The following is a 112,861-nucleotide window of genomic DNA, read 5'->3' on the forward strand; positions in this document are numbered from 1 at the left end:
CCGAGTAGTACGGATGCAACGCCGACAACGGATCCTGGAAGACCATCGCCATGTCCCGGCCCCGCAGCCGCCGCACCTCCTCCTCACCCAACCCCACAACCTGACGCCCACCCACCCAGATCTCCCCCGTGATCGTCGTGCGCTTCGCGTTGTGCAGACCCAGGATCGCCAGCGACGTCACACTCTTACCCGACCCGGACTCCCCCACGATCCCGAGCGTGCGACCCCGCTCCACCGCGAAAGACACCCCGTCCACGGCCCGCACCACACCGTCCTCGGTGTCGAACCGCACCCGCAGATCCTCGACCCGCAGGTACGGGCCCTCGCCGCGACGCGGCGCCGGAAGCTCCACCATGTCCGATCCCTCCCCTCAGCTCAGCCGGACCCGCGGGTCGATCACCGCGTACAGCACGTCGACGACGATGTTGGCGACCACGATGAACACCGCTGCCAGCAGCACCGTCGCCATCACCACCGGCAGGTTGAGGAACTGCACCGCCTCCACGGTCGCCTTGCCGAGACCCTGGAGGCCGAAGATGGTCTCGGTGATGAACGTGCCGCCGAGGCTGGTGCCGATGTCCAGCCCGGCGATCGTGACGATCGGCGTGATCGCCGCCCGCAACGCGTGCCGCGTGTGCACCTTCCGGGCGGGCAGCCCCTTCGCCCGGGCGGTACGGACGAAGTCCTCCGACAACGTCTCCAGCATCTGCGCCCGGGCCAGCCGGGCGTACAGCGCGGAGTTGAGGAACCCCAGCGTCATCCACGGCAGCAGCAGCCCGGCCGCCCAGCGCAACGGGCTCTCGGTCAGCGGGGTGTAGCTGGGGAACGGCAGCAGGCCGGTGGAGTAGACGAGCAGGTAGAGCAGGATCAGCCCGAAGAAGTAGACCTGCATCGACGCCCCGGCCAGCGTGACGCCGATGGCGGCGCGGTCGAACGCCGTACCCCGGCGTAGCGCCGACACCATGCCCAGCGAGACGCCGAGGCCGAGCCAGAGCACGGCGCCGCCGAGGACGATGCTGAACGTCACCGGGGCGCGCTGGGCGACGATCTCGGTGACCGGCTGGTTGTTGCGGAACGAGTAGCCGAGGCATGGCGCCGGGCAGTCCTGCCGGAAGTCACCCTCGCCGTAGGTGCGGCCGGCGAAGACGCCGCCCACGAAGTCGGCGTACTGCCGGGGCAGCGGCTGGTCGATGCCGAGCCGGCGCTCGACCTGGGCGATGTCCTCGGCCGTGCAGTTCTTGCCGCACATCACCTTCGCCGGGCTGCTCGGCACCGCGAAGAAGAGACCGAACGTGACCAGGCTGATGACGACCAGGGTCAGGGCGGCGACGAGCAGCCGCCGTACGACGAAACGGAGCACGGGAGCACCTCCCCCGAGGTCGGCGCGGGGACGGCCGCCGTGGCCGCCGCCCCCGCGCGGCTGTCACTTCTTCACGTAGATGCCGTTGAGCGAGATGATCCCGAACGCGTCGCTGAGGAAGGCGTTGCCGACCTTCGAGCCGTGCAGCTCGTAGGTGGCGTCGTAGTAGCAGGGCACCACCGGGGCGTACTTCTCCATGATCATGCGGTCGAGCGCCATCCAGCCGGCGTCCTGCTCCGCGGCCGGCAGGTCGCGGACCCGGTCGATCTCCGCGCTGACCGACGGTTCGTCGAGGTACGACAGGTTCTGGTTGCCCTCGGCCACGACCTCCCGTCCGTCGTAGACCGGCGGGATGACAGTGGAGCCGGTGGGCCAGTCCGAGCCCCAGCCGGTGAGGTAGAGGTCGTACGGGTTGTCCTTGCGGCCGACCTCGTCGTAGTAGCTGCTGTTGTCGATCGGCTTCATCACGATCTCGAAGCCCATGTCGGTGAGGTTCTTGCGCAGCGCCTCGGCCTGCTGGGTGCGCAGTTCCAGGTTGGAGTGGGCGAGCACCAGCTTGGGTCGCTTGCCGGCGAGCAGCTCGGCGGTCTTCGCCTTGTCGCCGGTGACCGGGGCGTTGAACAGGTCGTACGGGACGAAACCGGCGGTGGTGGGCGACATGAGCGTGGTCGCCGGTGAGCCGGCGGCCTGCCCGCCGAGCACCTTGAGCAGGGCGTCCTTGTCGACCGCGTAGTTCAGCGCCCGCCGTACGCCCAGGTCGGTGACCCGCTGGGTGTTGATGCTCAGCACCCAGTTGTACTGCGTCGGCCCGCGGACCACCCGGTCGGAGACGCCCGCGCCGGTCGTGCGGGGCAGCACCGACGGCGGCACGTCCGACCAGCTCAGCGCCGCCTGGTCGGCCGGCCCGTCGGCGACCAGGCGCTCGGCGATCTGCGCCTGCTCCAGGCCGAACGTCATCCGGATCGCGTCCGGGTACGCGTTGCGGATCGGGTCGGTCGCCGGATCCCAGTTCGGGTTGCGTTCCAGCTCCAGCGACACGTCGCGCTGGTAGGACTTCACCCGGTACGGCCCGGACGAGAACGGCCGCAGGTCGTAGTTGGCGCGGGTGTCCTTCGCCGCGGGCACGGGCGCGCTGGTGGGCAGCGCCGCGGCGTACGGCAGGTCGCAGTGCGGCTGCGGGAAGGTGAACCGGACGGTCCGGTCGTCGGGCGTGGCTACGCCGTCGGGCACCGGATTGCCACCGTCGTACGGTCCCTTGTAGGTGGCGTTGTACGCCCCGCCCGGGTAGAGCCACTGCTGGATGTAGTGCGGGCCCTCGTTGAGGTTCGCGGCGAACGACCGGGCGATGCCGTGGGCGACGTCCTTGCTGGACACCGGCGTGCCGTCCTCGTACTTCACGCCGTCGCGCAGGGTGAACTCCCAGACCTTGCAGTCGCCGTTCACGTCCTTGCCGGGGTTCGTGGCCAGGTCCCCGACGAGCAGCAGCTTGCCGCTGCCGTCCTCCTTGTAGCCGTTGAGCGCGCGGTAGAGCAGCCCGCCGGCGACCTGCTGCACGTTGACGTAGTTGCGGGCCGGGTCGAGGTGCTCGAAGTCGGCCGGCTGCATGACGGTGAGGGTGCCGCCGCGGGTCGCCCCGTCGACGTCCTTCGCCGGGCCCTGGTTGTCGGCGGCCTCGTACGAGATCGAGCCGCTCTGGGTCTTGGTCTTCTGGTCGCCGTCGCCACCGCCGTCGGTGGTGGGGCTGCAACCGGCGGCGGCCAGCGCCGCCGCGGCGAGGACACCTGTCAGTGTCCGGGTCCGTGCGCGCACGGTGTGCTCCTTCCTGCCCGGCGGCCCCCGCCGGCCGGGCACTGATGGCCGTGGGGACTACCGGGTGGAGCGGGGATCCAGGGAGTCGCGCAGCGCGTCACCGAGCAGGTTGAACGCCAGGACCAGCAGGAAGACCGTCAACCCGGGGAACAGGGTGTACCAGGGGTCGCTCGCGACGTAGCCGATGCTGTTGAAGATCATGCGGCCCAGGTCGGGCGTGGGTTCGGTGACGCCGATGTTGACGAACGCCAGCGCCGCCTCGATGGCGATGAACTGCGGCACCATCAGCGAGACGGTGACCAGGATCGGCGCCCAGATGTTCGGCAGCAGTTGCCGCAGCAGGATGTGCCCTGTGCCTGCGCCGGCGGCCCGGGCCGCGTCGACGAACTCCCGTTCCCGCAGCGAGATCACCTGCCCGCGGACCAGCCGCGCGGTGTACGTCCAGCTGAACAGGCTGAAGGTGGCGACGATCAGGGCCACCCGGAAGGCCGGCGACGGCGCCTCCCGGTCGGAGTAGAAGCGGTCCTGGAGGATCGGGATGACCGCGAGCGCGAAGATGAGGAACGGGAACGCCAGCGTGAGGTCGATCAGCCAGTTGACGACGCTGTCCAGCCAGCCTCTGGCCCATCCGGCCAGCACACCGACCGCGACGCCGATTCCGCAGGCCAGCAACGCCGAGGTGAACGCGATGAACAGGGACGTCCGCAGGCCGTAGACCAGTTGCATCAGGATGTCCCGGCCGCTGCCGGGTTCGAGCCCCAGCCAATGGTCGGCGCTGATTCCGCCGGCATACCCGATCGGCATTCCGAAATCGTTGAGCCGGTCCACGAACTTGTCGGTCGGGTCGATTCCAGTGAGCCGTCCCAGCAGTGGCGCACCGAGTGCGACCAGGGCGGCGACGGCGAGCGTGACGGCGCTGGCCTTGGCCGTACGGTCGCGTTTGAGCCGCAGCCAGGCGAGCTGGCCGGGTGACCGGCCGACGAATTCACCGGGTCGGCCCGCTGGTGCGGGAACGGGCTCGACGTCGGGGCCGGGAGCGGCCGGCGGGTGCGACAGTTCGCTCATGAGCAGTCCTCCCGATGGGGACGAAAACGCCCTGCCACCCGACGGTAATGCGCTTCCGACCACCGGAAAGAATCGTTCCGGTAACGGCCGTTCCGGTTGTCGAGAATTGACAACGATCCGGCGTACGGAATGCATCGGCGCAATAACGACGCGATTCGGTTGTCAGCCTTTCAGGTAGCCGTCCCGCAAATTCGGAATGCGTTGCGGCGAGGCATTGAAGCGGTTGTCAGCCGTTCGGGCATTCCCGTACGCCGATGTCACACCGGGCGGTCGGTGCGGCCGGCCGGTGTGACACTTCGTGACTCTTCGCGTTCACACCGTCCACCTAGGGTTCTCGGCGGTCCGGTTCGCACGACGTGCCGGGCCACCCACCGGCCCTCACCCGGGGCCCCGACGGAAGGACCACCCATGCCCTTCGCCCGACGTACCGCCGCCCTGGCCCTGGCCGCCGCGCTCGGCGGCCTCGCCGTGCCGGCCTCCCCCGGGGACGCCGCGCCACGCCCCGGCCCGCAGACCCCCTCGGTGCTGCTGCTCACCGTCGACGACGGCGCCGGCGTACGCGCCACGGTGCTGACCTGCGGGCCCACCGGCGGCCTGCACCCCGACCCGATCACCGCCTGCCGGCTCGTCGCCCGCGTCGACGGCGACCTGGACGCGCTCGACGTGGACGGCGCGCCGTGCACCTCCCAGTACGCCCCGGTCGTCGCGCGTGCCGTGGGCTTCTGGCAGGACCGCCCGGTCGCCTACACGCGGACGTTCGGCAACCCCTGCCTGATGCAGCGCACCACAGCCGCCCTCTTCACCTTCTGACCCTCCCCGCCCCGCCTCTTCTCGTTGATCATGAAGTTGGCGGCGATTCCGGTCCGATTTGTCGCCGTCAACCTCATGATCGACGGGGTGGGGTGGGGAGGTTGTGGGGTGAGGTGGGGAGAATGGGCGGGGTGTTGGGAGGGGGAACGGTGGGACCGGGATCGGGCGCGGTGGGTGGCGGGCGGGAGTTGCGGGCGGACTGTTCGCGCTGCGCCGGGGTCTGCTGCGTCGCGCCCGCGTTCACCGCGTCGGCCGACTTCGCCGTCGACAAGCCCGCCGGACGGCCCTGCCCGAACCTGGGCGCCGACTTCCGCTGCGGCATCCACACCGAGCTGCGGCAACGCGGCTTCCCCGGATGCACCGTGTTCGACTGCTTCGGCGCCGGTCAGCACCTCACCCAGAACACGTTCGCCGGCCGCGACTGGCGCGCCGACCCGGCCACCGCGCAACGGATGTTCGACAGCTTCGCGGTGCTGCGGCCCCTGCACGAGCTGCTCTGGTACCTGACCGAGGCGGTACGCCTCACCCCGGCCGGACCGCTGCGCGACGAGCTGACCGCCGCGCTCGACGAGACCGGCCGGCTCACCGACGGCACCCCCGAGGAACTGCTCGCCCTCGACGTCGACGCGCACCGGGACCGCGCCAACCGCCTGCTGTCCCGCGCCGCCGAACAGGCCCGCGCCGGGAAGGCCGGGCCGGACCGCCGGGGCACGATGCTGATCGGGGTGGACCTGCGCCGTACCCCGCTGGCCGGGGCGAACCTGCGCGGCGCCTGCCTGATCGGGGCCGACCTGCGGGGCGTACGCCTCGGCGCCGCCGACCTGACCGGCGCGGACCTGCGCGGAGCCGACCTGCGCGGCGCGGACCTGGGCGAGTGCCTGTTCACGCACCAGTCGCAGCTCGACGCCGCGCGCGGCGACCACCGAACGGTGCTGCCGCCGGGGCTACGCCGCCCGGCCCACTGGTCCCTGACGCTGACCCCGACGCGTCCCCGCCCGCGCCAGCGCCGCCGCTGACCCGGCCGACGCTCCCCTGCCCGCCCCCGCCCGCCCGGCTGCGCCCGCCGCCACCGGCCGCCGGCCCGCGCCTCGCACCGGCCCACCGGCACTGACACCCGCACCGACCCGTCAGCACCGGCACCGGCACCGGCACCGGACAGCGGTGATCAAGGAGTTTGCGTCCCCGTCAGCCCCTCCCCAGGCCACAAACTCCTTGATCACCGCGGCTGAGGGCCCACCGGAGGGACCTCGGGGTGATCAAGGAGTTCGGGGCGGGTTCGAGGGCGGAACGGGACACGAACTCCTTGATCAACCGCGAGGAGGGAGGGGCCGGGGTGGGCGGACGGGCGGGCGCGGGAGGGGCGCGGGTTTGGTGGAGGTGGGGTCGGGTAGGCGGCGCGGACGACTGTCGACCGACGGGGGGCCACCGGTGGGGTATCGGGCACGCGACGGTGAGGAGCCGGTCGACCCGGCGCACGCCGAGGACGAGGCCGGTCAGGTTCCGCTGGTGCAGACCGCGGCGGACACCGACGTGCCGGCGTCCGCTCCCGGCGCGCCGAAGCCGGACGAGGTCACCGAGGACGACGGGTCCGGCTTTGCGGGCGGGGCGTCCGGCAGCAGCTCGGGCGGCTCCTCGATGCCGACCCACCCGGACGCGGCCCGCGGCCCGGACGCGGCCGGCTGAAACGGGCGCGCGCCACGGAACGGACGCAGGCCACCGAACCGACGCAAGGCACAGGCCGACCGAGCCGACCGGGCCCATCACCGAGCCGACCAGGCCACCGCCCCGGGCACAGGCCACCGAACGGACACGGGCCACCGAACCGACGCAGGGCACCGACGGGGCAAGGGCCGCTCAACGTTTGCCGTCCACCGCTGCGGGCAGGAGTGCGACATGACCAGTGAACAGTCCTTCGGCCGCGCGGCCGGCGACGAACCGGACGGCGCGACCGCGTACGAGGCGTCCCTGCGCCCGCCGGGCGAGTCCCTGCACACCACCGACGACACCGGTGACGACTTCGCCGACCTGCCCGCCGAGGACCGGCGGTCGGCGCGGGAGGTCAGCCGCGCCGGTTACGACGTGGAGGCCGTCTCCGGCACCGGCGACCCGTCCGAGGAGCCGGAGGAGATCGAGGAGGGCCGGCCGCTGCGCTGAGCCGTACGCGGGGCGGCGGCAGCGCCGCTCCGCGCCTCGGTCATGCCCCGGTTCGCCAGCGCGTCGGCGCGCTCGTTCTCCGGGTGCCCGTTGTGGCCCTTCACCCACAGCCACGTCACGTCGTGCCGGGCGCAGGCCGCCTCCAGCGCCTGCCACAGGTCGGCGTTCTTCACCGGCTGCTTCGCGGCGGTCAGCCAGCCGTTGCGCTTCCACGCGTTCAGCCAGCCGGTGATGCCGTTGCGCACGTACGTGCTGTCGGTGTGCAGCCGTACCGTGACCGGACGGGTCAGGCTCTCCAGCGCCCGGATCGCGGCGGTCAGCTCCATCCGGTTGTTCGTGGTCGGGGTGGCCTCGCCGCCGCACAGCTCCCGCTCGTGCCCGCCCCAGCGCAGCACCGCGCCCCAGCCGCCGGGCCCGGGATTGCCGCTGCACGCGCCGTCGGTCCAGATCTCCACGACCCGGCCGGTCTCCGCCTCCACCATGCCCGGCAACCTACCGGGTACGCGGGCGCGCGGGACCACCCGACCCGCCGCGCCCGGCTAGCGTGCGGGCATGACCACTCCCCCGGACTTCGCCACGCTCTGCAACTTCCGTGACCTCGGCGGCTGGCGGACCGGCGACGGCCGCACCGTCGCCCGGGGCCGGCTCTACCGCTCCGACTCGCTGGCCAGGCTCGCCGGTGACGATCTGGAACGGTTCGCCGCGCTGGGCGTGCGCACCGTGATCGACCTGCGGTACCCGTGGGAGATCGCCGACCGCGGCCGGGCCCCGGAGAGCCTCGGCGTGACCTGGCACAACCTGAGCATCGAGCACCGCCCGTACGTGCAGGCGGACATCGACCCCGACGTTGACCCGTGGCGATACCTGGCCGACCGGTACGCCGAGGTGGCCGAGGACGGCGCCGCCGAGCTGCGCCGGGCTTTCGAGGTGATCGCGGACGGCGAGCATCCCCTGGTGTTCCACTGCGCCTCCGGCAAGGACCGCACCGGGCTGCTCGCCGCGCTGGTGCTGTCCCTGCTCGGCGTCGACGACGACCAGATCGCTGCGGACTTCGCGCTCACCGAGCACGCCACCGACCGGCTGGTGGCCGAGTGGCGTGATCGCAACGGCGGGGCGACGCCGGGCTGGCCGGCGTACGGGCGGGCGCCGGCCGAGATCATCCGGCTGGTGCTGGCCGACCTGAGGGCCGCCCACGGTTCCGTGCACGGCTACGTGACCGGCCGGCTCGGTGTCGACGCGCGGACGATCGACGCGCTGCGCGCCCGGCTGCTCACCGACGACACGCACATGCTGCCCACCCAGGGCGCCACCGGCAGTACGCCGACACCGGTCACCCGCTGAGCACCGCCGCCCGGCCGAGCACGCAGCGACGGAGAACCGGCGGCCGAAAAGCAGACGACGCCGACGCGACGGTCTGGCACGCTGCGTGATCGTGGACACGCGCTGGGACGGCCTGCGGGCCGAGGTACGGGCGACAATCGACGAACTGGTCTCCTCCGGCCGGGAGGCCGGTGTGCAGGTGGCCGCGTACCTGGACGGGGTCGCGATCGTCTCCGAACAGGCCGGCCTGGCCGACACCACGACGGGCCGGCCGATGACCGCCGACACGCCCGTGCACGCGGTCTCCACCGGCAAGGGACTCACCGCCACCGTGGTGCACGTGCTGGCCGAGCGGGGACGGCTCGACTACGACCTGCCGCTCGCCGCGGTGTGGCCGGAGTTCGCCCGGCACGGCAAGGACGGCATCACGCTGCGGCACGTGCTCACCCACACCGCCGGCCTGCCCGCGCTGCCCGCCGACGTCACGCCGGAGGACTTCACCGACTGGGCGGGCATGTGCGAGCTGCTCGCCGAGGCGCGCCCGCTGTGGGCACCGGGCGAGCGATTGGCGTACCACGCGTGGACGTGGGGCTGGCTGCTCGGCGAGGTCATCCGGCGGGTCACCGGCGCGCCCGTGTCGCAGGTCCTCGCCGAGGAGGTGTCCGGGCCGCTCGGCGTGGACCGGGAGCTGTTCCTCGGCGTACCGGAGGCGGACCTGCCCCGGCTGGCCCGGCTGGAGGACGCCGGCCTGTCGGCACTGATGGCCTGGGCCGGGGCCAACCTGCCGCACTTCGACGCGGTCGCCCCGCCCACGGTACGGCCGGACACCGTCATCGGTTCCCGCCCCGACGTGCTGCGCGCCGACGTGCCGTCGGTCGGCACGATGAGCGCCCGCGCGGTGGCCCGGATGTACGCGGCGCTGCTCGGCCCGGTCGACGGCGTGCGGCTGATCTCCGCCGAGCGGATGCGCGAGGTGTCCGCCCCGGCGGTCCGCGCCCAGGAGTGGGTGTTCGGGCAGGAGACCACGTTCGGGCTGGGGTACGCGGTCGACGCCGACGGGTCGTTCGGCACCGCCGGCAGCGGCGGCAGCCTCGCGTTCGCGTACCCCGAACTGGGGTTGACGGTGGCGGCGGTGCGCAACCGGCTCGGCGCGGGCGACGGCGACCCGATGGAAGGGCTACGGACGCTGGTGCGCGACCGGGTCGCCGACGCGGTCGGCCGCCACCGGCCGTCCTGATCCGCGACGCTTGTCACGTCAGCCCGGTGCGTCTCGGAGAGCCGGGAGAAGGTCGCCGCGGATCCAGGCCCGCAGGGTCGTGGGCGTGGTGGTCACCACCGAGCGCTCCTGCTCGGGCACGAAGTCGTCACGCAGGCCGGTCGACATCCCCAGCACGGCCCCGGCCATCGCCGGGGGCATGCCCACGGCGAGGAGCTGCTCGTACCTGGCCTCGTCGGTGATCCGGTCGACGACGACGTCACGCCCGAGTTCGTCGGTGAGAATGGCGGCGACCTGTGACCAGGTCAGGTCGTCGGGGCCGTGGACGGCCTGCACGCGACGGCCCGCCCAGTCGCGGTTGATGAGGGTCAGGGCTGCTACCTCGGCGATGTCGCGTGGGGCGACCCAGCTCATCGGGACGTCGACCGGGAGCACGGTCTGGAGCCGGCCGGACTTCACCGACTCGATGTCGAGCAGCAGGTTCGTGAAGAAGTAGCCGCATCGCAGATGGGTGACGTCGACGCCGAGGCCGTCCAGGGCCACCTCGGTGGCGGCCAGGCCGTCGATCTCCCCTGCGCCGTGGCGCTTCTCCGCGCCCACGCTGCTCTGGAACACGACCCGGGCGATGCCGTTGCGGGTGACCGCTGTGGTGATGGCCTCGGTGGCGCGGGCGTAGTCCGCCAGCGGGTCCGCGGAAGCCGCGGGCGGGTCGACCCAGTAGACCGCGTCGACACCGCGGGTTGCGGCCACGACCTGGTCCGGTTCCCGGGAATCAGCGGGTGCGACCTCGACGTGCCGCGCCAGCTCGTCCGGAACGCTACGCGGGTGGCGGGCCAGCAGCAGTGGCCTGACGCCGGCTCGGACCAGCATCCTCGTCACGTGGCGGCCGACGTTGCCGTTGGGCGTGGTGACTGCAATGCGCACGGCATTCCTTCCCGAAGACGTCAGGAGACACGCTAGGCGGGAATGCGGCCCGGTCCTGGCCGCATCTGCGCGGACCATGGGGAGGTGGACACCCCGTCGAGTCGGTCGCTGCGGTTGCTGTCGCTGCTGCAGAGCGGCCGCGAGTGGAGCACCGGCGAACTGGCATCCCGGCTACAGGTGAGCGAACGCACCGTGCGCCGTGACGCCCGGCGCCTCCGCGACCTGGGCTACGACGTGCGCTCACGGCCCGGTCCCGGCGCCGGCTACCGCCTGCGCCCGAGCGTGCGGATCCCGCCACCGCTCCTCAGTTCCGACGAGGTCTCGACCATCATCACGAGCCTGCTCGTGATGGAGGCGTGGATGCCCGACGACACGGCGGCCAGCACGGCCCGCGCCAAGCTGCAACAGGTGCTTCCGCCCGGCCTACGCCACCGTGCTGAAGCGACAGCGAACTCCACCCGGATCCTCCACCAGGATCCGGCGCCGCTGGACTGGACGCTCGCCGGCTCCCTCACCGACGCCGTCGCCGCCGGCGCCCGCGTCCACTTCCACTACGTCGACCAGCACGGCCACGAGTCCCGGCGCACCGTTCAGCCTTACCGGCACCTGCTACGCCGGCGGCACTGGTATCTCGTCGGGTACGACATCGACCGCGACGGCTGGCGGACCTTCCGACTCGACCGTATCCGCACGATCAGCACCGTCCCGGGGCCGTACCGGCCCCGAGCCTTTCCGTTCGACTCCATCGACCACTGGCTCGGCAGCGACTTCGGCAGGGGCGGCGGACCGTCCACCCCCGCGCCCGCCGGTGCGCCCGGCCGCCGGACTCCGCCGGCGACCGGCCACCGAGGCTAGCGGCGCAGGCGGGCGCGCAGCCGCCCGGCCGCGTCGCCGAGCACCGCGCCGGTCATCGGCAGCAGCGGGCTGGACCGCATCACCGCCAGGTCCTCGGCCGGGCTGGTCACGCCGTCGAGGAACCGCAGCACCCGCTCCGGCGGGTTGCGGTCGAACAGCCGCTCGAAGAACTCCACCCCGCCGACGTGCCCCCGGTCCAGCGCGCGCAGCGCGACCGCGTCCATCCACAGGTGCCGGCCCGGGTACGCGGGCGCGGGCACCGGCGGACGACCGGCGGCGAGCGCCCGGGCCACCTGATCGGCCTGGCGCAGCATCGCGGAGAACGTGAAGCCGGTGGACGGGCGGGTCGCCCCACCCGCGGTGCCCAGCCGCACCACCCGAGGGCTGGGACGGGACTCGAACGGGCCGTCGGTCATCGGGATCACGCCGTCCTCGACCTCCCGCACCCGCAGCGCGGTCAGGTCCAGCCCGAGCAGATCAGCGTAGCCGCGCAGCGCCCTGTCGTAGCCCGCGTCGTCGAGCAGGGTCGGCCCGAACTCGGTGTACTCGACGAGCGCGAACCGGTCGTCGACCGGCAGCACGTACCCGAAGGAGACGCCGCGCTCCGGCTGCGGCGTGCGGAAGTCCATCAGCACCGCCCGCTGCCTGTCGAACGTGGGCCGGTCGGCGGCCAGCCACCAGCCGCGGAAGTGCTGCAACCAGCTGGTCCGCCCCGGCCGCTTCGGCCGGCGGGGCCGCGAGTCGAGCACCCACCCGGCCCGCACGAGGTCCCGGCCGTCCGGGTCGCGGACCGTGACCCGCTGACCGTCGTCGTGCAGGTCCCCCGCCGGGGCGCTGATCCGGACCGCGTCCAGCCGCCGCTCGGCCTCGGCAGCCCGGTCGTAGACCGGGGCGGAGCGGAGCATGGCGTACCGCAGCGGGTTGAGCGTGAGGACGCGGCGGCCGGCGGGCGTGACCACGTCGACCTGCGACCAGCTCGCGCTCAGCAGCGGGTCCAGGTCGTCGCCGGGCAGGCCCCAGAACGCCCAGGTGCGGTCCTGGCCGCGCTTGTGCACCGGGTCGACCACCGCGACCCGCAGCCCGGACACGCCGTGCCGGTCCAGCGCGGCCAGAACCAGGGACGCGGCGCCGCCACCGCCGACCAGCGCGAGGTCGACGTCGACCGGGAAGGATGCGTGCATCCGGCCACGCTGCCACACCGGCGGGAACCGCCACCGGCCGACCCGCGCTCAGGTCACCGGGGCGGGCTTCTGCGGGGCCGGCTCGGCGTAGGCGGCGGCCACCGTCGCCCGGTCGAAGACCCGCCACGTCGCGGCGATCACCGCGACCGCCACCACGAAACCCACCCAGTACGGCGCGGTGATGCCGAACCGGGCGGCGACCACGCCGCCGAGCAGCGCGCCGACGCAGTTGCCACCCGCCGCGACGAACAACGTGGTGCTGCCGACGCGGCCCATCAACGCCGGCGGGGTGAGCCGCTGCCGCAGCGAGTTCGCCACGATGTTCCACAGCGCGCTGTGCGCCCCGAACGCGAACAGCGCGAACCCGACCACGGCGGCGCTGCGGGACGCGGCGAGCGCCAGGTGCAGCCCCGCCTCGACCAGCAGCCCGGTCCGCACCGTCCAGGTGGGCGTGATCGCGGCGATCAGCCGGTCCCCCACCAGCGAGCCGAGCACCCCGCCGACCGCCATGCAGGTGAACAACGCGCCGTAGCCGACCGAGCCCAGCCCCAGCCGCTCGGTGGCGAGCAGCACCAGCACCGCCACCGCGGCGGTGAGCGTGACGTTGAGCAGGCCGATCAGCATCGTCATGGTGCGCAGCAGCCGCTGCCCCCACAGCCAGCGGAACCCCTCCGCGACCTCCGCCCGCACCGAACGCCGCTCCTGAAGCGCCGGCCCGCCCCGGTACGTCCCGGCGAGCAGGCCGACCAGCACGGCGCTGAGCGCGTACGTGCCGGCGTTGAGCGCGAACGGCAGCGACGCCGCCAGCACGAACAGGAACCCGCCGAGCGGGCCGGCGATCATGTTCTGCATCACCTGGGTGCCGCCGCCGAGCCAGCCGTTGGCGCGTTCCAGCATCGAGCGCGGCACCACCGCCGGCAGCACCGCCTGCGCGGCGGTACGGAACACCACCTCGCCGGTGTTCACCACGAACAGCACCGCGTAGAGCAGCGCGATCCCGGCCCGGTCGGCGAGCATCGCCACCGCCAGGGCGGCCAGCGCCGCGACGCGTACCCAGTCGATGAGCACCATCAGCCGCCGCCGGTCCACCCGGTCCGCGAGCACTCCGCCGGGTAGCGCGAACAGCAGCCACGGCAGCCACGACACCGCCGCCCCGGCCGACACCACCAGCGGATCGTCGGTGATCGACGCCACATACAGCGGCGCGGCCACAGTCGCCGTCCCGCTGCCCAGCGCGGACAGCGTGCTCGCCGTCCACAGTCGGGCGAAGCGCCCGCCGAGCCGTTCCCCCGTCACGGCGAGGCAACCTACCAGCGGCGACGCGCGCCGCCGACCGGTTTACCGCCGGCGGGAGTTGAGGCGGGCCGCCTGCCGGTTCAGGTGGTCGCGCTCGGCCAGGCTGGACGCGCGGCGGGCCGCTTCCGCGTACAGCGCGGCCGCCCGGTCCGGATCACCGTCGCGTTCGTGCAGGTACGCGGCCACCGCCGTGTACCGGGGCAACGTGTCGTCGAGCGCCGCGAGCGCCGCCAGCCCGGCGCGCGGGCCGTCCGCCTCGCCGACCGCGACCGCCCGGTTGAGCCGCGCGATCGGGCTGCCGGTCAGGCGCACGAGTTCGTCGTACCACTCGACGATCTGCACCCAGTCGGTCTCCGCCGCGGTGGGCGCGTCCGCGTGCAGGGCCGCGACGGCGGCCTGGGCCTGGAACTCGCCCAGCCGGTCGCGGGACAGGGCGGTCTGGAGGATGCCGACACCCTCGGCGATCAGCGTGGTGTCCCACCGGCTGCGGTCCTGCTCGGCGAGCGGCACCAGGCTGCCGTCGGGCGCGGTCCGCCCGGCCCGGCGGGCGTGGTGCAGCAGCATGAGCGCGAGCAACCCGGCCACCTCGGGGTGGTCGATCGCGGCGGCGAGCTGCCGGGTGAGCCGGATCGCCTCGGCCGCCAGATCCACGTCGCCGGAGTAGCCCTCGTTGAACACCAGGTACAGCACCCGCAGCACGGTGGCCACGTCACCGGGCTGATCGAACCGGACCCGGGAGACGGTGCGCTTGGCCCGGCTGATCCGCTGCGCCATGGTGGCCTCCGGCACCAGGTACGCCTGCGCGATCTGCCGGGTGGTGAGCCCGCCGACGGCGCGCAGCGTCAACGCGACGGCCGACGACGGGCTCAGCGACGGATGCGCGCAGAGGAAGTAGAGCCGCAGCGTGTCGTCCACGGCGGACACCGGGCCGGGCGGCGGCTCCTCGTCCACGACGTCCTCGCGCCGACGCCGGGCGGCGTCGGCGCGAACCACGTCGAGGAACCTCCGCCACGCCACGGTGACCAGCCAGCCCAGCGGATCGCGGGGCATGTCGGCCGGCCAGACACGCAGCGCCTCCACGAGCGCGTCCTGCACGGCGTCCTCGGCCGCCGCGAAGTCGACTCCGCGGCGGACGAGGACACCGAGCACGCCCGGGATGAGGCTGCGGAGCGCGACCTCGTCCATCGGACGGGTCACTCCGTGATGGTGGGCGGCGCGGTCAGGAACGGGCGCAGCTCCAGCCACTCGTGGATCGGCTTGCCGCCCTGCCCCGGCGCGGCCGACAGTTCGGCGGCCAGTTCGAGCGCGCGGTCGTAGCTGTCCACGTCGATCACCATCCAGCCGGCGATCAGGTCCTTCGTCTCGGCGAACGGGCCGTCGGTGACCGGCGGGCGTCCCTCGCCGTCGTAGCGGACGAACGTGCCCTCCGGGGCGAGCGCCTGGCCGTCGACGTACTCGCCGCTCTCCTGCAGCCGGGCCGCGAACTCCTGCATGTAGCGCACGTGCGCGGAGATCTCCTCCGGCGTCCACTTGTCGATCATCGGCATGTCGGACACCGGGGTCGGGCCGCCGCGGTAGTGCTTCAGGAGCAGGTACTTCATCTGTGTCTCCTCGTGGAGGGTGCGACCCATTCTGGCCGCGTTCACTCCGGGGACGAAGCCGCCCTGGCGTTCTCGACATCGGCGGCGGAGAAATTTCGGGCGTCACATCGCGTAGGCCATCCTAGGAGGCTAGTTCTGATGGTCCGGGCCGCCTGCCCCCGTCGCGGCGGTCCGGACCCGTCAGCGGATCGCGCGGCGGTCAGCGGGCGGCGGTCCGGCGCAGGCCGGTGATCAGCACCGCGCCCGCGACCAGGTGCAACACCACCAGCGTCAGCGTCGCCGCACTCCCCACTCCCCCGCCCAGCGGCCCGAGCAGCGACACCAGCAGCACCAGCACCGCGACAGCGGTCCAGGCGGTCCGGGCGCGGGCGGTGAGCCGTTCCAGCAGGGCCAGCAGCGCCCAGCCGGCCAGCCCGGCGAGCAGCGTGCTCACCACCACGGCCACCGGCGTGACCCGCTGATCGGCGGAGCCGCTCCGCGCGATCAGCTCCACCCCTGCGACTGGCACCGCGACCAGCCAGCCCAGCAGCGCGACGGCGGTCGCCGCGAACACCGTGAGCAGGCGGTCCCGGCGGCGACTCGGGCGGGCGGCGACGGTCGGGATCGTGGTCTCCATCGGTGACTCCTCCACATCGGAACGACTGCCGGAAACGCTAGGTCCGGCGGGCCGTCGCGCGGATCGGGCCGCGGAGCGGTTCCCGGCTCCGTCGCCGGGACGACCACCGGCCCGGATCTCCGTCTGGCGACCGATGAGAATCGGCGGGCCGGCGGCCTAGCATCCGGACATGAGGTGCGCGCCCCGTCCCCGGTTCCTGCTGCTGCTCGACGGCGGCATCGCCACCGCGAGCCTCGCCGTGTGCCTGCTCGCGCTGCTGGCCTCCGACGCCGGACCGGACACGGCCGGCGCGACCGCCGTCGCGGTCGGGCTCGCCGTGGCGCAGGCGAGCTGTCTGCTGTGGATCAGGCGCCACCCCGGGTACGCCCTCACCGTCGCCACGCTGGCAGGGGCCGGCCTGGAGGCGCTCTGCCCGCAGCTCGGCTGGCTCGGCCTGGTCGCGGTGCCGCTGGCGTACGTGGCCCGGCTGCGCCCGCCCCGGTACTCGCTCGTCGCGCTCGGGCTGTTGCTGGCGCCCACGCCGTGGAAGCTGGTCACCGGCGGCTGGCGGGACCTGCTGCTGGCGGTGACCGCGCTGGGCCTGAGCTGGACGCTGGGCGAGTTGCAGCGGGGCCAGGCGCAGCGGCGCTGCGCCTGGGAACGGCACGTACTCGCGACCGAACGGGAACGCATCTCCCGGGAACTGCACGACGTGGTGGCGCACCACGTCGCGGTCATCGCCGTACAGGCCGCCGCAGCCGAGGACGTGTTCGACACGCAACCGGCCCAGGCGCGGGCGGCGCTCGGTGCGATCGACGCGGCGGCCCGGTCGGCGCTCACCGAACTACGGGCCATGCTGCACGCGCTCGCCCTCGACGACGGGTCCGAGCCGGACGGGCCGCAGCCGGGTCTGGCGCAGCTCGACGCGCTCGCCGACGCGGTACGGGCGGTCGGGCTGCCGGTGACGCTGCGCCTGGAGGGCGACGGCGACGCGCTGCCGGGCGGGGTGCAACTGTCGGCGTACCGGATCGTGCAGGAGTCACTGACGAACGCGCTGCGCCACGGGCACGCCACACGCGCCGACGTCGACGTCCGCTACCGCGACGGCTTACTGCGGCTGGAGGTCGTCAACGACGGTCCGGCACCCGCCCGCCGGCCCGGTACGCCCACCGGGCGCGGCATCGTCGGGATGCGCGAGCGGGCCCGGCTGCTCGGCGGCACGCTCGACGCCGGCCCGCTGCCGGCCGGCGGGTTCCGGGTCCACGCGCGACTGCCGGTCGGAGCGGACCGGTGACCGTGCGGGTGGTGGTCGCCGACGACCAGGAGCTGATCCGCGCCGGGCTGCGCACAGTCCTCGACGCGCGACCCGACCTGAGCGTGGTCGGCGAGGCCGGCGACGGCGTCGAGGCGGTCGCGGTCGCGACGCGTACGAGGCCGGACGTGGTGCTGATGGACGTCCGGATGCCCCGGCGCGACGGCATCGCCGCCACCCGCGACCTGGTGGCCGCCGGCAACCCGGCCCGGGTGGTCATGCTGACCACGTTCGACCTGGACGAGCACGTCTACGCCGCGTTGCGCGCCGGGGCGAGCGCGTTCCTGCTCAAGGACACCCGCCCGGCCGACCTCGCCGAGGCGGTACGCGTGGTGGCCCGGGGCGAGGCCCTGCTCGCGCCCACCGTGACCCGGCGGCTGCTGGACCGGTACGCCGACCGGCTGCCCGGGCGCACGCCCACCGCCGACGCGCTCGCCGTGCTGACCGCCCGCGAGCGGGAGGTGCTGACGCTCACCGCGCGGGCACTGTCCAATGCGGAGATCGCCGCCCGGCTGCACCTGAGCACAGCCACCGTGAAGACCCACGTCTCGGCGATCCTCACCAAGCTGGGCCTGCGCGACCGGATCCAGGCGGTGGTGCTCGCGTACGACACCGGCCTGGTCCGGCCGGAGCCGCCGGTCCGGTAGGCACGAACAGGACAGCAGGCCCCAGACGCGACTAACCGGGACGGTTCGCCGTCCGGCCTGGCCCGGCATGTCCGTCGTCTCGTGGCGGCAGGGAGCACACCGGACGGCAACGAAGATTTCTCAATTACCCCCAGTGACCGCCGCAACCCTCCTAGTGTTGGCCACACCGGTGCTCGTCACGGAGTTGGCCACCCGAACGACGTCCCACGCCTACAGCGGACGAAAAGTGAGGGAAGACGCGGATGAAGGCACAGTCATTTCTCGGATCGGCGGCGTTCGGCGTGGGCCTCGGCGCACTGCTGCTCCCGGCCGCCGCGCTGGCGGACACCAGAGTCTCACCCGCCACCACCCCGGTCGGCGGCACCGTCGTGCTGACCACCACGTGCAACCCGAACGCCGGTGACGCGATCTTCCGGGTCACCGGCCCGGACCGGGACCAGAACGTCCGGTCCACCACGGCGGCCGCGGGCGGTGGCCTGAGCGCCGAACTGTTCACCGCCGGGTTCACGCTCGGCACGTACACGGTGGCCACCACCTGCGGCGACGGCAGTGACGGCGGCAGCGCCACGTTCACCGTCACCCCGATCGGCGGCGCGCAGGCCGGTGGCGGCGGGCGCGACGGCGACACCGGGGTGCTGATCGCCGGTGGCGTCCTGGCCGCCGGGGCGCTCGCCGGAGGCGCGTACGCGGTGATCCGCCGGCGCCGCGCGGGCGCCGTCGCCTGACCGGCTCGTCGAGCGGTCCGCCCGCGCCGGAGCATCCGGCGCGGGCGCCGCGTCCCTGTCGGACGGAGGTGCGATGCTGTCGGAGTCGCAGCGCCGGTCGCGCCTGCACGCCGCCGTCGTGGTCACCGCCGTCACCGTGGCCGCCGCCACCGGCGCCGGCCTGGTCTCGGCCGGGCTCGGCACCACGTCGGCGTCACCACCGCAGCCCGGCGCCTCCGCCGCCCCGTCGACCGAACGCCCGGGTACGGCCGGCCCGGCGCTCCCCCGCGCCACACCGGTGCGGGTCACCATCCCGCGCATCGGCGTGGACGCCGAGATCGTCCCGGTCGCCACCGACGCCGACGGCGCGCTGGAGGTGCCGCCGCTGGAACGCCCCGAGGTGACCGGCTGGTACCACCCCGGCCCGGCCCCCGGCCAGGCCGGCAACGCGGTGCTCGTCGGGCACGTCGACTCGCAGCACGGCCCGGCGGTCTTCTTCGACCTCGGGCGGCTGCGCGGCGGCGACACGATCCGGGTGCTGCGGGCCGACGGGCGGACCGCGACGTTCACAGTCGACGGCGTCGGGGCGTACCCGAAGGAGCGCTTCCCCACCGCGCGGGTCTACGGCGGCGACGCGGCCGCACGGCTGCGGCTGATCACGTGTGGCGGGCGGTTCGACCCGCGCACCGGCAGCTACCCGGACAACATCGTCGTCTTCGCCACCGCGACCCGGTGAGGCTCAGCCGGCCAGGTCGGCGAGTTCGGCGTCGAGCAGGTCCGCCAGCAGCGCCACCCGGCCCGGGTCGTTGTCGGCGGTGATGTTCCGGCTGGGCATCTCGACAGTCATCAGCAGGTAGAGATACAGCCGGTAGAGCCCGAGCCGCCGCCGCGCCCCGGCGTCCAGCGGGAACGGCGCCGCCTCGCGGTAGGCGTGCACCAGCGGGTCGTCCGGCTCGTCCTCGGCGCGGCGGAACAGCAGTGGCGACACCAGGTCCATCAGCGGGTCGCCCCACAGGTACCGCTCGCCGTCGACCAGACCGGTGAGCCGGGGTGTGCCGTCCGGCCCGTCCACGGCCAGCACGTTCCCGGCCCAGCCGTCGAAGTGCAGCAGCGCCGGACGGTCGACCGCGTCGAGCACCGCCGCGTGCCGGGCCACCAGCTCCCGGATCCGGGACGCGGGTACCGGCAGCGGCACCGCCCAGTCCGCGGCGTCGGCGAGCATGTCGTCCACCATGGCCGTGTAGGCGTCCCGCCAGGTCGCGCCGGAGGCCCGGTCGCCGTCGTAGCCGTACCGCTCGCCGGTGACCGTGTGCAACGCGGCGAGCGCGCGGCCGAACTCCGCGCGCAGCGGCCCGACGTCCGCGCCGGCCTGGGTCAGGTCCCAGAGGGTACGACCTGGTAGCCGCGCCATCAGCAGCCAGTCACCGAGGCCGGGGTCGGTGCCGTGGTGCAGCAGCGCGGGCGTGGGCACCCCCGGTGCGCGGCCGGCCACCAGGCGCAGGTAGTGCGCCTCCGCGCCGATCATGTCGCGTTCGTAGCGCAGCAGCGGCACGTGCGGCGGCGGACCGACCTTGAGCACCACCTCGCGGCCGTCGGTGAGGCGTACCCACCAGACGGCGGCGAAGCCGCCACCGGTCAGCGGGCCGCAGGCGGCCACCTCGGCGCCGGATCCGAGCGAGGCGGTCAGGTAGCGGCGGACCTGATCCGGGTCGAGGACACGCTGAGTCGGACTCACGCTCATGGTGCGGGGATCGTACTGGCTGCGGCTGCGTTGTGGGCGCACCGATTGCGAAGACGGCGCGGCACCGGCCGGCGGCGCGACCGCTTCAGGCGAGAGCCCTCCGCAGGGCCTCCAGCTCGGCCTCGGTGGCGCCGGCAGCCTGGAGATAGGCGGAGACCGAGCCGTGGTGGCTGCGGATCCAGACCATGGCATGAAGCAGGTGCGCTGCGGTCACCGGGCGGGTGCCGTGTCCGATCGTCGCGCCGGCCGGCGATCCGGTGAGGTCCAGCGCGGCGTTCGAACGCAGGAAGTCCTGGGTGACCTCCGCATCGGAGGCGTTCAGGAGGGTCTGGATGACGGCGACGACGACTCCGGTGCGGTCCTTGCCGGAGGCGCAGTGGACCAGGGCAGGTAGCGCGCCGGGGGTGACGAGCTGCCGGATGATCGCGACGGTGGCACGACCGGCCTGCTCAGCCAGGTACGGGTACAGCGCCACCTGGTCGTCCGGCCAGCTCTGCTCGGTGAACACCGGAAAGTGCCGGTGCTCGACGTCGAGACCCGCACACCGGTCCGGCCGGTCGGCCACCTCTCGGATGCTGCGGAGGTCGACGACCGTGCGTAGCCCGAGATCCCCCAGCTCCCGGGCGCCCTCGGGCGTCAGGAGATGCAGGGCGCCGGAGCGATACAGGGCCCCACGGCGCAACGATCCGACGCCGCCTGCGTCGCGGAGGTTCCGGACGCCGGAACCGCCGGTGGTGGCGTCGGCCGTGGCCCCACGAGTGATCATGGAGGCGACTATACGACTGTCCCGTCCGGGATTCCCCGGCCTACCGGCGGCGAGGCGGTCGTGGTGTGGGAGAGAATCGCCGGGTGGCGAGACGGAAGGCGCGCGAGGGCGCGGGTGAACGTCCGGCGGCCTGCCCGTGCGGCACCGGCCGGCCGTACGCGGACTGCTGCGCCCCGGTGCACCGGGGCGAGGCGACGGCGGCGACCGCGGAGGCGCTGATGCGGTCCCGGTTCAGCGCGTTCGCGCTCGGCGACGCCGCGTACCTGCGACACAGCTGGCACTCCAGCACCCGCCCCGACCGTCTGGAGCTGGACCGGGGCACCCGCTGGACCCGGCTGGAGATCGTGGAGGCCGCGCAGGGCGGCCTGTTCGACAGCGCCGGGACGGTCCGGTTCCGGGCGCACTACCGCGAGGACGGCCGGGCGGGCGTGCTGGCCGAGCACAGCCGCTTCGCCCGCGAGGACGGCCGCTGGGTCTACCTGGACGCGTTGCCCGAGTAACGGTCAGGCCGGGCGCGGTCAGGCCGGGCGCGGGGTGGGCTGAGCCAGTTCGGCGATCTCGCGCGGCAGCTGGGACAACGCCCGGTTGAACTGGGCCGGTCCGACCACCCGGTGCAGCGCCTGCAACACCGCCCGGGCGCCGCGCTCGGCGTCGGACGGTGTCGCGCCGGAGCGCTCGGCGACCCGGCGCAGGAACTCGTCGTACCCGAAGACCTCGGGATCCTCGACCCGGGCGCGTGCCAGCAGCGGACGAAGCTCGTGCGCGACGTGCGCGGACAGGTCGTCGGCCTCGCCGCCGCTGATGCGTTCGGCGAGCGTGCGCAGCGTCGCCTGGGTCAGCGCGCGGGCCGTCTCCACCGGCACGCCGGCGCGGGCGGAGACCCGCGCGTAGAACTCCGGTTCGGCCATCGTCGGTCCTCCCGTCGCAACGGCAGCGTGGCTACCCGCCGCCGGCCGCGGCAAACACCGCCGCGCCGCCGGCCCCGGCGGGTACGGGCTCAGGCCAGGGCCCGCGCCGCCGAGACGATCGCGCCCACACCGATGCCGGCCCGGTCCAGCTGCTGGGCGGGGGTGCCGGAGCCGGGCAGCCCGCGTACCGCCAGGTGGTTGACCCGGGCCGGTTCGCCCAGGTCGGCGAGCGCCTCCAGCACGGCCGAGCCCAGCCCACCCTCCGGGTAGTGGTCCTCGACCACGACCAGCCGCCCGCCGGTCTCCACGACGGTCTCGGCCAGGCGCTGCCGGTCCACCGGCTTGATCGAGTACAGGTCGATCACCCGGGCGTCGATGCCCTCGCGGGTCAGCTCCTCGGCGGCGGCGAGGCACAGGTGCACCGTCACGCCGGTGCCCAGCAGCGCCACGTCCCCGCCGTCGCGCACCATCCGGCTGCCGCCGATCGGGAACGGCTCGGCGTCGTCGTAGAGCACCGCGTACTTGCCGCGCGTGGTGCGCAGGTAGCTCACCCCCGGGTGGTCGGGCATCTGGGCGACGAGGGCCGCGCAGGAGACCGCGTCGGCCGGGCACAGGACCGTGGAGCCGGGCACCGCGCGCAGCGCGGCGATGTCCTCCAGCCCCATCTGGGACGGGCCGTCCGGGCCGATCTCCACCCCGGCGTGCGAGCCGACGAGCGCGATGTCGGCGCGGGACACGCCCGCCATCCGGATGAAGTCGTACGCCCGGGACCAGAACGCGGCGAACGTCGCCGCGAACGGCCGGTAGCCGCGCACCGCCAGGCCCACCGCCGCGGCGGCGAGCTGCTGTTCGGCGATGAACATCTGGAAGAACCGGTCCGGGTACGCGGCGGCGAAGTGCTCCGCCCGGGTGGAGTCGCTGACCTCGCCGTCGAGCGCGACCACGTCGGGCCGGGCGGCGCCGAGGGCGCGCAGCGCGTCACCGTACGCGTCCCGGGTGGCGACCTTCGCGCCGCGCTCGTAGGTCGGCAGTTCCGGTTGCCGGATCTGCGGCGCGGCGGCCCGGGGCGCGGGTGGTGGTTTCGGTCCGGCGACCCGGATGCGCCGGGGGCCGCCGAGCGCCCGCACGGCTCGCTCGGCCAGCTCCGGGTCGAACGGCTTGCCGTGCCAGGCCGGGTCGTTCTCCACCTCGGGCACGCCCTTGCCCTTGACCGTGCGGGCCAGCACCACTGTCGGCCCGGTGGCCTCGCGCGCCTGCCCGTACGCCTCGTCGATCGCGCCCAGGTCGTGACCGTCGACCACGATCGCCCGGCAGCCGAACGCCTCGACGCGCCGCCGGTAGGTGTCCAGGTCCCACTCCAGCTCGGTGGGGCCGCGCTGGCCGAACCGGTTGACGTCCACGATCGTGGTGAGGTTGCGCAGCCCGTAGTGGCCGGCCTTGTCCAGCGCCTCCCACACCGAGCCCTCGGCGGTCTCGCTGTCTCCGCAGAGCACCCAGACGTGCGCGGGCGACCGGTCCAGGTACTGGGCGGCCAGCGCCACCCCGACGCCGACCGGCAGGCCCTGCCCGAGCGAGCCGGTGGCCACGTCCACCCAGGGCAGCACCGGCGTCGGGTGGCCCTGGAGGCGCGACCCGGACCGCCGGTACGTCTCCAGCAGCTCCTGCTCGCTGATCGCGCCGGTGGCGCGGAACACCGCGTACAGCAGTGGGGAGGCGTGCCCCTTGGAGAAGATCAGGTGGTCGTTGCCGGGGTTGCCCGGATAGGACCAGTCGTAGCGCAGGTGCCGGGCGACGAGCACGGCGAGCAGGTCGGCGGCGGACAGGCTGGACGTGGGGTGCCCGGAGCCGGCCGCCGTGCTGCACCGGATCGCGTCCACCCGTAGCTGGGCGGCCAGGTCCGCCAGCCCGGACAGCTCCTCGTCGCGCAACGTGCGCTCTGCTTCCAACGTCACCGCGATCGTCTCCCGGGGTCGCCGATTTCCGCACTCACGCTAGGCCGCGAACGCGACCATTGGTCCCCTTTCTGCCGATTCACGCCCGACCGGTGAGCAGCCAGAGCGCCACCAGCAGGTACGGCAGCACCGCGACCGCGAAGGCCGCCGGGTTGCCCACCGCACCGGCGAGCAGCCCGTACGCGCCGTAGAAGGCGACGACGGTCAGGTCGGTGGCCATCCCGGCCAGCGACGTGACGGTGGCCCGGGCCGGCCCGGCGATCCGGGCCTGGAGCCGCACGTCGGCGAGCACGGTGGCGAGCTGGAACGCGGCGAACGCCGCCGCCAGCAGCAGGAACCCGCCCGGGTGCCGCAGCAGCGCCCCGGCCGCCGTCGCTCCCGCCGCGAACACCAGCAGACCGGCGTACCCCCGGTGGGACAGCCGCTCACCCAGCGGTGCCAGCAGCCCGCCCACTGTCATCCCGGCCCAGACCAGCAGGAGCAGCAGCGGTACGCCCGCCTCGGTCGTGCCGGTGTCGGCGGCCAGCAGCCCGGTGTACTCGTCCAGCCCGCCCCAGATCGCGGTGACGGCCGCGACCAGCAGCACGGCGGCGCGGACGCGGCGGTCGGCCCGCACCTCGCGCAGGCCCAGGCGCAGGCTGTCCAGCCAGCCGGGGTCGTCGTCACCCTGCTCCTCCCCCGGCTCGTCGCCCACGCTCGGCCCGTCCGGTGCGGCGCTCGGGGTCGGCGGTGGGCGGTGTTCCGGGAAGCGGGCCGCGACGGCTGCCGCCAGCAGGCACGTCGCCACGCTGGCCGCGCCGACCGCGAGGTAGCCGCCGAGTGCGAACACCGGCCCGGCGAGCACCCCGGAGCCGACCGCGCCGAGCACCTCGACGGTGCGGGTCCGGCCGATCAGCCGGGCGTACCGGTCGGCCGCGCCGAGGCGTTCCAACTCGGTGAAGACGAGCGCCTCCAGCGCGCCGGACCGCAGCGCGCCACCGGCGCCCCAGAGCAGGAAGCCCACGGCGAACGCCGGGTAGGACGGCAGCAGCACCCAGAGCGCGAACCCGCCCGCGGCCAGCAGCGGCGCCAGGCAGAGCAGCAGGCGACGCGACACCGCGTCGGCCCACACGCCGGAGGGCACCTCCAGCACGATGCCGGCGGCCGCCCAGAGCACGAACAGCGAGGAGATCTGCCCGACCGACAACCCCGTGTCGGCGAACAGCAGCACGTAGAGCGGGTAGAGCAGGACGAGGTCGGTGAGGAACGCGTACCCGTAGAGCGTCGCCGCCAGACGGCGGGTCGCGGGCACGCGGGCAGGAGCGACGAGCATGGAACCTTCCCGCGGGACGTGACGGACACCGGTCGGAATGCACGGTGTCCGCGGCGGCCCGCGGCCTCGTCGCTCAGGAAGGCATCAACATCGCCAGGTCATGCCGGGATCCTATCCGCCGCGAGGCGCCCGGGTGGTCCCCCGGCGGGCACGCGATCGGGGCGGGACCGTGCGGTCCCGCCCCGATCGGTCGCCCCGCTGTCGGGTCAGCGGCGGAACTTGTCCACGTCGGCCTGCGGAATGACCATGGTGGCCTCGCTGTCCGCGGCCTGCTCGGCCGTCGGCTGGCGCGGCGTGGTCGGCTGGGTGCGCTCGGAGTCCGCGTACGCCGGGATGTGCTGCGTGGCCTCCACGCCCGCCTGCGACGGCACCGGCTCGGTGGCGTCCGCACCGGCGGCGGCCGGCTGGGTGCCCGGGTACGCCGGGACCGGCTGGGTGCGGTCCGCCTCGGCGTCGCGGCTCACCGGCTGGGTCAGCTCGGAATCCGCGTACGGGCCGGTGGCGGCCAGGCGGGCCTCGACGTCACGCCGACCGGCCTGGTACGCCCGGGCGTGCGTGGCGATGGTGCGCGACTCCTCCTCGGCCCGGGTCAGCCAGTTCTCCCAGCGGCTCTGCATCGGCCGGACCAGCCCGCCGCCGACACCGACGACCAGGATGCCGCCGACGGTGGCGAGCACCGCGATCAGCACCGGGGTGGTGACGGTGGTGGCGACGCCGATCTGGTTGAGCGCGGCGATGACACCGAGGCCCAGGATGAACACCGAGGCGAGGTTGGCCAGCACCCGGCCGTACGAGAGGCCGCCGAGCGCGCTGGAGATGATGTCCTTCACCGCGCGGGCGATGGCCGCGGCGACCACCACGATGACGATGGCGACGAATGCCCGGGGCAGCCAGGCGATCACACCCGCGATCAGGTCGGAGATGGGGTTCGGGCCCCAGATGCCGAACGCGAGCTGGAGCGTGACCAGCAGCACGCCGTAGTAGGCCAGCTTCGCGACGATGTCGCTGGCGTCGTATTTCGAGCGGGCCAGCGCGGTCTTGATCCCGCCGCGCTCGACGGCCCGGTCGAAGTGGACCCGCTCCAGGACCTTGTCGACGAGCTTCAGCACGGCCTTGGCGATCAGCCAGCCGACGACCAGGATCGCGACGAACGCGACCGCCTTGGGCAGGAACAGCATCACCGAACGGAACGCGTCGCCCACCGCGTCCCCGAAGTTGTCTCTCATCGAAGGGCCTCCACGTACGTGGTCCAGGTCTGTTCGGGTGGGGCTACCCGGACGCGAGCGCGGGGAAACGCGGTCAGCCTCCGGGGCAGCGGTAGACGACGCGCGTGCTGGCCTGCGCCGTCGTCGGTTCGATGATGTTGACGGTGGCGATGCCGGTGGTCGTCCCGACCCCGGTGAACGTCCACTTGAGCGTGAGCGCCGTGCTGTGCTGCCCGCTGCCGACCCGTTCGGTGAGCACGGCGCCGGGCGGCGCGTCCGAGCGGAACCACTGGTAGCGGATCGTCCCGCCGCGCCCGTTGGTGCGTACGGTGGCCACCACGTCGACTGTCACGTCGCAGGCCACACCGGCCGGCCGGGGCACCGCGACGGTGACCCCCTCGACCTCCAGCGGGCGCAGCCGCTGCCACAGGTAGAGGCCGACCGCCAGCAGCAGCACCACGGTGAGCAGCGTGGACAGCACCGAGACGACGCGACGCCAGACCGGGCGCGGGCGGATCGGAGGCGCGGTGGGCCAGGGCGGCGCGGGCGGCGGCGTGGCCGGCACGCCCGGCCCGAAGCGCAGCTCGCCGCCGGGGCCGAACCCTGGTGCGCCGCTCACCGCCCGCGCGTCGCCGGTCCGATCCGGGTACGCCCCGGCGCCCGCCGCCGCCGTCCCGGTGGCGTAATGCTGGGGTGGTACGCCGGTGGGCTGCCACGATGCGGTCGGTTCCGCGCCGGGGCGGTTCGTCGGCCCCGGTGTCTGACGCGGGTAGACGGTGGCCGGTCCGGTCACGTTTGCGGCTGACGGGCGCATCTGGACCGTCGCCTCGCCCGCCGAGCCGTCCTGGGCCGGGCTCAGACCCACTGTCTGCTCCCCCGCCCTGCTGTCCGGAGCCGCCGGGAGATGAACGGTCGCCTCACCCACGTCGTCTGCCCGGCCCGGCCTCAGGTGCACGGTCGGCTCGGCAGCCGGCGGTGCCGCCGTGGCCGAGACGGCGAGGTCTGCGGTGCGGTCGTCCGCGCCGGGGATCGCGGCCAGGTGGACCGTGGGTTCGGCGGTAGGCGGCAGGTCGGCCGCCACCCCGGGGAGGTGGACGGTGGGTTCGGCGGTGTCCGCGTCGCCGGTGATCGGCAGGGCGCGGGTGGGCAGCGCCTCGGTGGGCTCGTCGGGGCGGGTCACGCCGACCGTCCCCGGGACGGGATGCGGTGCGGGGCAGCGGGCACTGTCGTACTCCTAGCCGGGGGTGCAGTCGTGGTAGAGCGTCACGTACACCGGTGACGCCGAGGTGGTCGTGTTGCCGGCGGCGTCGGCGGCGGTGACCCGGACGGGGATGCGGGCGCTGCGCCTGGGCGTGGACAGCGGGCCGAGCGTGCCGGTGAACACGCCGCGCCCGGCGGCGGCCATCCGGATCGTGCCGGTGGCGCCGTCGAGGGTGTAGCCGAACGTGACGGTGAGCGCGGCCGGGCCGCTGCGGTCGTCGGTGACGGTGGCGGTGACGGTGCTGGTCTTGGAGCCGTAGGGGCAGCCCTTCGGGTCCAGCTCGCCCGGGTCGGCGCGGACGCCGTCCACGACCGGCGCTGTCACGTCCGGTGGCGGCGGGCTGGTGGTGCGCGACGCGCTGGGGGTGGGCGTGCCGGTACGGGTCGGCGTCCCGGTCGGGTCGGGGGTGGCCGACGGCGCGGGAGGTGGTGGTGCGGCGGACGCGGTGGACGGGCCGGGCGTCGGCGACGGGCTCGGCGACTCGACGCCGGTCGGGTCCGGTACGGGTGCGCCGGTGGTGGCGGGGCCGGCGCTCGCCGGGCCGGCCGGGCCGGCGGCGGGCGTGCCGTCGTGAGCGGCGTAGCTGTAGCCGGCGCCCCCGGCCAGGACGGCGGCGACCAGGGCGCCGGCGGCGAGCGCGGTACGGGTGCGGCCCTTGCGGAACCGTCCGGCCCGGCCGGTGGTGGTCGTGCCGAGTTCGGTGTACGCGACGGCGGTGGCGCCCTCGGCCCGGTCCGGGAACGGCCACAGCGCGGCCAGCAGCGCCACCCGCCGGGCCAGCTCGCGCAGCCCGCGTTCCTCCCATTCCGGGCCGTAGCCGGTGCCGGCGACCTGTTCCAGCAGGTCCAGGAACGCCTCGGCGGACGGCGGGCGCTCGTCGGGGCGTTTGGCCATGCCGTTGCGCAGCAGTTCGTGCACCGGCGGGGGCGCCGCCTCGGCGGGGATCGGCGCGCTGGCGTGCTGGTCGCGCAGGGAGAGCAGGTCCGGTCCCTGGTACGGGGGCCGGCCGGTGAGGCACTCGAAGAACGTGGCGGTGGCGGCGTAGACGTCGCACGCCGGGCTCGCCGGGGCGCCGGTCCACTGCTCGGGGGCCATGTAGCGGGGCGTGCCGGACACCGTGGTGTCGGAGCCCTGGCCGATCGGCATGGCGATGCCGAAGTCGGCGAGCTTGCTCAGCCCGGCGCCGGTGACCAGCACGTTCTCCGGTTTGTAGTCGCGGTGCACGACACCGTGGGCGTGCGCGGCGGCCAGGCCGGCGAGTGAGCCCTTCAGGACGCAGAGCGCGGCCTCGGGCGTGGTCGGGCCGTGCGCGCGCAGCATCTGGCGCAGCGAGACGCCGTCGACCAGTTCCATCACGATGGCCGCGCCGTGCGGGCTCTCCACGTACTCGTAGAGGCGGCTGACGTGCGGGTCGTCGATCTCGCCGAGCAGCCGGGCCTCGGTGCGGAACGCGGTCCGGAACGCCGAGTCCTCACCCAGGTCGCGGACCAGGTACTTGATCGCGACCGGGGTGCCGGTCGGGTCGTGGGTGGCGAGCACGACGCTGCCCGACGCGCCCGCGCCGAGCCGGCGGACCGGCGTGTATCCGGACAGTTCCCAGCCGCTCATGCGACAGACTCCACGGCGTCCCACGGGCGGGTGTCGGACGCCGCCTCGCTCGTCATTCTGACCGTGGCGCGGCCGCCGGCCATCGCCGCAACGGCTGCTTCCGGACGCCGGTCGGCGCCCGGTTCCCCGGGCGGCGCGGCGCCGCCCGGCAGGTGGTCGGTATCGGACACACCGCCACGAGTACCAGACCCCGGCAACCGTCCCCGACCTCGTCGATCATGAAGTTGACGGGGACAAAAGGGACTGAGACCGCCGTCAACTTCATGATCGACGGAGAGGAAGCGGGCGGGGAGGGGGTGCGGGGTCAGCGGCGGCGGGGTGGGGCGATTCCCGCCGGTGGAGGGGTGCGGAGCAGCCAGAGGGGGTTGCTCGCGCCCACGATCTCGCCGTCGCGGTCGCGGACCTGGGTGCGGACGTACGTGCCGGCGCCGACGCGCACCGGCAGGTCGTGCCAGCCCGGCCGCAACTGCCGCCAGGGCACCTGCCCGACCCGGACCGCCGGTGTCGGGTCCGCGACACCGGCCCGGTCGACCTCGCCGGTCACCGTCTCCAGCGTGGCCCCGGCCGGCAGGTCGGTGGCGCGCAGCCGCACCGTGACGGTGTCCTCGGTGAGCACGGCGAGCGCGCCCATGGCGCTGCGGCCACCCAGTTCCAGGTCCAGCGCGCCCCGGTAACCGGCCAGGTCGGCGAACCACGCCTGCCCGGCGCGCAGCGCCGCGACCAGGTCGTCCCGGCCGGTCGAGGCCGCCCACACCGAGGTGATGTTCCGGTCCCGGCCCGCGCGCCAGTCGGTGCCGTCGTGGTCGTCGGTGACCCCCACGGCGGTGAGCGGGATCGCGTTGCGGGCCGCCACGTCGTACGCCCAGAGGTGGTCCTCGACCGGCCGGCGTCCGATCTCGATCAGGTCGACGCCGAGCGCGTTCCGGCTGACCAGCAGGCGGGCCAGGGATTCGCGGCGCTCGGTGTCCAGCGGGTGGTTCCAGCAGACCACCCCGCCGTGCGAGTGCAGGAACCGCACCGTCGCCTCGGTGGCGTCCACGTCGTTGTCCCGGTACGGCGGGGACGGGAAGCGCGGCAGCGTGCCGTCGCCGCCGAACCAGTTGAGGTGCCGCACCATCGACACCTCGTACGCGCGGTGGTGGGTGACGCCCTCGTACGCCCCGGCGTAGCCGCGCAGCACCTCGGCGCGCAACTCCTCGCCCGCCTGGCCGGCGCGGCGGGCGCGGTCGAAGACGAGCCGGTCCACCAGGTACGCGCCGCGCGCGCCACCGGACACGGTCACGCCGAGGCGCAGCCCGCGCAGCGAGTTGTCCCCGGCGACCAGGCCCGGCCAGAGCCGCCGCACGTCGGCGAGCAGGTCGAACGTGTGCCGCCGCCAGACGCCGGCCGGGGCGGGCAGCTCGACGGTGCCGTGGCGGCCGTCCACTGTGTGCCGGACCGCGTCCACGCCGCCGAGGCGGTAGCGCAGCACGAGCTGCCCGGCGGGGCGGCCGGGTCCGGCCGGGTGGTGCGACAGCGCGACCTCAACGGTGAGCGTGGCGTCCCGGCCCGCCGCTTCGGGGCGTACGTCGAGGTGCAGTTTCGTGTCGGAGATGTTGGCGGTGTGCGTCCAGTTCCACGCCTTGCCCGCGTACCAGTGGGTGCCGGCACCGGCGGCGGTGAGACGCAGCGCGCGGCCCGGGCCGTCGAGGGCGTCCGGCGCTTCCACGAAGTCGGCGGCCGAGGCGCGCAGGCGCCCCTCGGTGGCCGGCTGCCAGGTCCAGGCCAGGCCGTCCTCGCGTTCCTCCGGGCCGTCGAAGTGGACGACCCGGCGGTGGTCGTGGGCGGCGACCCGGAAGTCGTGGTCGGTCCACCAGAGCACGTCGACGCCGTTGCGGCGGGCCTGGTCGAGGTGGGCGGCGTAGCTGGCCACGCCCTCGCTGAACGAGGCGTGCAGGTGCATCGCCATGCTGATCGGCCGCCGGCCGCGCGGCGGGGGCGGCGGCCGGTCGTTCGTGGCGGCCAGCCCGACCGGCACGCCGATCCCCGCCACCGCCAGCCCGCCCGCGGCGACGAGCACGCTGCGCCGGTCCAGCCGTCCGCGACCCGCCATGCCACTCCCCCATCCCGCCGGGGTCAGCGTACGGGCGGGCGGTCAGCGCGGGGGTACCGCCACCCGGGCGGCGAGCGGACGCCCGGCCAGCCGCCGGATCGCCAGGTACGCCTCGCAGCCGAGGCAGAGCCCGAACGCGGCGTTGAGAAACGCGGCGGCCAGCGCGGCGCCGGTGGCGGCCAGGCCGAGCGCGGGCAGCCCGGCGAACCAGCCGGCCGCGCCGACGGCGCTGAAGGCCAGGCCGACGACCTGGGCGAAGCGCACCGGCGCGACCGGCTCCAGCTCCGCCGGCGGGTCCAGCCGGGGTGCCACCAGGGCGCGGAACAGCAGGCCGTACGGCCCGAGGCGCGGGTTGACGGCGGTGAGCGCGAACACCACGGCCTGGGCGAGCAGGAGCAGCCCGGAGCCGGTGACGAGGACGATCGCGAGGACGACTGTGGTGAGGACGGCGGCGAAGCGCGGTCCCCGGGGGTCGAGCAGCATGGGGTGGGTCCGTTCGTGCGGGGGCGGTCGGTCAGGCGGGACGCGCCGCCGCACAGAGGCTCGTGGCGAGCCGGCCGTGGTCCACCACCCGGCGGCGGGTCAGCCGTACGCCGGTCATCGCCCCGCCCCGACCGTGAGCGCGGCGATCAGGTCGTCGCGGTCGGGCACGCCCGCGGCCCGGCGCACCACGCGGCCCGCCGCGTCCACCACCAGCACGGTCGGGGTGCGCCACACGTCCAGTTCCCGGGCCGCGTCGAGGTGTTCGTCCACGCCCACCTCCCGCACCGCGACGCCGTCGAGGCGGGCGGCGACGTCGGCGAGCACCCGGCGGGCGGCCCGGCAGGGCGCGCAGACCGGTGCGGAGAACTGCACCAGCGTGACCTCGCCGGGGCGCACCCCGAGGGCGGTGAGGGTGGCGAGGTGCGGCGCATCGGCGGCCGATGGGCGCTTCCGGACGGCGCGCAGCCGCCCGTCGTGGCGACTGCGCCACCAGCCGAACGCGGTGGCGGCCGCGAGCACCGCGACGAGCACGAGGATCCCGGTCAGGCTGGGCGACTGCACCGGCCCAGGCTGCCACGGCAGGTCGCGGAAGACCATGGTCCGTCCCGGTCAGCGGACGTGAGATCGCCTACTCCGGCGGTAGGAGCGGCGGGCGCACCGGCCGGCGAACGTCGCTTTTGTCCTCTGGCGCACCGCGCGAGCTTGGCAATATTCTCCACCACGCGCGCAGTCGTTGCAGTTCCTTTACATCGCCCGGCGCCGTTCGGGCCATCGAGGAGGCGAGATGCACTTCGACCACCCCGAGCTGGACCGCCGTACGCTGCTGCGGGCCGGCCTCGGCGCCGCGGCGGTCGCGGTCGTCGGCAGCGAGCTCGCCCTGCCGGCCGCCGCGCACGCCGCACCGGGCGCGGACCTCGACTGGATCATCAGCTGCGACGAGTGGGCCGCCCGCCCACCGGCTGACCCGCTGTCGGTCAGCGCGATCCCGACCAACAAGATCATCGTGCACCACATGGCGTTCCCGAACGTCACGGACTACTCCGAGGAGCACGCCAAGCAGCTCGCCCGCGACTGCCAGGACCTGCACATGGACGGCAACGGCTGGTCCGACACCGGGCAGCACTTCACGGTGAGCCGCGGCGGTCACGTCCTGGAGGGACGCCACGGCAGCCTGGACCGGCTGCTCGCCGGCGACCGGCAGATGATCGCCGCGCACTGCCCGGGCGAGAACGGGCGGGCCATCGGGATCGAGAACGAGGGCACCTACGTCACCGAGACGCCGCCGGAGGAGCTGCTCGACGGGCTGGTCCGACTGTGCACCGCGATCTGCCGGCAGTACGGGCTGCACGCCCACGACATCTTCGGCCACTGGGACTTCCGCGCCACGCTCTGCCCGGGCGCGATGTTCTACCGGGAGTTCCCGGCGCTGCGCCGCGCCGTGTTCGAGAACCTGGGCACCGACCCGGGCGACGTGCCGGCCCGCCGCTGGCCGGACATCTGGCGTTTCGTCGGCGGCCCGGTGGTCCGCGTCGCGCAGTACCTGCTGACGTTCCACGGCTACACCGTGCCGGTGACCGGCGTGTTCGACGCGGCGACAGTCGCGGCGGTGCAGGACTGGCAGGCGCGCAACGGCATCCCGGTCGACGTCGACGCCACGCTCACGGCGCCGACCTGGGAGACCCTGGCCCCGGAGCTGGACCAGAAGTCGTCCGGCGTACCGGTGGCGGCCGCGCAGTTCATGCTCGCCTCCAAGGGCTACGCCGAGGTCACCGCGACCGGTGAGTACGACCACGCCACCCGCACGGCGGTGAAGGACCTCCAGCGCCTGCACGGACTACCGCCCAACGGCAAGATCAGCACCACTACCTGGTGCGCGCTGGTGGGGGGTGTGGTGCGCCAGTCGTTCCACAAGCACTGACGGCGCACCGGCGGGGAGAGCGGTGGGGGTGGCAACGGCGCCACCCCCACCGCGTCGTTGCGGGACGGATCGCGACGAAACGTCGGCATTGACGACTGGTGAACGACGGCTATCCCGGACGGCAGTGGTGCGCCGATCATTGCCCGCAGATAGATATGAGTCATTCTCACCTCCGGGCAGGACGCCCGGGCACGGAGGCCGAGACGCCGTCAGCCGGGCGTACCGAACGGCCCTACTCCGCGTCCCCGGAGGATCGCCATGCCATTACCCGCCATCCGTGCCCGCCTCGCGGCGCTCACCGCCGCCGCCCTCACCGCGAGCGTCCTGACGGTCACCCAGCCGTCGCCGGCGCTCGCCGCCACCACGTTCACCCCCGACGACTACTGCCTCGGCCAGTGCGCCGACATCCTGCCCCCCGGGCAGAACGGCAACGCCACGCTCGCCGGCATCCTGGCCCACCAGGCGCTCGGCACCCGCCCCGCGCACTCCAGCGACCAGCTCGACGAGTACGCCAACCTGGTCTACAACTACGCCGGGCTGACCGACGAGCAGATCGCCCACTTCTACAACGACGCCTCGTTCGGCGTCCCCGACGCGCAGGTCGAAAGCAGGATCTCGCCGCGTTCGGACGTCACCATCGTGCGGGACAAGGCCACCGGCGTCCCACACGTCACCGGCACCACCCGCGCCGGCACCATGTTCGGCGCCGGGTACGCCGGCGCCCAGGACCGGCTCTGGGTGATGGACCTGCTGCGGCACGTCGGCCGCGGCAACGTCACCTCGTTCGCCGGCGGCGCCCCCGGCAACCGGGAACTGGAGCAGAGCGTCTGGGCCAACTCGCCCTACACCGAGGCGGACCTCCAGGCCCAGGTGGACGCGCTGCGCCTCAAGGGCACCCGGGGCCAGCAGCTCTACACCGACGTGGCCGACTACATCGCCGGCATCAACGCCTACATCGACAAGTCGATCGCCGACGACAACTACCCCGGCGAGTACGTGCTCACCGGTGCCGGCAAGCCGAAGCACTTCACCATGACCGACCTGATCGCCACCGCCGGTGTCATCGGCGGGCTGTTCGGCGGGGGCGGCGGCAGCGAGGTGCAGTCCGCGCTGGTCCGGGTGGCCGCCCGGGCCAAGTACGGCCCCACCGAGGGCGACCGGGTCTGGGCGGCGTTCCGCTCGCAGAACGACCCGGAGACCGTGCTGACGCTGCACGACGGGCAGAGCTTCCCGTACGGCGCGACGCCGCCCGGCGCCACCAGCGCGGTGCTGCCCGACGCCGGCACCGTGGTCGCCGAGCCGCTCGCGTACGACGCCACCGGCGGCGCCGCCGCCCGCACCGGCACCAGCGCCGCCACCAAGGACCTGCTCGGCGGCCTGTCCACCCTGCGTACGCACGGCATGTCCAACGCGGTCGTGGTCTCCGGCCGGCACACCACCACCGGCAACCCGGTGGCCGTGTTCGGCCCGCAGACCGGCTACTTCGCCCCGCAACTGCTCATGCTCCAGGAACTGCAGGGGCCGGGGATCAGCGCGCGCGGCGCCGCGTTCGCCGGGCTGAACCTCTACGTGCTGCTCGGCCGCGGCCAGGACTACGCGTGGAGCGCCACCTCCGCCTCGCAGGACCTGACCGACACGTACGCGGTGCCGCTGTGCACCACCGACGGCAGCGCGCCGACGCTGCGCTCCAACCGCTACCTCTACCGCGGCCAGTGCGTGGCCATGGAGGTGCTGGAGAAGCGCAACTCCTGGTCGCCGACGCTCGCCGACTCCACCCCGGCCGGCGCGTACACGCTGCGCGCGCTGCGCACCAAGTACGGGCTGGTGTCCTACCGAGGGCTGGTCAACGGGCAGCCCACCGCGTTCACCAAGCTGCGCTCCACCTACCGGCACGAGGCCGACTCGGCGATCGGCTTCCAGGCGTACAACGACCCGGCGGCGATGGGCAGCGCGGCGGCGTTCCAGGCGTCCGCGGCCAGCGTCGGGTACGCGTTCAACTGGTTCTACGTCAACTCGACCGAGGCGGCGTACTTCAACTCCGGCTCGAACCCGGTGCGCTCGTCCACCTCCGACCCGAACCTGCCGATGAAGGCGGAGCCGGCGTACGAGTGGGCCGGCTGGAACCCGGACACCAACGACGCCACGTACGCCCCGGCGTCGGCCCACCCGCAGTCGGTCAACCAGGACTACTACGTCAGCTGGAACAACAAGCAGGCGCGCGACTTCGGCGCGGCCGACGGCAACTTCAGCTACGGCGCGGTGCACCGGGGTCAGCTGCTCGACGGTCCGGTTAAGGCGGCCATCGCCCAGCGCAAGGTCGGCCGCGCCGACATCGTCCGGATCACCGCCGAGGCGGCCGTGACCGACCTGCGCGGCCAGCAGGTGCTCGGTGAGCTGCTGCGGGTGCTCGACAGCACGCCCGTCACCGACCCGGCACTGGCCGCCGCGGTGACCAAGCTGCGGGCCTGGCAGCAGGCCGGGTCGCGGCGGGTGGAGACGTCACCCGGGTCGAAGGTCTACCAGCACGCCGACGCCATCCGGATCTTCGACGCGTGGTGGCCGCTGCTGGCCTCGGCGCAGTTCCGTCCCGGCCTCGGCCCCGACCTGTACGCCGCGCTCGTCGACGCGCTCGAAGTCAACGAGGCGCCCTCGGGCGGCCAGAACGGCGCCCGCGACGGCACCGTCAACTGGGCGTCGCAGGGGCAGGCGCACAAGGGCTCGGCCTTCCAGTACGGCTGGTGGGGGTACGTCGACAAGGACCTGCGGGCCGTGCTCGGCGACCCGGTGGCCGGCGGGCTCGGGCGCACGTACTGCGGCAACGGCAACCTCGGCGCGTGCCGGCAGGCGCTGCTCGACACGCTCGGCCAGGCCGCGGCGGCGCCCGCGACCACCGTCTACCCGGGCGACTCCTCGTGCGGCGCGGGCGACCAGTGGTGCGCCGACTCGATCGCCCAGTCCGGGCTCGGCGGCATCACCCACCCGCTGATCGCCTGGCAGAACCGGCCCACCTACCAGCAGGTCGTCTCGTTCCCGGCGCGCCGGGGCGACGCGGTGACGAACCTGGCGCAGGGCCGCACCGCCACCGCGTCCAGCACCCAGTTCCTGACCAGCAACACCCCGGCCAAGGCGGTCGACGGCAGTCTGGGCAGCCGGTGGGCCAGCAGCTACAACGACAACCAGTGGCTGCGGGTGGACCTCGGTTCGGCCCGGACCATCAGCCGGGCGGTGCTGCGGTGGGAGGCCGCGTACGCCACCGGCTACCGGATCGAGGTCTCCGCTGACGGCAACTCCTGGCAGCCGGTGTTCAGCACCACCACCGGCAACGGCGGCGTCGACAACGTGACGTTCGCCCCGGTCAGCGCGCGATACGTGCGGATGTACGGCGTCACCCGGGCCACCTCGTACGGCTTCTCGCTCTACGAGTTCGAGGTCTACGGACGGTGACCGCACGCGACCGGGCAGGTCAACCGCGCCCGTTCGAACATCTGTGCGAAGATGGCCGGGTGTCGAGCGAGGCCACCATCCTGCACGCCGACCTGGACGCGTTCTACGCCTCGGTCGAACAGCGCGACGACCCCCGGCTGCGCGGCCGGCCGGTGATCGTCGGCGGCGGCGTGGTGCTCGCGTGCAGCTACGAGGCCAAGGCCCGGGGCGTGCGCAGCGCGATGGGCGGCCGGCAGGCGCTGCGGCTCTGCCCCGACGCGCTGGTGGTGCCGCCCCGGATGGCCGCGTACACGGCCGCCAGCCGGGCGGTGTTCGAGATCTTCCGCCACACCACCCCGCTCGTCGAAGGGCTCAGCATCGACGAGGCGTTCCTCGACGTGGGTGGGCTGCGGCGGCTCGCCGGAGCGCCGGCCGCCGTCGCGGCCACGCTGCGGGAGCGGGTACGCCGCGAGGTCGGCCTGCCGATCACCGTCGGCGTGGCCCGGACGAAGTTCCTCGCGAAGGTGGCCAGCGGGGTGGCCAAACCGGACGGGCTGCTGGTGGTGGAGCCGGAGCGGGAACTGGCGTTCCTGCATCCGCTGCCGGTCGAGCGGCTGTGGGGTGTCGGCCCGGTCACCGCCGCCCGGCTGCGCGAACGCGGCATCCGTACCGTCGGGCAGGTGGCCCGGCTGGACGAGCCGGCGCTGGTGTCGCTGCTCGGCGCGGGCGCCGGGCGGCACCTGCACGCCCTGGCGCACAACCGCGACCCCCGGGCCGTGCAGGTGGGCCGCCGCCGTTCCTCGATGGGCGCGCAGCACGCGCTGGGACGCGGGCCGCACTCCCCCGCCGACCTGGACGCGGTGCTGGCCGGGCTGGTCGACCGGGTCACCGGCCGGATGCGCGCCGCCCGCCGCACCGGCCGCACGGTGACGCTGCGGCTGCGTTTCGCCGACTACACCCCCGCCACCCGGTCGCACACGCTCGACGAGCCGACCGCGCAGACCGGGCCGTTGCGGGCCGCCGCCCGTGACCTGCTGCGGGCCGCGCTGCCGCAGATCGCGGAACGTGGCGTGACGCTGCTCGGCGTCTCGGTGGGCAACCTGGGCAGCGGGCACACGCAGCTCACGCTGCCGTTCACCGCCGAACCCGGCCCGGCGCTGGACGCCGCCGTCGACGCGGTGCGGGACCGCTTCGGCTCCCGGGCGCTGACCCGTGGCGTGCTGCTCGGCCGCGACCCGGGCGTCGAGATGCCCCGGCTGCCGGACTGACCGGCCGGCCTCCTCCCCCGGTAGGAGACACGCTCCGACCCGTGGCCGCGAGTGCGGCCCGCGGGCGGGCGCGACCGGCCCGGCCCGTCACGAGCATCTAAGGCATGACTACCCTGCGGAACCGGGCGGCCGGATGGCACCGCCCCCTGATGCTCCTCGTGTCCGCGATGGCGGTGCTCACCGTCGTCGCCGCGGTCGGCGTCGTGGCCGACCCGCGCGTGCTGACCGGCGCGCCCATCTGGCTCAAGCCGCTGAAGTTCGCGATCTCGTTCGTGCTCTACGGCGTCACCCTGGCCTGGATGCTGTCCCTGCTGCCCCACCGCAGCCGGGCGGCCGAGCGGGCGGCCACAGTGATCGTGGCCATGTCCGTGCTGGAGATGGCGATCATCGTGGGTCAGGTGCTGCGCGGCACCACCAGTCACTTCAACGGCACCACCACGCTGAACGCGGTGCTGTTCGACGTCATGGGCGTGGCGATCACCGTGCTGTTCGCGGCCCAGTTCGTGCTGGCGATCGTGCTGGCCCGCCGGTCCCTTCCGGACCGGGCCGGCGGATACGCGGTCCGGCTCGGCCTCGCCGTGTCCCTGCTCGGCATGCTCGTCGCGTTCCCGATGGTGGCGCAGAGCCCGGCCGGCGCGCCCGCCGGGATCAGCGGTGCGCACAGCGTCGGGGTGCCCGACAGCGGGCCGGGGCTGCCGCTGCTCGGCTGGAGCACCACCGGCGGCGACCTGCGTGTCGGGCACTTCGTCGGGATGCACGCGTTGCAGGCGCTGCCGCTGCTGGCGATCCTGCTCGACCGGTTCCTCGGCGCGCGGCTGGACGAGCTGACCCGGGCGCGGCTGGTGCTCGTCGGCGGGGCCGCGTACGCGGCACTGACGCTGCTGCTGACCGGGCAGGCGCTGCGCGGGCAGCCGCTGCTCGCGCCGGACGCGCTCACGCTCGCCGCGGCGGGGATGCTGGTGGCGGCCACCGCGGCGGCCACCACGCTGGTGCTGGCCCGCCGGACCCGGCGTACCGGTGTGGTGCTGGTCGGATGAGCGCCGTGGTGTTCGGCCCGGCGGTCCACCCCGGACCGCCGGGCCGGCGGCCGGCGAACGCGGTGGCCTCCGGCCGCTCCGGTTGCCTAGGCTGACGCGGTGAGCTGGGTCGGTCGGCTGTTCGACGCGCGCGACACGCTCGCGCGGATCCTGCTGCTGGATCTCAGCGGCGTCGGCTACCTGGTCTTCGGTCCGCACGGGGGCCAGGCCGCCACCGGTACGCAGTGGGCGCTGGCGGTCCCGGCGTTCGCGCTGGCGCTGCTGTGCCACCGCCGGCCCCTGGTGAACCTGCTGATCCAGTCGGCCCTGCTGGTCGCCGCGCTCGTCCTGGTCGACGACGTGATGATCAACCAGGTCGGTGCGAGCTGGGCGCTGCTGGAGCTGACCATGCGGGCCACCCGGCCGCGCACGGTCTGGCTGGGCGCCGGGCTGCTCGCCGCCGTCGACCTGTCCGGCCAGATCGGCGAACCGGTCCGTGCGGCGCTCACCGGCCTGTTCGGGCTGGCCGTCACAGTCGGCCTGCCGCTGCTGCTCGGGCTGGTCGTGCGGACCACCCGGGAACTGGGGCGGCAGGCCGAGGAGCGGGCCGAGGCGGAGCGGCGCCGGCGCGAGTCGGAGAGCCGGGCGGCCCGCGCCGACGAACGCGGCGCCATCGCCCGGGAACTGCACGACGTGCTCGCGCACCACGTCGCGTCGATGGTGCTGCGGGTCGGTGTGGCCCGGCACGTGCTGCCGGACCTCGACCCCCGGGTCGGCGAGGTGTTCGACGACGTGCACGCCACCGGCACGGCCGCGCTGACCGACCTGCGACGGCTGGTGGCGGTGCTGCGCGACCCGGACGGTGTCCGCGGCGACGCCGCCCTGACCGCGATCGAGCCGTCGGCGCTGCCGGCCGCGCTCGGCGCGGCTGTCGACCGGGCCCGGCAGGCGGGCGTCGTGGTGGAGGCCGACGTCGACCCGGCGGTCGGCAGGCTCGACGCGGTACGCGGCCAGGCGGTGCTGCGACTGACCCAGGAGGCGTTGACGAACGTGGCGAAACACGCGGGCGCGGCGGCCCGGGCCCGGCTGGCCGTGTCGGTCGAGGACGGCGCGGTGCACTGGGCGGTGACCGACGACGGGCGCGGCGCCGCGCCGGCCGGGGTGCCCTCCGGCGGCGGGCACGGCCTCGTCGGGATGCGGGAACGGGTCGAGGTGCTCGGTGGGCGGCTGGAGGCCGGGCCCACCGGTTCCGGCTGGCGGGTCCGGACCGTGCTGCCCCAGCCCGGGCCGGCCCACCGCGCGCCCCGGCCCCGCGCGGGCACGCCGGAGCCGGCGTGATCCGGGTGCTGCTGGTCGACGACCAGCACCTCATCCGGGCCGGCCTGCGGATGCTCTGCGACGCCCAGCCCGACCTCGAGGTCGTCGGCGAGGCCGACAACGGCCGGGACGCGGTCACCCTGGCCGCCCGGCTACGCCCCGACGTGGTGGTGATGGACCTGCGGATGCCCGGCGTCGACGGGATCACCGCGACCAGCCGGATCCTCGCCGACCGGCCGGCCACCCGGATCATGGTGCTGACCACGTTCGGCGACGACGACCACCTCTACCCGGCGCTGACCGCCGGCGCCTGCGGGTTCCTGCTCAAGGACGCGCCCCCGGCCGACCTGCTCGACGGCGTGCGCCGCGCCGCCGCCGGCGACAGCCCGTTCAGCCCGGACGTCCTGCGCCGGCTGGTCGAACGCGCGGTGCACGCCCGCGCCGGCGCGCCCCGGCGTGCGGCCGACCTGACCGCCCGCGAGCGGGACGTGCTGGACCTGGTCGCCGACGGGCTGTCGAACACCGAGATCGCCGACCGGCTGCACATCGGGGTGACCACCGTGAAGACGCACATCACCAGCCTGATGACCAAGACCGGCAGCGCCAACCGGGTCCGCCTGGCGCTGTGGGCGCGCGGCGGCTGACCGGGTCACTCCTCGATCGCGCCGCCCACCGCCCGCAGGTGCGCCCGGAACGTCAGCGCCGGGTCCGCCTCCCGGGCCGCCAGGTACGCGCCGAACCCGACCTGCGCGCGCAGCGACTCCCCGGCCCGGATCCGGTCGGCCTGCCGCCGCTCGGTGTCCCGGATGGACTCGGCCAGGTCGAACAGCTCCCCGGCCCGGTCGGCGGGTACGAACAGCACGCCGTCGTCGTCGGCCAGCGCCAGATCCTGCGGGCCGACGGTGAACGGCCCGACCCGGGCGTGCTCCAGCGCCCCGGCCGGGCGCGGGTCCAGCTCCAGCGGCCCGCTCGGGGTGGCGCCGAGGCTGAACACCGGCAGTCCGACCGCGACCAGGTCCGCGGTGTCGCGGTGCGCGCCCCACACCACCAGCCCGGCCAGGCCGGCGGCCCGCGCCTCCAGTACCACCAGGTCCCCGACGCACGCCCGGTCGGTGCGGCCGGCGTCGTCGACGACGAGCACGTCCCCGTCGGCGGCCAGCTCGATCGCCTCCAGGAAGACGTCCACGCTGCCGGCGTGCCGGGCTGGTCGGACCCGGCCGGCCAGGCGCCGCCCCGGCAGCACCGGGACGACGGCGGCCGGGGCGCAGCGGACGGGTATGCCGGCGCGCAGGCAGGCGTCGGCGACGTGGGCGGTGGTCAGAGCGGCGAATCGCGCGGCCGGCGCGTCCTGACGGATGTCCATGCGCCGACGCTAACCAGCCGGGCCGCCCCGGGCAGGTGCCAGTCCACGCCCGGTGGCCTGCGGCCGGCAACCCGGCCGGACGACGACGGGCAGCCGGACCGGCCGGAGGCGGGCGGCCGGACCGGACGACGACGGCCGGACGACGACGGCCGGACGACGACGGCCGGACGACGACGGGCGGCCGGGCCGGGTCAGGCGACGCGGGTCGGTGGGCGGAACATGTCCGGACGCCGCCCCGGCGCGCCCCGGGCAGCGGGCCGGCGCCGGACCGGCCGGCTCATCCGGGCCCGGACCGGCGGGCGCGCCTCCGCCTCCCCCGCACCGGCGGCCCGGCGCACGGTGCCGTTGGCGTCCTCGGGCCGGCAGCCGGTGGCCCGCAGCAGCTCGCTCTGCCCGGTCCGCAGATCGCTGATCATCGCCTCGCCGTAGGCGCGCACACCCTGCGACCACGCGCGCCCGGCCAGCTCGGCGCCCTGCCGTACCAGCTCCCGGGTGCGGTCCAGGTCCTCCCCGGACTTGCAGGCCCGCTTCAGCTCCCGCACCGCGTCGCCGAGGCGGGCCACCGCGTCGGGCAGCGCGGGCGGGACCGGCTCGTCGTACTGCAACGCGGTGGCGGAGCGGCGGGCGATCGAGCGGGCGTACAGGACCAGCCGTTCGAGGTGCTGGGTCGCGTCGGCGTAGCGGTGGAACCGGGCCCGGCGGTGCCAGCGGGCCGGGGCGATGGTGACCACCTCCTCGGCCCCGCTGAGCGCCTCGTTGAGCCGCCCGATGTCCGGTTCGATCCCGCGCAGATCGTCCAGGGCGCGCTGCGCCGCCCCCGCGTCGCGCCGGGTCAGCGCCCACGCGACGGCGTCGAGCTGCTCGGTGAGCCGGGTGACCACCGGCTCCACCGCCCGGTCCAGCACGCGGATCGGGTTGACCGGCAGCAGCAGCGCCACCACGAACAGGCCGACCAGGCCGCCGACCAGCGCGTCGAAGATGCGGGGCAGTTCCAGGCCGGGCTGCACCGGCGCGAGCGTGGCGATCAGCACCGCCGTACCGCCGGCCTGGCCCACGAGCGCGCCGCCGCGTCCGGCCACCAGCAGCGCGGTGGCGATGGCGAGCGTGACCACCAGGCCGGTCTGCCAGGATCCGCTGCCGAGCAGCGCGCGCAGCAGGTCACCGACCACGATGCCGAGGCCGACGCCGACGAGCAGCTCGAACGTGCGGCGGGCGCGCTGGCCGATGGCGGTGGCGATGGTGCCGACCGCGGCGGCGGGGGCGAAGACGTGCGCGCCGGAGCCGAGCAGCATCTGGGCGAGCAGAGCGGCGAGCGCCGCGGCCAGCCCGGCCTGCGCGGAGATCACCACGGTGATCTCCAGTTGGCGCAGCCGGTTCCGGCCGGCCGCGCCGCCCTGGTCACGGACCCGGGAGAACGCGAGACCGCCCCGCTCGACCGCCCGGTCCAGGGGCGAGCGGACGGTGTCGTCGGCGCGGCGGTCGGTCATGACGGCGGTTACCCGGCTCCGGGCCGGTGAATCGTCGGCCGTGCCCCCGCGCGCCCTTCGGAGTCAGCGGCGGTACGTGCGGTCGAGCAGGTCGAACAGCGCCGTCCAGTGCCGCCGCGTGGCCTGCTCGTCGTACATCGGGGTGTCCGACTGGGTGTAGCCGTGGCGGGCGCCGGCGTACACCTCGGAACGGTAGGTCACCCCGGCCGCGTCCAGCGTCTTCTCCAGCGTGGCGATCTGCTCGGCGGTCATCGACGGGTCGGCGTCGGCGTGCCCGAAGTAGAGTTCGCCGGTCACCGCGCCGACGGCCAGGTGCGGGCTGTCCGGGGCGTCGGTGACCACCCGCCCGGCGTGGAACGCGGCCACCGCGGCGATCCGGTCCGGGAGCGCCTCGATCGCGCGCAGCGCGTTCGTGCCGCCCATGCAGTAGCCGGTGATCGCCGCCGGGCCCGGCGCGACGTCCGGGCGGGCGGCGAGGAAGTCCAGGTAGGCGGCCGTGTCGCGGGCCACCGCGTCCGGCGTCAACGCGGCCATCATCGGCCCGATGCTCTCGAACAGGGCGGCCCGGCGGCTGTCGTCGGCGAGCGCGCCGAGGTCGATCAGCGGGGCGCGCCCGGCGCGGTGGAACAGGTTGGGGGCGAGCACCACGTACCCGCGGTCGGCGATCGTGGCGGCCATCTCCGCGACCCGGGGCCGCAGCCCGAACGCGTCCATGAACAGCAGGACGGCCGGGAAGGGCCCGCCGGACTCCGGCGTGGCCAGGTAGGCGTCGGCCGTTCCGTCGGGGGTGGGCACGTCCACGATCGTCGGCTGCACTGTCGGGGCCTCCTCGCTGCGGGTTCCGGCCTGCACGCTACCCCCGGTCCGGCGACTCCGGCGCCTCGGGCTCGCGCCCCGTTTGCCGAGGTCCAGCGTGGGAATCCGGCAATCCCAGCGGAGGAAGGCGGCGAGATGGACCAGGATCAGTTCGTCGGCGCGGTGGCCGAACGGTGCGGCGCGTCCACGGAGCAGGCCACCGCGATCACCCGGGCGACGTTGACCACGCTGGCCGAGCGCATCGACGGCGGAGAGGCCCGCGACCTCGCCGACCGGCTGCCGGAGGCGCTGCGGGCGTACGCGTTCGGCCCGGCCGAGGACGCCGAGCCGTTCGGGCTCGACGTGTTCGTGGAGCGGGTGAGCGGACGCGCCGACGTCGACGTGGACGCCGCGCGGGACGGGATCACGGCGGTGTTCGACGTGCTGCGCGACGCGGTCGACGCGGCCGCCTACGCCCAGGTCGTCGGGCAGCTTCCGGCCGAGTACGGCGACGTGGCCGACCAGAGCGCGCCGTACGTGCGGCGCACGGCGTGACGGGGACGCGATGAGCGAGGACGCGCTGCGCCGGCCGCCCGAGGCCGACGCGCAGGAACAGCGGCAGGACGAGACACTCGTCGGACCACCCGACACGGTCGGCACGGCGGTGCCCGAGGCGAGCGAGGCGGACCTGGCCGAGCAGGGCGTGCTGCGCCCGCCGAGCGACCGGGCGGGCCTGGGTGAGTCGGTGCGCGACGACCTGACCGCCGCCGACGCGGTGGAGCAGAACACGGAGATCCCACTGCCCGACGAGGAGCACTGGGCCTGACCGGTCAGTGATCCGGGCTGTCGGCGCGGGCCATCAGCCGCAACGCGTTCGGGTCCAGGCCGATGCGTACCGGCGTCTGCCCGTACGGCTCGCCGTCGACCTCGATGCGGGCCGGGCGGTCGGTGTCCAGCCACAGCTGGCGTACCGCCAGGAACGGCTCGTCGCCGAGCGTGCGGCGGTGGCCGGCCGCCGCGTTGCGCGCCGTCTCGCGCAGCAGCCCGCGCCGGGTCGGCCCACCCACCGGGTACGCGACCAGCAGCCGGTCGTCGGCGGTGGCGTCGGCGGTGATGGGCCGGCCGGCGTGGAAGCCGCCGTTGGCCACGTACACCTGGTGGGTGGTGAACATGTGCTCGCGGCCCTCGGCGCGGACCGTCACGGCCAGCGGCCGGTGCCGGGCCAGCAGCCCCAGCCCGGTCATCGGGTACGCGAGCCGCCCGACGACCCGCTTCAGCCTCGGCGGCGCGGCCTGCATGATGTCGGCGGACAACCCGATCCCGACGTGGTTGGTGAACCGGGTGTCGCCGATCAGGCCCAGGTCGACGTCGATGACCTTGCCGTCGGTGAGCACCGCGACGGCGGCGTCCAGGTCGAGCGGGACGCCGACGGTGCGGGCGAAGTTGTTCGTGGTGCCCAGCGGCAGCAGACCCATCGCGATGTCCCGGTGGGCGAGCAGCCGCGCGGCCGCGCCGACGGTGCCGTCGCCGCCGCCGGTGACCAGCAGGTCCGGCCCGAGGCCGGCGGCCTCGGCGAGCACCCGGTCCAGCTCGCCGGGCCGGTCCACCGGGTACGCGCCGAGCAGCGCGAAACCGGCCGCCCGCAGGCGTGCGTGGACGGTGTCGTAGAGCCGCCGGCCCCGGCGGGAGTGGGCGTTGACCACGAGCGCCGCCCGCCGTCGTTCCCGGATCGCCGTCGACAGCTCCTGCTTGGTCCGCACGGTTGCGACCCTAGCCGCCCCCGCGCCGACGTGGGCCGGTGGCGCTGCCGGTATTGACCGGGTCGGTTATCGTCGCGGCGGCCGTGATCGTCGATCTTCGAGGGTGGATGTCCCGATGAACCAGCCGGCAGCACCGCAGGCGACAGCGTCAGTGCCCCCGCCCACGCCGCCGAACCGTCCGGGGAGGGCCCTGATCGGGCTGGCCCTGGTCGTCCCGGCGGTGATCGCCTGGATCTGGTCGTACGTCCTGCCGACGCTGTCCACAGTGGCTCGCAGCTTCCAGGGTGACGGGCCGCGCGGCTCGGGCGAGTCGGTCGGCACGGCGAACTACGAGGCCGCCCTCACCTCCGGGTTCGTCGGACAGGTCGGGCTCGCGGTGCTGCTCAGCCTGATCCCGCTGGCGGTGGCGCTGCTCGCCGCGCCGCTGCTCGCCGTCCTCGCCGACCGGGCCGGCCGGGTGGCCCGCCTGGTCACCCGGGGCGTGCTGGCGCTGCCGCTCGCCGCGTACGCGCCGGTCGCGGTGTTCCTCGGCCGGCGCGCCGAGCACATCGAGAACGGCACCTTCACCCAGGAACTGCAGTCTCCCCGGACGCTCCTCGTCTCGGCGCTGGCACAGGTGACGTTCGGGCTGGTCGTCGCGGTGGCCGCGACGCTGTACCTGAGCGCCCTGCGCCGCCGCGAGCCCGACCAGCGGCCCGCGCCCGCCATGCTGGCCGTCGGTGGGCTGCTCGGCCTGAGCGTTCTCGCCGCCGCCCTGCAGACCTACACCGCCCCGTACATCCTGACCGGCGGCGGGCCGCGCGGCGACGACACGGCGACGCCGGTGTTCACCGCCGCGCAGACCACGTTCCGGACGATGCGCCTGGGCGCCGGATCGGCCACGTCGACGCTGCTGCTGGTGCTGCTCGGGCTGCTCGGACTGGCCGCGGTGGCGCTCATCCTGGCCACCCGGCTGCGCATCGAGTTCGACGGCTGGCGGGACGGCCCGGCCGTGCGGGAGGCGGAGTCCTACTCCGGCCGCCGGCCGCTGCTCGTCGGGCTGACCGCTGTCGCGCTCGTCGTCGTCCTCGGCGTGACCGTCTGGGCGTCGCTGCCGTGGCTGCGGAACCTCTCCGCCGACACCGGGCCCCTGCCCAGGGGGGTCGAGACCTCGAACCTGTTCGCCAACACCTGGGTGCCGCCGCTGCTGTCCACACTCGTCGCGGTGGCGCTCGCCGCGCTGGCCGGGTTCGGGATCGGCGCGCTGCGCCCGCTCGGGCGCTACAGCGAACTGCTGCTGGTGCCGTTCGCGCCGTGGTTGTTCGTCGGCGTCGGCCTGCTGGCCATCGCCGGTTTCGAGCGCACCAGGGAACTCGGCCAGCTCGGCCTGTTCCTCGGCCTGGTGCCGCCGACCTGGCTGTCGGTGCCCGCGCTGTTCGCGTTCACGCTGCTGTTCCGAGGCCAGCACGAGCGGTGGCGCTCCGGCGGCGGCGTCGGCCGTACCCTGCTGCTGCCGGCGCTGCCGATGCTGGCCGTGACCACGTCGGCGACCTGGCTGGCGCACGTCCAGTCGCCACTGTGGGGGATGCTGGTGGGCCGCGGCCCGGACAGCCTGACCGCTCCCGCGCTGGTGACGATGATCGCCAGCCGCGCCTTCGGCGCCGGCGGCGAGCTTCCGCTGGGCCTGATCCTGCCGCTGCCCATGCTGCTCCTGTTCGTGCTGCTGTTCGTCGCGCTCATGGTCGGCTACGTGGATCGGCTCGCCATCCGGGTGGGACGGCGCAGCGGCGCGGACGCGCCGCCGGCCAGGGCCGGCGAGCCCGTCGGCAAGGTCACCGCATAGGGAAACCCCCGATTACGGCCGGTGACGGCGCGCCTAGCGTCGGGCCATGGCAACTGACGCGCTCACACCGGCCCGGACCGCCCGTGCCCGCCGCGACGGCGGGCTCCCGCGAGGGCTGATCCTGCCCCTGCTGCTGCTCGCCCTGCTCGCGCCGGCCGGGTGCGACTCCGGCGACGGGATCGTCGACGGCGGGCCGGCCGGCTCCGCGGCGGGCGAGGACGGCGGCGACGTGGACGCGGGCGCGGTGGACGACGTCCGGCCCCCGTGCCCGTTCACCGCCGCCCAGGTCTCCGAACTGGTCGACCGCAAGCTGCGCGACGAGGGGAACTGCTCGTTCGGCGACGGCATCGCCCAGCTGGCGGTCACCACCGCCTCCGCCACCGCAGGCAAGGCCACCTACGACTACCAGTACGACCAGGCCGGCCAGCAGTACGAGAAGGTCGTCGACCTGGACCGGGGCGAGCGGGGCTACCTCGCGGTCAAGGACATCCGCGGCGAGGCGGTGCTGATCGAGGGCAAGGGCACGTACACGGTGACCATCAGCAGCTTCGGCGGCGGCACCGCGGGCAACGAACAGATCCTGCGCCGTACGCTCGACGCGATCCCGGCCTGAGCGGGGCCGGCATGCGAAGCCGCCGACTGGTCGCGCTCGCGCTGACCGCGACCCTGCTCACCGCGCCCGCCGGCTGCGGCGACGACGAACCGCCGGCCGCCGGCGGCGCTCCGCCCGGTGCGGGCGCGCCGGTCGCCGAGCCGACCGGGGAGGCGCCGGCCGAGCCGAGTGCCGGACCGGTGGACGACGCCGCCCCACAGGCGTGCACGCTGGTGTCGAAGGCCGACGCGGAACGCCTCGCCGGCACGGCGCTGGACGAACCGGTGGTGGCCGGGCAGTCGTGCACCTACACCGGGCCGGTGACCGGGCCGACCGCCCAGGTCGAGGTTTTCGTGGGCGAGGGCGCCAAGAAGTACCTCGACATCGAACGGCAGCTCGGGCACGAGATCCGTGAGCTGGCCGGGACCGCCGACGAGGCGCTGCTCACCGCGGAGGCGTTCTTCCTGCGCAAGGGCGAGCTGTGGGTCGCGGTGCGGCTGGTGCGGCTCAACGACCCGCAGGAGAACCGGGCGCCGCTGGAACGGCTCGCCCGTACCGTCGCCGGCCGGATGTGAGGCGGCCGGTGCGCGGCCGGCGGCTGCTGGCGGCCGGCCTGGCGGCGCTGCTCCTGGTGACCGGCTGCGGCGGGCCCACTCCCGGCCCGGCGGACGGGGGCGACGGCGGGCAGCCCCGGTACGGGCAGGCCCCGGCGCCGGGGAAGGACGTCACGCTGCAACCAGACGTGGTGCTGGTCGGCGGCGGCAGCCGGACCGTGCGGTCGGTGAGCCCGGACGGGCTGACCTGGCGGCTCGACCCCGGAGCGCGCGACGCGGACCGGCTCGCGCCCGGCCGGGTCATGTTCCTCACCGGACGCGGAGTGGGCCGGGTGCTCGACCTGGCCGAGGAAGGCGGTGACCTGGTCGTCACGATCGGACCGGTCACGCTCACCGAGGTGATCCGGGACGGCACGTTCGGCGGCGACGACGTCGCCCTCGACCGCCCGACCGTCTACGTGGCGGGTGAACCCTCGTGGACCCGGGAGGTCGCGGCGGCCGGCGGCACGCTGGGCCGGTCGCGTCCGCTCGCCGTCGCGCCCGCGCAGCCGCCACCGGCGCCGGGCGGGCAGGCGGGCGCCACCGCCCACGGCTACCGGGTGCGGACGTTCTGCTGCGCCGGTGGCGTCGGCACGCACTTCACGTACGACGACGGCGGGCTCCGGCTGGCCGGCACCGTGACGCTGACCGTCGGACGACCCGCAGCGTCGTTCCACCTGGCCGTCGGCGCGGGCAAGGTGACCCGGGCCGAGCTGGAGATCGGCGGCGGCTTCGGCATCAAGGTGGACTTCACCGCCGGCATCGACGGCGGGCAGAACCACCGCCGCACGTTCCCGGTCCCGGTCGACATCGCGTTCCCGATCGGGCTGGTCGCCGGCCTGCCGCTGTCGTTCACGGTGAGTCAGACGCTGGAGGTGGCCACCGCGTTCGGCGCCCGCCGGGGCACGTTCCGCGGCGCCGGTGAGTACGCGCTGGCCGGCAGGCTCGGGTTCGGTTACGCGAACGGCCAGGTGGGCTCGCGCGTGACGGAGGGCTTCGCGCGCCGGGTGAGCCTGCTCGACTCGCTCACCGGCGTGCCGGTCGGCGTGATGGGCCTGGTCGTCCGGCACGGCGTGCGGTTCACCATGGGGATCAGCGCGTTCCTGTTCACCGCCGGGATCTGGTTCGAGCTGGTCACCTCGTACGGCGCCACCATCGGTTCCGCGCTCGGCGCGCCGTACGCGCTGTGCCGGGGCGTCGGGCTCGGTGTGCATGCGCGGTTCGGGATCGGCTACCGGATCCTGGAACCCGTCGTCCAGGTGATCAACAAGTTCCTCAGCCTGCTCAGCCCGTCCCGGGCGCCCCGGATCCCGCCGATCGTGGCGTCGGGCGGGCCGAGCTGGAGCGCCGCCGTCTACCGCAACCAGGAGGTGATCCCGCCCGTCTCGATATGCGGACAGCTTCCGGGCTAGGCCGCGCCGACGCTGGGTTCGCGGGCGCGGCTGTGCCACCATCCCGCCATGGACGCCGCACTGGTCGGCCGCGACGCGGTCGTCGAGCGGGTGTGGCGTGCCCTGACCTCCGGTACGCCGGTGCTGCTCGACGGTCCCAGCGGCATCGGCAAGACCGCGCTCTGGCGGGCAGTGGTCGCCCACGCCGGGCGGACCGGCTGGCGGGTGCTGTCCGCCGCGCCCACCGAGGCCGAGACCGCGCTGCCGTACGCGGCGCTGGCCGACGTGCTGCGCCCGCTCGCCGACGCGCTGCCGGGGCTGCCCGCGCCGCAACGGGTGGCCGCCGACATGGTGCTGCTGACCGGTGAGCACGACGGCGCGGTGGACGAGCGGGCGGTGGGCGCGGCCACCCGTACGCTGCTCGACGCGGCGGTCGCCGACGCGCCCCGTGTCCTGCTCGCGGTCGACGATCCGCAGTGGCTGGACCCGCCGAGCGCCCGGGCGCTGCGGTTCGCGCTGCGCCGGCTGACCCGGTGGCCCGCCGTCCTGGCCACCCACCGCACCGGGGACAGCCCGCCGGCGCCGGTGCCGCTGGGGCTGGACGACGACCCGACCGGCCGGCATCCGCTGCTGCGCGCCGACGTACCCCCGCTCACCCCGCCGGACCTGCACCGCGTCCTGGCGGCCCGGCTCGGCGGCACGCTCAGCCGTCCGCTCACCGACCGGCTGGCCCGCGACGCCGACGGCAATCCGCTGCTCGCGATCGAACTGGCCCGGGCGGTGCTGCGGCTGCCCCGCCCGCCCGCGCACGACGAGGACCTGCCCGTCCCGTCGTCGCTGCGCCTGCTGCTCGCGGAGACGCTGCGGGCGCTGCCCGGCCCGAGCCGGGACGCGGTGTGGCTGGCCGCGCTGCTGACCGTGCCGACGCTGCGGGACCTGGCGGCGGCGGGCGTGCCGGCCGGGGCACTGGACGCGGCCGAGGACGCCGGGCTGGTCGTGGTCACCCCGAGCCGGGTCGACTTCGCGCACCCCCGGTACGCGGCGGCGGTGCGCGAGAGCATCCCGCCGGGGGCCCGGCGGCGGATGCACGCGCTGCTCGCCGGCGCGGTCGCCGACCCGGACGAGCGGGCCCGGCACCTGTCCCGGTGCACCGTGGCGCCGGACGCCGCCGTCGCCGCCGACCTGGCCGCCGCGGCGGCCCGGCAGCGGATGCGTGGCGCCTCAGCGCTCGCCGCCGACTGGTACGCCCGGGCGGCCGAGCTGACCCCGTCGTCCGCCGCCGCCGACCGGAACCGGCGTCGCCTCGACGCGGTGCAGTGCCGCATCGACGGCGGGGACTACGCGGCGGCCGGGCGGGCCGCCGAGGCGGCGGCCGGGGAGCTGACCGGCGCCGAGCGGGGCGAGGCGCTGCTGCTGCGCGCGCTCGTCGCGTGGTGCGCCGACGACCTGGTCACCGCCGTCCGCGTCGCCGAGCAGGCGCTCGCCGCCGCCGGGCCGGACGGGGACCTGGCCGGGCGGATCCACACCCACCTGACCATGTTCCACGACCAGCCGGAGCCCGCCCGCCGGCACGCGCGGGCCGCGATCGCCCGCCTGTCCGACCGGGACGAGCACCGCCCGCTGCTCACCGCCGCGCTGCTGCTGCTGTTCTTCCACGAGGTACGCGCCGGCGGCCCGGCGCCCACCGATCTGCTGGACCGGGCCCTGTCGCTGGAGGCGGGTGAACCGTCCTTCCTGGCCGGTTCGGTGCCGGCGATCTGGTGGAAGTCGGTCGACGACCACGACCGGGCGCGGTCCCGGCTGCACCTGATGCTGGACCTGGCGGTGGCGCGCGGCGACGACCCGCTGCGGCACGAGGTGCTGACCCACCTCGGCGAGACGGAACTGCTGGCGGGGCGCTTCGCCGAGGCCGGTACGCACATCGCCGCCGCCCGTGACCTGGGTGAGCAGCTGGGCACCGGGCTGGTGGGCGAGAGCTGGCTGGCCGGTGTGCTCGACGCGCACCGGGGGCGGCTGGCGCGGGCGGGCGCCGCGGCCGCCGGGCTGCGCCGCGACGACGACCTCGGCGACGCGTGGAGCCGGCGACTGCACCACCAGCTCACCGGGCTGGTGGCGCTGGCCTCCGGGGAGTGGGTCACCGCCGCGGCGGCGTACGGCGCGCTCGCCGCCGACCTGGACGGGTCGGGCATCGCCGAACCGCTGGGGCAGCGGTTCGAGCCGGACTGGATCGAGGCGTGCGTGGGCGCCGGTGACCTGGACACCGCGCACGCCGCGCTGGACCGGCTGGCCGGGCGCCACCGCCGGCTGCCGCGCCCGTGGACGACGCTCGGGCTGGCCCGCAGCCGGGTGCTGCTGGCCGGGGCGACCGGGGCGGATCCGGGCGCGGCGCTGGACGCGCTGACGCAGGCCCGGGCCGCGGTGCCGGAGGGGGTGCTGCCACTGGACCGGGCTCGCTGCCTGCTCGCCGCCGGCCGCACGTACCGGCGGGTGCGGCGACGTCGGGAGGCGCGGGCGGCGCTCGACGCGGCGGCGGCCGAGTTCGACGCGCTCGGCGCGTCCGCGTTCGCCGACCGGGCACGGGCGGAGCTGGGCCGCATCGGCGCCCGCACCCCGGCCCCGACCACGCTCACCGCCACCGAGGAGCGGGTCGCCCGGCTCGCCGCTCGGGGGCAGACCAACCGGCTCATCGCCGACGCGCTCTACATCAGCCCGAAGACGGTGGAGGCCAACCTGGCCCGGGTCTACCGCAAGCTGGGCATCGCCAGCCGCGCCGAGCTGGGCGCGGCGATGGGCCGGCCGCCGGGCGACTGAGTCGCTCAGGCCGCGGCCAGGGCGGTCAGGCCGCGGCCAGCGTGTCCAGGTGCGCGCCGAGCAGCTCGCGGGCGCGCGCGGGCGGCATCCGCTCGGGATACAGCAGCGCGTGCAGCGCGAGCCCGTCGAGCAGGGCGTGCAACCGGGCGACCGCCTCGGGGTCGGCGGCCGGTTGCCCGGTGAGCAGCGCGACGGCGAACTCGGCGGCGCGGCGGATGCCGTCGTCCGCGTCGGCCATCCGGGTTCGCGCCGCCGGGTCGGTCTGGGCGCGCGCGGCGAGCAGCAGCCACACCTCGGCCTCGCGGACGCGCTGGCGGTCCAGCGGCAGCAGTTGTTCCAGGATCCGCTGGGCGACCTCGCGCGGGCTGCCGGTGCGGTCGTCGGCGGCGATCCGCTCGGCCGCCTCGGCCTGCACGTGCTCCATGGCGAACACCAGCAGCTCGGTCTGGGTGGCGAAGTAGTGCCGCAGCGCGCTCGGTGACCAGCCGGCCTCGGCCGCGATGCTGCGGACGGTGGCGGCGCCGACGCCGTCGCGGTAGACGACCCGCCACATCGCCCGCGCCAGCTCGGCACGGCGCGCGTCGTGGTCGACGATCTTGGGCACGGGCCCCTCCGGAACCTGGTTGACGGCCGCTGTTACGGTTATCGCACAGCGTACTAAAAAAGGAGTCCGCATGCTCGTGGCAGTGATCGTCGGATGCGAGGTGGCGTTCTGGGTGGTGCTGCTCGCCGGGCTGATCGCCCGGTACCCGCTGCGGCGGCCCCGCCTCGGCGCCGCCCTGCTGATCGCCGTGCCGGTGGTCGACCTCGTCCTGCTCGCCGCCACGATGATCGACCTGCGCCGGGGCGCCACCGCCACGTTCGCCCACGGCCTGGCCGCCGCGTACCTCGGGTTCTCCGTGGCGTTCGGGCACAGCATGGTGCGCTGGGCCGACCAGCGGTTCGCGCACCGGTTCGCCGGCGGCCCTCCCCCGCGCCGGGCCCCCCGGTACGGGATGGCGCGGGCCCGGCACGAGTGGCGCGAGTGGGGCAAGGGCATGATCGGCTGGGCGGTCGCCTGCGCCGTGCTGCTCGCCGGCATCGCCCTGGTCGGCGACGGCGAGCGCACCGCCGAGCTGTGGGCGTGGACCGGCCGGCTCACCGTGGTGATGGCGGGCTGGCTGGTGTTCTGGCCGGTCGCGTACACCGTCTTCCCGAAGCGGGCGCCGCGCGGCGCGTGAGGCTCACCCCTTGCGCCCGCCCGTCGCGATCCCCTCCACGAAGTGCCGCTGGGCCAGGAAGAACAGGATGATCATCGGCACGGTGGCGATCACGCTGGCGGCGAGGACGACCTCCCACTGCTGCTCGCCGCCGTAGCCGAACCGGTCCAGGATCACCTTCAGCCCCCGGGGCAGCGTGTAGAGCTGCTCGTTGCGCAGGTAGATCAGCGGCTTCACCAGGTCCGTCCAGCTCGCCTTGAACTCGAACACGAACGCCACCAGCAGGGCCGGACGGACAAGCGGGAACGCCATCCGCCAGAACAGCTGCGGATAGCCGGCCCCGTCGACCCGCGCCGCCTCGAAGTACTCCCGGGGCAGCGACAGGAAGAACTGGCGCAGCAGGAAGATGTAGAACGCCGAGCCGAACAGGTTGCCGGCCCAGAGCGGCACCTGCGTGTCGACCAGGCCGAGCCGGTTCCAGATCAGGTACGTCGGGATCATGGTGACCGCGAACGGCAGCATCATGGTGGCCAGCACCAGACCGAACAGCAGGTTGCGGCCGGGGAACCGGAAGTACGCGAACCCGAACGCGACCCAGGCGCTGGACAGCGTGGCCGCGGCCGCCGCCGCCACACCCACCACCACGCTGTTGAACAGCCAGGTGAGCAGCGGCATCGCGTCCCACGCCCGGGCGTAGTTGTCCGGCGCGAACGGCGTGGGCAGCAGGCCGGGCGCGAAGACGTACTCCCGGGGTCGCAGCGACGCGCCGACCAGCCAGACGAACGGCAGCAGGAAGACCACGGCGGCGGCCACCAGGGCGAGCACGAACAGCACGCGCTGCCAGCGGGGCCGGCGGCCGTCGTCGGCCTGCCGCACCGGTCCGGGCGCGGTCACCGGTGCCACCACCGCGCCGGCGGCCGGCGGCTGACTCGTGGTGGTCACCGGTCCTCCCCCTCGTAGTAGACGAACCGGTTGCCCAGCTTCACCTGCACCAGCGTGATCACCAGAATGATCAGGAAGAGCAGCCAGGCCATCGCCGAGGCGAAACCCATGTGCAGGAACTGGAACGCCTCCCGGAACAGGTGGATCACGTAGAACGACGCCGCGTCGCTGCTGAACGAACCGGCGGTCTGCCGGTTGCCGAAGTACATGGTGTAGACCTCGGTGAACATCTGCAGCGACGCGATGGTGTTGACGATCAGCGTGAAGAACAGCGCGCCGGAGATCATCGGCAGCGTGACGTGCCGGAACCGCGCCCAGGCGCCGGCGCCGTCGAGCTGGGCCGCCTCGTACAGGTCGCGGGGTACGCCCTGCAACGCGGCCAGATAGATGATCACGGTGGAGCCGAGGCTCCACAGGCTCATCAGCACGATGCCGGGCATCACCCAGTCCGGGTCCGTGGTCCAGCTCGGACCGTCGATCCCGACCAGCGCCAGGCCGCGGTTGATCAGGCCGTCCTGCGTGTTGAGCAGCAGCAGGAACAGGATGCCGACCGCCACCGCCGGAGTCATCACCGGCAGGTAGAACACGGTACGGAAGAAGCCGGAGAGCCGGCCGACGCGCTTGAGCAGCAGGGCCAGCCCGAGCGAGATCGCCATCACCAGCGGCACGTGCAGCGCGGTGTAGTAGACGGTGTTGCCGAGGCTGCGCGCCACCTGCGGGTCCGACATCAGTTGCCGGTAGTTGTCCAGCCCGGTGAAGCGCGGTGAGTTGATCACGTCGTACTCGGTGAAGCTGAGCCACAGGCTGGCGATCATCGGCCCGGCGGTGAACGCCAGGAACCCGACGATCCACGGCGCCAGGAACAGGTACGCCCAGCGGGCCTCCCGCCGGGCCAGCGACGCGCGGCGCCGCCGGCCCGGTACGGCAGGGGTGACGGTGGTGGTGGCCATGGCGGGCTAGTCCGCGGCCTTGTCCAGCGCGGCGGTCGCCTCCCGCTGGGCCCGGTCGAGCGCCTGCGCGGGCTGCTCCTGGCCGGACAGCACCCGGTTGACCGCGTCCGTCCACGCCTTGTCGAACTCGGCGCCGGCGGGCGAGGCGGGCATCGCGAACGCGGCGTCCTGCGCCTGGCGGATGGTCTGCACCGCGTCGTCGAAGCGCTTGTTGCCGGTGGGCTTGTACACCTCGTCGAAGATCTTCTTGTCGGCTGTGGTGTTGCCGGTCCACAGGCCGGTGAAGGGCAGGTTCGCGGCCTTGCGCGCCTCGGCGCGGGCCCGGGCGGCGGCCAGCCAGGTGTCGGTGGCGGTCATCTGCTTGACGAACGCGCAGGCGGCCTCCGGGTTCTTCGCCCCCTTGGTGATCACCCACGCCTGCCCGGAGGACAGGCTCAGCGGCTTGCCCTGCCGGTCCACGAACGGCTTGACCACCAACTCGGCGTCCGGGCTGTTCTTCGCCGCCTGGTTGAGGAACCACTCCTCCATCGGCCACGCGGCGATCTGGTTCTTCGCGAGCGGGTTCTGCGCGCCGAAGAAGTCGAACGTGTCCCGGAACGACTTGAACTTCCCCCAGCCGCCCTGGGCCCGGATGAGCCCGACGCCGGTGGTGAGCGCCTCGACCACCTTCGGGTCGGTGAGGTTGGCCCGGGTGCCGTCGGCGGAGATCATGTCGGCGCCGTTGGCCTTGGCCCACATCGGCAGGAACTCGGGGATCTTCGGGTCGATGCCGATGCGGCTGAGCCGGCCTCCGGAGACGGCGGCGAGCCTGGCGTTGAGCGCGGGCAGGCCCGCCCAGTCGGCCAGGTTCACGTCGTCGGCGCCCAGCCCGGCCCGCTTGAGCAGCGCCTCGTTCAGGTAGAGCACGCGGACCTGGGAGAACTCGGGGATGCCGTACACCGTGCCGTCGAGCGTCACCTGCTCCCGCGCGGACTGCCGGAACTGCGCCATGTCGATCCGCTGCTTCTCGACGCAGTCGGTGAGCGGCTGGATCGAGCCGCGCTCGGCGTACGTGCCGATGAGCTTGCGGTCCATGTAGACCAGGTCCGGTGGGTTGCCCGAGGCAACCGCCGACAGGAACTGCTGCTCGTCGAACGCGCCCTCGGTGATCGTCAGCCGGACGTCGCCGTGGTCGCGCTTGAACGCGTCCACCCGGGTGGTGGCGATCTCGTCGGACAGGCTGAGGCCCATGGTGCTCAGCGCGCCGCTGCCCTCGGCGCCACCGCCGCCGGAGTCCCCTCCCCCGCCGACGCCGCCGCAGCCGCTGATCGCCAGGGTCAGCACCCCGGCCAACGCGGTCGCCCGCAGTTTCCGTGACATCGCCACCTCCCGTGATCGCGCCGGCCACTCTGCCGGGCGCGACCTGCACTTCTCCGGTGGGTGCGGCTTTCAAACCGGTTGATGCGCATCGGTTACCGTCGACCGCCCGGCGGCGGACGGCGCACCGCGCCGATCGACGGCGATCGCGGTCAGCAGCAGCCCGGCCAGCGCCGCCAGCGCCAGCGGTGGCGGCAGCACCGTCCCGAGCACGGCCAGCGGCAGCGCCGCCCCGGCGACGGCCAGCCGGGCCGGTCCGACCGGTTGCCCGGTCAGCCGGCGGAACAGCAGCCGTCCGGCCAGGTAGACGGCCGCGCCGCCGAACAGCGCCACCGCCGCCGAGGGGTTCAGCCGGGGCCCGGCCTCCGGGTCGGCGACGTGCTCCAGCACCTGTTCGACGCCGAGCGCCAGGTAGATGACGCCGGCGACGAGCAGCAGATGGGTCTGGCTGTAGGCGTCCGCGGCCATCCGGTCCCGCTGCGCCGCCGGTGCGGCGGCGAGCGCCCGGGCCGCCGCCGGGGACGTGCGGTGGAAGTAGAGCCACCAGAGGCAGACGGTCACCACGAAGGCGACGAGCGCCACGGCGAGGACCGGCGGCTCGGTGACCGCCGAGGCCGCACCCACCCCCGCGGCCACCACCGACTCCCCCAGCGAGATGATCAGCACCAGGCCGTACCGCTCGGCGAAGTGCGTCGGGCTGCGCAGCGGCCAGGCGCCCCGGCGGGCGTACGACAGCCGTTGACCGGCCACCTCGACGGCGAAGCCCAGCACCCACAGCGCCGCGTGCGCGGCACCGTCCAGCAGCGCGCCGAGCAGCAGCGGCACCCAGCCGACGGCGCTGACGAACGCGAAGAACCGGATCCGGGCGCGCAGTTCCGGGTCACCCGCCGCGGCCCAGTGGAACAGCGTCAGGTGCACCACGCGCAGCACCACGTAGGCCAGCACGACGATCAGCGGCCCGTCCAGCCCCGGGCCCGGCGTCCACGCCTGCGGCATGGCGAGCGCGGCCAGGAACAACGCAGCCATCGCGACCAGGAACCCGCCGCGCACCACCCCGACGTCGGCGGGCGTGTGGTTGCCCAACCAGGTGTACGACAGCCACGCCACCCAGAGCAGCACGAGCAGGAGGAGGCCCTTGGCCATCCCGGCCGGGGTCGGGTGCGGCTCGATCAGCGCCATGATCCGGGTGAGCGCGAAGACGAAGACCAGGTCGAAGAAGATCTCGAACGGGGTGACCCGGCGCCGGTCCGGCCCCGGCCGGGGCGCACGCAGCCGCCGCCGCACCCGTTCGCGTCCCACGTCCGCCGCCCTCCGCCGGTCCACCTCCTGCGCCGACGGTAGGCGGCCCCGGACGGTTGAACCGGCTGATTCCCGCGATCACGCCCCGCCCGGCCCGCCGCACCGGCGCCCGCCGGGCCGCACGACGGGCGGCGCGGCGGCGGTCGGCTCAGCCGGCGTCGGCGTCCGGCCAGGCGGCGCGGACCAGCCCGGGCAGCACCTCGCCGGCCGGGCCGCGCAGGTTCACCGCGCAGATCGGGTCCAGCGGCGTCGGCACCGGGTTCACCTGCACCACGGGCGCGCCGAGACGGGCCGCCACGAGCGGGATCTCGGCGGCCGGGTGCACGAGCGCCGAGGTGCCAACCGTCAGCAGCAGGTCGCAGCCGGCCGCCGCCTCGACCGCCGCGTCCAGCGCGGCCGACGGCAGCGCCTCGCCGAACCACACCACCCCGGGCCGCACGGGCGCACCGCATCCGGCGCACGCGGGCGGGGTCAGCGGCCCGTCGTGCGGTTCCGGCGTGCCGGCGGGCGGCGGCAGGTCGGACGGCAGCGGCGCGGGCCGGGCGCAGGCCGAGCAGCGGGGCGCGAACAGGCTGCCGTGCAGGCGTACCGGTGCGGGCACGCCGCCGCGCTCGTGCAGGTCGTCGACATTCTGCGTGATCACCACCGTCTCCGGGAGGCGGGCCTGGATCGCCGCCACCGCCCGGTGCCCCGGATTCGGCAGCGCCCGCCGCACCCCACGCCGGCGTGCCTCGTACCAGCCCCAGACCAGCGCCGGGTCGGCCCGGAACGCCGCCGGGGTCGCCAGCTCCTGCGGGTCGTACCGCTGCCAGAGCCCGGTCTGCGCGTCGCGGAACGTCGGCACGCCGCTCTCGGCCGACATGCCCGCCCCGGTGAAGACCACCGGCCGCCGCGCGGCGGCGAGCAGCCGGCCCGCCTCGGCCAGCTCCGGCCCGGTCACACGTCCACCGTCAGCCGCACGTCGACCCGGTCGCCCAGCTCGATGCCCTCCGCCCGGCGCGCCGCGACCCGCAGCGGCACCACGTACCGGCCGTCCTTGGGCCACAGCGACGTCCGCCAGTCGGTGTCACCGATGCGGACCGTCACCGGGATCATGCCCCAGCCGTAGGTGACCGACGCCGAGGCGGCCTCGATCGCCGCGCTCTGCTCGTCGGGCACCGTGACGAAGTGGTACGGCGCCGGGCCGCGCCAGAACCACACCTCGCCGCTGAACGCCAGCTCCATCCGGTCAGGATAGGGGCCGGGACCGACACGACCACAGCAGCCGGAGCCCGGCCGCCGTCACCCAGGCGAACAGCGGGAACACGGCGACGCGTTCCATGCCGCCCACGCCGATGCCGGCGCCCACCCGGGACAGGAACAGCACGGTGCCGGCGAGCCCGAGCAGGCCCAGGAGCGCGCTGACGGTCCGCAGCTCGCGCAGCAGCGGCGACCGGCGGGCGAGCGCGGCGGCGAGCAGCGCGGCGTTGCCGGGCGCGAAGACCAGCAGCGCGCCGAGCACGTGCAGGTTCTCGTCCACGTCCGCCGGGTGGAGGCCGGCCAGCACGTACCCGGACCCGGCGGCCACGATCGACGCGACGGCGACGGCCGCGGCGCGGCCCGGGCGCAGCGCGCGGTGTGCGAGCAGCGCGCCGAGCGCGAGCAGCAGCCCGGCGCCGACGAATACGGCGTTCATGGCCGGGTGCCACGGCGAGCAGACCGGGCGGGGCCTGCTGGTGTCCCACACGCCGCAGGTGACGTTGCCGAGGTCGCTGATGTTGTGCTCGGCCCAGCTGAACCCGGGCTGGTCCCAGGCCAGGCCGACGACCACGTTGGCGACCAGGAACGACACGGCGGCGAGCAGCCAGCAGGTGCCCGCGAGGCGGTTTCTCATCCGCCGAGTGCACCGCCCGAAGGCGTCCCGGCGCACGGGGCGTGGCGGGCCGGTTCGGGGTAGGGCCAGACCTACCCGGAGAGCGGGGTCCAACCGGCTGGGCCGGGCGGCGCGGTCTGGCTAGCGTCGGGCCATGACAGTTGATCACGGGCTGGCCGTCGCGTTGCGCCGCCGCCGCTACCTGCTCTCCGCGTGGCCGTGGCGGACCCTGGCGTACGCCGTCACGACCCTGCCCCTGGCCGGCGCGGCGGCGCTCGGCGCGGCGGTCGTCGCCGCGCCGCTGCTGCTGGTGGCCGCCGCGCTGCGGCGGGGCCGCCCGGTCGACGCCGGGGCGCTGGCGGCGCTGGCCGTGGTGGCGCTGGCGGTGGTGGCGCTCGCCCCGCTGGCCGGCGCGCCGGTGGCCGCGTTCGAGCGTTGGCGCCTCGGCCTGGTCGACGACCGCCCGGTGACCGCGCCGAGGTGGCGCGGGCTCGCCGCCCGTTTCACCACCGCCACCGGGTGGCGGGAGGGCGCGTACCTGGCCGTGCTGGGCGCGGCGGTGCCGCTGGCGTACGGGATGTTCGGGCTGCTCGTGCTGCTGGACGCGGCGCTCGTCGCCGGTCCGTGGCTGGCCGGCGGCGAGGACCGGATCGTGCTGGTCTGGGCCACTGTCGACTCCCCGGCCGAGGCGGTGCCGTACGCGTTCGCCGGCCTGCTGGCGTTCCCGGCGCTGGTCTACCTGGCCGGGCTGCTCGTCGCGGTGCAGGCGGCGGTGACCCGCCTGCTGCTCGACGACGCGCCCGCCGGGACGGCCCTGCGCGAGGTGACCCGGTCCCGTGCCCGCCTGGTGAGCGCCTACGAGGCGGAGCGGCGCCGCATCGAGCGGGACGTGCACGACGGCGTGCAGCCGCGCCTGACCAGTCTCACCCTCCAGCTCGGGCTGGCCCGCCTGGACGTGCCGGACGACTCCCCGGTGGCGAAGCCGCTCGCGGCGGCGCACGAGCAGGCCAAGGAGCTGATGGTGACGTTGCGCGGCATCGTCCAGGGCATCCGCCCACCACAGCTCACCGAACTCGGTCTGGCCGCCGCCGTCGGCGACCTGGCCGCCCGGTCGGTCGTCCCGGTCACCGTGCACGCCGACCTGACCCGCCCGGTGCCCGACCTGGTGGAGACCACCGCCTGGTACGTGGTCTCGGAGACGCTCGGCAACGTCGCCCGGCACGCCGGGGCCACCCGGGCGCAGGTGCGGCTGACCCGTACCGACCGCCTGCTGGTGGTGGAGGTACGCGACGACGGCCGGGGCGGCGCCGACCCGGCGCGCGGCACCGGCCTGACCGGGCTCGCGGACCGGGTGGCCGCGGCGGACGGGCGGCTGCTGCTGTCCAGCCCGCCCGGTGGGCCTACCCTCGTGCGGGTGGAGCTGCCGTGCCGTCCGTGACCCGGGTCGTCCTGGCCGAGGACCAGGTGCTGCTCCGGGAGGGCCTGGTGGGCCTGCTGACCCGGTTCGGCTTCGCGGTGGACGCCGCGGTCGGCTCCGCCCCGGAGCTGCTCGACGCGGTGCGCACGCACCGGCCCGACCTCCTGGTGACCGACATCCGGATGCCGCCGCAGCACCGCGACGACGGCCTGCGCGCGGCCGTCACGCTGCGTGCCGAACGCCCGGACCTCGCCGTGGTGGTGCTCAGCCAGCACGTGCAGAGCGGTTACGCCGCCGCGCTGCTCGACAGCGGCGACGGCAACCGGGTCGGCTACCTGCTCAAGGACCGGGTGGCCGACGTCGCGGAGTTCGCCGCGACGCTGCGCCGGGTGGCGGCCGGCGGCACCGCCGTCGACCCGGACGTGGTGCGGCACCTGCTGCGGCGTCCACGCGACCCGCTCGGCGCGCTGTCCCCCCGTGAGCGGGAGGTGCTGGGCCTGATCGCTGAGGGCCACTCCAACGCGGCCATCGCGGCCCGGCTTTACGTCACCGAGGCGGCGGTCGGCAAGCACGTGGGCAACATCCTGGCCAAACTCGGCCTGCCGCCGGACGAGGACACCAACCGGCGGGTGCTCGCCGTGCTCGCCTACCTGCGCGCGGCGGGCTGACCGGGCGTCACAGGTTCATCGGCACGGGGTCGGTGGCCAGCGCCCGGAACCGCTCGCGCGGGTCGGCCACGAGCCGCCGCCCGGTGAGGTCGAGCAGCCCGCCGACGCCGGTCACCGAGGCGACCGGGGTGCCGTCGGCACGGGTGAACTCCTGGCCGATCCGGAACGTCTTGCCCTCGCCCCAGTGGAACTCGCAGGTCACGTCGACCTCGTCGCCGCCGCGCAGCTCCCGCAGGTAGCGCACCGTCACCTCCAGCGCGACCGGCCCGACGCCGCCGGCGAGCAGCCGGTCCTGGCCGATGCCGGACGCGCGCAGGCACTCCCAGCGGGCGTGCTCGGCGTACTGGAGGTAGACCGCCTGGTTGAGGTGCCCCTGCATGTCGAGTTCGTAGCCGCGCACGGCTACGCGCACCCGGAACGGATCTGCCATGCCGGCAGCCTAGCCAGCGGCGCCGACAAAACGGCGTGCGGTCCGGGCCGTGCGGCTCTAGCCTGCCCGGCGTGACAGTGGAGATCGTGACCCTGGCGCAGCGGCCCGACCTGGCGCCGCTGCTGGACGCCGACTTCGACGGCGCCTGGCCGCCGTTCATGCTCTGGGATCCGATGGGCGCGATCTACTACGGCGTCGCGCACGAGACGTACCCCGAGTTCGTCTTCGCCGCCGTCGACCCGGCCGAGCCGGGCCGGGCGGTGGCCCGGGGGTACGCGGTGCCGCTGCGCTGGACCGAGGACGAGCTGCCCGACGGCGGCTGGGACCGGGTGATCCAGCGGGCCACGCTGGGCCGGCTCACCGGGTCCACTCCGAACCTGGTGTCGGCGCTGGAGATCTGCGTGCGCCCGGACCGGCGCGGCGGCGGGCTGTCCGGGCTGATGCTCGCGGCCATGCGCGCGGCGGTGGCCGGCGCGGGCTTCGACACGCTGGTGGCACCGGTGCGCCCGAACGGCAAGGCCGCCGTCCCGGACGTGCCGATGACCGAGTACGTGGCCCGGCGCGGCCCGGACGGGCTGCCGGCCGACCCGTGGCTGCGGGTGCACGTGCGTGCGGGCGGGGTCGTCGAGCGGATCGCGCCCCGGTCGATGACGGTGACCGGCACGCTCGCCGACTGGCGGCGCTGGACCGGGCTGCCGTTCGACACCTCCGGCCCGGTACGCGTGCCGGGCGCGCTGACGCCGGTGCTCGTCGACGTCGACCACGACCACGCCGCGTACGTCGAGCCCAACGTGTGGGTGCGCCACCGGCTCTGACGTCTCAGGCCGGCCAGGCGTGACCGATCCCGTCGAGCAGCAGGACCACGCCCTCGGTGGCGGCCTCCCGGTCCCGGGAGATCTCCCGGTACTCCGGCGAGGTGGACCAGCGCTCGAAGTCCTCGCGGTTGTCGAACGACAGCAGTACCGCCTTCTGGTGCGGCCAGTCGCCCTCGACCACGCGGGGAGCGGTGTCGGCGGCGAGCAGCTTCCCGCCGTAGCGGGCCAGCACCGGCGGGAAGGCCGCGGCATACCTGTCGTAGCGCGCACGGTCGTGGATGGTGAGCTGTGCGAGGGCGTAGACGGTCACCGGCTCAGGCTACCGACCGCCCGAGCGCCGCGGTGTCGTCCGTCAGGTCGGCGCCACCGCCGCCGCGACCCGGCCGACTGTCCGTTGTGCGCTAGCCATTATGCCTCTGACCTGCGAATACTGGTGGCAGGCTCGCGCGCGCCCCGCGCCGGGTGGGGGGAAAGAGGTGGGGCACGATGATCGGACAGGAGACCCAGCCGGAGGCCATACCCGGGCCGCGGAACGCGCCGGAGGACCGGCTGGGCCGGCCCGCCGCGCCGGTTCCCGGCGCGGTGTGGCAGGTCCGCGTCCGGACCAAACTCGACGACCTGTACCAGCAGCTCGCGGTGCTGTCCGCGCGCGACCCGGAGCGGGCCGGGGCGCTGCGCGCGCAGCTGTCCGGGGTGGAGGGGGTGCTCGGACGCAGCGGCGTGGTCGAGTGGTTGCGCGGCGGCAACCTGGAGTACGCGTGGCAGACGATCCACTCGGTGGAACGGGGGATGGTGGCGCTGCGCAGCCCGGACGAGCTGACCGGGCTGCTGCCGGCGTACCGGAGCGCGGCGGCGCAGGTGCTGCCGGCCGACGACAAGGTGCTCACCGATCTCGACCCGTCGGCCGGCACCCCGTCCGACGCGCTGCTGCGCGCCCGGGTGCAGGCATTGCTGCTGCGCTACCACTCCGCGTCCGACGAGTTCCACGAGTCGGCCCGCCGGCTGCGCAACCGGATGCTGGGGCTGTCGGTGTTCGCGCTGGTGGCGGAGATCCTGGTGGTGCTGGTGCAGTGGCGCAGCCACGACGTACGGCTGCTGGAGGCCCCGACCGACGCCGGTGGCGTGCCGGCCTGGCGGCTGCTGTTCTTCGTGCTGATCGCCGGGGCGCTCGGCGCGTTCCTCAGCGCGCTGCCCTCGATGATCACCTCACGGTCCGGCGGGCTGCCCTACAAGCTGCCGTTCCAGCAGGGACTGCTGAAGCTCGCGATCGGCCCGCTGGTGGCGGTGGTCGGCATCATGCTGGTCATCGGCGGCCTGGTGGAGACCAGCGTGAGCAGTACCGCCGCGCTGCTGGGCCTGGCGATCGTGTTCGGCGCCGGGCAGCAGGCGGTCACCGCGTTCGCCGACCGGCGGGCGGCCGAACTGCTCGGGCCGGGGGCCAAGAGCTGATGCCGCACGGCGGCCTGTCCGGCCTGGGTAGCCTGATCCCATGATCTTCATTACCGCGAAGTTCCGGGTCCGCCCGTCCGACGCCGACCGCTGGCCGCAGATCGCCGCCGACTTCACCGCCGCGACCCGGGCCGAGCCCGGCTGCCTGTGGTTCGACTGGTCCCGCAGCCTGGACGACCCGACCGAGTACGTGCTGGTCGAGGCGTTCCGCGACGACGAGGCGGGCGCGGCGCACGTGCAGTCGGAGCACTTCCGGGCCGCCCAGCGCACGCTGCCGCCGCACCTGGCCGAGACGCCCAGGATCGTCAACGTGACGGTGCCACAGCAGGACTGGTCGCGCCTGGGCGAGATGGCCGTGCCCGGCGACGCCGCGAGCTGAAGATTTCCCACGGTTCACCGCGCAGGTATTGAAGCTTGTTTTCACCTCCCGCTACCCTCGGCGGAAAGATCCACCATCCACCGTGGAGGAGCTGAAGCATGCGCAAGCTGATGGCGGCGCTCGGCGCCGGGGCGATGACTGCAGCGGGCCTGCTCGCGGTCGCGACACCGGCCCAGGCCGCGGCCTGCACCCTGGTGCAGTCGGAGGTCTACAACGGGGCGAACCTGATCGCCTGGTCGCGCGGCCTGGACGGCTGCTCGGGCGACGTCTACTGGGAGATCCAGTCCGGTGACGGCGGCACGTGGCAGGTGACCGACAGCGGCACCACGCACTACGACGACCAGGTCGTCAGCTACTACGGTGACGTGGACCTGCCGTGCTACCTGCGGGTGTACGCGGCGTTCGGGGACCAGGAGCGGCTGACCCGGCCGGTGCGCAACAACAACTGCGCGGGCTGACCACCGGCCGGGGCGCGTCGGGCGCCCCGGCCGCACCGCCGGTCAGGGGATGGTCAGGCCGTACGCGGCGAGGATCTCCAGGATCGGCTGGTAGTAGCTGGTGCCGCCGCTCGTGCAGTTGCCGCTGCCGCCGGAGAGGACGCCGATGACGGTGCCGGTCGCGGCCACGTAGAGCGGGCCGCCGCTGTCGCCCGGCTCGGCGCAGATGTTCGTGCGGATGAGCCCGGTGACGCTGCCCTCGGCGTAGTTGACAGTCGCGTTCAGCCCGGTGACGGTGCCGCACCGCACGCCCGTGGTGGCGCCGCTGCGGCAGACCGCCTGCCCGACGTACGCGCTGCCCGCGGCGGTGACGGTGAGCTGCCCGGGGTAGGTGTGGACCGCGCTCGGGTGGGCGACGGTCCCGGTGTACCGGACCACGCCGTAGTCGTTGCCGGGGAAGCTGCTGCCGGTCCGGCTGCCGAGCACCGTGGTGCGGGCGCTGTCGGCGTACCAGGTGGCGGCGAGGCGCGTGCAGTGCCCGGCGGTCACGAAGTACCAGGTGGTGCCGCTGCGCACGTTCGCGCCCAGGGAGCAGCGCCCACCGCCGCCGTAGATCGCCTGGCCACCGGCGATGAGCGTGCGCAGCCGCCCGGGGTCGTGGCGCAGCACCGCGCCGGCCCGGTCGGCGGTGCGCCGCAACGCGGCCAGCTCGCGCCCGCGTACCGTGTCGTCGGCGGTGACCGTGAGCCGGCCGGTGGCCGGGTCGTGCCCCCAGGCGGTGCCGGGCGTGCGGATCCCGGCGAGCGCGGCGGGGTCGGGCGGCGGTGCGGCGGCGGCCCGGGCGACCGCCGGGGCGCCGGCGAGCAGGGCGGCGAGGACGAGTACGACGAGCGCGGGTCGGCGCATGCTCCGGCACCTCTTCCATCGTCTACGGTCGATTCGCCAAGCATCGGCCCGCGGGCGCGATCGACTCAACCGGCAGAACCGGCGGTCCCCGAAACTTCCGGAGCCACGGCGGGCGGCACGGGCATGCCCGCAGGCCGTGCCCACACGCGGATCCCGCCCGCCCACCCGGCACCGCGTGCCCCGATGTCGACATATCGAGGTGATTAAGTTTTCGGAACGCTTCCGGTAGGCTCCGGGCAGAGATTCGCTTCGATCCACTCACGATGTGCCGGGGAGTCACTCCCCACCTGGCGCGGCCACCGGGCGGCCGCGCGGAGCCGACGTCGTGGCGGGCGGTGGCCGAGGCGAGCCGATCCCATTGACAGGCTAGAGAGGCGTTCAGATGGACAAGGTGCTCGCCCGCGGCAGCGGGAGCGCGGCAGCCCGGTCACGCCCGCGGACCGCTGTGGTCGCGATGGTGGCGGGGGCCGCGATGGTCGCCGCCACGATAGCGGTGGCGACCAGTGCCAGCGCCGGCACGACGCTCGGCGCGTCGGCGGCGGAGCAGGGCCGGTACTTCGGCACGGCGGTGGCGGTGAACAAGTTGTCCGACAGCACGTACGTCGGCATCCTGAACCGCGAGTTCAACATGGTCACCGCCGAGAACGAGATGAAGTGGGACGCCACCGAGCCGTCCCGGAACCAGTTCAACTTCAGCGCCGGCGACCGGCTCGTCGCGCACGCTCAGGCCAACGGCATGCGGGTGCGCGGCCACGCGCTGCTCTGGCACCAGCAACAGCCCGGATGGACGGGAAGCCTGTCCGGCAGCGCGCTGCGCGAGGCGATGATCAACCACGTCACCCAGGTCGCCACCCATTACCGGGGCAAGATCCACTCCTGGGACGTGGTGAACGAGGCGTTCGACGACGGCAACAGCGGCGCCCGCCGCAACTCGAACCTCCAGCAGACCGGCAACGACTGGATCGAGGCCGCGTTCCGGGCCGCCCGCGCCGCCGACCCGGGCGCCAAGCTCTGCTACAACGACTACAACACCGACAACTGGTCGTGGGCCAAGACCCAGGGCGTCTACAACATGGTCCGGGACTTCAAGGCCCGGGGCGTGCCGATCGACTGCGTCGGCTTCCAGTCGCACTTCAACAGCGGGTCGCCGTACCCGAGCAACTACCGCACCACGCTGCAGAACTTCGCCGCGCTCGGCGTCGACGTGCAGATCACCGAGCTGGACATCGAGGGCTCGGGCAGCAGCCAGGCCACTTCGTACGGCAACGTGACCCGGGACTGCCTGGCCGTGCCGCGCTGCAACGGCATCACCGTCTGGGGCATCCGCGACACCGACTCCTGGCGGGCCAGCGGCACCCCGCTGCTGTTCGACGGCAGCGGCAACAAGAAGCAGGCGTACACCGCCGTGCTGAACGCGCTCAACGAGGGCGGCACCCCGCCGCCCACCACCGCGCCGCCGACCAGCACCCCGCCCACCTCGACGCCGCCCACCAGCACGCCGCCGACCAGCGCGCCGCCGACGACTCCCCCGCCGACCGGCGCCTGCACGGCGACGTTCACCACCAACCAGTGGCCGGGCGGCTTCGTCACCAACGTCCGGATCACCGCGGGCTCCAGTGGGCTCAACGGGTGGGCCGTGTCGCTCACCGTGCCCTCGGGCTCGGCGATCACGAACACCTGGAGCGCCCAGGCCAGCGGCACCACCGGTGCGGTGACGTTCCGCAACGTGGACTACAACCGTCAGGTCGGCGCCGGTGGCACCACCGAGTTCGGATTCCAGGGCACCGGTACCGCGCCCTCCGGCACGCCGGCCTGCGCGGCCGGCTGACCGTCGGGGCCCCCCCGCCCCGGCGGCGCGACCCGGCACGGTACAACGGTGCGGGGACGCCTCCCCGGCGGGCACCGGCCGCCGACCGTACAGTGGGGTGGGTTCTGCCCCACCGTTTCGCCGGAAGGACCACAGTGAACCGACGCATCAGGACCGCCCTCGGCGTCGCCCTGACCGCCACCCTCGTCACCACCGCCGCCCCGGCCCCCGCCACCGCCCACGACCGCCGCCCGAGCGTCATCGCGCTGCCCGACGGCTTCCAGCCGGAGGGCGTCGCCGCCGCCGGCCGGTACGCCTGGTTCGGGTCGCGAGCCACCGGCGAGATCTACCGCGCCGACCTGATCACCGGAGCGGGCAAGCAGGTCAGCCCCGCCACCGGCACCCCCTCGCTCGGCCTGAAGATCGACCCGCGGGGCCGGCTCTTCGTCGCCGGCGGCACCGCCGGTGACGCCCGGGTGATCGACACGCGCACCGGCGCCGTGCTCGCCCGTTACCGGTTCGCCGAGGCGCCGACGTTCGTCAACGACGTGACACTCACCCGCGACGCCGCCTGGTTCACCGACTCGAACCGGCCGGTGCTCTACCGCCTGCCGCTGGGACCCGGCGGCAAGCTGCCCTCCGCCGACGCCTTCACCACGCTGCCGCTGACCGGCGACTTCCAGCAGACCGGCACCGGCGTCAACCTCAACGGCATCGTGCCCACCCCGGACGGGCGAGGGCTGATCGTCGTGCAGTCGAACACCGGCACGCTGTTCCGGGTGGACCCGGCCACCGGCGTCACCACAGCCGTCGACGTGCCGGGCGCCACGTTCCTCAACGGCGACGGCCTGCTGCTGCTCGGCCGCACGCTGTACGTGGTGCAGAATTTCCTCAACCAGGTCGCCGTGGTCGACCTGAACCGCTCCGGCACGGCCGGCGTCGCGCGCGGCGTCATCACCGACCCGGGCTTCGACGTGCCGACCACCGTCGCCGCCGCGCTCGGGCGGCTCTACCTGCCGAACGGCCGGTTCACCACCCCGCCGACGCCGACCACCCCGTACACGGTGGTCGCTGTCGACCCGCGCTGAGCCACGCCGGCCGCCGCCCCTGCCGGTGGCGGCCGGCCCGGCTCACTCCTCCATCTCCGGCCCGAGCAGCCGGATCTCCTCGATGTCGATGGCCGCCTGGAGCTGCCGCAGCACCACGTCGTCGATCTGCCTGGTGTTGCGCAGCCGGGTGATCTCCTGCCGCTTGTGGTCGAGCACCCGCAGCCGCAGCCGGCGGGCCATCTCCCGTTCCCCGTCCGCCTCCTCGGCGTCCGGGTCGCGGGCCGCGGCCAGGTGCTCCTCGTAGTCGGCGCGCAGCCGGTCCACCGTGTCCTGCGTGGCGCCCACGTCGCCGGCGGCCCGGGGCAGCGCCTCCAAGGCGGCCTCGGTGGCCCGGATCCGGGCCCAGCGCACCTCGTCGTCGCGTTCCCGGTCGCCCACCAGGCCCGCCCAGGTGACCACAGCGGGCAGCGTGGTGCCCTGCACCAGCATGATCAGCACGATCACCACGACGGTCACGAAGATGATCAGGTCGCGTTCGCGCACCGAACTCCCGTCGTGCATGGTGACCGGCACGGCGAGCGCGGCGGCGAGCGAGACGGCGCCGCGGAACCCGGCCCAGCCCACCGCGGTACGCATCCGCGCGTCGAAGTGCCGCGCCCGGCTCGACTCGCGCCGGTCCACCCGTTGCAGCACCGACACCGACAGGTGCACCCAGACCAGCCGGATCACCACCACGACCAGCGCCACGAGCGCCGCGATGCCGAGCGACGCGGCCGGCGAGTGGCTGGTGATGCTGCGCAGCGAACGCGGCACCTGCGTGCCGAGCAGCACGAAGAGACCACCGTTGACCATGAACGTGGAGAGGTCCCAGAACGCGAACGCGGTGACCCGGGAACGGGCCCGGATCACCCGGGGCGCGGCGTAGGACAGCAGCAGCCCGGACACGACCACCGCGAGCACTCCGCTGGCGTGCACCGCGTCGGCGAGCAGGAACGCGACGAACGGGGTGAGGATGCTCAGCCCGCCCTCGCGCATCGGGTCGTCCACGTGCTTGCGGATCAGCACCACGACCGCGCCGACGAGCAGGCCGGCGGCCACCCCGCCGAGCGACTTGCCGATGAACTCGCCGGTGAGCGTCAGCGCACCGGGCACCGTCCCGCCCGCGACCACGCCGGCCGCCACGGCGAACAGCACGAGCGCCGTACCGTCGTTGACCAGGCTCTCCGCGCGCAGCGTGGTGAGGATGCCGCGCGGCATCCTCTTGGCCAGGCCGGCCACGGCGGCCGCGTCGGTCGGGGCCAGGACCGCGCCGAGCACCCACGCGGCGGCCGGCTGCACGCCGAGGGCCTGCGCGGTGAACGCGACGGCGGCCATCGTGACGATCACCAGCACGACGGCGAGCCCGATGATCACCACCAGGTTGGCCCGGATCTCGCGCAGGCTGATGACCAGGCTCTCCCGGTAGAGGATCGCCGGGAGGAACAGCACCAGCACGACCTCGGGTTCGAGGATCAGGTTGTCGAACGGCGGCAGCAGGCCGATCAACGCACCCATGGCGATCAGCAGGACCGGCGGCGCGACGCTGTAGCGACCGCCGATCGTGGTGCCGACGAGCACTGTGGCGCCCAGCACCGTGATCAGCACGAGTGCTTCCACGCCGTACCCCCGTCACCGTCCGCCGGTCCTACCGTGCCCTACGGCGGCGGCCGGGCGGGGCGGAACGGGTGATCGTTACTCGAAGCGGGACGGGTCTCCGGCCCCGCGGCGCAGGATCTCCGGCTCGGGGCCGGACAGGTCGACCACTGTGGTGGGCTCCAGCCCGCAGTCCCCGGCGTCGACCACGGCGTCGACCAGGTGGTCGAGCCGTTCCTTGATCTCCCAGCCCTGGGTCATCGGCTCGTCCTCGCCGGGCAGCAGCAGCGTGCTGGTCAGCAGCGGCTCGCCGAGTTCGGCGAGCAGCGCCTGGGTCACCGTGTGCCGGGGTACGCGTGCCCCGACCACCCGCCGCCGCGGGTCCTGCAACCGGCGGGGCACCTCGGCGGTTGCCGGCAACAGGAACGTGTAGCTGCCCGGGATGACGGACTTCACCTGCCGGAAGACCGCGTTGCTGAGCTTGACGAACTGGCCGAGCTGGGCGAAGTCGGCGCACATCAGCGTGAACGGGTGCCGGTCGTCGAGCCGCCGGATCTCCCGGATCCGCTCCACGCCGTCGCGGTTGCCGATCCGGCAGCCGAGCGCATAACAGGAGTCGGTCGGGTAGGCGATCACCCCGTCGGCGCGCAGCAGGTCCACCACCTGCCGGATCACGCGGGGCTGGGGGTTGTCCGGATGCAGGTCGTAGTACCTCGCCACGCCGGTCAGCCTATGTCCGCGTTCCGGCGGGCGCAGGTTTGGCCGGGGCGGTTTCCGGAAACAGGTGGGGGCCGTTCACGACAGGGGGACCGAATCATGTCCGAAGCCAGCACAGACCGCGTCGCCGACCGCCCCGCGGAGGTGACCGATCCGCTGCTGTGGGACCTGGCCGCCGCGGTGGCCGACGCGCACCAGCCGGACGCCGAGCGCGTCTGCGCCAGCCCGAGCTGCGCCGGGGCGGCGTGGCCGTGCGCCGCCTGGAACAACGCGCAGGCGGGGCTGAGCGCCGCCCGGACGCCGCGGCAGGCCGCCGCGCCGCGGCCGGTCGCCGCCGGGCAGCCGGGCGACGGGCAGCCGGGTGCCGCTCAGGCCGGTGCCGCGGGTGAGCCGGGCACTGGCGCGGCGCGGACCGGCGCACGGAGCCTCGCGGCCACCGCCGCCTGACTCAGCGTAGGCACACGGCTCCTCGCGCCGCCCCGGCCGCCTCGGCCCGGGGCGGCGCTTTCGCGTCCCGTCGCGGCTGGTCAGCGCGCTTCACGGGAGGGCCGGAGGGTACGCCCCAAGCGCGGGAGAGCGCTCTCTTTGGCAACAAGACATTGACGGATCCGTAACCCGAACCTTAATGTCCCTTTCCAAGAGAGCGCTCTCACGACTGCCGGACCACCACTCCGTACCCCCGCCTTCTCCTCGTGAAGGGGATCTCCATGACCCACCTGCGGGACTTCTCCCCCGACCCCGTACCCCCGACCGCGCCCGCCCCGTCCCCGGCCCGCCGGCGCGGTCTGCGGGCGACCGCCCTCGTCGCCGCGTCAGTGCTCGCCGCCGGCCTGCTGGGCGTCGTGGTCGCCGGTGGTGGCACGGCCACCGCCGGCGCCGTCGGCGCGGGCAGCTACACCGAGACGCGGCCGGCCGGCGCCCTGCTGCCCAAGGGCTGCGGCGCGATCAGCACCAACCCGCGCGTCTTCACCACCGCCGACGCGCCCGCCGGCGCCGTCCCCACCAACGACTGGTGGTCGTCGCTGATCTGGAAGCGCAACAACTGCACGGGCAGCGAGGTCCTGCACGCCCACCCGCTGGCGGCCAAGGCCGAGAACAACGGGCTCGGGCTGTCGTACACCACCACGCCGGCGATCAGCGGCACCGCGACCGGCGTCGGCGAGTTCCACTACCCGTACACCGAGGACGTCCGCGTCGGGATGCCCGGACTGTCCGCGCCGGTGGTCAAGGCCGCCGGGTGGACCGACTGGACGGTCACCGCCGACTGGAGCGACGGCAGCCGCACCATGCGCGCCACCATCGGCCACGGCCTGCCGTTCAGCTACTACACGGTCAGCGGCGGCACCGCGCAGCTCACCACCGCCGGGACGCCCACCGTCTGGCGCAACTCCGGCGCCACCATCGGCTTCACCGTCCGCGGCCACGACTACGTCGCGTACGCCCCGACCGGCGCGACCTGGACCGTCAGCGGCACCGGCATCAGCTCGACGCTGGCCGGCAAGGGGTACTTCTCGGTCGCGGTGCTGCCCGGCGGCGGCGACCGGGCCGCCCTGGCCGACACCTACGCCCGGTACGCCCACGCCCACGTCACCGGCACCCGGATGAGCTACTCGTACGACCAGTCCGCCGGCACGGTGCGCACCACGTACGCGTTCACCACCACGCCCCGCGAGGGCAGCGAGACGAAGACCGTGGTGGCGCTCTACCCGCACCAGTGGCGCAGCCTCACCGGCGCCACCCCGATCGGGCAGACGTACGTCTCGGCGCGCGGCGCCATGCGGGTGCTCACCGGCGTGCCGTCGTTCACCACCACGATGCGCTTCACCGGCGTGCTGCCCGAGGTGCCCGCCGTCGGCGACTCCAGCGGCGCGGACCTGTCCACCGTCACCGGCTACCTGAACGCCGAGCAGGGCAACCCGGAGGGCGTCAGCGGCCCGGACACGTACTGGGCCGGCAAGGGACTCGGCCGGGCCGCCCGCATCGCCGAGATCGCCGACCAGCTCGGGCAGACGTCGGTCCGCGACGCGGCGCTGACCGCGATGCGGAACCGGCTGACCAACTGGCTCACCGCCGGCTCCGGCGAGAGCGGCCAGCTGTTCTACTACGACCGCAACTGGGGCACGCTGATCGGCTACCCCGCGTCGTACGGCTCCGACGAGGACCTCAACGACCACCACTTCCACTACGGCTACTTCATCGCCGCCGCCGCCACTGTCGCCAAGTTCGACCCGGGCTGGGCCGACGACAGCCGCTACGGCGGCATGGTCGACCTGCTCATCCGCGACGCCAACAACTACGACCGCGCCGACAGCCGCTTCCCCTACCTGCGGGACTTCGACATCTACGCCGGCCACGACTGGGCCTCCGGCCTGGCGCCCTTCTTCGCCGGCAACAACCAGGAGTCCTCCTCGGAGGGGATGAACTTCGCCAACGCGCTGATCCAGTGGGGCCAGGCCACCGGCGACACCGCCGTCCGCGATGCCGGGGTCTACCTGTGGACCACCCAGTCCGCGGCCATCTCCGAGTACTGGTTCGACGTGTACGACCAGAACTTCCCGGCCGCGTTCGGGCACAAGACCGTCGGCATGGTGTGGGGCGACGGCGGGTCTTACTCGACCTGGTTCTCCGCGGCGCCGGAGATGATCCAGGGCATCAACATGCTGCCGATCACCGGCGGTCACCTCTACCTGGGCGACTTCCCGGAGTACGTCAAGGCCAACTACGCCGAGCTGGTCACCAACAAGGGCGGCCCGCCCACGGTGTGGCAGGACATCATCTGGGAGTTCCTGGCCCTCGGCGACGGTGAGCAGGCGCTGCGCAACTTCCGCGCCAACAGCGGGTTCACCAGCGAGGAGGGTGAGAGCAAGGCGCACACGTTCCACTGGATCCGCAACCTGGCCGCGCTCGGCACGGTGGACACCTCCGTCACCGCGAACCACCCGCTGGCGAAGGTGTTCGTCAAGAACGGCGCCCGCACCTACGTGGCGTCGAACATCACCGCCCGGTCGCTGACGGTCACGTTCTCCAACGGCACCACCCTCGTCGTGCCGGCCGGGAAGACGGCCACGTCCGGGGCGTACACGTGGAGCGGCGGCAACGCCACCGGCGGCGGAACCGTGCCGACCGGCAGCCCGTCGACGTCGGGGCCCAGCCCCACCCCGACCACCGCGAGCCCGACGCCGACCTCCGCGAGCCCCAGCCCGACGGGTACGGGCAGCCCGCTGAAGCCGGTCCGGTACCTGCGCTCGGGCGGCGGGCTGGACGGCACCGCCGGCACCGCCAGCACGGTGAACGTGGCGGCGGCGAACGGCAACCACGACGGCACGCCGACCAACCCGCAGGTGTTCACCGCCACCGGGCTGACCGGCACGTACACCGGCGGGGCGACCGCCTTCGACCTGGCCGTCGACGCGGGCACCGCGGTCGGCAACGGCGTCCAGATCCGCGTCTCCTACGACCTGACCGGCAACGGCAGCGTCGAGCGGGTGGAGGCGTACCGGTACTTCGCCACCGATCCGGTCCCGGGTGCGGAGCGCTACCGGCAGACGCAGGGTCTGCTCTCGTCCACCGGCACGCCGGGCAACCTGGCCGGCGGCACGGTACGCGTCGAGGTGTGGAACGCCATCGGCGGCGCGCCCACGATCCTCGGCGTCGGCAACGGCTCGACTGTCACCCTGCCGTACGGTTCCTGACCCGCAGTTCCGGCGCCCCGGCCCCAGTGGCCGGGGCGCCGGTTCGCGACCGGGTCACGGCCAGCGGGTGGCGGTGGACTCGAACAGCGCGCTGTCGCTCGCCACCGGGATGACGCAGAGCAGGTGCCCGCCCGGCGCGCGCAGCACGTGGCAGTCGAGCCAGCGGGAGACCGGTGTGGCGCCGAGTCCGCACAGCCGCTCGACCTCGGCGGCCACGTCGTCGGTCTCGATGTCGAGGTGGTAGCGGGGCGCGTCGCCGATCGACTGCACGGCGGTGACCAGCCCGGGCACCACGTCGGCCAGGCCGGTGAACTCCGGTTCGGCCGGTTCGGTGCGCAGCTCCGAGCCGAGCGCGGCGGACCAGAACGCGGCCGCCTCCCCCGCCTCGTCCCGCGGCGCGTCGATGATCAGGGCGTACAACCGCGATCGATGCATCGCCCGAGCCTAGCCACGACCGCCTGCGGCGGCAGCCCGGCGGGGTCAGGCGGTCACGTGCGCGCTGTCGCCCGCGGTCGCGGCGAACGACGTGCCGCTGACCATCCGGGCGGCGTCGGAGGCGAGGAACACGACCAGCGGCGCCACGTCCTCCGGTTCCACCCACGGCACGCCCAGCGGCGTCTTCGACCGCAGCGCCGCAATCGCGGCGTCCTCCACCTCGGCGAGGTCACCGGAGGCCGGCTTCCCCGCCTCGACGAGCGCCTGCACGTAGCGGTCCCGGTGCCGGGTCAGCGCGGTGTCGACCAGGCCCGGGATCACCGCGTTCACCGTCACGCCGTGCGGACCGAGTTCCAGCGCGGCGGACTTGACCAGCCCGATCAGTCCCCACTTGGACGCCGAGTACGCGGACCCGTTCGTGGTGCCGTGCTGCCCCTGGGTGGACGACGTCACGACGATCCGGCCGCCGCTGCGGCGTACCAGCAGCGGTGCGAAGACCCGCAGCACGTTGGCGGCGCCGGTGAGGTTCACGTCGATCTGGTCGTGCCAGTGCTGGTCGGTCATCTCCAGCAGCGGCGCGAACGCCTGGATGCCGGCGTTGGCGAACAGCACGTCCACGCCGCCGTGCTCCCGTTGCACCGCCTCGGCGACCGCGCGTACCGCGCCGATGTCACGCTGGTCGGCCACGTGCGCCGACCACCGGGCGCCCGCCGCCGTCACCCGGCACCCGGTCTCGGCCAGGTCCTCCGGCGTGGCGGGCGGGAAATCCAGGATCGGGCTGACCGGCCCGGCGACGTCCATCCCGGCCACGTCCGCGCCGGCCTCGGCCAGCGCCACCGCCGCGGCCCGGCCGATCCCCCGCGCCGCGCCGGTGACCACAGCGACCCGCCCCGACAGCATCCCGGCCGGCATCGTTCCCCCTCCGCGGGCGCCGTCCGCGACGCCCCTCTGGCACGGTATGCCCGCCGGGCCGTCCCGTGCCGGGGTTCGCCCGGTCAGGCCCCGAGCCGGGGTTCGCCGGTCAGGCCCCGAGCCGGGCCCGCAACCACGCCGGGTCGGGATTGACCACCGCCCCGTCCGGCAGCACCACAGTGGGAACCGTTTCGTCGCCGCCGGTCACCGCCCGCACGGCGGCGGCGGCCTCCGGGTCGCGCCAGATGTCCACCCAGTACGCCCGCCGGGCCCGCCCGCCCAACCGCAGGCGCAGCCGCAGGCAGTACGTGCAGCCGGGCCGCCAGTAGATGACCGGCCGGCCGTCGTCCGCGCTGCGCCGACGCGCCTGCGCCGCGGTCAGCGACCGGGGGAACGCCAGTGGCGAGAAGACCGCCGCCAGCGCGGCGAACGCCAGGAACCCCACCGTCGCCGACACCGGCGTGTCCTGGCCGGCGGCCACCGCCACGCCGACGACCAGCATGAGCGCCGCGAATCGCCAGCTGCGCATCACGCGGTCACCTCGGCCAGCAGCTCCAGCAGGTGGCGGTACGGCTGCCCGGTGGCCCGCGCCAGCCCGATCTCGCAGGTCCGGTTCACCGAGGCGTACCCGTCGAAGGGGCGCGCCGCGACGGCGGCGGCCTCGGCCCGGGTGGCCGACGCGGTCAGCTCCGGATGCAGCAGCCCCCGGTCACCGGCGAAGCCGCAGCACTGCCAGCCCTCCGGGACCACCACCTCGTCGGCGACCGCGCGGGCCACTGTGAGCAGCGCGTCGTCCAGGCCGAGCCGGACCGACGAGCAGGTCGGGTGCAGCGCGAGCGAGCCGATCCGGCGGCGCACGGTCAGCCGGGGCAGCAGCGTGCCGGCGGTGTACGCGACCGCGTCGACGACCCGCACGTCCCCGGCGCCGTCGACCAGCCGTTCGAAGCCCTCGGTGCAGGACGCGGCGTCGCTGACCACGGGCAGCGCGCCGTCGCGGCTCGCGGCGCGCAGCACCGGCGGGACCCGGTCGCGCACCGCCCGGTAGCCGTCGACGAGGCCCTTGGAGGACCAGGGCGTGCCGCAGCACAGGTCACCGACGCCGTCCGGCACGAGCAGGCGTACGCCGGCCCGCTCGGCGAGCGTGAGCAGCGCGGCGGCAACGCCGGTCCCGCCCTGCGCCGGGGCGAACAGCGTGCCGAGGCAGGACGGCACGAACACCGCGTCCGGGTCGTCGGCCGGGTACGGGCGGCGCGGGGTGCCGCCGCGCGGCAGATCCCGCTGCCACCGCGGTACCCAGTCGGCGCCGAGCACCGCGCGGGCGGCCCGGGTGGCGGCCTCGGGCAGCGCGGGCGGCAGCGCCCCGGCCAGGTCGAGCCCACGCGCCATGCCCCGGGTGGCGGCGCCCCAGCGGCGGGCCGCGCCGCGCCAGGCGGTGGACACGGTCCGGCCGTGTTCCTCCGCGCGCAGTCGTTTGACCAGGTCACCTGTGTTGATCAGCACCGGGCAGGCGGTGGCGCACATGCCGTCGACGGCACAGGTCTGCACCGCGTCGTAGTCGTAGTCGTCGGTCAGCTCCCGGACCAGCGCGTGGTCACCGGCGGCCTGCGCGGCGGCGATCTCCCGGCGCAGCACGATGCGCTGCCGCGGCGTGGTGGTGAGGTCGCGGCTCGGGCAGACCGGCTCGCAGTAGCCGCACTCGACGCAGCGGTCCACCTCCTCCTCCACCGTCGGCACGGTCTTGAGGTGCCGCATGTGGATCTCCGGGTCGTCGCTGAGCAGCACACCCGGGTTGAGCACGCCGTCGGGGTCGCACAGCGTCTTCAGCTCGCGCATCACCTCGTACAGCTCGTCGCCGAACTGGCGGCGCACGTACGGGGCCATCACCCGGCCGGTGCCGTGCTCGGCCTTGAGCGTGCCGCCGTGGCCGAGCACCAGGTCGACCATCTCCTCGGTGAAGTCGGCGTAGCGCGCCGGGGCCTCACCGCCGTCGAACCGCTCGTTGAGCATGAAGTGCAGGTTGCCGTCCTTGGCGTGGCCGAAGATGACGCTGTCGGCGTACCGGTGCCGGTCGAACAGGTCGGCGAGCGCCGCGCACGTGCCGGCCAGCGCCTCGACCGGCACGGCGATGTCCTCCAGCAGCGCGGTGGTGCCGGACGGGCGGGCGCCCGCGACCGCCGCGTACAGGCCCTTGCGGATGTGCCACAGCGCGGCGCGGGCGGCCGGTTCGCCGCTGAGCCGGGCCGGTGCGCTCAGCGGCAGGCCGGCCAGCACCGGCCCGGCGCCGGCGACCCGGTCGGCGAGCGCCTCCGGGTCGGACTCCTGCCACTCGGCGAGCAGCGCGGCGTGCCCGCGCACGGCCAGGCCGCGCAGCGCGGCGTCCGCCTTCGGGTCACGCTGGGCCACCCGCAGGGCGGCGGCGTCGAGCAACTCGACCGCCGCCGGCCCGGCGGCCACCAGCGCCGGCATGGCGGCCATCGCCGCGCCCAGGGACTCGAAGACCAGCAGGCCGGTCGCGGCGTGCCGGTGCACGGGTACGGTGCGGAACGTCGCCGAGGCGACGAACGCGAGCGTGCCCTCGCTGCCCACCACGAGCCGGGTGAGCAGGTCGGCCGGGTCGTCGTGGTCGAGGAACGCGTTCACGCCGTAGCCCATGGTGTTCTTCATGGCGTACTGGGCGCGGATGCGGCGCACCGACTCGGGGTTGCCGCGCACCCGGTCACGCAGCCGCAGCAGCCCGGCGTGCAGGTCCGGTTCGGCGGCGCGCAGCCGGGCGTCGGCGTCCGGGGCGCCGGTGTCCAGCACGGTGCCGCTGGGCAGCGCGAGGACCAGCGACTCCAGTGTCCGGTACGTGTTGAACTCGGTTCCGCAGGTCATGCCGCTGGAGTTGTTGGCGACCACACCACCGACCGTGCACGCGGACTCGCTGGCCGGGTCGGGGCCGAGCTTGCGGCCATACGGCGCGAGCCGGGCGTTGACCTGCCGCAGCACCACGCCCGGCTGCACCCGTACCCGCCGCCCGTCGTCGAGCACGCTCAGGTCGCGGAAGTGCCGCCGCACGTCGACCAGCAGCCGGTCGGTGACGGCCTGGCCGCTGAGGCTGGTGCCGCCGGAGCGGAACGTCAGCGCGGTGCCGGTGCGGCGCCCGTACGCCAGCAGCGCGGCGACCTGACCGGCGTCGGACGGCGTGACCACCGCGCCGGGATGCAGCAGGTAGTGCGAGGCGTCGTGGGCCATCCGCAGCCGGTCCGCGGCCCGGGTCGCCACGCCGCCGGGCACCACCGACTCCAGCCCGGCCCGCGCGGACGCGCTCAGCTCAGTCATGATCACCGCACCTCCCCCGGCCCACAGTAGTCACGCACGGCGGGGCTCAGTCCGCGGTGATCCGGTCCAGCACCCGCCGCTGGAACGCGCGGGCGGCCGGACCGGACGGCGGCGTACCGCCCCGGCGGGCCTCGATCGAGGCCCGGATCAGCGCGGCGTCCGGGTCGGCGGCGGCGACCCGCAGCCCGGCGTCGACCTTGCCCAGCCAGACACCGTCGCGGTAGCGCACCAGCGTCCGGCAGGCCCCGAGCACCGCGTCCTCCGCGCCGGGGGCCGGTTCGTCACCGGGCGGCGTGGGCAGCGCCAGCCACCAGCGCAGCGCGTCGGCCAGCAGCGCCCGCAGCGCCTCGGGTGACGGGTCGGCGAACACCTCGGCGGCAGGCGGGCCGAGCAGGGCCAGGCCGGACTGGCGCAGGATGCTGCGGTCCAGCGCGTACCAGAACCGCCCGTCGGCGGCGGGCCGGTCGGCCGGGTCGTAGGTGGCGCGGAACGGCATTGTGGCGCCGGTGTTCAGCTCGACCTCGAAGCCCGGCTCCGGGGTGCCGGAGGCGGCCACGTCGCGGCGGTAGACGACGAGTTCCAGGCCGCGTGCCGGGCAGGGCAGCGACCCGTGCCGCAGCCGGTCCACGAGCAGGCGCTTGTCCGGCTCCGGCATCGGCCCGGCGGCCACCAGCGCCACGTCCACGTCGCTGCGGCCCGGCTGGTGCGCGCCCAGCCCGACCGAGCCGGCCGCGTACGCGCCGACGAGGTCGTCACCGAGCACGTCCCGGGAACGGCGGACCACTTCGGCCAGGTAGTCGCGGATGTCGTCACGCATTCCGGCATCCTGCCCCGGCCCGGTCGCGGTCAGTCCGCCGGGTCGGGACAGCACACGGTCAGCGCCCCCGGGACCACCTTCACCTTGAGCCGCTTCGCCTTGCCCCGGGCGCCGCCGTCCAGCTCGTACGTCTTCGGCGCGTCGAACCTCACCTTGATCTTGCGGCCGCGGGTGATCCGGACGAACGGCGACTCGTCGGAGCGCCCGGCGGCCATCCGGCCCAGCGTGCGCGCCCAGTCCACGGCGCCGCTGGCGGTGGACACGCCGACTTCGAGGGCCCCGTCGTCGGGGCGGGCGTCGTCGAAGGCCGGGATGCCGCCGGTGATGGTGCCGACGTTGCCGAACAGCACACAGCTCGCCTCGTCGTCGAACCAGTCGGCGCCGTCGACCCGGATCCGGGTCCGTACGCACTCCCCGCGCACGTGCCGCAGCCCGGTCCAGACGTACGCGATCCGGCCGAACCGGCCCTTGAGCTGCCGGTCGGCGTCGCGGATCAGGTCGCCGTCGAACCCCGCGCCCGCCATCACCGCGAAGTGCTCGCCGTTGATCCGGCCCAGGTCCAGCTCGCGCCGGCGGCCGTGCAGCGCGATCCGTACCGCCTCGGGCAGGTCGACCGGGATGCCGAGGTTGACCGCGAACAGGTTGGCGGTGCCGGCGGGCAGGATGCCCATCGGGACGCCGCTGCCCGCGAGCGCGTCGGCGCACCGCTGCACCATGCCGTCGCCGCCCCACACCAGCACCAGCTCGGCGCCGGAGTCCAGCGCCGCACGGACCCGCTTGGGCGCCTTGCGGCTCTTCGGCACCTCGTACCAGAGCAGCCGCCCGACCCCGGCGGCCACGAGCCGGGAGCGCAGCTCGTCGAGCCCACCCCCGAACGTCTTCTTCCGGTGGGCGACGACAGCGACCACACCGGCCGGGGGCACGGCGGAAGCGGGGGCGGTGTCGGGGCGTTCGGCAGTGCGCGTGTCCATGGCCCGGCTGGTACCCGGACAGCGCGGATCCCACGCCTGCGCCCGGCGCGACGCGCCCGATTCGGATCAACGGCGTACTGTGCCCGGCCCGCCACGTTCGGTACAGTGCGGGTCGTCGATCCGTGCCGCCGGGCGCGGGTTCCGAAGGGTGCGGGATGTCGGTACGGACCGGGTGGATGGCGCGCGGCACGCTGCGCCTCGGCCTGCTGCTCGGCGCCGTGGCCGTCGTCTGGGGCGCCCACGAGGCCGCATCCGGCTCGGCCGCCCACGCCGCCGACCGGGAGCCGTCCGGTCCGCTCACCGCCACCGTCGGGGTGCTCACCCACACGCTCGGGACGGTGCTCGGCCTGCCCGTGTCCGGAACCGACGACGGCGACGCGCACCCTTCCGGGCCCGGCGACGCCGCGGCGGCGCCGGCGACACCCGCCGCACCAGCGCCCGCACCCGGCTCCCCCGCGTCCACGCCTGCTCCCGGCTCCGCCGCGCCGCCCACCGCGACCTCGCCGACGCCGGGTGCCACCTCGCCCAGGCCGGGCCCGGTCGGACCGGCGGCGCCGGGCAAGGCCGAGCCGGCGGCGCCGGGCCGCCCACACACCCCGCCGGTCGTCGAGGCGGTGGTGACGCCGGTCCAGGACCGTGTGCTCACGCCCGTCACGGACGGCCTGCGTCCGGTCACCGACCCGCTGCGCGACCACCTGCTCGCGCCCGTCGCCGACGGTCTGCGCCCGGTCACCGACCCGGTGACGGTGGGCGTGCTCGACCCGGTGGCGGACCTGCTGTCCCCGGTCGTGGAACCGTTGCGCCCGATCCTCGGCCCGGTCTGGCGGGGCCTGGCACCGGTGCTCGACCCGCTGGAGCCGGTGCTCGACCCGCTCAGCCCGGTGACCGATCTGCTCGACCCGCCGGCCGCGCCGGACCCCGGATCGCCGGCACCCGGCGAGCCCGTGCCCGGGCCGTCCGATCCGAGCGTCCCGGTCGTTCCGGCCGACCCGGCCGCGACGCCGGCGCCGGCCCCCGGGCGTGCGCACGACGCGCCGCCCCGCGCCGCCGGGCCGGTCCTCGCCGCACCGGCAGCACGCACCCTCACCGTCGTCGGCACCCGGTGGGTCGACCCCGTACGCAGCCGGGCACCGGCGGCCGTCGGCCCGGCGGCACACGTCACCACCACGCCCGCACTGCCGCTGCCGCTGCCGCTCGACGGCGTCACCCACGGCGGCGGCGCCGTGCACAGCGAGCCGGCCGACGCGGACGCGAACCGCTTGCGGCTGCCGGCGCTGACCCACCGGTACGCGCGGCCGGCGGCCGACCCGCTGCCGCCGTCCCGCACGTCGCGCCCCGGCACCAGACCCGCCTGAGCGGACTCCGCAGGCACCATCTCCGATCCGGAGCACGGGCGTCCCGCCCGACTGCCGCATGCCGCGGCGGCGCCGCCGACTGTCGTCCGGCGCCCGCAACCGACCCGATCACGCCTGGAAAACAGGAGTCCGTTCATGAGCACAGCCCTGCCCGTCGTCCGCGCCCGATGGTGCGACATCGGCCGCATCGCCGATCTCGTCGCCGAGGCCCTCGCGCCCACCGCGCTGGCCGCCTGGCTCGTCCCCGACACGTCCCGCCGCCTGCCGGTCCTCGCCGCCGTGGCGCGGATCTGGACCGAACACGCGTTGCTGTTCGGCGACGCGTTCCTGCTGCCCGACGGCAGCGCCGCCACCGTCTGGTTCCACCGCTACCGCCCGATCCCCTCCCCACCGGTACGCCGACCGTCTCGCCGGCGCCGCCGGGCCGGACGGGGACCGGTTCCGCCGCCTCGGTGCCGAGCTGGCGGCACGCCGACCGGCCGAGCCGCACAACAATCTGGCGCTGCTGGCCGCGCCCCGGGGTGGCGCGACGCAGGCGTTGTCCGCGGCACAGCGCCGGATGGACACGTTGAGCCTGCCCACGTACGCGCACCCGTGCGCCGGTGCGCAGGAGGAGGAGCTGCTGCGGCGGCTCGGCTACGCCGAACGGGAGACGTTCGCCGCCCCGGACGGCACGCCGGTGCGGTCGCTGTGGCGGTCGGCGCCGTTCCACATGGGCGGCAGCGACAGGTGGCGTTCCCGCCGGGCCGCCCGCCGGGAACGCGACGACCGGGCCGCCGGGTGGGCGGCGCGCTGACCGGGTGAGCCCCCGGGCCGGGGCGGCAGCCGTCCGCCCCGGCCCGGACCCGCGCCACACCGTCCGCGTTCGTCGGCCGGTGCGGTCGGCGCAGCTCGGTTAGCCTGCGAGCCGGGCACGACTCAGCCGAGCAGTCGGAGGTAACGCGTGCGGAACAGCGGATCCACCCCGGAACCGGACGGCGCGGCTCAGGTGCGCCCCAGGCGCAAGCGGCGGCGTCTGCTGGTCGTCCTCGCGGTCTGCACGCTGCTGGCCGGCTGCGGGCTGGTCGCCGGCGGCTACTACTTCGACAGCGTGCCGACGCCCAGCGACCTGAAGCTGCCCGAGTCCACCACCGTCTACTACGCCGACGGGCGCACACCGATGGCGAAGCTGGGCGCGCAGAACCGCACCATCGTGCCGTACGACCAGATGAACGACTCGGCGAAGCAGGCGATCGTGGCGGCCGAGGACCGTACGTTCTGGACGAACCAGGGCATCGACTTCAAGGGTGTGCTGCGGGCGGCCTGGGCCAACGTGAGCGGCGGGCAGCGGCAGGGCGCGTCCACCCTCACCCAGCAGTACGCGCGCATCGCCGCCGACCTGCGCGGGGTCACCTACTCCCGCAAGCTGCGCGAGGCGGTGATCGCGTGGAAGCTCGACGACGCGTACTCGAAGGAGGAGATCCTCGGCTTCTATCTGAACACCGTGCCGTTCGGGCGGGGCGCGTACGGCATCGAGGCGGCCGCGCAGACGTACTTCGGCAGGACGGTGCGCCGGGACGCACCCGCCGCGCGGCAGCTCACGCCGGCCGAGGCGATGGTGCTCTGCGCGATGGTGAAGCAGCCGGAGGCGGACCCGGCCGACCCCGAGGGCTCGCCCGGCTACGACCCGCGCCGCAACGCCCTGGCCCGGCAGAACTCGATCGACAGGTGGAACTACATCCGCGACGGCATGGTCAAGCTCGGCTACCTGACGCCGCAGCAGGCGGCCGACCTCGCGTACCCGGACACGGTCCGGCCGATCGACAAGGACGCGGGCCGGTCCGACCTGGACCGGCCGACCGGCCTGGTGGTCAACCACGTGCTCGCCGAGCTGCGCGATACCGACCCGTTCCGCGGCAAGCCCGACGAGGTGATCCGCGACGGCGGCTACCGGATCGTCACCACCGTCGACAAGCGCGTGCAGGACGCGGCCGAGGCGGCGGCGGACATCCGCCGCGACACCGCGCCGCAGGCGGTACGCGGCCAGCCGCGCAACTGGCAGGCGGCGCTGGTGGCGGTGGAGCCGGGCACCGGCCGGGTGCTCGGCTACTACGGCGGCGACAAGGGCTCGGGCGCGGACTACGCCGGCTGGTACTACGACGAGAACGGCGAGACCCGCGGGTTCGGCCAGCATCCGCCGGGGTCGTCGTTCAAGGTGTACGACCTGGCGGCGGCCGTGCGCGACGGGATCTCGGTGAAGCAGCGGTTCGACTCGCCGGACACCAAGGAGTTCCCCGCCTCGGGGCGCACCAGGGGGAGCGCGGCCGGGCCGATCCGCAACGCCGAGCGCGCGCCCTGCCAGCCGGACTGCGCGCTCTGGGAGGCCACAGTCGCCTCGCTGAACGTGACCTACTTCGAGCTGACGGAGAAGCTCGGCACCGACAAGGTGATCGAGATGGCCCGGCAGGCGGGCGTGGAGTCGATGTGGGAGACGGTCCGCGGCAATCCCCGGCCGCAGCGCGTCGACCTGCGCAGTGATCCCGCCGACGAGGTGGCGAAGCGGTTCTCCACCGAGGTCGGGATCGGGCAGTACGGGATCACCGTGCAGGACCACGCGAACGGGATGGCGACGTTCGCGGCCGGCGGCAAGCGCGCCGACGCGCACTTCGTCCGGTCGGTGACCAAGGACGACGAGGAGGTGTGGACCGAGCAGCTGCGGACGACGGACCTGGGCCTGGACCGGGAGGCGATCGACCAGCTCGACTGGACGCTGCGCCGGGTGCGGGCCGCCGAGCTGGGCAACGGCTGGGACTCCGCCGGCAAGACCGGCACGTGGCAGGCGGGGAAGAGCACCACGCAGAACGTGCACACCTGGATGGTCGGCTGGACCGGCGCGCTCGCCTCGGCCGTCTGGCTGGGCACCACCGACGGCAAGCCGCTGCGGACGAAGGGCGGCAGCTACGAGGTCTACGGCTCGACCGGCGCCGCGCCGATCTGGCGGCAGTTCATGAACCGGGCCACCGCGGCCATGAAGCTCGACCCGGGCAAGTACCGCTTCGGTGAGCCGGCGTTCCCCGGCGAGACCCCGGAGCCGACCCGGTCGGTGCCACCGCCGCCGACCACCGCCGCGCCGACGCCCTCGGAGTCGCCGAGCCCGAGCCCTTCCTCGTCGAGCCCGAGCCCGGGCCCGACCGGTCGGCCGACGTCGCGGCCGACGCTGACGCCGTCGCTTCCACCGCTGCCCACCGTGTCGCCGACGCGTACCCGCGGCCCGCGCTGACCCGGCCGGGCGGCGGATCGGCCGCCGCCCGGCCGCGCGCACGGCGGCCTCGCGTCTATGCGCGCCATTCGCATACAGCGGCAACGTCCGCAATTTGCACGCCCGCCCATCCACAGTCAGCGATATTCGCCCTGATCAGGGCCTATTGAAGATCATGGCTGCCTGAATCGACGCGCGCGGCGACACGCCCGACTGTCAGCCGTTGCCCAGGTCACCCATTGCTCCGGGCTCGGGCGGCGTGTGATTGTGCACCAGCGAGCCGCCGACCCCCGGCGACTCACGACGGTCGATCTGTCGACCCGGAGCCACGCCGGCAGCTCCGGTGACCGGCCGTCACCCTGCCTCGCACCACCGCGCCGCCCGTCCCCACCGGGCTCCGTGCGGCGCGCCTGTAGAACAGGAGCAAACCCCCGTGAAACTCTCACCTCGCTTCGCCGCGCTCACCGGCGCGGCCGCGGCCGGCATCCTCGCTGCCGGCACCGCCGCGGCCGTGCAGGCCGCGCCACCCGGGCCCGCCGCCCCGGACCCGGCCCAGGCCCGCGCGACCGCCGCCGACTCGGCCCGTGCCCTGGTCGCGAACCGTCCCGCCTACCTGCAGGCCGGCTCCGACGACGCGTTCGTCCAGAAGCCGGTCATCTCCTCCGAGGGCACCCAGTACGTGCCCTACGAGCGCACCTACAAGGGCCTGCCGGTGGTCGGCGGCGACTTCGTGCTCGCCACGGACGCGGCCGGCAACCTGAAGTACGCCTCGGTCGCCCAGCAGCGGCCCATCGGCGCGCTCGCCACCACGCCCGCGCTGACCCGGGACGCCGCCGCGAAGACGGCGCGCGCCCAGCTCACGACCGTGAACGCGGTCGAGGGCACCACGCTCGTGGTCTACACGCTCGGCGCCGCACCGGCGCTGGCCTGGGAGACCACGGTACGCGGCACCGGCGCGGACGGCCCCAGCCGGCTCACCGTCGACGTCGACGCCCGCACCGGCGCGGTCCTGCGCAAGCAGGAGCACGTGGTGCGCGGCACCGGCACCGGCGCCTGGAACGGGCCCAGCCCGCTGACGCTCAACACCACCCAGTCGGGCTCGACGTACACCATGAAGGACCCGACGGTCACGAACCTGAGCTGCCAGGACGCGGCGAACAACACCACGTTCAGCGGCTCCGACGACGTCTGGGGCAACGGCACCGCCACCAACAAGGAGACCGGCTGCGTGGACGCGTTGTTCTCCGCGCAGACCGAGCACAAGATGCTCTCCCAGTGGCTGGGCCGCAACGGCGCCAACGGCAACGGCGGCTACTGGCCGATCCGGGTGGGCCTCAACGACCAGAACGCCTACTACGACGGCAGCCAGGTGCAGATCGGCAAGAACACCGCCGGTCAGTGGATCAGCTCGCTGGACGTGGTGGCGCACGAGATCGGCCACGGCATCGACGACAACACCCCCGGCGGCATCTCCGGCGGCGGCACGCAGGAGTTCGTGGCTGACACGTTCGGCGCGGCCACCGAGTGGTTCGCCAACGAGCCGTCCAGCTACGACGCGCCGGACTTCCTGGTCGGCGAGAAGATCAACCTGGTCGGCTCCGGCCCGATCCGCAACATGTACAACCCGTCGGCGCTCGGCGACCCGAACTGCTACTCCAGCAGCATCCCGTCGACCGAGGTGCACGCCGCGGCCGGCCCGGGCAACCACTGGTTCTACCTGCTAGCCAACGGCAGCAGCCCGACCAACGGGCAGCCCTCCAGCTCCACCTGCAACGGCAGCAGCGTGACCGGCCTGGGCATCCAGAAGGCCATGAAGATCATGTACAACGCGATGCTTCTGAAGACGTCGTCCTCGTCCTACCTGAAGTACCGCGTGTGGACGTTGCAGGCGGCGAAGAACCTCTACCCGAGCGGCTGCGCGGAGTTCAACGCGGTGAAGGCGGCGTGGACCGCGGTCAGCGTGCCGGCCCAGTCGGGCGAGCCGACCTGTGCCGGTGGCACCCCGACGCCCACGCCGAGCACCACGACCACCCCGCCCTCGGGCGGCTGCTCCGGCAACAAGCTCGCCAACCCCGGCTTCGAGTCGGGCAACGTGAGCTGGAGCGCCTCGTCCGGCGTCATCACCACCGACAGCGGCCAGGCCGCGCACGGCGGCTCGTACAAGGGGTGGCTGGACGGGTACGGCTCGTCGCACACCGACACGCTCAGCCAGTCGGTGACGATCCCGGCCGGATGCCGGGCGACGTTGAGCTTCTGGCTGCACGTCGACAGCGCGGAGTCGACCACCAGCACCGCGTACGACAAGCTCACCGTCAAGGCGGGCAGCACCACGCTGGCCACGTACTCCAACCTGAACAAGGCCACCGGCTACGTGCAGCGGTCCTTCGACATCTCGTCGCTCGCGGGCACCACGGCGACCATCTCGTTCAGCGGCGTGGAGGACAGCTCGTTGCAGACGTCCTTCGTCGTCGACGACACCGCGGTCACCCTGAGCTGACCGTGGCGTAGCGCGGCCGGTCGTCGTCCTCCCGGCGGCCGGCCGCCTCGTCGCGCCAGAGCCTCGTCGTGCCGGGCCGGGCCGTGCCGGGCGTCGCGGGGTCGCGGCGCCACGCCGGCCGTCGGGTCAGGCCGGGCGCCCGGCCCGGGACGGGGTGCCGCGGTCGCGGTGGATCCGCGCGGCCGCCTCGTGCATCGCGCGGCCGAACAGCTCGGCCTGGTCGCCCATGGTGCCGAGCCGGGCGGCGAGCGCGTCGGCGTCGGCCCGCGCCGACGCGCTGACCTGGGCGTCCAGCTCGGACAACGCGGCGTTGGCGGCGGTGACGAGGTGTCCGCAGAGGACGTCGAGGGGCTCGCCGGCAAGCTCCGGGTCGACCGTCACGGAATCCAGCCGGCCACCCTGGACGGCGACCGCGCGGACCCGCCCGCCGGCGGCCGTGCCCTCGGCGCGGAGCAGGTCACCCGGCTCGCCGTCGGCGTGCGCCGAGGCCCGGGAGCGCATCGCGGTGAGCGCCTGCTGCGTGCGGGTCAGCAGCTCGTCGAGGCTCGCGGCCGCCGAGAACGGGTCGTTGGTCATTTCCGCGCTTTCTTCACGTCTTAGCCGAGCACCGTGACCCTAGCAACCGGCTCCGACGAATCGCGGTCACCGGCTGTCGCGGGCCGCGCCCCGGCGCCGCGAGCAGGCCGGACACCGGCGGCGCGGCGTGTCGCGGACGGATGAACGCCCGGCCGGACGGACCGGCCGGGCGTTCTCCGGACCGCTGTCAGCGCAGGCGCAGCCGCTGACCGGGGAAGATCAGGCCCGGGTCGTCGCCGACCACTGCCCGGTTGCGCTCGTGCAGGGCACGCCAGCCGCCGTCGACGCGCTGCGCCACGGCGATCTCCGACAGCGTGTCCCCGCGCCGGACCACGTACGTCCCGGCACCGGTCGCGGGCTGCAGCGCGGCCTTCGTCGCGGGCCGCTGCGGCGCGGCCTTGCGCGTGGCCGCCCGCTCCGGGGCGGCCTTGCGCAGAGTGGCCTTCGTGGTGGCCCGCTCGCCGGCCGCGGCCGACCCGGCGTTCGCCGAGCCGCCCTTCCTGCCGCAGACCGGCCACGCGCCGATGCCCTGCCCGCGCAGCACCTTCTCCGCGACGGCGATCTGCTCGGACCGGCTGGCCAGGTCGGCTCGGGCGGCGTACCTCTGCCCGCCGTAGCCGTTCCAGGTGGCGCGGGAGAACTGAAGCCCGCCGTAGTAGCCGTTGCCGGTGTTGATCTTCCAGTTGCCGCCTGACTCGCAGCGCGCGACCGCGTCCCAGTTGACGCCCGCGCTGGCCGGAGCGGCCGCGCCGAACAGGGTCGCGGCGCCGACGGCGGCGCCGGCCAGAACCGCCCCGAGAGCGGTACGGCGGCTTCGGGCTGAGTATTCAGTTGCCATGTGGATTCCTCCACGCCGACGAGGTGAGCTGTCGGGTTCGGGCCGAGGAGCCCGGCCGCCGGTGGCGGCTTCACCCCGAGGTGACGATGCACCGTGGAACGTGTGGTTCCCCCGCTCCCGCGCGAGGTTCGGTTACCGGGGACGGCGGCGGGATTTGGCGTTTCCGGCCCGCGGTGTCCGCGTCTGCGGACGAAACCGACGCTAGGAGCGTTTTGCGACGATCGTCCACTTCTTGTGATGCTCTTCACCCGGCCGGGCTACCGGCGGCGGCGCTACGGTGGCAGGGCCAGGCAAGATCACGGGAGGGCGGGACGGATGACCGATCACGGACACGAGCTGACCTTCGGCGGCTTCCTCACCCCCGCCGCCGGGCAGCCCGACCAGGTGGTGGCGCTCGCCCGGCTCTGCGAGCAGGTCGGGCTGGACCTGGTCACGTTCCAGGACCACCCGTACCAGCCGGGCTTCCTGGACACCTGGACGCTGATGTCCTACGTGGGCGCCGCCACCGAGCGCATCCGCCTGGCCGGCAACGTACTCAACCTGCCGCTGCGCCAGCCGGTGGTGCTGGCCCGCAGCATCGCCAGCCTGGACCTGCTCACCGGCGGCCGGGTCGAGCTGGGGCTCGGCGCGGGCGCGTTCTGGGACGCGATCGAGGCGGCCGGCGGGCGGCGCCTGTCCCCCGGCGCCGCCGTCGAGGCCCTGGACGAGGCGATCCGGGTGATCCGCGAGGTCTGGGACACCGACCGGCGCGGCATGATCCGCGTCGACGGCGAGCACTACCGGGTGGTCGGCGCCAAGCGCGGGCCGGCGCCGGCACACCCGGTGGGCATCTGGGTCGGCGCGTACAAGCCGCGCATGCTGCGCCTGGTGGGCCGCGCCGCGGACGGCTGGCTGCCGTCCCTGTCGTACCTGCCGAAGGGCCCCGACGAGTTGCCCGCCCTGAACGCGCTCGTCGACGAGGGCGCCCGGGCCGCCGGGCGCGACCCGGCCGCGATCCGCCGCATGCTCAACGTGACCGGCACGTTCGCCCGCTCGTCGGCCGGTTTCCTGGCCGGGCCGCCGGAGCAGTGGGTGGAGGAACTGGCCGGGCTCACGCTGGAGCACGGCATCACCACGTTCGTCCTCGGCAGCGACGAGCCGCGCGCGATCCAGATCTTCGGCCAGGAGGTCGCGCCCGCCGTGCGGGAGCTGGTCGCCGCCGAGCGCGCCGCGCCCGCCGGCGGCGACGACCGCGCGGCCTCCGACGAGCAGACCGCCGCCGGCGGCCCGAGCACGCTCGGCGTCACTCCCACCCCCGACCCGGGGGTACGCCTGAGCGCGCGCCGCCCCTGGGACGAGTCCACCCGCCCGAGCGCCCCGCCGCCACCGGCCGGACACGTCTACCCGCCTCGGGGACAGGCCGCCGGACAGCACCTGGTGGACGTGCACGACCACCTGCGCCAGGAGCTGGCCCAGGTGCGCGACCTGCTGGAACAGGTCAAACAGGGTTCGGTCACGCCGGGCCGGGCGCGGGCCGCACTGAACGAGATGACCATGCGGCAGAACAACTGGACGCTCGGGGCGTACTGCGCGGCCTACTGCACGATGGTCACCCAGCACCACGGGCTGGAGGACGCCTCGATCTTCCCGCACCTGCGCCGCTCCGAGGCCGGGCTGGCCGCCGTGCTGGACCGCCTGGAGGAGGAGCACGTGGTGATCCACGGGGTGGTGGAGAGCGTGGACCGGGCGCTCGTCGAGCTGGTCCGCCGGCCCGGCGACTTCACCGGACTCCAGGAGGCGGTGGACCTGCTCACCGACACGTTGCTGTCGCACCTGTCGTACGAGGAGCACCAGATCGTCGAGCCGCTGGCCCGGCACGGTTTCTTCCCCGGCCAGCTGTGAGGTAGCTGACTTTTGGTTTCCTAAGTCAGGGGGGTACCGTCGACGCCATGACGGACCTCCTCGCCCAGCGTGACTCCTGGTCCACCGCCAACTGCTCGATCGCCCGGGCGCTCGAGGTGGTCGGCAACCGCACCACGCTGCTCCTGCTGCGGGAGGCGTCGTTCGGCACCCGCCGCTTCGACGACTTCGCCCGGCGGGTCGGCGTCAGCGAGCCGGTGGCCGCCGCACGCCTCAAGCAGCTCGTCGCCGACGGGCTGCTCGACCGGCGTCCCTACCGCGAGCCCGGGCAGCGCACCCGCGACGAGTACGTGCTCACGGCGAAGGGAAGCGACCTGATCCCGGTGCTCGTCGCGCTGCGGCAGTGGGGCGACGCGTACGCCGCCGACGAGGCCGGCCCGGCGGTCCGGGTGGCCCACGACGGGTGCGGCGCGCCGGTGCACGCGCGGCTGCGCTGCGACGCCGGGCACGACGTACCGCCCGGCGAGTTGGCCGTCCTGCCCGGTCCGGGCCTGCTGTCCGCCTGACCTCCCTTCCCCACCACACCTCGGAGCGAGACCATGAAGATCGCTGGAAGCACCGCCCTGGTCACCGGCGCCAACCGCGGCTTCGGCCGGCACCTGGCCGCCGAACTCGTCGCGCGCGGCGCCACCGTCTGGGCCGGCGCCCGCAACCCGGACACCGTGGACCTGCCCGGCGTCACCCCGCTACGCCTCGACATCACCGACCCGGCGTCGGTGGCCGCCGCCGCGGAGCGGGCCGGTGACGTGACGCTGCTGGTCAACAACGCCGGCGTGAGCACCGGCACCGACCTGCTCGACGGCGACCTCGCGCAGATCCGGCTGGAGCTGGAGACGCACTACCTCGGCACGCTGTCGGTGGTACGGGCGTTCGCGCCCCGGATCGCGGCCAACGGCGGCGGCACGATCCTGAACGTGCTGTCGGCGCTGTCCTGGTTCACGTTCCCCGGCGTCGGCGCGTACGGCGCGGCCAAGGCCGCCGAGTGGTCGATGACGAACGCCCTGCGCGTCGAGCTGGCCGGCCGGGGCGTCCGCGTCGCGGGCCTGCACGTGGGCTACATGGACACCGAGATGGCCGCCGCCGTCCCCGGCCCGAAGGCCCACCCGGCCGACGTCGCCCGGCTCGCCGCGGACGGCATCGAGTCCGACAGCTACGAGATCCTGGCCGACGACGTCGCCCGCCGGGTCCAGGCCGGACTGTCCGGCGGGGTGGCCGCGCTCTACCCCGCGCTCCCCTGAGCCGACCCGCCTTCGCCGAGGTGGCGGCGCCACCTCGGCGAGACGTTGCCGACCAACCGGCTGCCACGACAGCCGCCGGCCCGACCCACACCTGTGCACGCGGGCACCCGGGCACCCACCGTGATCAACACCAGTTCGGCGAAATGGCGGGGTCAGAGCCCGTCTGATACCACCACTCCGGCGAGCTGGAGTGGATCACGCAACTGACCCGACACCCGCCCGACCATCGACTTTCCGAGCGGGGTCGACACCGGCTCGGCGAGGTGGCGGTATCGGTGGCATGCCGATACCGCCACTTCGGCGTAATGGAGTCGATCACGCCGGCCCGCCGGGGCGGGTCGGGCGAACCGGGTCGGGGTGGGGCTACAGGCCGCGGGCGAGGCGGTCGGCGAGGATCCGGGTGAACCGGGCCGGGTCGGCCAGCTCGCCGCCCTCGGCCAGCAACGCCATGCCGTACAGCAGCTCGGCGGTCTCGGTCAGCGCGGCGGTGTCGCCGCCCTCCCCGTGCGCCTTACGCAGCCCGGTGACCAGCGGGTGGGCCGGGTTCAGCTCCAGGATCCGCTTGACCTGCGGCACCTCCTGGCCCATCGCCCGGTACATCTTCTCCAGCGTCGGCGTCATGTCGTGCGCGTCGCCCACCACGCAGGCCGGGGACGTGGTCAGCCGGGTGGACAGGCGCACCTCCTTGACGCTGTCGGCGAGCGCGCCGCCGAGGAACGTGAGCAGGTCGGCGTACTCCTGGCGCTCCGCCTCGGCCTTCTCCTTCTCCTCCTCGGTCTCCAGGTCCACCTGTCCCTTGGCGACCGAGCGCAGCGTCTTCCCGTCGTACGCGCCGACGCGCTCGACCCACACCTCGTCCACCGGGTCGGTGAGGATCAGCACCTCGTAGCCCTTGGCGCGGAACGCCTCCAGGTGCGGCGAGTTCTCGATGGTGGCCCGGTTCTCGCCGGTGGCGTAGTAGATCTCGGTCTGGCCGTCCTTCATCCGCTCCACGTACGCGCGCAGCGTGGTGGGCTCGGCCGGGTCGTGGGTGCTGGCGGCGCGGACCAGCTCCAGCAGCGTCTCGGTGTTGTCCGGGTCCTCCAGCAGACCCTCCTTGACCACCGCGCCGAACTCGGTCCAGAACGTGCGGTACGACTCGGCGGACATGTCCTTGAGCGTGGCGAGCACCTTCTTGACCAGCCGGCGACGCACCGCGCGGATCTGCCGGTCCTGCTGGAGGATCTCCCGGGAGATGTTCAGCGACAGGTCGTGCGCGTCCACCACGCCCTTGACGAAGCGCAGGTAGTTGGGCATCAGCGCGTCGCAGTCGTCCATGATGAACACGCGCTTGACGTAGAGCTGCACGCCGCGGCGGCCCTGCGGGGAGAACAGGTCGAGCGGGGCGTGCGAGGGCAGGAACAGCAGTGCCTCGTACTCGAACGTGCCCTCGCCGCGCATGTGGACGGTGTCGAGCGGGTCGGCCCAGTCGTGCGCGACGTGCCGGTAGAACTCCTTGTACTCGGCCTCGTCGACCTCGTCCCGCGAGCGCGCCCAGAGCGCCTTCATCGAGTTGAGCGTCTGCTCCTCGCGGGTGGTGGTGCCGTCCTCGCCGGGCTTGTCGACAGTCATCCGGATCGGCCACGAGATGAAGTCGGAGTAGCGCTTGACGATCTCGCGGATCGTCCACTCGGCGGTGTAGTCGTGCAGGTTGTCCTCGGTGTCGACCGGCTTGAGGTGCAGCGTGACCGAGGTGCCCTGGGGTGCGTCCTCGACCTCCTCGATCGAGTACGTGCCCTCGCCGGTGGACTCCCAGCGGGTGCCGCCGGACTGTCCGGCGCGGCGGGTCAGCAGCGTCACCTTGTCGGCGACCATGAACGTGGCGTAGAAACCGACTCCGAACTGGCCGATCAGCTCCTGCGAGGCGGCGGCGTCGGAGGACTCGCGCAGCTTGCGCAGCAGTTCGGCGGTGCCGGACTTGGCGATGGTGCCGATCAGGCGGACCACCTCGTCGCGGGTCATGCCGATGCCGTTGTCCCGCACGGTGAGCGTACGGGCGTCCTTGTCGACCTCGATCTCGATGTGCAGGTCGGAGGTGTCGGCCGACAGTTCCTTGTCGACGAGCGACTCCAGCCGCAGCTTGTCCAGCGCGTCGGACGCGTTCGAGATCAGTTCGCGCAGGAAGACGTCCTTGTTCGAGTAGATCGAGTGCACCATCAGCTGCAACAGCTGACGGGCCTCGGCCTGGAACTCCAACGTCTCGACCCCGTCGCTCACACCGGCTCCCTTCCCTCTGGCGGCCTACCGCGGAAAGGATACGAGGGGTGACCGGAACGGCACGCACCGGCCGCCCCCGAAATTCACTGGTACAACCAGTTGACGGGTTGATGTGTTCGGGGCCACACTGCTGCGCATGACCTTCGATCCCGCGCCCCGCGTGTCGGTCTCCGACCACGTCTTCGGCCGGCTCCGCGACGCGATCGTGTCCGGTCGCTACGCGCCGGACGAGACGCTGCCCGGCGAGCGGGAGCTGGCCGGCGCGTTCGCCGTCAACCGGCACGCGGTCCGGGAGGCGCTGCGCCGCCTGCAACAGCTCGGCCTGGTCCGGGTCAGCCAGGGCGGCGCGACCCGGGTGCTGGACTGGCGGGTCCACGCCGGGCTGGACCTGGCGCTGTCGCTGGCCCGCTCCGGTGACGTACTCCCGGTCGAGACGCTGGTGCGCGACATGCTGGAGATGCGGGCCTGCGTCGGGGTCGACGCGGCCCGGCTCTGCGCCGAGCGCGCGGACCCGGCGGTCGTCGCCGCCCTGGTCCGGGCCGCCGAGGAGTACGGCGACCTGGCCCCCGACCTGGACCTGATGAACGAGGCCAACATCGCCATCTGGCGGCTGGTCGTGCGCGGCAGCGGCAACACCGCCTACCAGCTCGCGTTCAACAGCCTGGTGGCCGGCACGTTCGCGGTCGGCGACGTCCCCCCGGACGCCCGCGCGGCCGAACTGCTCGACGTGGCCGGTCACCGTCGTCTCGCCGCGTCGGTCGCCTCCGGTCAGGGCGCGGCGGCGGCCCGGCACGCCCGGGCGCTGCTCACCGCGCCGGTCACCACCCCCACCACCCCCACCTCCGGAAGGGAAGCGCGCGCATGATCCCCGCCGTGCTGTACGCCGTCCCGGCGTTCCTGCTCCTGATCGTCGTCGAGGCGGTCTCCTACCGCTTCCTGCCCGACGACGACGAACGCGGCTACGAGCTGCGCGACACCACCACCAGCCTGTCGATGGGGCTGGGCAGCCAGATCATCGGCTTCCCGTGGAAGCTGCTCACCGTCGGTCTGTTCGCGGCGCTGTGGACCGTGGCGCCGGTGCACCTGTCCCCCGGCGACTGGTGGACCTGGGTGATCCTGTTCTTCGCCGACGACCTGGCCTACTACTGGTTCCACCGCTCGCACCACGAGGTACGCGTGCTCTGGGCGAGCCACGTCGTGCACCACAGCAGCGTCTACTACAACTTCTCCACCGCGTTGCGGCAGAGCTGGACGCCGATGACGTCGCTGCCGTTCTGGCTGGCGCTGGCGCTGCTCGGCATCCCGCCGTGGATGATCTTCCTCCAGCAGTCGGTCAGCCTGCTCTACCAGTTCTTCCTGCACACCGAGCGGATCAAGGTGCTGCCCCGGCCGATCGAGTGGATCTTCAACACGCCGTCGCACCACCGGGTGCACCACGGCTCGAACACCGAGTACCTGGACCGCAACTACGGCGGCATCCTGATCATCTGGGACCGGCTGTTCGGCACGTTCGAGCCGGAGCGGGCCACCGCGCGCTACGGCCTCACCAAGAACATCGGCACCTACAACCCGCTGCGGGTGGCCACCCACGAGTTCGCCGCGATCTGGTCCGACGTACGCCGGGCCGAGTCCTGGCGGCACCGCCTCGGCTACCTGTTCGGCCGTCCCGGCTGGCAGCCGGCCCGATGAGGCGCTCCTGGCTGCTGGCCCTGTTCGGGCTGATCGCCGCCGTCGAACTCGTCGGGGTCGCGCTGGACTCGACTGTGCTCCAGTGGCTGGCCAAGCCGCTGCTCGCGCCGGTGCTGCTGGCGTACCTCTGGGCGCACCGGCGCCGGGTCGACGCGGTGGCGGTCGGCCTGGTCGCCGCCACCGCCGGCGACATCGCGCTGCTCCTGCCCGGAGACACCGCGTTCCTGGCCGGCATGGGCTTCTTCCTGGTCACCCAGCTCGCGTTCATCACCGCCTTCGTCCGGCACCGGCGCGCGCGGGCCGTGGCGTGGGCGGGCTACCTGGTCGCCTGGGCCGGCGCGAACGCGCTGCTGTGGGGCATGCTCGGGCCGCTGCGGCTGCCGGTGCTCGGCTACAGCCTGGCGCTGTGCCTGATGGCCGCCGCCGCGACCGGGGTGTCCGCGCGGGTCGCCGCCGGCGGGGCGTTGTTCCTCGTCTCCGACCTGCTCATCGGCGTGGGCGCGGCCGGCGTGGAGCTGCCCGGGCGAGGTCTGCTGGTGATGACCACCTACTGCGCCGCGCTGCTGCTGATCACCACCGGCTGGGTGGCCGCGACGCGCCCGGCGACCGGCCCGCAGCCGCCGCCGGCGGGTACCCTGCTCGCGTGGCCAGGGAGAACGGGCGCAAGCTGATCGCCTCGAACAAGAAGGCGCGGCACGACTACGACATCCTCAAGACGTACGAGGCGGGCATCGTGCTGGCCGGCACGGAGGTGAAGTCGCTGCGCGAGGGGCGGGTGTCGCTGGTCGACGCGTTCGCCCAGGAACGCGACGGCGAGATCATGCTGTACGGCCTGCACATCGCCGAGTACGGCTTCGGCACCTGGACCAACCACGCGCCCCGGCGCACCCGCAAGCTGCTGCTGCACCGGGTGGAGATCGCCCGGATCCTGGAGAAGCTGCGCGACGGCGGCATCACGCTGGTGCCGCTGTCGATGTACTTCGCCGACGGCTGGGCCAAGGTGGAGCTGGGCCTGGCCCGGGGCCGCCGGTCGTACGACAAGCGCCAGGCGCTCGCCGAGCGGGACGCCAAGCGGGAGATCGCGCGGGAGATGGGCCGCCGGCTCAAGGGCCGGACGACGACGCGGCGGGGCTGAGCGCGCCGTTTCTGTCCCAGGCCGGTGGCACGCTGGCCCACATGACCGATCTGACCTGGAACCCACTGCTCCGCGAGCAGCTCACCTGGCACTGGACCTACCAGTTGCGCGACCGCCTCGCCGGGCTCACCGACGCCGAATACCTCTGGGAGCCGGTCCCCGGCTGCTGGAGCCTGCGCCCGCGTGGCGACGGCGGCACTCCGGCGATCGACTTCTCGATGCCGCAGCCGGACCCGCCGCCGTTGACCACCATCGCCTGGCGGCTCGCCCACGTCATCGTCGGCGTGCTGGCCATGCGCAACGCGTCGCACTTCGGCCGCGCGCCCACCGACTACGGCTCGTTCCCCTACTCCCCGACCGCGGCCGGCGCGCTGGCCCAGCTCGACGAGGAGTACGCGGCCTGGACGGCCGGGGTCGAGGCGCTCGGCGAGGAGGCCCTGGCCCGCCCCTGCGGCCCGGCCGAGGGGCCGTTCGCCGACGTCCCGATGGCCACGCTCGTGCTGCACATCAACCGGGAGATGATCCACCACCTGAGCGAGGTGTGCCTGCTGCGCGACCTGTACCGCCACACGCCGGAGACGGCCCGATGAATACAAGGCTTCTTGTACATCATCTCTTGTAGGTCTAGCCTGACGGCATGACGGACGGAACCGGCAACCGGCGCGTGAGCGACCCGCGAGCCATGCGGGCGCTGGCCCACCCCACCCGGCTGCGGCTGCTCGGCGAGCTGCGCCTGCGCGGCCCGCAGACGGTCGGCATGCTCAGCGAGCGCACCGGCGAGGCGGTGGGCTCGGTCAGCTACCACGTCGGCAAGCTGGCCGAGCACGGCTTCGTGGCCGAGGCCCCCGACCTGGCCCGCGACCGGCGCGAGCGGTGGTGGCGGGCCGCGCACGCCACCACCGACTGGGATCCGCTCGAACTGCTCGACGACCCGGAGCGCCGGCTCGCCGGAAACCTGCTGCGCCAGGCCGCCATGCAGCGCTACGTGGACCGCTACCAGGCGTACCTGGACTCCGAGGCGAGCCTCGACCCGGCCTGGGTCCGCGGCACCACCAGCAGCGACATCGTGCTGCGCCTGACGCCGGAGGAACTGGTCGAGCTGCGCGACGAGCTGTCCGCGCTGGGCCGGCGCTGGCAGGAGCGCGGCGCACCCGGCCGGGCCGGCGCCGAGATGGTCACGCTGATCTGGCAGGCGTACCGGGGGCCGCAGTGAACCGCGACCGCCGGCCGCTGGCCGGACTGCTGATCGGGCACGCCGTCTCGCTGACCGGCAACGTGCTCACGCTCATCGCGCTGCCGCTCTACGTGCTCGCCGAGACCGGCTCGCCGGCAGCCACCGGGCTGGCCGGCGCGTTCGCCACCGCGCCGGTGGTGCTCGGCGGCGCGTTCGGCGGCGTGCTCGTCGACCGGATCGGCTACCGGCGGTCCAGCGTGCTCGCCGACGTGGTCTCCGGCGTGACGATCGCCGCCGTACCCCTGTTGCACTCCACCGTCGGCCTGCCGTTCCCGGCGCTGCTGGCCCTCGTCTTCGTCAGCGGCCTGCTGGACACGCCGGGGCAGACCGCGCGCACCGCGCTGCTGCCGGAGGCCGCGGCGGCGGCCGGGGTGCCGATCGAGCGGGCGGCCGGGTGGGAGGACGCGACCTCGCGCGGCGCCCGGATGATCGGCGCACCCCTGGCCGGCCTGCTGGTCGGTGTGTTCGGGGCGGTGCCGGTGCTGGCGCTGGACGCGGTGACGTTCGCCGTGTCGGCGCTCGTCGTGACGCTGCTGGTCCCGCGTGGCCTGCGACCGTCCGACGACGGCAGCGAGCCGGAGACCGGAGGCTACTGGCGGCAGTTCGCCGCCGGGCTGCGTTTCCTGGTCCGCGAGCCGCTGCTGCGCGCCATGGTCCTGCTGGTGCTGGTGACCAACCTGTTCGACGCGGCCAAGAGCCAGGTGCTGCTGCCGGTGGTCGCCGAACGGGAACTCGGCGGGCCGGCCGCGTTCGGCCTGCTGGTCGGCGTCATGGGTGGCGGGGCGCTGGTCGGCTCGCTGGTGTTCAGCGCGATCGGTCACCGGCTGCCCCGCCGGGCCACGTTCGTCACCGCGTACGCGCTGTGCGGCGCCCCACCACTGTGGGCGCTCGCCGCCGCGCCGTCGCTGCCGGTGGTGGCCGCCGTGGTGGCGGTGGCCGGGCTGGCCGCCGGCGCGCTCAACCCGCTGATGGGCGCGGTCCAGTTGGAGCGGGTGCCACCGGCCATGCGGGCCCGGGTGTACGGCGTGATCGGCGCGGGCGCCTGGGCGGCCATGCCGGCCGGCGCGGTCGGCGCGGGATTCGCCGCGGACCGGTTCGGCCCCACGTCCACGCTCGTCGTGATGGGCGCGTGCTACTTGCTGGTGGTGCTGACGCCGCTGCTGGGCGGCCCGTGGCGGGACATGCGCCGGCCCGCCGTGGTGCGGCAGCGTGAGCCGGAGCCCACGTCGGAGCGCCGGCGGGAAACGCTCTCTTGACATCGACCGACTTCGTTCATACCTTCATCGAAGTCTATTTGTATGGTTTGTTAACCGTTGGGCGGGGCCGGCCGCCGTGACGGAGAACGGCCACCACCCCCGCAGGAGGCGCCCCGTGCGCACCATCCGTACCCTCGCCGCACTGGCGGCGACGGCGGTCGGCCTCACCGCCGCCCTCGCCCTCGTCCCCCACTCCCCCGCGATCGCCGCCCCCGGCGCGGTCACCTGGTCCGACGACTTCAACGGCCCGGCCGGCGCCGCCCCCGACGCGAGCAAGTGGCGCTACGACATCGGTGGCGGCGGCTGGGGCAACAACGAGCTGCAGTACTACACCAACAGCACCCGCAACGCCGCGCTCGACGGCAACGGCAACCTGGTCATCACCGCCCGCAGGGAGAACCCGTCCGGCTACTCGTGCTGGTACGGAAGCTGCCAGTACACCTCGGCGCGGCTGCTCACCAACGGCACGTTCGCGCAGGCGTACGGGCGGTTCGAGGCGCGCATCAAGGTCCCGCGCGGGCAAGGGCTGTGGCCGGCGTTCTGGATGCTCGGCAACGACATCGGCACGAACCCGTGGCCCGGCAGCGGCGAGATCGACATCATGGAGAACGTCGGCTACGCGCCGTCGACCGTCTGGGGCACACTGCACGGCCCCGGCTACTCCGGCGGCAGCGGCGTCGGCGCGTCCACCTCGCTCCCGGGCGGCCAGGCGCTCGCCGACGCCTTCCACACGTTCACGGTGGACTGGGCACCGGACTCGATCACCTGGTACCTCGACGGCGTGGCGTACTCGCGCAAGACGCCCGCCGACATCGGCGGCAACCGCTGGGTCTTCGACCACCCGTTCTTCATGATCATGAACGTGGCGGTGGGCGGCAACTGGCCCGGCTCGCCGGACGGCAGCACCACGTTCCCGCAGACCATGACCATCGACTACGTCCGGGTCCAGGCCTGGGACAACGGCGGCGGAGGCACCGGCGGGCAGATCGTCGGGTACGGCGACAAGTGCGTCGACGTGGCCAGCGCCAACACCGCCAACGGCACCCCGGTGCAGCTCTGGACCTGCAACGGCACCGCCGCCCAGCGCTGGACCTGGAACGCCGACGGCTCGGTACGCGCGCTCGGCAAGTGCCTCGACGTGGCCGCCGGATCGACCGCGAGCGGCGCCAAGGTGCAGCTCTACGACTGCAACGGCACCGGCGCGCAGAAGTGGGTGTTCAGCGCGGCCGGGGACATCGTGAACCCCCAGGCGAACAAGTGCCTGGACGCCACCGGTCCCAGCTCGGCCGACGGCACCCGGCTGCAGATCTGGGACTGCACCGGCGCCGCCAACCAGAAATGGCGCCGCTGACCGGCGTCCCGGCCCGGGGCGGGCACCACACCCCCGCCCGCCCCGGCGTCGCCCACCCCACCAGCCCCCACCCCCGCCACCCCTCCCCCGCGATCTTGCACTTTCGGCCCGAGCGGTGACGCGAATGTCCCATTCGCCCGGGCACAAACTGCAAGATCGCGAGGGCTGACTGCCTCGCCGGGGGCACTAATGGCGTTGCGGGCTGGGATACCGTGAGGTTCGTTTCGCTCCCGCGAGACCAGGTCATCGATCCCCTGGGAAGCGCCATCATGGATGAACCGACCGGCGCGCTGCCGTCGACGAGCGGGTTCACGCCGGAGCCGATCTCCACCGCACGGCTTGACCTGCTGCCCCTGGCCGTCGAGCACGCCCAGGAGATGGCCGCCGTCCTCGCCGACCCGGCGCTGCACACGTTCATCGGCGGCGAGCCCGCTTCCCGCGCGGCGCTGCGGGCCCGCTACGAACGGCTGGTCGCCGGCTCGCCCGACCCGGCCGAGTCGTGGTGCAACTGGGTCATCCGGCTCCGGGACGACGGCCGGCTGGCCGGCTTCGTCCAGGCCACGGTCACCGGGCCACACGAGCCGGTGACGAACGCCGCCACGGCGGGCGCGCGGGCAGTCGGGCACCGGCACCTCGACGAGGCGACACCGGCCACCGCGGGACCGGTCGCGGAGATCGCCTGGGTGGTGGGAACACAGTGGCAGGGGCGCGGGATCGCCGCCGAGGCCGCCCGTGGGATGGCCGGCTGGCTGGGCCGGCGCGGTGTGCGTACCCTCGTGGCCCACGTCCATCCCGACCACCGCGCGTCGGCGGCGGTGGCCACGGCCTGCGGCCTGGCTCCCACCGACGTGTGGCAGGACGGCGAGGTCCGCTGGACCGGACCGGCTGCCCCGCCTCCCCCGCCTGCCCGGGGTTGACCAAGGAGTTCGTGTCGGAGACGGCGGGGGTCAGAAGGGGGCGTCCACGGACAGGCGGCGGACCTGGGTGAGGTAGGGGTCCAGTTCGCCCACCTCGAAGCGGCACGTGCCGATGACGTGCCAGAACTGGCCGCCCGGGTCGCCGTCCAGCTTGTACCGGCCGTCCGGGCTGACCGCCGCCCATCCGTCCGGCAGACCGATGAGCGTGGTCCGCAACTGGGCGTGCTCCGGGTCGGCCACGTCCCACAGCCGTACCGTGCCGTCGTCGCCGGCGCTGGCGAGCAGGCTGCTGTCCGGGCTGAAGTGCACCGACCAGACGCGCCGGGTGTGCGCGGCCAGGGTGCCGTGCAGACGGCCGGTGACCGGATCCCAGAGCCGGATCACCAGATCGTCGCCGGCGGTGGCGAGCAGGTTGCCGTCCGGGCTGAACGCGCAGGACCAGAGCCGGCCGTCGTGTTCGGTGAGCACCAGGCGCCGCTCGCCGGTGACCGCGTCCCAGACCACCGCCGTGCCGTCGTTGCCGGCGCTGGCCAGCAGCGTGCCCTCGCTGTTGAAGCCCACCGAGTAGACCCGGTCGGTGTGGTGTTCGAGGGTGAGGCGGCAGGTGGCGGTGGCGGCGTCCCAGAGCCGTACCGTCTGGTCGTCGCAGCCGGTGGCGATGGTCTCGCCGTCGGGGCTGAACGCGACGGTGCGCACGCGCCCCCGGTGCGGGGTGAGCGTGGCGAAGTGCCGGCCGGTACGGCGGTACCAGAGGCGTACCGTGTCGTCGTCGTTCGCGGTGGCGAGGGCGTCGCCGTCGGGGCTGAACGCGACCGCCCACACGTGGTCGGTGTCCACGTTGAGTTCGCGCTCGTCGGCGCCCGTGTCGGTGTTCCACAGGTGCACGCCGCCGTCGCCGCTCGGCGTGGCCACGAGCGGCTCCTCGGGGCAGAACACCACCGACAGCAGCCGGTCGGCCGGGCTGGCGAGCTGCCGCAGCAGGCGGCCGGTACGCGGCTCCCAGAGCCGGATCACGCCGTCGTTGCCGCAGGCGGCCAGCACCTCGCCGTCGTCGCGGAAGGACAGCGCGGTGACGCGGCGGCCGTGCCCGCGCAGCGTGTGCTGGAGCTGCCCGCTGCGGACGTCCCACAGCCGGGTGGTGCCGTCGTTGCTGCTGGTCGCCACCTGGTTCTGGTCCGGCCGCCAGACCACCGGCCAGACCGAGCCGCGGTGCCGGGTCAGCTCGTGCCGTACCTGCCCGTCGTCGGTGTCCCAGAGCTGGATCGCGCCGTCGCTGGCGGCGGTGGCGAGCAGGCTCCCGTCGCCGTTGAACCGGACGCTGTAGATCGCGCCGCGCTGCCGGCCGAGCACCCGTACCGGACGGCCCGTCTCGGTCTCCCACAGCCGCAGCGCGCCGTGCGTGTCGCCGGTGGCCATCAGCGTGCCGTCGGGGTGGATGTCGAGGGCGTACACGTCGGCCTCGTGGCCGCGCGGCGCGCGCAGCAGCTCGCCGTCGATGGCCCGGCGGATCCAGATCCGGCCGTGCTGCCCGACGGCGGCCAGCAGCCGGCCGTCCGGCGAGTGCACGACCCGGTAGACCACCTCCGGCTCCTGCACCTCGAACGCCAGCTTGCCGGTGGGAATGTCCCAGCCGCGGACCGTGCCGGCGCTGTCGGCCACCACGACCCGCCGCCCGTCCGGGCTGAACGACGTACCCCAGATCGGGGCGGAGTGGCCGGGCCACTCGTGGCGCAGCCGGGCGCCGCGGGTGTCGTACAGCCGCACCACGCCCGCGGCGTCGCCGACCACCAGGCGGCCCCGGCGGCCGTCGGTGAGCAGCGGCCACACCCAGCCGGCGAAGACGTCCTCGATGACGTGCCGCACGTCGCCGTGGTCGGCGTCCCACAGCCGTACGGTGAGGTCGGCCGAGCCGGTGACGAGCTGGTGGGAGGCGGCGTCGTAGCGGACCGCGTACACCCGGGACCGGTGTCCCTGGAGCGTGCGCACCGGCAGGCCGGTGGCGGTGTCGCAGAGCAGCACACCACCGTCGTCGCTGCCGACGGCGAGCACCGCGCCGTCCGGGCTGTACGCCACCGGCACCGGCAGCCGGCCCACCTCGAAGCCGTAGCCGACGCCCACGGCGGGCGGGGCCAGGCCCGGCGCGACCGGCCGGCCCGGCGCGACGACGGCGCCGCGTAGTTCCGGGGCGCGCAGCAGCGCCGGGTCGGCGCTGACGTCGATCAACGCGGTGCGGTGCCAGCTGCTGCCGGCGACGCGGGCGCCGCGCAGGTCGGTACGGAACAGGCGCGCGCCGGCCATCTCCGCGTCGCGCAGGTCCGCCCCGGCGAGGCGGGCCTGGTCGAGGCGGGCGCCGCGCAGCCGGGCGTGTTCCAGCCGCGCCTCGGTCAGGTTGGTGGCGACCAGCCGCGCGTCGGTCAGGTCGGCGCCGGTCAGGTCGGCCCCGGCGAGTTCGCGGTGGGACAGGTCCTCGCCGCGCAGCACCGCGCCGCGCAGGTCGGCCCGGTCGGGCAGGCGCAGCCGGGCGGACAGCCGCAGCGCGTTGGCGCGCAGCGTCTCGCCCGCCGACTCGTCGCCGAGCACCCGGGCGGTCCAGGCGGTGCAGCGGGCCGGGTCGGCGAGGTCGCCGAGGAACTCCACCGCGAGCGCGGACAGCGACCGCACGGCCAGCGCGGACGGTTCCTCGCCCCTGTTGATCTGCTCGGCCACCCCCTCGGCGACCAGCCACTCCATCACCGAGGTGTGGATGAACCCGAACAGCCCGTCGTCGGTGCGGACCAGCAGGCTGCCCGCGCCGACCGCGTGCGCCGCCTGCGGGCCGGACAGCCGCGAGTCGGCCCGGCCGGCGAGCTGGCCGGTGGACTCGGCCAGCTCGGCCAGGCGAAGGTACGCCTCGCCGCTCTCCCAGAGCTGGAACGCCAGCCGGCTCACCGCCTGCCACAGCTCGGGGCGGCGCAGGCTCACCGGCGCGCCCGGGATGCCCTGGGTTCGGCGTTCCTCGAAGTCCAGCCAGGACTCCAGGATCTCCCGGTACAGCGCGGCGGCGCTGAACGTGCCGCCCGCCCCGGCGACGGCCGCGAGCCGCCCCTCGTCGAGGTTGGCGATGAAGCCGAGCATGCGCGGGTTGCGGGAGAGCCCGAGCAGGTCCTTCACGCCGGCGAGCAGGTCCATCCGCTCGCGGGCGGCCCGCTCGTCGCCGCCGTACCGGTTGCGCAGGAACGCCTCGATCTGCCCGGGGGTGAAGTCCTCCACCGCGAGTACGCGCCGGTGCGGCAGCAGCCCGACCCGCTCGCCGAGCGCGGTCAGTACCTGCGAGTTGGTCTTGAAGTGCTGGGTGCGGCTGCTCACCACGATCTTCGCATTGCCCTCGGCGGCCTGCAGCAACGTCTCCAGGTGGTCGGCCGCCCGGTCGTAGGTCACCCGGGCCACCAGCTCGTCGAACCCGTCGAACAGCAGCACGATGCGGCCCTGGCGCAGCATGTAGCGGAACGCCTTGAGGTCGATCACCTGCTCGCCGTGGTTGGCCAGGTGCGCGGCGACCAGGCCGTCCACGGAGTGCGCCTTGTCCAGCGCGCGCAGCTCCACCAGGATCGGGATCAGGTCCGGTGCGGCGGTCGGCAGCCGCCGGGCCACCTCCCGCAACGCGAACGTCTTGCCCCGGCCGAAGTCGCCGAGCACCAGCACGAACCGGCCGTCCGGCGCGGAGACGGTCTCCAGCAGCTCGTCCACCACGTCGTCGCGGACGCGCTGGTCGGCGCCGACGAGGTGGCGGTAGCGCTGCGGCACGTACTGCCCGGGCGGGTAGAGCCGGTCGGCCTGGAGCCGGGCGGTCTGCGCGGCGACGTACTCGCGCAGGTCTAGCAGGCCCTGGAACTCGGTCAGGTGCAGCACGCGTACGCCACGGCGCTGCGCCTCCTCGGCCAGCCCGCGCGGCACCCGGTCGCCGTCGTAGACCAGCTCGGAGGCGATGTCTGGGTCGGTGGCGTGCACCCGCCGGGCGAAGACGTCCACGTCGGCGGCGGTGGGGGTGCCCACGTGCGCGCCGACGCGCTGCTGGCGGACCACCCCGTCGGAGCGGTAGCTGATGTACAGGTGCGGCGGGTCGGTGTCGACGCGGCGCACCACCACCCGGTCGTAGCGGGCCTCGCAGACCTCGGCGAGCCGGTCCAGCAGCCGCTGCACCGGGGCGACCGGCGCGGCGGCCGCCGCCACGCCCTGGGTGGCCCCCTCGACGGCGACCGGGCGGCGCGGGTCGGGCACCTGCGCCGGGCCGGACGCGCCGAAGGTGGCCTCCGCGTGCGGCCAGGACACGGCGGTCGCCGTGCCGCCGTCGAGCCGGTCGTCGCGGCCGAGCACCCAGCGGGTCATCCCGTCCACGCCCAGCCGCAGCACCTGCGCCCGGCCGTCGCGGGGCGCGGCGGCCAGCGGCACCACCGGGTCCACCCGGGCCGACGGCGCGGCGTCGGCCAGCAGCAGGTTGAGCATCGGGCCGACCAGCCGGTTGACCGAGCCGCGGTCGCGCAGCGACACCGGGTCCGGCGGCACCTCGTCGGCGTACGGGCTGCGCGCCCCCGGGGCGTGCGCCATCGCGCCCAGCCGCAGCCAGCCGGACTGCTGGTAGTGGCGCAGGCGCTGGGCGAACCAGCTGGACTGCGCCTCGCCGAGGAAGCCGTACCGGTCCTCCTCGCGGTGGGTGATGGCGATGGTGGAGTTCAGCCCGGCCACCACCACCCGCAGGTCCGGCACCGGGAACAGCGTCCAGGGCTGCTCGCTGTCGAAGATCCGGTCGTCGAGGCCCTGGTAGAGGTCGTCGAACAGGCGCGCGTAGTGCCGCCACTTCGGCCAGTACGGCGGCTGCGGGTCGACGTCGTCGGCCTCGCAGGTGGCGAAGTACGCGCGGCAGGCGGCCATCGTCACGTCGCGTGGGCCGGGCACCACGACCAGCCGGTGCGGTTCCAGCCCGAGCAGCACCCGCAGGCCGGTGAGGAAGCTCAGCGCGTCGGAGAACTCGCGCGGGCTGCCCGACTCGGTGAGGTTGCCGGCGACGACGAGCAGGTCCGGCCGGGGCACGCCGTCGTTCATCAGCAGCGTGAGGTCGCCCATCAGGTGTTCCTGCACCTCGCCGGGGGTGACCGGCGCGCCGGGGGTGATCACGCCCCGGCCGAAGCGCGGCCCGGCGACCTGGAGCACGGTGACGGTGTCCCGGGCGGTCGGTGGCGCCGCCGCGGCCGGCGGGAACGGCGGCGGGTTGATCGGGGTACGCCGGGCGCGGCGGGGCGCGGGCGCTCCGGCGGCGGGCGCGGCGAGCACCCCGTGCGGGTCGGCCGGGTGGTGCGGGAAGGCCGGCTGCCGCATCGGCTTGGCCCGGCCGTCGAGCGCCTCCCGGATGCGGTCGAGCACCCGGTTGCGGGCCTGCACCGGGTCGTCCACGCCGACCAGGTCCACATAGGTGATGGTGGCGAGCAGGCCGTCGATCGGGCAGTCCTCGACGCGTACCGTGACGAGCTTGTTGCCGGTGCCGTCCGGGTCGGCGCGCAGCGCGGCCTGCCACTCCAGCTTGCCGTACGTCGAGTGCAGGTAGCGCTCGGACAGCACCGCCACCACCACCTCGGCCTCACGGACGCCGCGGTCCATGAAGTCGATGAAGTTGGTGCCCGCGACGAAGTCCCACGCCTGCAGCAGCGTGCGATAGCCGGCCGCCTCGAACTCCCACGCCAGCCACGTGGCCCAGCGTTCGTCCGCGGGCGAGTAGCTGATGAAGAAATCGATGGGGCGGTCGGACCGGGTGGGGTGCGCGCCTACAACCACATGGTCATTATGGCCACCGACGGTCAACAGATCGACACCCTCGGCAGCTCGGATCGCGCCCGCGTCGGGCTCCTCCGGCCGCGCCGGCGTGTGCGAGGATCATCCCTCGTGGAGACCCCCGGCGATCCGCCGAACGCCGTGCCCGACCGTTCCCGCTGGGGCCGCCTGCACGTGCTGGACTGGATCGCGATCGGGCTCGCGGTGCTCGGGGTGGTGTTCGTGCTCACCGGGCTGCTGCCCCGCGCCGACGCCGAGGGCACGATGCGGCGGATCGTCCCGATCCTGATCTTCCTCGGCACGGTGGTGGTGCTGGCCGAGCTGACCGCTGTGGCCGGCGTGTTCGACGCGCTGGCGACCCGGGTGGCGGTGACCGCGCGGGGCAGCTTCCGGGCCCTGTTCTGGCTCTGCGTCGGTTTCGCCTCGATCACCACGATCGCGCTCAACCTGGACACCACGGCGGTCCTGCTCACGCCGGTGATGATCGCGCTGGCCCGGGCGCTGAACGTGCCGCCGACGCCGCTGGCGATGACCACCGTGTGGCTGGCCAACACGGCCAGCCTGCTGCTGCCGGTGTCCAACCTGACGAACATCCTGGCCAGCGACCGGGTCGACCTGGACCCGGTGCCGTGGGCGGCCCGGATGTGGTGGCCGCAGCTGGTCGCCGTCGCGGTGACCGCGCTGCTGCTGTGGTGGTGGTACTGGCGTCCGGCACGGGCCGGGGCCGACCCGTTCGTCCCGCCGCCGCCGTACGTGCCGCCGGACCGGGTGCTCTACCGCACCGCGCTCGCCGCCTGCCTGCTGTTCGTCGCCGGGATCCTCGCCGGGGTGGAGATCGGCGTCGCCTCCGGGGTGGCCGCCGCGATCCTGGTCGCGGGCTTCGCGGTGCGGGCCCGGCACCGGCTGCGGCTCGCGCTGGTGCCGTGGCGGCTGCTGGTGTTCGTGACCGGGCTGTTCCTGGTGGTGCAGACCATCGGCCGGTTCGGCCTGGACACGGTGATGGGCACGCTCATCGGCGCCGACCCGGGCGCGGAGGGCGCGCTGCGGGCGGGCGCGGTCGGCGCGCTGTTCAGCAACGTGGTCAACAACCTGCCCGCGTACCTGGCCGGCGAGGCGGTGATCGCGGCCGACCGGCACACCCAGTTGCTGGCGCTGCTGATCGGCACGAACGTCGGCCCGCTGGCCACGCCGTGGGCGTCGCTGGCCACACTGATCTGGTACGAGCGCTGCCGGGCCGCCGGGGTGGCCGTGCCGCTGGGCCGGTTCGTGGCCACCAGCGCCGCGCTCGCCGTGCTCGCCACCACCGCCACCGTCACGGCGCTTCTTGTCGGTCCCGGCGCCTAGCATCGCGACCATGAGCAGCACGCCCGAGATCGTCCGCCGCTACTTCGCGCTCGCCGGCCAGGCCGACAAGGAGCCCTACCTCGCGCTGTTCGCCGACGACGCGGTGGTCGAGGACGAGGGACGCACCCACCGCGGGATCGACGAGATCCGCGCCTGGCGCAGCGGCACGCCGCTGGTGTCGTACGAGATCACCGACGTCGAGCAGACCCCGGCCGGGACGGTGGTGACCGCCACGATCAGCGGCGACTTCCCCGGCAGCCCGTTCGCCGGGCTGCGGTTCCGGTTCGAGGAGTACGACGACACCCGCATCCGCCGGCTGCGCATCGCCCCCTGAGCCGGGGCGGGAAGACCGCTACGGCGCGGTCCCGGCCGCTGGCTACCGTGGCCCGCATGACCGCCGCGCCGACGCTGCACTTCTGCACCGACCCGGGCCAGTTCCTCGCCGCCGCCGAGGCGTACCTGGCCGCCGATCCGGTGGTCAACACCGTCGTCGCCACCGTCGCGCGCCGGATGGCGGCCCGCCGCGCCGAGGGCGTCGCGCTGCCCGAGGACGACTGGTGGCTCGTGGTCCGGGACGCCTCCGGGGCGGTGGTGGGCGCCGCGATGCGTGCCGCGCCGTTCCCGCCTCGACCGCCGTTCCTGCTGCCCATGCCACCGGAGGCCGCCGTGGCGCTGGCCCGGGAGTGGCACCGGCGCGGCGAGCGGGTGCGCGCGGTGAACGGCGCGCTGCCCGCCGTGCGCGCCTGCGCCGACGAGGTGGCCCGCCTCGACAGCCGGCGGGTCGAGGTCGCCCAGCACACCCGGCTGCACCTGCTCGGCCACCTCACGCCGCCCCCACCGGTGCCCGGCGCCCTGCGGGCGGCCACCGCGCACGACGTCGACCTGGTCGCCGCGTGGTTCGGCGCGTTCATGGCCGACGCCGACGAGCAGGCGGGCCGCCCACGCGGGACGAGCGCCCACGAGGCGCCCGACCACGCCGAACTGCTGCGCCGGATCCGGGACGGGCGGGTCTGGTTCTGGACCGACGGGTCGGGCGCTCCGGTGCACCTGA

General features: G+C 74.4%; 105 protein-coding genes and 1 riboswitch (1 of these 106 cut by a window edge). Of the genes, 55 read left to right on the plus strand and 50 right to left on the minus strand.

Translation table 11 applies throughout. The features are described 5' to 3' along the window. From M8C11_RS07590 to M8C11_RS07605, 4 genes are all read right to left on the minus strand, one after another. Nucleotides 1–355, minus strand: a 355-nt coding sequence (locus M8C11_RS07590) for an ATP-binding cassette domain-containing protein (RefSeq protein WP_252449012.1), incomplete at its 3' end; no start/stop codon positions are given. Between the two features lie 15 nt (nt 356–370). Beyond that, nucleotides 371–1,360, minus strand: coding sequence for an ABC transporter permease (locus M8C11_RS07595; RefSeq protein ID WP_120569808.1), 990 nt, complete (start codon nt 1,358–1,360; stop codon nt 371–373). A gap of 63 nt (nt 1,361–1,423) precedes the next feature. After that, a complete protein-coding gene (locus tag M8C11_RS07600; RefSeq protein ID WP_120569807.1) occupies nt 1,424–3,169 on the minus strand; it encodes an ABC transporter substrate-binding protein in 1,746 nt (581 codons plus the stop codon). Nucleotides 3,170–3,226: 57 nt separating this feature from the next. Then, a complete protein-coding gene (locus M8C11_RS07605; protein ID WP_252449013.1) occupies nt 3,227–4,234 on the minus strand; it encodes an ABC transporter permease in 1,008 nt (335 codons plus the stop codon). A 408-nt stretch (nt 4,235–4,642) separates the two neighbouring features. Between M8C11_RS07605 and M8C11_RS07610 the strand changes: the two genes are divergently transcribed. The 4 genes from M8C11_RS07610 to M8C11_RS07625 all read left to right on the plus strand — a co-directional run bounded on the left by M8C11_RS07610 (nt 4,643) and on the right by M8C11_RS07625 (nt 7,198). Further along, entirely contained in the window at nt 4,643–5,044 is a 402-nt protein-coding gene (locus M8C11_RS07610) for an SSI family serine proteinase inhibitor (protein WP_120569805.1), read from the plus strand. 122 nt (nt 5,045–5,166) lie between these two features. Continuing rightward, nucleotides 5,167–6,060, plus strand: a complete 894-nt coding sequence (locus M8C11_RS07615; protein ID WP_374667434.1) for a pentapeptide repeat-containing protein — start codon at nt 5,167–5,169, stop codon at nt 6,058–6,060. Nucleotides 6,061–6,472: 412 nt separating this feature from the next. Next, the gene (locus tag M8C11_RS07620) at nt 6,473–6,727 is read left to right on the plus strand and encodes a preprotein translocase YidC (RefSeq protein WP_252449015.1); all 255 of its coding nucleotides are present in this window, start codon (nt 6,473–6,475) and stop codon (nt 6,725–6,727) included. A 210-nt stretch (nt 6,728–6,937) separates the two neighbouring features. Next, entirely contained in the window at nt 6,938–7,198 is a 261-nt protein-coding gene (locus tag M8C11_RS07625; protein WP_120569802.1) for a hypothetical protein, read from the plus strand. Here M8C11_RS07625 and rnhA read toward each other — a convergent pair. After that, nucleotides 7,117–7,680, minus strand: coding sequence for a ribonuclease HI (gene rnhA, locus M8C11_RS07630; protein ID WP_013476715.1), 564 nt, complete (start codon nt 7,678–7,680; stop codon nt 7,117–7,119). The genes M8C11_RS07625 and rnhA overlap by 82 nt on opposite strands. 70 nt (nt 7,681–7,750) lie before the next feature. Between rnhA and M8C11_RS07635 the strand changes: the two genes are divergently transcribed. Both M8C11_RS07635 and M8C11_RS07640 read left to right on the plus strand, forming a co-directional pair. Beyond that, on the plus strand, nt 7,751–8,539 hold the full coding sequence (locus M8C11_RS07635; protein WP_252449016.1) for a tyrosine-protein phosphatase: 789 nt from the start codon (nt 7,751–7,753) through the stop codon (nt 8,537–8,539). A gap of 91 nt (nt 8,540–8,630) precedes the next feature. After that, nucleotides 8,631–9,755: a serine hydrolase gene (locus M8C11_RS07640; protein ID WP_252449017.1), complete on the plus strand. Its 1,125-nt coding sequence runs from the start codon at nt 8,631–8,633 to the stop codon at nt 9,753–9,755. An 18-nt stretch (nt 9,756–9,773) separates the two neighbouring features. On the opposite strand, the gene M8C11_RS07645 is transcribed toward M8C11_RS07640, so the two are convergent. Further along, nucleotides 9,774–10,658, minus strand: a complete 885-nt coding sequence (locus tag M8C11_RS07645; protein WP_252449018.1) for an NAD(P)H-binding protein — start codon at nt 10,656–10,658, stop codon at nt 9,774–9,776. A gap of 84 nt (nt 10,659–10,742) precedes the next feature. Between M8C11_RS07645 and M8C11_RS07650 the strand changes: the two genes are divergently transcribed. Continuing rightward, nucleotides 10,743–11,513, plus strand: coding sequence for a YafY family protein (locus tag M8C11_RS07650; RefSeq protein WP_252449019.1), 771 nt, complete (start codon nt 10,743–10,745; stop codon nt 11,511–11,513). On the opposite strand, the gene M8C11_RS07655 is transcribed toward M8C11_RS07650, so the two are convergent. The 5 genes from M8C11_RS07655 to M8C11_RS07675 all read right to left on the minus strand — a co-directional run bounded on the left by M8C11_RS07655 (nt 11,510) and on the right by M8C11_RS07675 (nt 16,207). After that, complete coding sequence (locus M8C11_RS07655; protein WP_252449020.1) at nt 11,510–12,694, minus strand: lycopene cyclase family protein; 1,185 nt, start codon at nt 12,692–12,694, stop codon at nt 11,510–11,512. The two genes, M8C11_RS07650 and M8C11_RS07655, sit on opposite strands and share 4 nt — an antisense overlap. Before the next feature lie 48 nt (nt 12,695–12,742). Further along, on the minus strand, nt 12,743–13,990 hold the full coding sequence (locus M8C11_RS07660; protein WP_252449021.1) for an MFS transporter: 1,248 nt from the start codon (nt 13,988–13,990) through the stop codon (nt 12,743–12,745). A 42-nt stretch (nt 13,991–14,032) separates the two neighbouring features. Next, on the minus strand, nt 14,033–15,175 hold the full coding sequence (locus M8C11_RS07665; RefSeq protein WP_121684647.1) for an RNA polymerase sigma factor: 1,143 nt from the start codon (nt 15,173–15,175) through the stop codon (nt 14,033–14,035). Nucleotides 15,176–15,183: 8 nt separating this feature from the next. Then, a complete protein-coding gene (locus tag M8C11_RS07670) occupies nt 15,184–15,591 on the minus strand; it encodes a YciI family protein (protein ID WP_121684648.1) in 408 nt (135 codons plus the stop codon). Between the two features lie 199 nt (nt 15,592–15,790). Further along, nucleotides 15,791–16,207 (minus strand): DUF6069 family protein, encoded by a 417-nt coding sequence (locus M8C11_RS07675; protein ID WP_252449022.1) that lies wholly within the window; start codon nt 16,205–16,207, stop codon nt 15,791–15,793. Between the two features lie 169 nt (nt 16,208–16,376). On the opposite strand from M8C11_RS07675, the gene M8C11_RS07680 reads away from it, so the two are divergent. The 4 genes from M8C11_RS07680 to M8C11_RS07695 all read left to right on the plus strand — a co-directional run bounded on the left by M8C11_RS07680 (nt 16,377) and on the right by M8C11_RS07695 (nt 19,585). Beyond that, entirely contained in the window at nt 16,377–17,480 is a 1,104-nt protein-coding gene (locus tag M8C11_RS07680) for a sensor histidine kinase (RefSeq protein WP_252449023.1), read from the plus strand. After that, nucleotides 17,477–18,145 (plus strand): response regulator transcription factor, encoded by a 669-nt coding sequence (locus tag M8C11_RS07685; protein ID WP_121684651.1) that lies wholly within the window; start codon nt 17,477–17,479, stop codon nt 18,143–18,145. Before M8C11_RS07680 ends, M8C11_RS07685 begins: the two co-directional genes overlap by 4 nt. Nucleotides 18,146–18,387: 242 nt before the next feature. Further along, on the plus strand, nt 18,388–18,870 hold the full coding sequence (locus tag M8C11_RS07690; RefSeq protein ID WP_073829387.1) for a hypothetical protein: 483 nt from the start codon (nt 18,388–18,390) through the stop codon (nt 18,868–18,870). A 73-nt stretch (nt 18,871–18,943) separates the two neighbouring features. Then, nucleotides 18,944–19,585 carry a class F sortase gene (locus M8C11_RS07695; RefSeq protein WP_252449024.1) on the plus strand — a complete coding sequence of 214 codons (642 nt, stop codon included), beginning with the start codon at nt 18,944–18,946 and terminating at the stop codon, nt 19,583–19,585. Between the two features lie 3 nt (nt 19,586–19,588). Here the strand turns inward: M8C11_RS07695 and M8C11_RS07700 are convergent, their stop codons facing one another. Then, nucleotides 19,589–20,590 (minus strand): phosphotransferase family protein, encoded by a 1,002-nt coding sequence (locus M8C11_RS07700; protein ID WP_252449025.1) that lies wholly within the window; start codon nt 20,588–20,590, stop codon nt 19,589–19,591. A gap of 85 nt (nt 20,591–20,675) precedes the next feature. Beyond that, nucleotides 20,676–21,356 carry a tyrosine-protein phosphatase gene (locus M8C11_RS07705; RefSeq protein ID WP_252449026.1) on the minus strand — a complete coding sequence of 227 codons (681 nt, stop codon included), beginning with the start codon at nt 21,354–21,356 and terminating at the stop codon, nt 20,676–20,678. A gap of 83 nt (nt 21,357–21,439) precedes the next feature. On the opposite strand from M8C11_RS07705, the gene M8C11_RS07710 reads away from it, so the two are divergent. Continuing rightward, a complete protein-coding gene (locus tag M8C11_RS07710) occupies nt 21,440–21,856 on the plus strand; it encodes a YchJ family metal-binding protein (protein WP_252449027.1) in 417 nt (138 codons plus the stop codon). Nucleotides 21,857–21,874: 18 nt separating this feature from the next. Here M8C11_RS07710 and M8C11_RS07715 read toward each other — a convergent pair whose 3' ends face one another. The 9 genes from M8C11_RS07715 to M8C11_RS07755 all read right to left on the minus strand — a co-directional run bounded on the left by M8C11_RS07715 (nt 21,875) and on the right by M8C11_RS07755 (nt 32,738). Next, the gene (locus M8C11_RS07715; RefSeq protein WP_252449028.1) at nt 21,875–22,264 is read right to left on the minus strand and encodes a DUF2267 domain-containing protein; all 390 of its coding nucleotides are present in this window, start codon (nt 22,262–22,264) and stop codon (nt 21,875–21,877) included. Between the two features lie 89 nt (nt 22,265–22,353). Beyond that, a complete protein-coding gene (locus M8C11_RS07720; protein ID WP_252449029.1) occupies nt 22,354–24,216 on the minus strand; it encodes a transketolase in 1,863 nt (620 codons plus the stop codon). A 79-nt stretch (nt 24,217–24,295) separates the two neighbouring features. Next, a complete protein-coding gene (locus M8C11_RS07725; protein WP_252449030.1) occupies nt 24,296–25,528 on the minus strand; it encodes an MFS transporter in 1,233 nt (410 codons plus the stop codon). 206 nt (nt 25,529–25,734) lie between these two features. Next, nucleotides 25,735–26,754 carry a hypothetical protein gene (locus tag M8C11_RS07730; protein WP_252449031.1) on the minus strand — a complete coding sequence of 340 codons (1,020 nt, stop codon included), beginning with the start codon at nt 26,752–26,754 and terminating at the stop codon, nt 25,735–25,737. 73 nt (nt 26,755–26,827) lie between these two features. Next, nucleotides 26,828–27,913: a hypothetical protein gene (locus M8C11_RS07735; RefSeq protein WP_252449032.1), complete on the minus strand. Its 1,086-nt coding sequence runs from the start codon at nt 27,911–27,913 to the stop codon at nt 26,828–26,830. Between the two features lie 54 nt (nt 27,914–27,967). Next, nucleotides 27,968–29,602 (minus strand): serine/threonine-protein kinase, encoded by a 1,635-nt coding sequence (locus M8C11_RS07740; protein ID WP_252449033.1) that lies wholly within the window; start codon nt 29,600–29,602, stop codon nt 27,968–27,970. 304 nt (nt 29,603–29,906) lie between these two features. Further along, nucleotides 29,907–31,694, minus strand: a complete 1,788-nt coding sequence (locus M8C11_RS07745) for a hypothetical protein (RefSeq protein ID WP_252449034.1) — start codon at nt 31,692–31,694, stop codon at nt 29,907–29,909. A 42-nt stretch (nt 31,695–31,736) separates the two neighbouring features. Beyond that, a complete protein-coding gene (locus M8C11_RS07750) occupies nt 31,737–32,177 on the minus strand; it encodes a DUF4395 domain-containing protein (protein WP_120569782.1) in 441 nt (146 codons plus the stop codon). Nucleotides 32,178–32,291: 114 nt separating this feature from the next. Next, complete coding sequence (locus M8C11_RS07755) at nt 32,292–32,738, minus strand: thioredoxin family protein (protein WP_252449035.1); 447 nt, start codon at nt 32,736–32,738, stop codon at nt 32,292–32,294. Nucleotides 32,739–32,961: 223 nt separating this feature from the next. Between M8C11_RS07755 and M8C11_RS07760 the strand changes: the two genes are divergently transcribed. The 6 genes from M8C11_RS07760 (at nt 32,962) to M8C11_RS07785 (ending at nt 41,763) form a co-directional block, all read left to right on the plus strand. Then, nucleotides 32,962–34,095 (plus strand): N-acetylmuramoyl-L-alanine amidase, encoded by a 1,134-nt coding sequence (locus M8C11_RS07760; protein WP_252449036.1) that lies wholly within the window; start codon nt 32,962–32,964, stop codon nt 34,093–34,095. A 258-nt stretch (nt 34,096–34,353) separates the two neighbouring features. Continuing rightward, on the plus strand, nt 34,354–37,539 hold the full coding sequence (locus M8C11_RS07765; protein ID WP_252449037.1) for a penicillin acylase family protein: 3,186 nt from the start codon (nt 34,354–34,356) through the stop codon (nt 37,537–37,539). A 59-nt stretch (nt 37,540–37,598) separates the two neighbouring features. After that, nucleotides 37,599–38,786 carry a DNA polymerase IV gene (gene dinB, locus M8C11_RS07770; RefSeq protein ID WP_252449038.1) on the plus strand — a complete coding sequence of 396 codons (1,188 nt, stop codon included), beginning with the start codon at nt 37,599–37,601 and terminating at the stop codon, nt 38,784–38,786. Between the two features lie 104 nt (nt 38,787–38,890). Beyond that, the gene (locus tag M8C11_RS07775) at nt 38,891–39,823 is read left to right on the plus strand and encodes a hypothetical protein (RefSeq protein WP_252449039.1); all 933 of its coding nucleotides are present in this window, start codon (nt 38,891–38,893) and stop codon (nt 39,821–39,823) included. 99 nt (nt 39,824–39,922) lie between these two features. After that, nucleotides 39,923–41,140, plus strand: a complete 1,218-nt coding sequence (locus tag M8C11_RS07780; RefSeq protein ID WP_252449040.1) for a sensor histidine kinase — start codon at nt 39,923–39,925, stop codon at nt 41,138–41,140. Continuing rightward, complete coding sequence (locus M8C11_RS07785) at nt 41,137–41,763, plus strand: response regulator transcription factor (RefSeq protein WP_252449041.1); 627 nt, start codon at nt 41,137–41,139, stop codon at nt 41,761–41,763. The genes M8C11_RS07780 and M8C11_RS07785 overlap by 4 nt, the downstream gene beginning before the upstream one ends. Before the next feature lie 5 nt (nt 41,764–41,768). Here the strand turns inward: M8C11_RS07785 and M8C11_RS07790 are convergent, their stop codons facing one another. The 3 genes from M8C11_RS07790 to M8C11_RS07800 all read right to left on the minus strand — a co-directional run bounded on the left by M8C11_RS07790 (nt 41,769) and on the right by M8C11_RS07800 (nt 44,785). Beyond that, entirely contained in the window at nt 41,769–42,482 is a 714-nt protein-coding gene (locus tag M8C11_RS07790) for an RraA family protein (protein WP_252449042.1), read from the minus strand. Between the two features lie 191 nt (nt 42,483–42,673). Beyond that, entirely contained in the window at nt 42,674–43,969 is a 1,296-nt protein-coding gene (locus M8C11_RS07795; RefSeq protein ID WP_252449043.1) for an aromatic acid exporter family protein, read from the minus strand. A 63-nt stretch (nt 43,970–44,032) separates the two neighbouring features. Beyond that, entirely contained in the window at nt 44,033–44,785 is a 753-nt protein-coding gene (locus tag M8C11_RS07800; protein ID WP_252449044.1) for a dienelactone hydrolase family protein, read from the minus strand. Nucleotides 44,786–44,920: 135 nt separating this feature from the next. Between M8C11_RS07800 and M8C11_RS07805 the strand changes: the two genes are divergently transcribed. Both M8C11_RS07805 and M8C11_RS07810 read left to right on the plus strand, forming a co-directional pair. Beyond that, nucleotides 44,921–45,319, plus strand: a complete 399-nt coding sequence (locus M8C11_RS07805; RefSeq protein WP_252449045.1) for a DUF2267 domain-containing protein — start codon at nt 44,921–44,923, stop codon at nt 45,317–45,319. A gap of 10 nt (nt 45,320–45,329) precedes the next feature. Further along, nucleotides 45,330–45,590, plus strand: a complete 261-nt coding sequence (locus M8C11_RS07810; protein ID WP_120569771.1) for a hypothetical protein — start codon at nt 45,330–45,332, stop codon at nt 45,588–45,590. A 4-nt stretch (nt 45,591–45,594) separates the two neighbouring features. Here the strand turns inward: M8C11_RS07810 and M8C11_RS07815 are convergent, their stop codons facing one another. Further along, nucleotides 45,595–46,524, minus strand: a complete 930-nt coding sequence (locus M8C11_RS07815; RefSeq protein ID WP_252449046.1) for a diacylglycerol kinase family protein — start codon at nt 46,522–46,524, stop codon at nt 45,595–45,597. A 115-nt stretch (nt 46,525–46,639) separates the two neighbouring features. On the opposite strand from M8C11_RS07815, the gene M8C11_RS07820 reads away from it, so the two are divergent. From M8C11_RS07820 to M8C11_RS07840, 5 genes are read left to right on the plus strand one after another with little or no spacing between them, the layout of a single operon-like run. After that, nucleotides 46,640–48,346, plus strand: a complete 1,707-nt coding sequence (locus tag M8C11_RS07820) for a sugar ABC transporter permease (RefSeq protein WP_252449047.1) — start codon at nt 46,640–46,642, stop codon at nt 48,344–48,346. Between the two features lie 46 nt (nt 48,347–48,392). Further along, on the plus strand, nt 48,393–48,959 hold the full coding sequence (locus M8C11_RS07825; RefSeq protein WP_252449048.1) for a hypothetical protein: 567 nt from the start codon (nt 48,393–48,395) through the stop codon (nt 48,957–48,959). Between the two features lie 11 nt (nt 48,960–48,970). After that, on the plus strand, nt 48,971–49,513 hold the full coding sequence (locus M8C11_RS07830) for a hypothetical protein (protein ID WP_121684675.1): 543 nt from the start codon (nt 48,971–48,973) through the stop codon (nt 49,511–49,513). An 8-nt stretch (nt 49,514–49,521) separates the two neighbouring features. Further along, nucleotides 49,522–50,943, plus strand: coding sequence for a hypothetical protein (locus tag M8C11_RS07835; protein WP_252449049.1), 1,422 nt, complete (start codon nt 49,522–49,524; stop codon nt 50,941–50,943). A 48-nt stretch (nt 50,944–50,991) separates the two neighbouring features. Next, on the plus strand, nt 50,992–53,733 hold the full coding sequence (locus M8C11_RS07840; RefSeq protein ID WP_252449050.1) for an AAA family ATPase: 2,742 nt from the start codon (nt 50,992–50,994) through the stop codon (nt 53,731–53,733). A 25-nt stretch (nt 53,734–53,758) separates the two neighbouring features. Here M8C11_RS07840 and M8C11_RS07845 read toward each other — a convergent pair whose 3' ends face one another. Beyond that, complete coding sequence (locus M8C11_RS07845; RefSeq protein WP_252449051.1) at nt 53,759–54,337, minus strand: TetR/AcrR family transcriptional regulator; 579 nt, start codon at nt 54,335–54,337, stop codon at nt 53,759–53,761. A gap of 70 nt (nt 54,338–54,407) precedes the next feature. On the opposite strand from M8C11_RS07845, the gene M8C11_RS07850 reads away from it, so the two are divergent. Then, nucleotides 54,408–54,953 carry a hypothetical protein gene (locus M8C11_RS07850; RefSeq protein ID WP_252449052.1) on the plus strand — a complete coding sequence of 182 codons (546 nt, stop codon included), beginning with the start codon at nt 54,408–54,410 and terminating at the stop codon, nt 54,951–54,953. Nucleotides 54,954–54,956: 3 nt separating this feature from the next. On the opposite strand, the gene M8C11_RS07855 is transcribed toward M8C11_RS07850, so the two are convergent. The 7 genes from M8C11_RS07855 to M8C11_RS07885 form a co-directional block, all read right to left on the minus strand. Next, on the minus strand, nt 54,957–55,874 hold the full coding sequence (locus tag M8C11_RS07855) for a carbohydrate ABC transporter permease (protein WP_252449053.1): 918 nt from the start codon (nt 55,872–55,874) through the stop codon (nt 54,957–54,959). Beyond that, nucleotides 55,871–56,824 (minus strand): carbohydrate ABC transporter permease, encoded by a 954-nt coding sequence (locus M8C11_RS07860; protein ID WP_091418236.1) that lies wholly within the window; start codon nt 56,822–56,824, stop codon nt 55,871–55,873. The genes M8C11_RS07855 and M8C11_RS07860 overlap by 4 nt, the downstream gene beginning before the upstream one ends. Nucleotides 56,825–56,830: 6 nt before the next feature. Beyond that, a complete protein-coding gene (locus M8C11_RS07865) occupies nt 56,831–58,183 on the minus strand; it encodes an extracellular solute-binding protein (protein WP_252449054.1) in 1,353 nt (450 codons plus the stop codon). A 69-nt stretch (nt 58,184–58,252) separates the two neighbouring features. After that, nucleotides 58,253–59,479 (minus strand): low temperature requirement protein A, encoded by a 1,227-nt coding sequence (locus M8C11_RS07870; protein WP_252449055.1) that lies wholly within the window; start codon nt 59,477–59,479, stop codon nt 58,253–58,255. 148 nt (nt 59,480–59,627) lie between these two features. After that, the gene (locus tag M8C11_RS07875; protein WP_308212730.1) at nt 59,628–60,419 is read right to left on the minus strand and encodes an NAD-dependent protein deacylase; all 792 of its coding nucleotides are present in this window, start codon (nt 60,417–60,419) and stop codon (nt 59,628–59,630) included. Further along, nucleotides 60,416–60,703, minus strand: coding sequence for a DUF1905 domain-containing protein (locus tag M8C11_RS07880; RefSeq protein ID WP_120569760.1), 288 nt, complete (start codon nt 60,701–60,703; stop codon nt 60,416–60,418). The genes M8C11_RS07875 and M8C11_RS07880 overlap by 4 nt, the downstream gene beginning before the upstream one ends. Nucleotides 60,704–60,707: 4 nt before the next feature. Further along, nucleotides 60,708–61,352, minus strand: a complete 645-nt coding sequence (locus M8C11_RS07885; protein ID WP_252449056.1) for a DUF998 domain-containing protein — start codon at nt 61,350–61,352, stop codon at nt 60,708–60,710. 133 nt (nt 61,353–61,485) lie between these two features. Between M8C11_RS07885 and M8C11_RS07890 the strand changes: the two genes are divergently transcribed. Continuing rightward, the gene (locus tag M8C11_RS07890; protein WP_252449057.1) at nt 61,486–62,769 is read left to right on the plus strand and encodes a sensor histidine kinase; all 1,284 of its coding nucleotides are present in this window, start codon (nt 61,486–61,488) and stop codon (nt 62,767–62,769) included. Beyond that, entirely contained in the window at nt 62,757–63,416 is a 660-nt protein-coding gene (locus M8C11_RS07895; protein ID WP_252449058.1) for a response regulator transcription factor, read from the plus strand. The genes M8C11_RS07890 and M8C11_RS07895 overlap by 13 nt, the downstream gene beginning before the upstream one ends. A gap of 7 nt (nt 63,417–63,423) precedes the next feature. Here the strand turns inward: M8C11_RS07895 and M8C11_RS07900 are convergent, their stop codons facing one another. Further along, nucleotides 63,424–63,846 carry a thioesterase family protein gene (locus tag M8C11_RS07900; protein WP_252449059.1) on the minus strand — a complete coding sequence of 141 codons (423 nt, stop codon included), beginning with the start codon at nt 63,844–63,846 and terminating at the stop codon, nt 63,424–63,426. A gap of 71 nt (nt 63,847–63,917) precedes the next feature. On the opposite strand from M8C11_RS07900, the gene M8C11_RS07905 reads away from it, so the two are divergent. Then, nucleotides 63,918–64,661 carry an N-acetyltransferase gene (locus M8C11_RS07905; RefSeq protein ID WP_252449060.1) on the plus strand — a complete coding sequence of 248 codons (744 nt, stop codon included), beginning with the start codon at nt 63,918–63,920 and terminating at the stop codon, nt 64,659–64,661. A gap of 4 nt (nt 64,662–64,665) precedes the next feature. Here M8C11_RS07905 and M8C11_RS07910 read toward each other — a convergent pair whose 3' ends face one another. Continuing rightward, the gene (locus M8C11_RS07910) at nt 64,666–64,971 is read right to left on the minus strand and encodes a DUF1330 domain-containing protein (protein ID WP_121684686.1); all 306 of its coding nucleotides are present in this window, start codon (nt 64,969–64,971) and stop codon (nt 64,666–64,668) included. A 176-nt stretch (nt 64,972–65,147) separates the two neighbouring features. Between M8C11_RS07910 and M8C11_RS07915 the strand changes: the two genes are divergently transcribed. The 3 genes from M8C11_RS07915 (at nt 65,148) to M8C11_RS07925 (ending at nt 66,947) form a co-directional block, all read left to right on the plus strand. Continuing rightward, on the plus strand, nt 65,148–66,110 hold the full coding sequence (locus tag M8C11_RS07915) for a hypothetical protein (RefSeq protein ID WP_252449061.1): 963 nt from the start codon (nt 65,148–65,150) through the stop codon (nt 66,108–66,110). A gap of 40 nt (nt 66,111–66,150) precedes the next feature. Then, nucleotides 66,151–66,489, plus strand: a complete 339-nt coding sequence (locus M8C11_RS07920; RefSeq protein WP_252449062.1) for a putative quinol monooxygenase — start codon at nt 66,151–66,153, stop codon at nt 66,487–66,489. A gap of 98 nt (nt 66,490–66,587) precedes the next feature. Further along, nucleotides 66,588–66,947, plus strand: coding sequence for a hypothetical protein (locus tag M8C11_RS07925; RefSeq protein WP_252449063.1), 360 nt, complete (start codon nt 66,588–66,590; stop codon nt 66,945–66,947). Nucleotides 66,948–66,989: 42 nt separating this feature from the next. On the opposite strand, the gene M8C11_RS07930 is transcribed toward M8C11_RS07925, so the two are convergent. Then, nucleotides 66,990–67,832: a S1 family peptidase gene (locus tag M8C11_RS07930; RefSeq protein ID WP_252449064.1), complete on the minus strand. Its 843-nt coding sequence runs from the start codon at nt 67,830–67,832 to the stop codon at nt 66,990–66,992. Between the two features lie 382 nt (nt 67,833–68,214). Here M8C11_RS07930 and M8C11_RS07935 point away from each other — a divergent pair, with 382 nt between their 5' ends. Both M8C11_RS07935 and M8C11_RS07940 read left to right on the plus strand, forming a co-directional pair. Continuing rightward, nucleotides 68,215–69,660 carry an endo-1,4-beta-xylanase gene (locus M8C11_RS07935; RefSeq protein ID WP_252449065.1) on the plus strand — a complete coding sequence of 482 codons (1,446 nt, stop codon included), beginning with the start codon at nt 68,215–68,217 and terminating at the stop codon, nt 69,658–69,660. 134 nt (nt 69,661–69,794) lie between these two features. Continuing rightward, the gene (locus M8C11_RS07940) at nt 69,795–70,727 is read left to right on the plus strand and encodes a superoxide dismutase (protein ID WP_252449066.1); all 933 of its coding nucleotides are present in this window, start codon (nt 69,795–69,797) and stop codon (nt 70,725–70,727) included. Between the two features lie 42 nt (nt 70,728–70,769). Here the strand turns inward: M8C11_RS07940 and M8C11_RS07945 are convergent, their stop codons facing one another. Together M8C11_RS07945 and M8C11_RS07950 are read right to left on the minus strand one after the other, a co-directional pair. After that, entirely contained in the window at nt 70,770–72,344 is a 1,575-nt protein-coding gene (locus M8C11_RS07945) for a Na+/H+ antiporter (protein ID WP_252449067.1), read from the minus strand. A gap of 75 nt (nt 72,345–72,419) precedes the next feature. Further along, nucleotides 72,420–73,040 (minus strand): L-threonylcarbamoyladenylate synthase, encoded by a 621-nt coding sequence (locus M8C11_RS07950; protein ID WP_091418190.1) that lies wholly within the window; start codon nt 73,038–73,040, stop codon nt 72,420–72,422. Nucleotides 73,041–73,136: 96 nt separating this feature from the next. Here M8C11_RS07950 and M8C11_RS07955 point away from each other — a divergent pair, with 96 nt between their 5' ends. Together M8C11_RS07955 and M8C11_RS07960 are read left to right on the plus strand one after the other, a co-directional pair. Beyond that, nucleotides 73,137–73,484 (plus strand): hypothetical protein, encoded by a 348-nt coding sequence (locus M8C11_RS07955; RefSeq protein ID WP_252449068.1) that lies wholly within the window; start codon nt 73,137–73,139, stop codon nt 73,482–73,484. A 260-nt stretch (nt 73,485–73,744) separates the two neighbouring features. Beyond that, on the plus strand, nt 73,745–76,729 hold the full coding sequence (locus tag M8C11_RS07960) for a glycosyl hydrolase (protein ID WP_252449069.1): 2,985 nt from the start codon (nt 73,745–73,747) through the stop codon (nt 76,727–76,729). A 54-nt stretch (nt 76,730–76,783) separates the two neighbouring features. On the opposite strand, the gene M8C11_RS07965 is transcribed toward M8C11_RS07960, so the two are convergent. The 6 genes from M8C11_RS07965 to M8C11_RS07990 all read right to left on the minus strand — a co-directional run bounded on the left by M8C11_RS07965 (nt 76,784) and on the right by M8C11_RS07990 (nt 83,185). Further along, a complete protein-coding gene (locus M8C11_RS07965; protein ID WP_252449070.1) occupies nt 76,784–77,164 on the minus strand; it encodes a VOC family protein in 381 nt (126 codons plus the stop codon). A 45-nt stretch (nt 77,165–77,209) separates the two neighbouring features. Beyond that, on the minus strand, nt 77,210–78,076 hold the full coding sequence (locus M8C11_RS07970) for an SDR family NAD(P)-dependent oxidoreductase (protein WP_252449071.1): 867 nt from the start codon (nt 78,074–78,076) through the stop codon (nt 77,210–77,212). Between the two features lie 109 nt (nt 78,077–78,185). Beyond that, nucleotides 78,186–78,605 (minus strand): glutaredoxin domain-containing protein, encoded by a 420-nt coding sequence (locus tag M8C11_RS07975; protein WP_252449072.1) that lies wholly within the window; start codon nt 78,603–78,605, stop codon nt 78,186–78,188. After that, nucleotides 78,605–81,397, minus strand: coding sequence for an FAD-binding and (Fe-S)-binding domain-containing protein (locus M8C11_RS07980; protein ID WP_252449073.1), 2,793 nt, complete (start codon nt 81,395–81,397; stop codon nt 78,605–78,607). The genes M8C11_RS07975 and M8C11_RS07980 overlap by 1 nt, the downstream gene beginning before the upstream one ends. Before the next feature lie 46 nt (nt 81,398–81,443). Beyond that, nucleotides 81,444–82,214 (minus strand): nucleotidyltransferase domain-containing protein, encoded by a 771-nt coding sequence (locus M8C11_RS07985; protein ID WP_252449074.1) that lies wholly within the window; start codon nt 82,212–82,214, stop codon nt 81,444–81,446. A 29-nt stretch (nt 82,215–82,243) separates the two neighbouring features. Continuing rightward, nucleotides 82,244–83,185, minus strand: coding sequence for a diacylglycerol kinase family protein (locus M8C11_RS07990; RefSeq protein WP_252449075.1), 942 nt, complete (start codon nt 83,183–83,185; stop codon nt 82,244–82,246). A gap of 155 nt (nt 83,186–83,340) precedes the next feature. On the opposite strand from M8C11_RS07990, the gene M8C11_RS07995 reads away from it, so the two are divergent. Beyond that, nucleotides 83,341–84,540: a hypothetical protein gene (locus M8C11_RS07995; RefSeq protein WP_252449076.1), complete on the plus strand. Its 1,200-nt coding sequence runs from the start codon at nt 83,341–83,343 to the stop codon at nt 84,538–84,540. A gap of 108 nt (nt 84,541–84,648) precedes the next feature. Here M8C11_RS07995 and M8C11_RS08000 read toward each other — a convergent pair whose 3' ends face one another. Beyond that, on the minus strand, nt 84,649–84,906 hold the full coding sequence (locus M8C11_RS08000; protein WP_252449077.1) for a hypothetical protein: 258 nt from the start codon (nt 84,904–84,906) through the stop codon (nt 84,649–84,651). A gap of 172 nt (nt 84,907–85,078) precedes the next feature. On the opposite strand from M8C11_RS08000, the gene M8C11_RS08005 reads away from it, so the two are divergent. From M8C11_RS08005 to M8C11_RS08015, 3 genes are all read left to right on the plus strand, one after another. Beyond that, complete coding sequence (locus M8C11_RS08005; protein WP_252449078.1) at nt 85,079–85,336, plus strand: hypothetical protein; 258 nt, start codon at nt 85,079–85,081, stop codon at nt 85,334–85,336. 147 nt (nt 85,337–85,483) lie between these two features. Continuing rightward, nucleotides 85,484–87,799, plus strand: coding sequence for a transglycosylase domain-containing protein (locus M8C11_RS08010; RefSeq protein ID WP_252449079.1), 2,316 nt, complete (start codon nt 85,484–85,486; stop codon nt 87,797–87,799). A gap of 412 nt (nt 87,800–88,211) precedes the next feature. Beyond that, a complete protein-coding gene (locus M8C11_RS08015) occupies nt 88,212–90,275 on the plus strand; it encodes a M4 family metallopeptidase (RefSeq protein WP_252449080.1) in 2,064 nt (687 codons plus the stop codon). Between the two features lie 126 nt (nt 90,276–90,401). On the opposite strand, the gene M8C11_RS08020 is transcribed toward M8C11_RS08015, so the two are convergent. Both M8C11_RS08020 and M8C11_RS08025 read right to left on the minus strand, forming a co-directional pair. After that, nucleotides 90,402–90,851 (minus strand): YbaB/EbfC family nucleoid-associated protein, encoded by a 450-nt coding sequence (locus M8C11_RS08020; protein WP_252449081.1) that lies wholly within the window; start codon nt 90,849–90,851, stop codon nt 90,402–90,404. 187 nt (nt 90,852–91,038) lie between these two features. After that, a complete protein-coding gene (locus tag M8C11_RS08025; protein WP_252449082.1) occupies nt 91,039–91,689 on the minus strand; it encodes a transglycosylase family protein in 651 nt (216 codons plus the stop codon). Then, a riboswitch (cyclic di-AMP (ydaO/yuaA leader) is annotated at nt 91,688–91,833 on the minus strand. It overlaps the preceding gene by 2 nt. 171 nt (nt 91,834–92,004) lie before the next feature. Between M8C11_RS08025 and M8C11_RS08030 the strand changes: the two genes are divergently transcribed. The 3 genes from M8C11_RS08030 to M8C11_RS08040 are packed head-to-tail and all read left to right on the plus strand — an operon-like array spanning nt 92,005 to nt 94,826. Next, nucleotides 92,005–93,570 carry an LLM class flavin-dependent oxidoreductase gene (locus M8C11_RS08030; RefSeq protein WP_252449083.1) on the plus strand — a complete coding sequence of 522 codons (1,566 nt, stop codon included), beginning with the start codon at nt 92,005–92,007 and terminating at the stop codon, nt 93,568–93,570. 47 nt (nt 93,571–93,617) lie between these two features. After that, nucleotides 93,618–94,094 carry a helix-turn-helix domain-containing protein gene (locus tag M8C11_RS08035; RefSeq protein WP_252449084.1) on the plus strand — a complete coding sequence of 159 codons (477 nt, stop codon included), beginning with the start codon at nt 93,618–93,620 and terminating at the stop codon, nt 94,092–94,094. Between the two features lie 33 nt (nt 94,095–94,127). Next, complete coding sequence (locus M8C11_RS08040) at nt 94,128–94,826, plus strand: SDR family oxidoreductase (RefSeq protein WP_252449085.1); 699 nt, start codon at nt 94,128–94,130, stop codon at nt 94,824–94,826. Between the two features lie 363 nt (nt 94,827–95,189). On the opposite strand, the gene htpG is transcribed toward M8C11_RS08040, so the two are convergent. Further along, complete coding sequence (gene htpG / locus M8C11_RS08045; RefSeq protein ID WP_308212731.1) at nt 95,190–97,082, minus strand: molecular chaperone HtpG; 1,893 nt, start codon at nt 97,080–97,082, stop codon at nt 95,190–95,192. 136 nt (nt 97,083–97,218) lie between these two features. Between htpG and M8C11_RS08050 the strand changes: the two genes are divergently transcribed. The 9 genes from M8C11_RS08050 to M8C11_RS08090 all read left to right on the plus strand — a co-directional run bounded on the left by M8C11_RS08050 (nt 97,219) and on the right by M8C11_RS08090 (nt 104,664). Continuing rightward, nucleotides 97,219–97,947 (plus strand): FadR/GntR family transcriptional regulator, encoded by a 729-nt coding sequence (locus M8C11_RS08050; RefSeq protein ID WP_252449086.1) that lies wholly within the window; start codon nt 97,219–97,221, stop codon nt 97,945–97,947. Continuing rightward, nucleotides 97,944–98,771 (plus strand): sterol desaturase family protein, encoded by an 828-nt coding sequence (locus M8C11_RS08055; RefSeq protein ID WP_252449087.1) that lies wholly within the window; start codon nt 97,944–97,946, stop codon nt 98,769–98,771. Before M8C11_RS08050 ends, M8C11_RS08055 begins: the two co-directional genes overlap by 4 nt. After that, on the plus strand, nt 98,768–99,442 hold the full coding sequence (locus M8C11_RS08060; RefSeq protein ID WP_252449088.1) for a lysoplasmalogenase: 675 nt from the start codon (nt 98,768–98,770) through the stop codon (nt 99,440–99,442). The genes M8C11_RS08055 and M8C11_RS08060 overlap by 4 nt, the downstream gene beginning before the upstream one ends. After that, nucleotides 99,415–99,906, plus strand: a complete 492-nt coding sequence (gene smpB / locus M8C11_RS08065; protein WP_252449089.1) for an SsrA-binding protein SmpB — start codon at nt 99,415–99,417, stop codon at nt 99,904–99,906. The genes M8C11_RS08060 and smpB overlap by 28 nt, the downstream gene beginning before the upstream one ends. A 41-nt stretch (nt 99,907–99,947) precedes the next feature. Continuing rightward, nucleotides 99,948–100,496, plus strand: a complete 549-nt coding sequence (locus M8C11_RS08070; protein WP_252449090.1) for a DinB family protein — start codon at nt 99,948–99,950, stop codon at nt 100,494–100,496. Nucleotides 100,497–100,543: 47 nt separating this feature from the next. Beyond that, nucleotides 100,544–101,119 (plus strand): helix-turn-helix domain-containing protein, encoded by a 576-nt coding sequence (locus tag M8C11_RS08075; protein WP_252449091.1) that lies wholly within the window; start codon nt 100,544–100,546, stop codon nt 101,117–101,119. Beyond that, entirely contained in the window at nt 101,116–102,396 is a 1,281-nt protein-coding gene (locus M8C11_RS08080; protein WP_252449092.1) for an MFS transporter, read from the plus strand. Before M8C11_RS08075 ends, M8C11_RS08080 begins: the two co-directional genes overlap by 4 nt. A gap of 115 nt (nt 102,397–102,511) precedes the next feature. After that, nucleotides 102,512–103,747, plus strand: a complete 1,236-nt coding sequence (locus tag M8C11_RS08085) for a ricin-type beta-trefoil lectin domain protein (protein WP_252449093.1) — start codon at nt 102,512–102,514, stop codon at nt 103,745–103,747. Nucleotides 103,748–104,016: 269 nt separating this feature from the next. Continuing rightward, the gene (locus tag M8C11_RS08090; RefSeq protein ID WP_252449094.1) at nt 104,017–104,664 is read left to right on the plus strand and encodes a GNAT family N-acetyltransferase; all 648 of its coding nucleotides are present in this window, start codon (nt 104,017–104,019) and stop codon (nt 104,662–104,664) included. Between the two features lie 30 nt (nt 104,665–104,694). On the opposite strand, the gene M8C11_RS08095 is transcribed toward M8C11_RS08090, so the two are convergent. Continuing rightward, on the minus strand, nt 104,695–110,469 hold the full coding sequence (locus tag M8C11_RS08095; protein ID WP_252449095.1) for a TIR domain-containing protein: 5,775 nt from the start codon (nt 110,467–110,469) through the stop codon (nt 104,695–104,697). A gap of 108 nt (nt 110,470–110,577) precedes the next feature. Between M8C11_RS08095 and M8C11_RS08100 the strand changes: the two genes are divergently transcribed. The 3 genes in view from M8C11_RS08100 to M8C11_RS08110 are tightly spaced (at most 56 nt apart) and all read left to right on the plus strand, a layout consistent with a single transcriptional unit that may run on beyond the window. Continuing rightward, the gene (locus tag M8C11_RS08100) at nt 110,578–111,810 is read left to right on the plus strand and encodes an SLC13 family permease (RefSeq protein WP_252449096.1); all 1,233 of its coding nucleotides are present in this window, start codon (nt 110,578–110,580) and stop codon (nt 111,808–111,810) included. Nucleotides 111,811–111,820: 10 nt separating this feature from the next. Beyond that, nucleotides 111,821–112,144: a nuclear transport factor 2 family protein gene (locus M8C11_RS08105; RefSeq protein ID WP_252449097.1), complete on the plus strand. Its 324-nt coding sequence runs from the start codon at nt 111,821–111,823 to the stop codon at nt 112,142–112,144. 56 nt (nt 112,145–112,200) lie between these two features. After that, nucleotides 112,201–112,861: the 5' portion of a GNAT family N-acetyltransferase gene (locus tag M8C11_RS08110; RefSeq protein ID WP_252449098.1), read on the plus strand. It continues 239 nt past the right edge of the window; 661 of the gene's 900 nt are visible here — the first part of the coding sequence; it begins with the start codon at nt 112,201–112,203; its stop codon lies off the right edge, out of view.

Source organism: Micromonospora sp. CPM1, assembly GCF_023896895.1.
GTDB classification, from domain to species: Bacteria; Actinomycetota; Actinomycetes; order Mycobacteriales; family Micromonosporaceae; genus Micromonospora; species Micromonospora tulbaghiae.

Bases quoted from the DNA above. Each gene is read 5' to 3' on its own strand.
- M8C11_RS07605 (WP_252449013.1), bottom strand. From the start codon at position 4,234: ATGAGCGAACTGTCGCACCCGCCGGCCGCTCCCGGCCCCGACGTCGAG.
- M8C11_RS07610 (WP_120569805.1), top strand. From the start codon at position 4,643: ATGCCCTTCGCCCGACGTACCGCCGCCCTGGCCCTGGCCGCCGCGCTC.
- M8C11_RS07615 (WP_374667434.1), top strand. From the start codon at position 5,167: ATGGGCGGGGTGTTGGGAGGGGGAACGGTGGGACCGGGATCGGGCGCG.
- M8C11_RS07625 (WP_120569802.1), top strand. From the start codon at position 6,938: ATGACCAGTGAACAGTCCTTCGGCCGCGCGGCCGGCGACGAACCGGAC.
- rnhA (WP_013476715.1), bottom strand. From the start codon at position 7,680: ATGGTGGAGGCGGAGACCGGCCGGGTCGTGGAGATCTGGACCGACGGC.
- M8C11_RS07635 (WP_252449016.1), top strand. From the start codon at position 7,751: ATGACCACTCCCCCGGACTTCGCCACGCTCTGCAACTTCCGTGACCTC.
- M8C11_RS07655 (WP_252449020.1), bottom strand. From the start codon at position 12,694: ATGCACGCATCCTTCCCGGTCGACGTCGACCTCGCGCTGGTCGGCGGT.
- M8C11_RS07665 (WP_121684647.1), bottom strand. From the start codon at position 15,175: ATGGACGAGGTCGCGCTCCGCAGCCTCATCCCGGGCGTGCTCGGTGTC.
- M8C11_RS07670 (WP_121684648.1), bottom strand. From the start codon at position 15,591: ATGAAGTACCTGCTCCTGAAGCACTACCGCGGCGGCCCGACCCCGGTG.
- M8C11_RS07675 (WP_252449022.1), bottom strand. From the start codon at position 16,207: ATGGAGACCACGATCCCGACCGTCGCCGCCCGCCCGAGTCGCCGCCGG.
- M8C11_RS07680 (WP_252449023.1), top strand. From the start codon at position 16,377: ATGAGGTGCGCGCCCCGTCCCCGGTTCCTGCTGCTGCTCGACGGCGGC.
- M8C11_RS07690 (WP_073829387.1), top strand. From the start codon at position 18,388: ATGAAGGCACAGTCATTTCTCGGATCGGCGGCGTTCGGCGTGGGCCTC.
- M8C11_RS07695 (WP_252449024.1), top strand. From the start codon at position 18,944: ATGCTGTCGGAGTCGCAGCGCCGGTCGCGCCTGCACGCCGCCGTCGTG.
- M8C11_RS07700 (WP_252449025.1), bottom strand. From the start codon at position 20,590: ATGAGCGTGAGTCCGACTCAGCGTGTCCTCGACCCGGATCAGGTCCGC.
- M8C11_RS07705 (WP_252449026.1), bottom strand. From the start codon at position 21,356: ATGATCACTCGTGGGGCCACGGCCGACGCCACCACCGGCGGTTCCGGC.
- M8C11_RS07715 (WP_252449028.1), bottom strand. From the start codon at position 22,264: ATGGCCGAACCGGAGTTCTACGCGCGGGTCTCCGCCCGCGCCGGCGTG.
- M8C11_RS07725 (WP_252449030.1), bottom strand. From the start codon at position 25,528: ATGCTCGTCGCTCCTGCCCGCGTGCCCGCGACCCGCCGTCTGGCGGCG.
- M8C11_RS07730 (WP_252449031.1), bottom strand. From the start codon at position 26,754: ATGAGAGACAACTTCGGGGACGCGGTGGGCGACGCGTTCCGTTCGGTG.
- M8C11_RS07740 (WP_252449033.1), bottom strand. From the start codon at position 29,602: ATGAGCGGCTGGGAACTGTCCGGATACACGCCGGTCCGCCGGCTCGGC.
- M8C11_RS07745 (WP_252449034.1), bottom strand. From the start codon at position 31,694: ATGGCGGGTCGCGGACGGCTGGACCGGCGCAGCGTGCTCGTCGCCGCG.
- M8C11_RS07750 (WP_120569782.1), bottom strand. From the start codon at position 32,177: ATGCTGCTCGACCCCCGGGGACCGCGCTTCGCCGCCGTCCTCACCACA.
- M8C11_RS07760 (WP_252449036.1), top strand. From the start codon at position 32,962: ATGCACTTCGACCACCCCGAGCTGGACCGCCGTACGCTGCTGCGGGCC.
- M8C11_RS07765 (WP_252449037.1), top strand. From the start codon at position 34,354: ATGCCATTACCCGCCATCCGTGCCCGCCTCGCGGCGCTCACCGCCGCC.
- M8C11_RS07775 (WP_252449039.1), top strand. From the start codon at position 38,891: ATGACTACCCTGCGGAACCGGGCGGCCGGATGGCACCGCCCCCTGATG.
- M8C11_RS07790 (WP_252449042.1), bottom strand. From the start codon at position 42,482: ATGGACATCCGTCAGGACGCGCCGGCCGCGCGATTCGCCGCTCTGACC.
- M8C11_RS07795 (WP_252449043.1), bottom strand. From the start codon at position 43,969: ATGACCGACCGCCGCGCCGACGACACCGTCCGCTCGCCCCTGGACCGG.
- M8C11_RS07805 (WP_252449045.1), top strand. From the start codon at position 44,921: ATGGACCAGGATCAGTTCGTCGGCGCGGTGGCCGAACGGTGCGGCGCG.
- M8C11_RS07810 (WP_120569771.1), top strand. From the start codon at position 45,330: ATGAGCGAGGACGCGCTGCGCCGGCCGCCCGAGGCCGACGCGCAGGAA.
- M8C11_RS07820 (WP_252449047.1), top strand. From the start codon at position 46,640: ATGAACCAGCCGGCAGCACCGCAGGCGACAGCGTCAGTGCCCCCGCCC.
- M8C11_RS07825 (WP_252449048.1), top strand. From the start codon at position 48,393: ATGGCAACTGACGCGCTCACACCGGCCCGGACCGCCCGTGCCCGCCGC.
- M8C11_RS07830 (WP_121684675.1), top strand. From the start codon at position 48,971: ATGCGAAGCCGCCGACTGGTCGCGCTCGCGCTGACCGCGACCCTGCTC.
- M8C11_RS07840 (WP_252449050.1), top strand. From the start codon at position 50,992: ATGGACGCCGCACTGGTCGGCCGCGACGCGGTCGTCGAGCGGGTGTGG.
- M8C11_RS07850 (WP_252449052.1), top strand. From the start codon at position 54,408: ATGCTCGTGGCAGTGATCGTCGGATGCGAGGTGGCGTTCTGGGTGGTG.
- M8C11_RS07860 (WP_091418236.1), bottom strand. From the start codon at position 56,824: ATGGCCACCACCACCGTCACCCCTGCCGTACCGGGCCGGCGGCGCCGC.
- M8C11_RS07865 (WP_252449054.1), bottom strand. From the start codon at position 58,183: ATGTCACGGAAACTGCGGGCGACCGCGTTGGCCGGGGTGCTGACCCTG.
- M8C11_RS07880 (WP_120569760.1), bottom strand. From the start codon at position 60,703: ATGGAGCTGGCGTTCAGCGGCGAGGTGTGGTTCTGGCGCGGCCCGGCG.
- M8C11_RS07885 (WP_252449056.1), bottom strand. From the start codon at position 61,352: ATGAGAAACCGCCTCGCGGGCACCTGCTGGCTGCTCGCCGCCGTGTCG.
- M8C11_RS07890 (WP_252449057.1), top strand. From the start codon at position 61,486: ATGACAGTTGATCACGGGCTGGCCGTCGCGTTGCGCCGCCGCCGCTAC.
- M8C11_RS07900 (WP_252449059.1), bottom strand. From the start codon at position 63,846: ATGGCAGATCCGTTCCGGGTGCGCGTAGCCGTGCGCGGCTACGAACTC.
- M8C11_RS07915 (WP_252449061.1), top strand. From the start codon at position 65,148: ATGATCGGACAGGAGACCCAGCCGGAGGCCATACCCGGGCCGCGGAAC.
- M8C11_RS07920 (WP_252449062.1), top strand. From the start codon at position 66,151: ATGATCTTCATTACCGCGAAGTTCCGGGTCCGCCCGTCCGACGCCGAC.
- M8C11_RS07925 (WP_252449063.1), top strand. From the start codon at position 66,588: ATGCGCAAGCTGATGGCGGCGCTCGGCGCCGGGGCGATGACTGCAGCG.
- M8C11_RS07930 (WP_252449064.1), bottom strand. From the start codon at position 67,832: ATGCGCCGACCCGCGCTCGTCGTACTCGTCCTCGCCGCCCTGCTCGCC.
- M8C11_RS07935 (WP_252449065.1), top strand. From the start codon at position 68,215: ATGGACAAGGTGCTCGCCCGCGGCAGCGGGAGCGCGGCAGCCCGGTCA.
- M8C11_RS07955 (WP_252449068.1), top strand. From the start codon at position 73,137: ATGTCCGAAGCCAGCACAGACCGCGTCGCCGACCGCCCCGCGGAGGTG.
- M8C11_RS07960 (WP_252449069.1), top strand. From the start codon at position 73,745: ATGACCCACCTGCGGGACTTCTCCCCCGACCCCGTACCCCCGACCGCG.
- M8C11_RS07965 (WP_252449070.1), bottom strand. From the start codon at position 77,164: ATGCATCGATCGCGGTTGTACGCCCTGATCATCGACGCGCCGCGGGAC.
- M8C11_RS07970 (WP_252449071.1), bottom strand. From the start codon at position 78,076: ATGCCGGCCGGGATGCTGTCGGGGCGGGTCGCTGTGGTCACCGGCGCG.
- M8C11_RS07975 (WP_252449072.1), bottom strand. From the start codon at position 78,605: ATGCGCAGCTGGCGATTCGCGGCGCTCATGCTGGTCGTCGGCGTGGCG.
- M8C11_RS07980 (WP_252449073.1), bottom strand. From the start codon at position 81,397: ATGACTGAGCTGAGCGCGTCCGCGCGGGCCGGGCTGGAGTCGGTGGTG.
- M8C11_RS07985 (WP_252449074.1), bottom strand. From the start codon at position 82,214: ATGCGTGACGACATCCGCGACTACCTGGCCGAAGTGGTCCGCCGTTCC.
- M8C11_RS07990 (WP_252449075.1), bottom strand. From the start codon at position 83,185: ATGGACACGCGCACTGCCGAACGCCCCGACACCGCCCCCGCTTCCGCC.
- M8C11_RS07995 (WP_252449076.1), top strand. From the start codon at position 83,341: ATGTCGGTACGGACCGGGTGGATGGCGCGCGGCACGCTGCGCCTCGGC.
- M8C11_RS08020 (WP_252449081.1), bottom strand. From the start codon at position 90,851: ATGACCAACGACCCGTTCTCGGCGGCCGCGAGCCTCGACGAGCTGCTG.
- M8C11_RS08025 (WP_252449082.1), bottom strand. From the start codon at position 91,689: ATGGCAACTGAATACTCAGCCCGAAGCCGCCGTACCGCTCTCGGGGCG.
- M8C11_RS08030 (WP_252449083.1), top strand. From the start codon at position 92,005: ATGACCGATCACGGACACGAGCTGACCTTCGGCGGCTTCCTCACCCCC.
- M8C11_RS08035 (WP_252449084.1), top strand. From the start codon at position 93,618: ATGACGGACCTCCTCGCCCAGCGTGACTCCTGGTCCACCGCCAACTGC.
- M8C11_RS08040 (WP_252449085.1), top strand. From the start codon at position 94,128: ATGAAGATCGCTGGAAGCACCGCCCTGGTCACCGGCGCCAACCGCGGC.
- M8C11_RS08050 (WP_252449086.1), top strand. From the start codon at position 97,219: ATGACCTTCGATCCCGCGCCCCGCGTGTCGGTCTCCGACCACGTCTTC.
- M8C11_RS08055 (WP_252449087.1), top strand. From the start codon at position 97,944: ATGATCCCCGCCGTGCTGTACGCCGTCCCGGCGTTCCTGCTCCTGATC.
- M8C11_RS08060 (WP_252449088.1), top strand. From the start codon at position 98,768: ATGAGGCGCTCCTGGCTGCTGGCCCTGTTCGGGCTGATCGCCGCCGTC.
- M8C11_RS08070 (WP_252449090.1), top strand. From the start codon at position 99,948: ATGACCGATCTGACCTGGAACCCACTGCTCCGCGAGCAGCTCACCTGG.
- M8C11_RS08075 (WP_252449091.1), top strand. From the start codon at position 100,544: ATGACGGACGGAACCGGCAACCGGCGCGTGAGCGACCCGCGAGCCATG.
- M8C11_RS08090 (WP_252449094.1), top strand. From the start codon at position 104,017: ATGGATGAACCGACCGGCGCGCTGCCGTCGACGAGCGGGTTCACGCCG.
- M8C11_RS08105 (WP_252449097.1), top strand. From the start codon at position 111,821: ATGAGCAGCACGCCCGAGATCGTCCGCCGCTACTTCGCGCTCGCCGGC.